At 41.7% G+C, this 115,343-nt stretch carries 103 protein-coding genes and 1 tRNA gene; 41 read left to right on the forward strand and 63 right to left on the reverse strand.

Annotated features, from left to right (window positions below; genetic code table 11):
• Nucleotides 1-653 (reverse strand): LysR substrate-binding domain-containing protein (locus tag QZ576_RS08405; protein WP_297096018.1); only part of this gene is annotated, 653 nt, incomplete at its 3' end.
• A 115-nt stretch (nucleotides 654-768) separates the two neighbouring features.
• Nucleotides 769-1,284 (reverse strand): TrmH family RNA methyltransferase, encoded by a 516-nt coding sequence (locus QZ576_RS08410; protein ID WP_297096020.1) that lies wholly within the window; start codon nucleotides 1,282-1,284, stop codon nucleotides 769-771.
• A gap of 87 nt (nucleotides 1,285-1,371) precedes the next feature.
• On the opposite strand from QZ576_RS08410, the gene QZ576_RS08415 reads away from it, so the two are divergent.
• The 4 genes from QZ576_RS08415 to QZ576_RS08430 all read left to right on the forward strand — a co-directional run bounded on the left by QZ576_RS08415 (nucleotide 1,372) and on the right by QZ576_RS08430 (nucleotide 4,770).
• Nucleotides 1,372-2,169: a hypothetical protein gene (locus tag QZ576_RS08415; protein ID WP_297096023.1), complete on the forward strand. Its 798-nt coding sequence runs from the start codon at nucleotides 1,372-1,374 to the stop codon at nucleotides 2,167-2,169.
• 11 nt (nucleotides 2,170-2,180) lie between these two features.
• The gene (locus QZ576_RS08420) at nucleotides 2,181-2,882 is read left to right on the forward strand and encodes an SIMPL domain-containing protein (RefSeq protein WP_297096025.1); all 702 of its coding nucleotides are present in this window, start codon (nucleotides 2,181-2,183) and stop codon (nucleotides 2,880-2,882) included.
• 11 nt (nucleotides 2,883-2,893) lie between these two features.
• Nucleotides 2,894-4,114 carry a glycoside hydrolase family protein gene (locus tag QZ576_RS08425; RefSeq protein ID WP_297096027.1) on the forward strand — a complete coding sequence of 407 codons (1,221 nt, stop codon included), beginning with the start codon at nucleotides 2,894-2,896 and terminating at the stop codon, nucleotides 4,112-4,114.
• Between the two features lie 83 nt (nucleotides 4,115-4,197).
• On the forward strand, nucleotides 4,198-4,770 hold the full coding sequence (locus tag QZ576_RS08430; RefSeq protein WP_297096029.1) for a PepSY domain-containing protein: 573 nt from the start codon (nucleotides 4,198-4,200) through the stop codon (nucleotides 4,768-4,770).
• Nucleotides 4,771-4,805: 35 nt separating this feature from the next.
• Here the strand turns inward: QZ576_RS08430 and QZ576_RS08435 are convergent, their stop codons facing one another.
• The 13 genes from QZ576_RS08435 to QZ576_RS08495 all read right to left on the reverse strand — a co-directional run bounded on the left by QZ576_RS08435 (nucleotide 4,806) and on the right by QZ576_RS08495 (nucleotide 18,937).
• A complete protein-coding gene (locus tag QZ576_RS08435) occupies nucleotides 4,806-6,395 on the reverse strand; it encodes a lytic transglycosylase domain-containing protein (protein WP_297096031.1) in 1,590 nt (529 codons plus the stop codon).
• Between the two features lies 1 nt (nucleotide 6,396).
• Nucleotides 6,397-7,038: a DUF5683 domain-containing protein gene (locus tag QZ576_RS08440; protein ID WP_297096033.1), complete on the reverse strand. Its 642-nt coding sequence runs from the start codon at nucleotides 7,036-7,038 to the stop codon at nucleotides 6,397-6,399.
• A 58-nt stretch (nucleotides 7,039-7,096) separates the two neighbouring features.
• Nucleotides 7,097-7,963, reverse strand: coding sequence for a ParB/RepB/Spo0J family partition protein (locus QZ576_RS08445; RefSeq protein WP_297096035.1), 867 nt, complete (start codon nucleotides 7,961-7,963; stop codon nucleotides 7,097-7,099).
• Between the two features lie 16 nt (nucleotides 7,964-7,979).
• On the reverse strand, nucleotides 7,980-8,780 hold the full coding sequence (locus QZ576_RS08450; RefSeq protein WP_297096036.1) for a ParA family protein: 801 nt from the start codon (nucleotides 8,778-8,780) through the stop codon (nucleotides 7,980-7,982).
• Nucleotides 8,781-8,903: 123 nt separating this feature from the next.
• On the reverse strand, nucleotides 8,904-9,899 hold the full coding sequence (locus tag QZ576_RS08455) for a bifunctional heptose 7-phosphate kinase/heptose 1-phosphate adenyltransferase (protein WP_297096038.1): 996 nt from the start codon (nucleotides 9,897-9,899) through the stop codon (nucleotides 8,904-8,906).
• Between the two features lie 275 nt (nucleotides 9,900-10,174).
• The gene (priA, locus tag QZ576_RS08460) at nucleotides 10,175-12,646 is read right to left on the reverse strand and encodes a primosomal protein N' (protein WP_297096040.1); all 2,472 of its coding nucleotides are present in this window, start codon (nucleotides 12,644-12,646) and stop codon (nucleotides 10,175-10,177) included.
• A gap of 42 nt (nucleotides 12,647-12,688) precedes the next feature.
• A complete protein-coding gene (locus QZ576_RS08465; RefSeq protein ID WP_297096042.1) occupies nucleotides 12,689-13,552 on the reverse strand; it encodes a 4-hydroxy-3-methylbut-2-enyl diphosphate reductase in 864 nt (287 codons plus the stop codon).
• Complete coding sequence (cmk, locus tag QZ576_RS08470) at nucleotides 13,549-14,247, reverse strand: (d)CMP kinase (protein WP_297096043.1); 699 nt, start codon at nucleotides 14,245-14,247, stop codon at nucleotides 13,549-13,551. The genes QZ576_RS08465 and cmk overlap by 4 nt, the downstream gene beginning before the upstream one ends.
• A 673-nt stretch (nucleotides 14,248-14,920) precedes the next feature.
• Nucleotides 14,921-15,949, reverse strand: coding sequence for a type IX secretion system protein PorQ (gene porQ / locus QZ576_RS08475; RefSeq protein WP_297096045.1), 1,029 nt, complete (start codon nucleotides 15,947-15,949; stop codon nucleotides 14,921-14,923).
• A 163-nt stretch (nucleotides 15,950-16,112) separates the two neighbouring features.
• The gene (locus QZ576_RS08480; RefSeq protein ID WP_297096047.1) at nucleotides 16,113-16,964 is read right to left on the reverse strand and encodes an aldo/keto reductase; all 852 of its coding nucleotides are present in this window, start codon (nucleotides 16,962-16,964) and stop codon (nucleotides 16,113-16,115) included.
• Nucleotides 16,965-16,994: 30 nt separating this feature from the next.
• On the reverse strand, nucleotides 16,995-17,318 hold the full coding sequence (locus tag QZ576_RS08485) for a hypothetical protein (protein WP_297096049.1): 324 nt from the start codon (nucleotides 17,316-17,318) through the stop codon (nucleotides 16,995-16,997).
• Nucleotides 17,319-17,347: 29 nt separating this feature from the next.
• A complete protein-coding gene (locus tag QZ576_RS08490; protein ID WP_297096051.1) occupies nucleotides 17,348-17,848 on the reverse strand; it encodes a YkgJ family cysteine cluster protein in 501 nt (166 codons plus the stop codon).
• Nucleotides 17,849-18,013: 165 nt separating this feature from the next.
• Nucleotides 18,014-18,937 (reverse strand): DMT family transporter, encoded by a 924-nt coding sequence (locus QZ576_RS08495; RefSeq protein WP_297096053.1) that lies wholly within the window; start codon nucleotides 18,935-18,937, stop codon nucleotides 18,014-18,016.
• Nucleotides 18,938-19,141: 204 nt separating this feature from the next.
• On the opposite strand from QZ576_RS08495, the gene QZ576_RS08500 reads away from it, so the two are divergent.
• On the forward strand, nucleotides 19,142-20,056 hold the full coding sequence (locus tag QZ576_RS08500) for a sugar phosphate isomerase/epimerase (protein WP_297096055.1): 915 nt from the start codon (nucleotides 19,142-19,144) through the stop codon (nucleotides 20,054-20,056).
• Between the two features lie 625 nt (nucleotides 20,057-20,681).
• Here the strand turns inward: QZ576_RS08500 and QZ576_RS08505 are convergent.
• From QZ576_RS08505 to QZ576_RS08530, 6 genes are all read right to left on the reverse strand, one after another.
• Nucleotides 20,682-21,314 (reverse strand): hypothetical protein, encoded by a 633-nt coding sequence (locus tag QZ576_RS08505; protein ID WP_297096057.1) that lies wholly within the window; start codon nucleotides 21,312-21,314, stop codon nucleotides 20,682-20,684.
• Nucleotides 21,315-21,345: 31 nt separating this feature from the next.
• Nucleotides 21,346-21,837 (reverse strand): hypothetical protein, encoded by a 492-nt coding sequence (locus QZ576_RS08510; RefSeq protein ID WP_297096059.1) that lies wholly within the window; start codon nucleotides 21,835-21,837, stop codon nucleotides 21,346-21,348.
• Between the two features lie 11 nt (nucleotides 21,838-21,848).
• Nucleotides 21,849-22,565, reverse strand: coding sequence for a head GIN domain-containing protein (locus QZ576_RS08515; RefSeq protein WP_297096061.1), 717 nt, complete (start codon nucleotides 22,563-22,565; stop codon nucleotides 21,849-21,851).
• A gap of 147 nt (nucleotides 22,566-22,712) precedes the next feature.
• Complete coding sequence (locus QZ576_RS08520; RefSeq protein ID WP_297096063.1) at nucleotides 22,713-23,810, reverse strand: DUF4097 family beta strand repeat-containing protein; 1,098 nt, start codon at nucleotides 23,808-23,810, stop codon at nucleotides 22,713-22,715.
• Nucleotides 23,811-23,823: 13 nt separating this feature from the next.
• Nucleotides 23,824-24,330, reverse strand: a complete 507-nt coding sequence (locus QZ576_RS08525) for a hypothetical protein (RefSeq protein ID WP_297096065.1) — start codon at nucleotides 24,328-24,330, stop codon at nucleotides 23,824-23,826.
• Between the two features lie 5 nt (nucleotides 24,331-24,335).
• Nucleotides 24,336-24,899: an RNA polymerase sigma factor gene (locus QZ576_RS08530; protein ID WP_297096067.1), complete on the reverse strand. Its 564-nt coding sequence runs from the start codon at nucleotides 24,897-24,899 to the stop codon at nucleotides 24,336-24,338.
• A 170-nt stretch (nucleotides 24,900-25,069) separates the two neighbouring features.
• Between QZ576_RS08530 and QZ576_RS08535 the strand changes: the two genes are divergently transcribed.
• Both QZ576_RS08535 and QZ576_RS08540 read left to right on the forward strand, forming a co-directional pair.
• Nucleotides 25,070-25,143 (forward strand) — tRNA-His (locus tag QZ576_RS08535).
• Between the two features lie 55 nt (nucleotides 25,144-25,198).
• A complete protein-coding gene (locus QZ576_RS08540) occupies nucleotides 25,199-25,765 on the forward strand; it encodes a molybdenum cofactor guanylyltransferase (RefSeq protein WP_297096069.1) in 567 nt (188 codons plus the stop codon).
• Here QZ576_RS08540 and QZ576_RS08545 read toward each other — a convergent pair.
• Nucleotides 25,751-26,440 carry a Crp/Fnr family transcriptional regulator gene (locus QZ576_RS08545; RefSeq protein ID WP_297096070.1) on the reverse strand — a complete coding sequence of 230 codons (690 nt, stop codon included), beginning with the start codon at nucleotides 26,438-26,440 and terminating at the stop codon, nucleotides 25,751-25,753. The genes QZ576_RS08540 and QZ576_RS08545 overlap by 15 nt on opposite strands.
• 149 nt (nucleotides 26,441-26,589) lie before the next feature.
• Between QZ576_RS08545 and QZ576_RS08550 the strand changes: the two genes are divergently transcribed.
• The 4 genes from QZ576_RS08550 to QZ576_RS08565 are packed head-to-tail and all read left to right on the forward strand — an operon-like array spanning nucleotide 26,590 to nucleotide 29,366.
• Nucleotides 26,590-27,825: an FAD/NAD(P)-binding oxidoreductase gene (locus QZ576_RS08550; RefSeq protein WP_297096072.1), complete on the forward strand. Its 1,236-nt coding sequence runs from the start codon at nucleotides 26,590-26,592 to the stop codon at nucleotides 27,823-27,825.
• A gap of 16 nt (nucleotides 27,826-27,841) precedes the next feature.
• On the forward strand, nucleotides 27,842-28,522 hold the full coding sequence (locus QZ576_RS08555; protein ID WP_297096075.1) for a DUF1641 domain-containing protein: 681 nt from the start codon (nucleotides 27,842-27,844) through the stop codon (nucleotides 28,520-28,522).
• Between the two features lie 10 nt (nucleotides 28,523-28,532).
• Nucleotides 28,533-28,844, forward strand: coding sequence for a TusE/DsrC/DsvC family sulfur relay protein (locus tag QZ576_RS08560; protein WP_297096077.1), 312 nt, complete (start codon nucleotides 28,533-28,535; stop codon nucleotides 28,842-28,844).
• An 18-nt stretch (nucleotides 28,845-28,862) separates the two neighbouring features.
• A complete protein-coding gene (locus QZ576_RS08565) occupies nucleotides 28,863-29,366 on the forward strand; it encodes a DsrE/DsrF/DrsH-like family protein (protein ID WP_297096079.1) in 504 nt (167 codons plus the stop codon).
• 320 nt (nucleotides 29,367-29,686) lie between these two features.
• Here the strand turns inward: QZ576_RS08565 and QZ576_RS08570 are convergent, their stop codons facing one another.
• Together QZ576_RS08570 and QZ576_RS08575 are read right to left on the reverse strand one after the other, a co-directional pair.
• Nucleotides 29,687-32,392, reverse strand: a complete 2,706-nt coding sequence (locus QZ576_RS08570; protein ID WP_297096081.1) for a multiheme c-type cytochrome — start codon at nucleotides 32,390-32,392, stop codon at nucleotides 29,687-29,689.
• Between the two features lies 1 nt (nucleotide 32,393).
• Nucleotides 32,394-32,786 (reverse strand): Rieske (2Fe-2S) protein, encoded by a 393-nt coding sequence (locus QZ576_RS08575; protein ID WP_297096083.1) that lies wholly within the window; start codon nucleotides 32,784-32,786, stop codon nucleotides 32,394-32,396.
• A gap of 564 nt (nucleotides 32,787-33,350) precedes the next feature.
• Here QZ576_RS08575 and QZ576_RS08580 point away from each other — a divergent pair.
• The 8 genes from QZ576_RS08580 (at nucleotide 33,351) to QZ576_RS08615 (ending at nucleotide 40,947) form a co-directional block, all read left to right on the forward strand.
• On the forward strand, nucleotides 33,351-35,606 hold the full coding sequence (locus tag QZ576_RS08580) for a molybdopterin-dependent oxidoreductase (protein ID WP_297096085.1): 2,256 nt from the start codon (nucleotides 33,351-33,353) through the stop codon (nucleotides 35,604-35,606).
• On the forward strand, nucleotides 35,603-36,136 hold the full coding sequence (locus QZ576_RS08585; RefSeq protein WP_297096087.1) for a 4Fe-4S dicluster domain-containing protein: 534 nt from the start codon (nucleotides 35,603-35,605) through the stop codon (nucleotides 36,134-36,136). Before QZ576_RS08580 ends, QZ576_RS08585 begins: the two co-directional genes overlap by 4 nt.
• Before the next feature lie 18 nt (nucleotides 36,137-36,154).
• Nucleotides 36,155-37,096, forward strand: coding sequence for an NrfD/PsrC family molybdoenzyme membrane anchor subunit (gene nrfD / locus QZ576_RS08590; RefSeq protein ID WP_297096089.1), 942 nt, complete (start codon nucleotides 36,155-36,157; stop codon nucleotides 37,094-37,096).
• A 16-nt stretch (nucleotides 37,097-37,112) separates the two neighbouring features.
• Nucleotides 37,113-37,649 carry a YeeE/YedE thiosulfate transporter family protein gene (locus QZ576_RS08595; protein ID WP_297096091.1) on the forward strand — a complete coding sequence of 179 codons (537 nt, stop codon included), beginning with the start codon at nucleotides 37,113-37,115 and terminating at the stop codon, nucleotides 37,647-37,649.
• Nucleotides 37,650-37,756: 107 nt separating this feature from the next.
• Nucleotides 37,757-38,359, forward strand: a complete 603-nt coding sequence (locus QZ576_RS08600) for a YeeE/YedE thiosulfate transporter family protein (RefSeq protein ID WP_297096093.1) — start codon at nucleotides 37,757-37,759, stop codon at nucleotides 38,357-38,359.
• Nucleotides 38,360-38,372: 13 nt separating this feature from the next.
• Nucleotides 38,373-38,984: a rhodanese-like domain-containing protein gene (locus QZ576_RS08605; protein WP_297096095.1), complete on the forward strand. Its 612-nt coding sequence runs from the start codon at nucleotides 38,373-38,375 to the stop codon at nucleotides 38,982-38,984.
• 27 nt (nucleotides 38,985-39,011) lie between these two features.
• Nucleotides 39,012-39,650 carry a rhodanese-like domain-containing protein gene (locus tag QZ576_RS08610; RefSeq protein ID WP_297096097.1) on the forward strand — a complete coding sequence of 213 codons (639 nt, stop codon included), beginning with the start codon at nucleotides 39,012-39,014 and terminating at the stop codon, nucleotides 39,648-39,650.
• A gap of 133 nt (nucleotides 39,651-39,783) precedes the next feature.
• Nucleotides 39,784-40,947, forward strand: a complete 1,164-nt coding sequence (locus QZ576_RS08615; RefSeq protein ID WP_297096099.1) for a sigma-54 dependent transcriptional regulator — start codon at nucleotides 39,784-39,786, stop codon at nucleotides 40,945-40,947.
• A gap of 442 nt (nucleotides 40,948-41,389) precedes the next feature.
• Here the strand turns inward: QZ576_RS08615 and QZ576_RS08620 are convergent, their stop codons facing one another.
• From QZ576_RS08620 to rsfS, 6 genes are read right to left on the reverse strand one after another with little or no spacing between them, the layout of a single operon-like run.
• A complete protein-coding gene (locus tag QZ576_RS08620) occupies nucleotides 41,390-42,136 on the reverse strand; it encodes a CDP-alcohol phosphatidyltransferase family protein (protein ID WP_297096102.1) in 747 nt (248 codons plus the stop codon).
• 12 nt (nucleotides 42,137-42,148) lie between these two features.
• Nucleotides 42,149-42,976: a phosphatidate cytidylyltransferase gene (locus QZ576_RS08625; RefSeq protein WP_297096104.1), complete on the reverse strand. Its 828-nt coding sequence runs from the start codon at nucleotides 42,974-42,976 to the stop codon at nucleotides 42,149-42,151.
• The gene (locus QZ576_RS08630; protein WP_297096106.1) at nucleotides 42,969-43,178 is read right to left on the reverse strand and encodes a DUF2007 domain-containing protein; all 210 of its coding nucleotides are present in this window, start codon (nucleotides 43,176-43,178) and stop codon (nucleotides 42,969-42,971) included. Before QZ576_RS08630 ends, QZ576_RS08625 begins: the two co-directional genes overlap by 8 nt.
• Nucleotides 43,179-43,212: 34 nt before the next feature.
• Nucleotides 43,213-43,827, reverse strand: coding sequence for a lactate utilization protein (locus QZ576_RS08635; protein ID WP_297096108.1), 615 nt, complete (start codon nucleotides 43,825-43,827; stop codon nucleotides 43,213-43,215).
• On the reverse strand, nucleotides 43,828-45,900 hold the full coding sequence (gene ftsH, locus QZ576_RS08640; RefSeq protein ID WP_297096110.1) for an ATP-dependent zinc metalloprotease FtsH: 2,073 nt from the start codon (nucleotides 45,898-45,900) through the stop codon (nucleotides 43,828-43,830).
• Nucleotides 45,901-45,906: 6 nt separating this feature from the next.
• Entirely contained in the window at nucleotides 45,907-46,275 is a 369-nt protein-coding gene (gene rsfS / locus QZ576_RS08645) for a ribosome silencing factor (protein ID WP_297096112.1), read from the reverse strand.
• Nucleotides 46,276-46,355: 80 nt separating this feature from the next.
• Here rsfS and QZ576_RS08650 point away from each other — a divergent pair, with 80 nt between their 5' ends.
• Complete coding sequence (locus QZ576_RS08650; RefSeq protein ID WP_297096113.1) at nucleotides 46,356-47,096, forward strand: biotin--[acetyl-CoA-carboxylase] ligase; 741 nt, start codon at nucleotides 46,356-46,358, stop codon at nucleotides 47,094-47,096.
• A 271-nt stretch (nucleotides 47,097-47,367) separates the two neighbouring features.
• Here QZ576_RS08650 and QZ576_RS08655 read toward each other — a convergent pair whose 3' ends face one another.
• Nucleotides 47,368-47,817, reverse strand: coding sequence for a hypothetical protein (locus tag QZ576_RS08655; RefSeq protein WP_297096117.1), 450 nt, complete (start codon nucleotides 47,815-47,817; stop codon nucleotides 47,368-47,370).
• A gap of 71 nt (nucleotides 47,818-47,888) precedes the next feature.
• Nucleotides 47,889-48,521, reverse strand: coding sequence for an orotate phosphoribosyltransferase (gene pyrE / locus QZ576_RS08660; protein ID WP_297096119.1), 633 nt, complete (start codon nucleotides 48,519-48,521; stop codon nucleotides 47,889-47,891).
• Nucleotides 48,522-48,543: 22 nt separating this feature from the next.
• On the opposite strand from pyrE, the gene QZ576_RS08665 reads away from it, so the two are divergent.
• The gene (locus tag QZ576_RS08665; protein WP_297096121.1) at nucleotides 48,544-49,170 is read left to right on the forward strand and encodes an NUDIX domain-containing protein; all 627 of its coding nucleotides are present in this window, start codon (nucleotides 48,544-48,546) and stop codon (nucleotides 49,168-49,170) included.
• On the opposite strand, the gene QZ576_RS08670 is transcribed toward QZ576_RS08665, so the two are convergent.
• The 23 genes from QZ576_RS08670 to QZ576_RS08780 form a co-directional block, all read right to left on the reverse strand.
• On the reverse strand, nucleotides 49,158-50,579 hold the full coding sequence (locus QZ576_RS08670; protein ID WP_297096124.1) for a peroxiredoxin: 1,422 nt from the start codon (nucleotides 50,577-50,579) through the stop codon (nucleotides 49,158-49,160). The two genes, QZ576_RS08665 and QZ576_RS08670, sit on opposite strands and share 13 nt — an antisense overlap.
• Nucleotides 50,580-50,584: 5 nt before the next feature.
• Nucleotides 50,585-51,061 carry a pantetheine-phosphate adenylyltransferase gene (coaD, locus tag QZ576_RS08675; protein ID WP_297096126.1) on the reverse strand — a complete coding sequence of 159 codons (477 nt, stop codon included), beginning with the start codon at nucleotides 51,059-51,061 and terminating at the stop codon, nucleotides 50,585-50,587.
• A gap of 64 nt (nucleotides 51,062-51,125) precedes the next feature.
• A complete protein-coding gene (locus tag QZ576_RS08680) occupies nucleotides 51,126-53,342 on the reverse strand; it encodes an amino acid permease (protein WP_297096128.1) in 2,217 nt (738 codons plus the stop codon).
• Nucleotides 53,343-53,445: 103 nt separating this feature from the next.
• Nucleotides 53,446-54,741 carry a hypothetical protein gene (locus tag QZ576_RS08685; RefSeq protein WP_297096130.1) on the reverse strand — a complete coding sequence of 432 codons (1,296 nt, stop codon included), beginning with the start codon at nucleotides 54,739-54,741 and terminating at the stop codon, nucleotides 53,446-53,448.
• A 2-nt stretch (nucleotides 54,742-54,743) separates the two neighbouring features.
• Complete coding sequence (locus QZ576_RS08690; RefSeq protein ID WP_297096132.1) at nucleotides 54,744-56,165, reverse strand: MBOAT family protein; 1,422 nt, start codon at nucleotides 56,163-56,165, stop codon at nucleotides 54,744-54,746.
• 14 nt (nucleotides 56,166-56,179) lie between these two features.
• On the reverse strand, nucleotides 56,180-58,255 hold the full coding sequence (locus tag QZ576_RS08695) for a hypothetical protein (RefSeq protein ID WP_297096134.1): 2,076 nt from the start codon (nucleotides 58,253-58,255) through the stop codon (nucleotides 56,180-56,182).
• Nucleotides 58,230-61,442 carry a YidC/Oxa1 family membrane protein insertase gene (locus QZ576_RS08700; protein WP_297096136.1) on the reverse strand — a complete coding sequence of 1,071 codons (3,213 nt, stop codon included), beginning with the start codon at nucleotides 61,440-61,442 and terminating at the stop codon, nucleotides 58,230-58,232. The genes QZ576_RS08695 and QZ576_RS08700 overlap by 26 nt, the downstream gene beginning before the upstream one ends.
• Nucleotides 61,443-61,448: 6 nt before the next feature.
• Entirely contained in the window at nucleotides 61,449-64,490 is a 3,042-nt protein-coding gene (gene yidC / locus QZ576_RS08705; RefSeq protein ID WP_297096138.1) for a membrane protein insertase YidC, read from the reverse strand.
• A gap of 33 nt (nucleotides 64,491-64,523) precedes the next feature.
• Nucleotides 64,524-65,747 carry a CDP-glycerol glycerophosphotransferase family protein gene (locus tag QZ576_RS08710; RefSeq protein ID WP_297096140.1) on the reverse strand — a complete coding sequence of 408 codons (1,224 nt, stop codon included), beginning with the start codon at nucleotides 65,745-65,747 and terminating at the stop codon, nucleotides 64,524-64,526.
• 9 nt (nucleotides 65,748-65,756) lie between these two features.
• A complete protein-coding gene (locus QZ576_RS08715) occupies nucleotides 65,757-66,878 on the reverse strand; it encodes a phosphonoacetaldehyde reductase (protein WP_297096142.1) in 1,122 nt (373 codons plus the stop codon).
• 4 nt (nucleotides 66,879-66,882) lie between these two features.
• The gene (aepY, locus tag QZ576_RS08720; protein ID WP_297096145.1) at nucleotides 66,883-68,013 is read right to left on the reverse strand and encodes a phosphonopyruvate decarboxylase; all 1,131 of its coding nucleotides are present in this window, start codon (nucleotides 68,011-68,013) and stop codon (nucleotides 66,883-66,885) included.
• Between the two features lie 56 nt (nucleotides 68,014-68,069).
• Nucleotides 68,070-69,371: a phosphoenolpyruvate mutase gene (gene aepX, locus QZ576_RS08725; RefSeq protein WP_297096147.1), complete on the reverse strand. Its 1,302-nt coding sequence runs from the start codon at nucleotides 69,369-69,371 to the stop codon at nucleotides 68,070-68,072.
• 117 nt (nucleotides 69,372-69,488) lie between these two features.
• Nucleotides 69,489-71,897: a heavy metal translocating P-type ATPase metal-binding domain-containing protein gene (locus QZ576_RS08730; protein WP_297096149.1), complete on the reverse strand. Its 2,409-nt coding sequence runs from the start codon at nucleotides 71,895-71,897 to the stop codon at nucleotides 69,489-69,491.
• Between the two features lie 20 nt (nucleotides 71,898-71,917).
• A complete protein-coding gene (locus tag QZ576_RS08735; RefSeq protein ID WP_297096151.1) occupies nucleotides 71,918-72,679 on the reverse strand; it encodes a sulfite exporter TauE/SafE family protein in 762 nt (253 codons plus the stop codon).
• Nucleotides 72,680-72,730: 51 nt separating this feature from the next.
• Entirely contained in the window at nucleotides 72,731-73,171 is a 441-nt protein-coding gene (locus tag QZ576_RS08740) for a FixH family protein (RefSeq protein WP_297096153.1), read from the reverse strand.
• A 180-nt stretch (nucleotides 73,172-73,351) separates the two neighbouring features.
• Nucleotides 73,352-74,713 carry a cytochrome c oxidase accessory protein CcoG gene (gene ccoG / locus QZ576_RS08745; RefSeq protein ID WP_297096156.1) on the reverse strand — a complete coding sequence of 454 codons (1,362 nt, stop codon included), beginning with the start codon at nucleotides 74,711-74,713 and terminating at the stop codon, nucleotides 73,352-73,354.
• 66 nt (nucleotides 74,714-74,779) lie between these two features.
• Nucleotides 74,780-75,352, reverse strand: coding sequence for a cbb3-type cytochrome c oxidase N-terminal domain-containing protein (locus QZ576_RS08750; RefSeq protein WP_297096158.1), 573 nt, complete (start codon nucleotides 75,350-75,352; stop codon nucleotides 74,780-74,782).
• Between the two features lie 11 nt (nucleotides 75,353-75,363).
• Nucleotides 75,364-75,552 (reverse strand): hypothetical protein, encoded by a 189-nt coding sequence (locus tag QZ576_RS08755; RefSeq protein WP_297096159.1) that lies wholly within the window; start codon nucleotides 75,550-75,552, stop codon nucleotides 75,364-75,366.
• Nucleotides 75,536-78,019, reverse strand: coding sequence for a cytochrome-c oxidase, cbb3-type subunit I (gene ccoN / locus QZ576_RS08760; RefSeq protein ID WP_297096161.1), 2,484 nt, complete (start codon nucleotides 78,017-78,019; stop codon nucleotides 75,536-75,538). The genes QZ576_RS08755 and ccoN overlap by 17 nt, the downstream gene beginning before the upstream one ends.
• Nucleotides 78,020-78,030: 11 nt before the next feature.
• Nucleotides 78,031-78,222: a cbb3-type cytochrome oxidase assembly protein CcoS gene (gene ccoS, locus QZ576_RS08765; RefSeq protein WP_297096163.1), complete on the reverse strand. Its 192-nt coding sequence runs from the start codon at nucleotides 78,220-78,222 to the stop codon at nucleotides 78,031-78,033.
• Entirely contained in the window at nucleotides 78,223-79,098 is an 876-nt protein-coding gene (locus tag QZ576_RS08770) for a cytochrome c (protein WP_297096166.1), read from the reverse strand. It abuts the gene before it with no gap.
• Between the two features lie 6 nt (nucleotides 79,099-79,104).
• Nucleotides 79,105-80,463, reverse strand: a complete 1,359-nt coding sequence (gene nrfD, locus QZ576_RS08775) for an NrfD/PsrC family molybdoenzyme membrane anchor subunit (protein ID WP_297096168.1) — start codon at nucleotides 80,461-80,463, stop codon at nucleotides 79,105-79,107.
• A 19-nt stretch (nucleotides 80,464-80,482) separates the two neighbouring features.
• Entirely contained in the window at nucleotides 80,483-81,400 is a 918-nt protein-coding gene (locus tag QZ576_RS08780) for a 4Fe-4S dicluster domain-containing protein (RefSeq protein ID WP_297096170.1), read from the reverse strand.
• 671 nt (nucleotides 81,401-82,071) lie between these two features.
• Between QZ576_RS08780 and QZ576_RS08785 the strand changes: the two genes are divergently transcribed.
• The 8 genes from QZ576_RS08785 to QZ576_RS08820 all read left to right on the forward strand — a co-directional run bounded on the left by QZ576_RS08785 (nucleotide 82,072) and on the right by QZ576_RS08820 (nucleotide 89,393).
• On the forward strand, nucleotides 82,072-82,887 hold the full coding sequence (locus tag QZ576_RS08785) for an SCO family protein (RefSeq protein WP_297096172.1): 816 nt from the start codon (nucleotides 82,072-82,074) through the stop codon (nucleotides 82,885-82,887).
• A 10-nt stretch (nucleotides 82,888-82,897) separates the two neighbouring features.
• The gene (locus QZ576_RS08790) at nucleotides 82,898-84,511 is read left to right on the forward strand and encodes a cbb3-type cytochrome c oxidase subunit I (RefSeq protein ID WP_297096174.1); all 1,614 of its coding nucleotides are present in this window, start codon (nucleotides 82,898-82,900) and stop codon (nucleotides 84,509-84,511) included.
• 1 nt (nucleotide 84,512) lies between these two features.
• Nucleotides 84,513-85,142, forward strand: a complete 630-nt coding sequence (locus tag QZ576_RS08795) for a cytochrome c oxidase subunit 3 family protein (RefSeq protein WP_297096176.1) — start codon at nucleotides 84,513-84,515, stop codon at nucleotides 85,140-85,142.
• Nucleotides 85,143-85,152: 10 nt separating this feature from the next.
• A complete protein-coding gene (locus QZ576_RS08800) occupies nucleotides 85,153-85,443 on the forward strand; it encodes a cytochrome C oxidase subunit IV family protein (RefSeq protein WP_297096179.1) in 291 nt (96 codons plus the stop codon).
• A gap of 2 nt (nucleotides 85,444-85,445) precedes the next feature.
• The gene (coxB, locus tag QZ576_RS08805) at nucleotides 85,446-86,396 is read left to right on the forward strand and encodes a cytochrome c oxidase subunit II (protein WP_297096181.1); all 951 of its coding nucleotides are present in this window, start codon (nucleotides 85,446-85,448) and stop codon (nucleotides 86,394-86,396) included.
• 293 nt (nucleotides 86,397-86,689) lie between these two features.
• On the forward strand, nucleotides 86,690-87,550 hold the full coding sequence (locus QZ576_RS08810) for a protoheme IX farnesyltransferase (RefSeq protein ID WP_297096183.1): 861 nt from the start codon (nucleotides 86,690-86,692) through the stop codon (nucleotides 87,548-87,550).
• Nucleotides 87,551-87,615: 65 nt separating this feature from the next.
• A complete protein-coding gene (locus QZ576_RS08815; RefSeq protein ID WP_297096185.1) occupies nucleotides 87,616-88,869 on the forward strand; it encodes a DEAD/DEAH box helicase in 1,254 nt (417 codons plus the stop codon).
• On the forward strand, nucleotides 88,866-89,393 hold the full coding sequence (locus QZ576_RS08820; protein ID WP_297096187.1) for a hypothetical protein: 528 nt from the start codon (nucleotides 88,866-88,868) through the stop codon (nucleotides 89,391-89,393). Before QZ576_RS08815 ends, QZ576_RS08820 begins: the two co-directional genes overlap by 4 nt.
• Nucleotides 89,394-89,659: 266 nt before the next feature.
• On the opposite strand, the gene QZ576_RS08825 is transcribed toward QZ576_RS08820, so the two are convergent.
• The 3 genes from QZ576_RS08825 to QZ576_RS08835 all read right to left on the reverse strand — a co-directional run bounded on the left by QZ576_RS08825 (nucleotide 89,660) and on the right by QZ576_RS08835 (nucleotide 93,292).
• A complete protein-coding gene (locus QZ576_RS08825) occupies nucleotides 89,660-90,871 on the reverse strand; it encodes a spondin domain-containing protein (RefSeq protein WP_297096189.1) in 1,212 nt (403 codons plus the stop codon).
• A 243-nt stretch (nucleotides 90,872-91,114) separates the two neighbouring features.
• The gene (locus QZ576_RS08830) at nucleotides 91,115-92,584 is read right to left on the reverse strand and encodes a HAMP domain-containing sensor histidine kinase (protein WP_297096191.1); all 1,470 of its coding nucleotides are present in this window, start codon (nucleotides 92,582-92,584) and stop codon (nucleotides 91,115-91,117) included.
• Nucleotides 92,585-92,596: 12 nt separating this feature from the next.
• Nucleotides 92,597-93,292 carry a response regulator transcription factor gene (locus QZ576_RS08835; protein WP_297096194.1) on the reverse strand — a complete coding sequence of 232 codons (696 nt, stop codon included), beginning with the start codon at nucleotides 93,290-93,292 and terminating at the stop codon, nucleotides 92,597-92,599.
• 696 nt (nucleotides 93,293-93,988) lie between these two features.
• Here QZ576_RS08835 and mnmA point away from each other — a divergent pair.
• The 4 genes from mnmA (at nucleotide 93,989) to nadD (ending at nucleotide 97,624) form a co-directional block, all read left to right on the forward strand.
• Nucleotides 93,989-95,167: a tRNA 2-thiouridine(34) synthase MnmA gene (mnmA, locus tag QZ576_RS08840; protein WP_297096196.1), complete on the forward strand. Its 1,179-nt coding sequence runs from the start codon at nucleotides 93,989-93,991 to the stop codon at nucleotides 95,165-95,167.
• A 210-nt stretch (nucleotides 95,168-95,377) separates the two neighbouring features.
• Nucleotides 95,378-96,253: a YicC/YloC family endoribonuclease gene (locus QZ576_RS08845; protein ID WP_297096198.1), complete on the forward strand. Its 876-nt coding sequence runs from the start codon at nucleotides 95,378-95,380 to the stop codon at nucleotides 96,251-96,253.
• Nucleotides 96,254-96,302: 49 nt separating this feature from the next.
• Nucleotides 96,303-96,869 (forward strand): guanylate kinase, encoded by a 567-nt coding sequence (gmk, locus tag QZ576_RS08850; RefSeq protein WP_297096200.1) that lies wholly within the window; start codon nucleotides 96,303-96,305, stop codon nucleotides 96,867-96,869.
• A 131-nt stretch (nucleotides 96,870-97,000) separates the two neighbouring features.
• Nucleotides 97,001-97,624 carry a nicotinate (nicotinamide) nucleotide adenylyltransferase gene (nadD, locus tag QZ576_RS08855; protein WP_297096202.1) on the forward strand — a complete coding sequence of 208 codons (624 nt, stop codon included), beginning with the start codon at nucleotides 97,001-97,003 and terminating at the stop codon, nucleotides 97,622-97,624.
• On the opposite strand, the gene QZ576_RS08860 is transcribed toward nadD, so the two are convergent.
• The 3 genes from QZ576_RS08860 to QZ576_RS08870 all read right to left on the reverse strand — a co-directional run bounded on the left by QZ576_RS08860 (nucleotide 97,625) and on the right by QZ576_RS08870 (nucleotide 100,207).
• Nucleotides 97,625-98,398, reverse strand: coding sequence for a LuxR C-terminal-related transcriptional regulator (locus QZ576_RS08860; RefSeq protein WP_297096204.1), 774 nt, complete (start codon nucleotides 98,396-98,398; stop codon nucleotides 97,625-97,627).
• Between the two features lie 248 nt (nucleotides 98,399-98,646).
• Complete coding sequence (locus QZ576_RS08865) at nucleotides 98,647-99,420, reverse strand: LuxR C-terminal-related transcriptional regulator (protein ID WP_297096206.1); 774 nt, start codon at nucleotides 99,418-99,420, stop codon at nucleotides 98,647-98,649.
• Nucleotides 99,421-99,430: 10 nt separating this feature from the next.
• A complete protein-coding gene (locus QZ576_RS08870; RefSeq protein WP_297096209.1) occupies nucleotides 99,431-100,207 on the reverse strand; it encodes a LuxR C-terminal-related transcriptional regulator in 777 nt (258 codons plus the stop codon).
• Nucleotides 100,208-100,356: 149 nt separating this feature from the next.
• Between QZ576_RS08870 and QZ576_RS08875 the strand changes: the two genes are divergently transcribed.
• Complete coding sequence (locus QZ576_RS08875) at nucleotides 100,357-103,686, forward strand: tail fiber domain-containing protein (protein ID WP_297096210.1); 3,330 nt, start codon at nucleotides 100,357-100,359, stop codon at nucleotides 103,684-103,686.
• Between the two features lie 33 nt (nucleotides 103,687-103,719).
• On the forward strand, nucleotides 103,720-105,765 hold the full coding sequence (locus QZ576_RS08880) for a T9SS type A sorting domain-containing protein (protein ID WP_297096212.1): 2,046 nt from the start codon (nucleotides 103,720-103,722) through the stop codon (nucleotides 105,763-105,765).
• A gap of 63 nt (nucleotides 105,766-105,828) precedes the next feature.
• On the opposite strand, the gene QZ576_RS08885 is transcribed toward QZ576_RS08880, so the two are convergent.
• A complete protein-coding gene (locus QZ576_RS08885) occupies nucleotides 105,829-106,695 on the reverse strand; it encodes a ChaN family lipoprotein (protein WP_297096214.1) in 867 nt (288 codons plus the stop codon).
• 97 nt (nucleotides 106,696-106,792) lie between these two features.
• Here QZ576_RS08885 and QZ576_RS08890 point away from each other — a divergent pair, with 97 nt between their 5' ends.
• Both QZ576_RS08890 and QZ576_RS08895 read left to right on the forward strand, forming a co-directional pair.
• Nucleotides 106,793-107,701, forward strand: a complete 909-nt coding sequence (locus tag QZ576_RS08890) for a prolyl oligopeptidase family serine peptidase (RefSeq protein WP_297096216.1) — start codon at nucleotides 106,793-106,795, stop codon at nucleotides 107,699-107,701.
• Nucleotides 107,702-108,310 carry a class I SAM-dependent methyltransferase gene (locus QZ576_RS08895; protein ID WP_297096218.1) on the forward strand — a complete coding sequence of 203 codons (609 nt, stop codon included), beginning with the start codon at nucleotides 107,702-107,704 and terminating at the stop codon, nucleotides 108,308-108,310.
• A gap of 358 nt (nucleotides 108,311-108,668) precedes the next feature.
• Here QZ576_RS08895 and QZ576_RS08900 read toward each other — a convergent pair whose 3' ends face one another.
• Nucleotides 108,669-109,445, reverse strand: a complete 777-nt coding sequence (locus QZ576_RS08900) for a glycerophosphodiester phosphodiesterase family protein (RefSeq protein ID WP_297096220.1) — start codon at nucleotides 109,443-109,445, stop codon at nucleotides 108,669-108,671.
• Nucleotides 109,446-109,651: 206 nt separating this feature from the next.
• Here QZ576_RS08900 and QZ576_RS08905 point away from each other — a divergent pair, with 206 nt between their 5' ends.
• The 4 genes from QZ576_RS08905 to QZ576_RS08920 all read left to right on the forward strand — a co-directional run bounded on the left by QZ576_RS08905 (nucleotide 109,652) and on the right by QZ576_RS08920 (nucleotide 115,274).
• Nucleotides 109,652-110,587 (forward strand): lysophospholipid acyltransferase family protein, encoded by a 936-nt coding sequence (locus QZ576_RS08905; RefSeq protein ID WP_297096222.1) that lies wholly within the window; start codon nucleotides 109,652-109,654, stop codon nucleotides 110,585-110,587.
• Nucleotides 110,588-110,597: 10 nt separating this feature from the next.
• Nucleotides 110,598-111,542: a lysophospholipid acyltransferase family protein gene (locus tag QZ576_RS08910; RefSeq protein WP_297096224.1), complete on the forward strand. Its 945-nt coding sequence runs from the start codon at nucleotides 110,598-110,600 to the stop codon at nucleotides 111,540-111,542.
• A gap of 12 nt (nucleotides 111,543-111,554) precedes the next feature.
• Complete coding sequence (locus tag QZ576_RS08915) at nucleotides 111,555-111,938, forward strand: hypothetical protein (protein WP_297096226.1); 384 nt, start codon at nucleotides 111,555-111,557, stop codon at nucleotides 111,936-111,938.
• Between the two features lie 807 nt (nucleotides 111,939-112,745).
• On the forward strand, nucleotides 112,746-115,274 hold the full coding sequence (locus QZ576_RS08920) for a cellulase N-terminal Ig-like domain-containing protein (protein WP_297096228.1): 2,529 nt from the start codon (nucleotides 112,746-112,748) through the stop codon (nucleotides 115,272-115,274).
• The last annotated feature ends 69 nt before the right edge of the window (nucleotides 115,275-115,343 follow it).

The following is a 115,343-nucleotide window of genomic DNA, read 5'->3' on the forward strand; positions in this document are numbered from 1 at the left end:
TGGCTATCGGTAGTTCCCAGGTACGAACACAGGTTAATCACCTGGTCGCGGAAACAGTGCCCGTCGCTCAGCAGCCAAATTTCGGGTGTTGCAATGTCTTCAACCGTAATTTCTTTTTGCTTGTGCAGTTTGTGTCCGCTGTTGGCATAAATCAACATTTCTTCGTAAAACAGTGGTTTCTCCAGTATCTTTTCTTCATGAAGTGGAGTTACCAGAATACCCACGTCGATAAGGTCTTTGTGCAAAAGATTGATGATATTTTCGGTGGTTGCTTCCACAACCTTAATGAAAATATTCGGGTATTTCTTTTTGTAATTTCCAACAAAAATTGGGAGTAGGTACGGCGCAAGCGTTGGAATAATCCCAATGCGCAACATCCCTGAAACCTGGTTTTTATGGTCTTTTACAATGTTGTTTATCTCTTCGGCCTGTTTTAAAACCACACGCGCTTGTTCAATAATCCGAACACCAACATCGGTTGGGATTAGCGGTTGTTTACTCCTGTCGAAAATAATGATCTCGAGGTCTTCTTCCAGCTTTTTAATTTGCATGGAAAGCGTTGGCTGTGTGATAAAACAAGATTCAGCAGCTTTGCCAAAATGACGATGGGTGTCAACGGCAACTATATACTCTAATTGGGTTAGGGTAATCATGGCGTAAGTCGATTTTTGATTTAAAGATAGAAAAAATCTATAATTCTGAGCCTTAAGTTGAGGTTAATTCAATTTAGTAAAATAAATACGCTTGTAAGGTATTGAAAATTAGTTGCTAAATGCAGGTTTGTTGGCGATACCACTCGAATGCAGCCACTGATAATGCATTCGAAATATTTAACGATTTACACCCGCCGGGCATGGGAATGTACACACTTTTATTGGCCATTTTAATAATGTTTTCGGGGAGTCCGTGCGATTCGCTTCCCGCAAGGAGTATGGTTTTTGGTGATAGTTTTTCGCGGTAAATATTTGTGGCTCCGTCGCAGGTCTCCACAATGGTGAGCTGAAAATCGGCACCCAGCAGTTCAATAAAATCGTTTTCTGAAATAAAGCGCCACTTCATCTGGTCGTATGAAAATCCGGCGGTCTTTTTAATTTTAGATTCACGGTGATTTTCCGATTCGCGAACGAACAAAACTTCCTGAGCTCCAAGATTATGAGCCAAGCGAATTATTTTGCCAATATTCTCGGAATTCGACAAGTGCCAGGCCGCAATTATAATGGCGCTGCTTTCGGGAAATTTCTCGTCGTCTTTCGCATTAAAAAACTGTACAGAATTGGTGTTCATGATAATAAACCGGCTTTTCTTCGTTACTATTTAAAATACTACTTTTGTGCAAAAGGAAAGTTGTCAAAAATAAACAATTATATACGAATGAAGATTTCTGTTCAATACTTGGTGCTTTTAGTGCTAATAATTTTTGTTTCATGTGGCCCGTCGGATGAAGATAAGGCGCGTGTAAAGATCGATCTGGCGAAAAATCTGCTGGCTAAAAGCGATACGGCTGAAGCGATTCGTCAGTTAGACAGTATTCCGAAACTGTACCCGGAGGCCATGTATTCGGCCAATGCCGCTAAAAATCTGTTGCAGGAAGTTCGTTTTGAGGTCATGCAACGGAAAGAGGCAGAGTTGGATTCGGTAAACGTGCAGGTTGCAGAACTGGAAAAATCGTTTGTAAAAGAGAAAACCGAATTCGACCGTTATGAACAATACACGCATAAACGCCAAACATTTAAGCGTGCGTGGGATCGCTCGTACATTCAAGTGCATTTAGATGAGCGTGGCGAGTTGTATTTGAGTAGTAATTATCATGGCGAAAACTGGTTGAATCACACCGGACTTCGTGTGTACGACAGCGGCGATGATGCTAAAACAGAAGAGATTCCGATTGGTTCGGTTGATAACCATCGCAGCGATTTTATGGAAGCCAAGTGGGAAAAAGTATCGTACCGAAACGGAAAAGACAATGGCGTTATTGAGTTTATAGCCAATAATGTTGACCGCAACCTGAAAGCTGTTTTTCTGGGGAACGAGTACTACTATATTATTCTGGAAACCTACGATAAAGAAGCTGTTCGTGATGCGCTGGCTTTATCAAAAGCTATTAAAAAACGCAATAAACTGGAACAGGAGGTAAAAGCGTTGGGGCAGAAGATTAATTTTCAGCAATAATCTGAAAGCGTATGAAGAATTCAACGGCAGTAATTTTAGGCATTTTTATGGTGCTGGCCTTTGGTTTGTTTGGTGTGTTTTTCAAACAATCGCGGCAACAGCAGCAAACAGTAAAAGTGGTGGGTTATGCTACTCACGAATTCGAAAGCAACGTGGTGAAATGGACTGTGAGTCTTTCGCAACGTGTTTCCATGTCGGGTACTGAAGAAGGTTACCGCCTGATGGCTAAAAAGCTCGGAACATTCAAAAAAGTTTGGGAGAGCACAGGCATTTCTACCGACGAATTTAAAGTGTTTCCAATAAGTGTAAACCGCGAGTATTCAAATGGCGGGCAATCGGGTTACAACCTCACACAACGTATTTATATTCTTTCTGACGATTTAAAAAAGATTGAGGAAATCGCCATCGACCCGGCGGTTTTTGTAAATGCAGGACTGGCTTTCGATAATTCGCAAATGGAATTTTTTAGCACTGAGCTGGAAGAAATTAAAAAGGAGTTGCTTGGTGCGGCAACACAAAATGCCCGCGAACGCGCCGATCTGATTGTATCTACAACCGACTTAAAGGTAGATAAGCTGCTTTCGGCACGTAGTGGCGTTTTTCAAATCACAGAACCTTATTCTACTGAAGTGGCCGGTTATGGTGTGCACAATACCAGTTCGCCAACCAAAAACATTAAAGTTACCGTATCGGCCGAATTCTCATTGAAATAAAACCAGAATTTATGCTTGTCAGAACATTTAAGGTTTTTGTCGGATTTATTATTCTCCTCACCATTTCAGGGTGTGGCAATAAAAACCCCGAAAAATTGAGTGTTGAGGCGTTGCCAATTGATGCTGTGGTTAATGGAAATATTCTTTCCGGGCCTTCAGCGCTTAACGATTCCGACCGTTTTGTTTGGGGCGGCAGCGTATTAAAAGGCGACGACGGAAAATACCACATGATATACAATGTTTTTGAATGTGGCGATTCATTGCCGGCGTTTACCAATGGCTGGGTACTTGGCTCGAAACTGGCTTATGCCATTTCGGATTATCCTGATCGTGATTTTCAGTTTAAAAAAATAGTATTGCGTGGTCGTGCTCTCGAAGGCGACAGCACTGCCTGGGACGCTCAAATGGTATCGAATCCGCATCTGAAAAAGTTTAACGGAAAATATTACCTGTATTTTATCGGCTCGAAAGATCCGGGTGTGCAGCCCGCAGGTTCGCCCGGCGAAAAGCTGAGCAAACGAAACCGTGTTCAGCAAAACCAAAAAATTGCGGTTATCGAGTTTGATAGTTTCGAGGATCTGATGGAAGGAAATTTTAGCCGCCCCGACGAGCCTTTGCTAGCGCCCCGAACCCGTGTGAAGCCTGATAATATTGTTAATCCGTCGCCGGAAGGAACGCAGCCAAAACCCGACAATATTATTGTGGTAAATCCTGCAGTAACTTATCGCCCGGACGATGGGAAATACCTGCTGTATTTTAAAGGAAACCTTTACGACCCAAACTGGCGCGGTGTTCACGGTGTTGCTCTGTCTGATTCGCCAACAGGACCATTTACACCGCTTGATGATATTATTTTTGATTTCAGGACAGAGGACGGGAAAATTGCATCGGCCGAAGATCCGTATGTTTGGTATCACAAAACGCAACAGAAATTTTATGCCGTATTCAAGGATTTTTCGGGCAAAATTACCGGTGCAGATCCGGGTTTGGCAATTCTTGAATCAACCGACGGAATAAAATGGACAAAACCTGCCGATCCGTTTTTTATGAAAAAGCAAGTGGTGCTACAATTGGGCGATACCATAAAAGTAGATCGTTTGGAGCGTCCGCAATTGTTAATTGACGAAGAAGGGAATCCGGAGGTTCTTTACGCAGCCTGTTCCATTATCAATATTAACCCGACCAAAAAAGGCGAATCGTTTAATGTGCAAATTCCACTTCGGAATAAGTAACGGGAATTCTATTATTTTTGGCCTCAAAATTATAGCCGGCAAAACCAAGAGTTTTACGGCCAACTAACAATTTGTTTATTCGCATGAGCCAAAATCCCAGCAGAGCAAAACAAGCAAAACTGATTCGGAATTTCAGAAAGATACACCGCATTACAGGTGTTGTATTATTTGTATTTTTCCTGTTTGTATCCGTTTCCGGAATTTTATTGACGTGGAAAAAGAACAGTGGTGGTCTTATTTTGGCCAAGTCGCAAAAGGGAACTTCAACCGAGTTGAGCGAATGGCTGCCCATCGACAGTTTGCATACAATTGCCCTTCAGGTTTTCCGCGATTCTATTTCGGCTGAAGGCGTGCCTGAACTGGATAAAATAGATGTCCGACAAAACAAGGGGATGGTAAAATTTGTGTTTGAAGAAGGTTATTGGGGTGTTCAGTTAGATGGTGCCACCGGAGCGGTTCTGCAAATTGAACGCCGCTGGTCGGATTTAGTCGAAAATATACACGATGGTTCGGTGCTCGATCACTGGTTTCGGACTGATGGAGGACTGAAACTTTTTTATTCCAGCATTACAGGTTTGGCGCTGTTGTTATTCAGTGTAACCGGATTTTGGTTGTGGTACGGGCCAAAACGTATGCGGAGAAAAATAGAACGCTGATGACACGGATTTTTGGGATATTCGCCGATTTGGAATTACCCTTTGCGTTTGATCTTTAATTTCTGCCCTATATACAATCCGCGATCGTTTTTCAGCTGATTTAGTCGCATTATCTCATCGGCCGAAATTCCTGCATATTTTTGAGCAATGTCCCACAAGGTATCGCCTTTTCGCACCGTGTAATACTCGTAGTTCGGATCAAGTGGTTTTGTTTCGCGCGTTGTCGTTGTTGTAGACGTTTTTCCGATCGATGCCTGTTTCTGAGCAAAACTCATAGAAGTAACTTTCTCATACTTTTCCTTGTCTTTTTCAGGAACGTAAATAGCCAGTTTCTGGCCCACACGAATCATATCTCGACTGATGTTGTTCCAGTACCGTAAATCGGATGCGCGCACATGAAACCACGACGATATAAAACCAACGTTATCGCCTGCTTTAACGGTGTAAACAACCTTTGCTTTTCCTTTTATATCAACAGGCGTAAAATAGCTGCTGTTGCTGGTTGTTGGATCCATTAAAGTATTGTTGGGGAAGTATTTATTGCGCTCGTAAGCAAAAATTGCGGTGTCAAGATCAACAAAATCCAGGATCACATCATTCGGTAAAACCAGCGGATATGGTTTGCTTGCTTTAGCCGGAATAACATCGCGGCGATACATTGGATTGAGTGCACGTAGTTGTTCCTTTTCGATATGCAGTTTTGCGCTAACCTGATCGAAGTGCAGGTAGTCGTTCACCATTATGGTATCAACCGATAGCTCGATCTCCGGGTAACGCGGAACGAGATTGTGTTCCTTGTAATATTCGAAGGTGTAAGTTGCCGCAATAAATGCCGGCACGTAACCTCTGGTTTCGCGTGGCAGGCGGTAGTAGATTTCCCAGTAATTTCTTTTGCCTCCCGAGCGGCGGATGGCACGGTTTACATTTCCGGGGCCACAGTTGTAGGCTGCAATGGCTAAATGCCAGTCGCCATAAATGTCGTGCAATTTTGTAAGATAGCGGGCAGCAGCATCGGTTGCTTTTATCGGGTCGCGGCGCTCGTCGACAAACGAAGTAATCTCCAGTTTCATGTTGCGGGCAGTGCCGTACATAAATTGCCACAAACCGTTTGCGCCAACTCTCGAACGCGCCGTTGGATTTAATGCCGATTCAATAATGGCCAGGTATTTTATCTCCAGCGGCATGTCGTATTTATCCAGCGTTTCCTCAAAAATAGGGAAGTAGTAGGCCGATAAGCCAAGCATCACCTCAACGAGGTCACGACGCTTTTCGGAGTACATTTTTATGTAGTTTTTCACCACTTTATTGTACGACAGATCAACAACCTGTTCAATGTCTTTTAAGCGGTTGATGTAGACTGAATCGGGCAGGTTTTTAGGGAAATCGAGTGTTGTTACTTCCGAACGATCGAAATTAAAGCGGTTCTGAATATCCCACGAGCTCATCATGCTGTCCATCTGGTCTGAAAGGACAGGATTCAGCATATCGTCAACATCTAATTCGTTAAAACCAACAGTGTCTGTCTGCAGTTTTAAGTCATCTAATGTTAGCGCCGTGTCAACTTCCTGCGCAAGTGCATTCGTAAAAAATAAAATCGAAAATATATAAATCGTAAAATATCTCATCTTAAAAAGTAAAAGTGCAACTTACACCATAAACGTATTGAAAATTCTGGTATTGCATTGTAGGCTGCCAGTTAAAAGTCAGGTCTTCGCTGATATCAAAATCGTACAAGTGTGCGTCAACGCTTGCATCGATGATGTTCAGTCCGTAAAATCCAATGATACTGATAATTAGCAAGTCGCGATTACGCCGGTAGTAACTTTGTTGTTTGTCGAGCCCGGATTTAAAATTGTTGTAATGAGTAGGGTTATTTAAGTCGTAATACTGCGCAGCCTCCAAATCCATATACGAATTTGTTGGATCGTCTGGTCCGTATGGTCCGTCTCCATCAGTTAAATCTGCGTATGCCTGACGCATAATTGTGTAGTTGTCGTTGTTCCAGTGAATAAAATAACCTATGGTTCCGAAACCTGCATAAATTAACGGAATTTTCCAGTATTTTTTGTTGTACGCCTGTCCAAGTCCCGGTAAAAATGTAGAATAGAGGGTTGCTTTTTTAGGCGAATGTTCAACCTTTGTTGGTACTTCATTTGCCTGTGCAATAAAAGCAGAATCCTGCGCAGTGGTTTGCCCCAGCAAGTTAATACTGAAAAACAATGGCAGGCTAAGAAGCAATATTTTTGAAAAAAAACCGCGTTTAATCACACTAATAATTTTGCGCAAAAATAGAAAATACCCTTAGTAATTGTGTGATCCTTAAGGTTTATTTTTGATTTTCAATTATTTTAACAATTCTTTCCAGGTCGGCTTCCGACTTAAACGGAATGGTAATCTTTCCTTTTCCTTTCTCGTTCATCGAGAAATCGATACGTCGGCTGAAAATTTTATCGAGCTGCGTTTTAATAATCTTAAACTCTTTTGGGAACTTGGGTTTTTTCGTGTCGCCAGTTTTCTCTTCGCTTGAATTTAAATCGCGAACAACTTCTTCAACTTTGCGAACGGAAAGCCCGTGTTTTATAATCTGCTCGAAGATCATGATCTGCGTATCGGCATCATCGATATTAATGATGGCACGCGCATGACCCATCGATATTTCTTTGTCGATCAATCCTTTTTGTACAATGGCCGGAAGTTTTAATAAACGCAGGTAGTTGGCAATAGTGGAGCGTTTTTTACCCACACGTCCGCTTAGTTCTTCCTGGGTGTATTCCAACTCGTCCATCAGGCGTTGGTAGCTTAGTGCAATTTCGATAGAATCGAGGTCTTCGCGCTGAATGTTTTCAACCAGCGCCATTTCCAACATTCCATCGTCTTTGGCTTTGCGCACATAAGCCGGTATTTTATTCAGTCCTGCCAGTTGCGATGCCCTAAAACGGCGTTCTCCGGCAATGATCTGGTATTTGTCGTCGCCAACTTTTCGTAAGGTAATGGGCTGTATCAACCCGATTTCTTTGATGGAAGCCGAAAGTTCTGCCAGTGCCTCTTCATCAAATTTCGATCGGGGTTGAAAAGGATTTGCTTCTATCTTGCTTAATTCAATTTCATCCAGTCCGGCGCCTTGCTGCATTTTTTCAGCATCGTCGATAAGTGCGCCTAATCCTCTTCCAAGTGCATTCCTTTTTGCCATCATACTTACTTAAGAATGTTTAATTTATAACAACATTGTCTTTCGACATTTTAGTCATGGCATTGCGCTGTAAAATTTCGCGCGCCAGGTTCATGTGGTTAATTGCTCCTTTCGAGCTTGCATCGTAAAGTACCACCGGCTTTCCGTAACTTGGTGCTTCACTTAATTTTACGTTACGCTGAATTACAGTGTCGAATACCATTTCCTGGAAGTGGTGTTTTACTTCCTCCAAAACCTGGTTCGACAGGTTCAAACGACCGTCGTACATGGTTAACAGGAATCCTTCGATACTCAATTCCGGGTTCAACCGGTTTTGAATGATCTTGATCGTATTCAGCAGTTTTCCAAGTCCTTCCAATGCAAAATATTCGCACTGAACAGGAATAATTACAGAATCAGACGCAGTCAGGGCATTTACGGTAATTAATCCCAATGATGGTGAGCAATCGATAAAAATAAAATCGTATTTGTCTTTTATGGTTTCCAATGCCGATTTTAGCACTTTCTCGCGATTAGGCAGGTTTAGCATTTCAATTTCAGCACCCACCAAGTCAATGTGCGAAGGAATCAAATCGAGATTGTCGATGCCGGTGTGTAAAACCGCTTTTTCGGCTTCCACCTCATTTACAATACATTCGTAAATGCTTGATTGCACATTTCTCAGGTCGAATCCCAATCCCGATGTGGCATTTGCCTGCGGATCGGCATCAATAATCAGGACTTTTTGTTCAAGTACTGCCAGACTTGCAGCCAGATTAATTGTTGTGGTTGTTTTACCAACTCCTCCCTTCTGGTTTGCTAACGAAATTATTTTTCCCATTTATAGCGTCTTTTTTATTCTTGAGCGGTTTCAAAGTTAACAATTTACAGATAACCAAAGTGAAATTTTAGGGGCGGGCAGGGGGATAATTTGGTAAGCGCTTGGATTTGAACAGAAAAGCGCTTAAATTTTTTGAGATTTCATCTCTTTTTTAAGCTGTGTTTGATCCACCGGAACAACACCAACTTTCTCGCAAACCAATCCGCCTGCCAGGTTCGACATTAATGCCATAGTTTTTGGTGGAAGTCCTGCTGCCATTGCTAAACTGGCTACTCCGATTACCGTATCGCCGGCTCCCGAAACGTCAGCAATGTCGCGAATTGCAACCGGATAATATTGCTCTTTTACACCGTTGCTGATAAAAACTCCTAGTTCAGAAAGTGTAATAAAAATCAGTTTTAACTGCATCTCCTTTTTAAAGGTTTCAGCCGCTTCTTTCAGGCCTTCCAAATCGCCTTTTTTAAGTGGCAATCCGGTGCCGTCGACAAACTCTTTAAAATTGGGTTTAAAGAGCGATACATTTTTATAGTTTCTGAAGTTGCGTTTTTTGGGATCAACAGCTGTTGGAATACCTTTTTCCTGTGCCAGTGCGTTAATGGTTTTAAACAAATTCGGCGTAACCACACCTTTGTCGTAATCAACAAAAACGATCACATCAACCGGATTGATTTCGATCTCCTTTTTGATGGCGTTGATCAATTTGTTTTCCATCTCTTCCGAAATGTAATCGATTGATTCTTCGTCAACCCGAACAATTTGTTTTCCCGAACTGATAATCCGGTTTTTAACGGTTGTGTTTCGTGTAGGATCGACAAAAATTCCCTCGGCAGAAACGTTTCGTTTTTCCAGAAGATTTTGAAATTCTTTCCCGTTATCGTCGTTACCAACAACTGCAAAAAGAATTGGAGTAGCTCCCAGCGCCTGAATATTTCGCGATACATTTGCCGCACCACCTAAACGGTTTTCACGGGTTGTTACGGATACAATAGGTACAGGAGCCTCGGGTGATAAGCGATCTACTTTTCCCCAAAGGTAGGTGTCAACCATCGCGTCGCCAATTACTATGGCACGCATTTTTGAAAATCGGTCGAATATTTCGTTTACTTCTGCTTTGTTCACAAAACGATGTTAAGGCCACAAAACTAAGAAAAAAACAGTGGTAGAAAAATGCCAAAACGCAAAAGTTATTATGTTTTTAGATATCATTGTAAGTAAAACGAACCAAAATATTTTATGGTTGAGTTGGATGTTAGATAATAGACATTAAATCCTAGATATTGGATATTTTTTGCGATTGGCTTTTAAAATGTTGAAGATCCAATATTCAATTTATAATTTCCAAAGTAGTGAATCCTTTGGGTATTGATTGTTGATTCTGTGTGGTTATTCGATTACTAGGCCGGATCGACATCGATATTAAAAACGCAACTGCTGTTTGAAGGAAGATGCCTAACTGCTTTAACTGCAGCGGTGATTTCTTTTTTAACCAGGTCGAGGTTGAGTTTGCGATCGATCTTTATCCATATCTCTTTGTGGTGCCACAATTGAATGCGGCTGATTAACGGATATTCCGGTCCCATAACAATCAACTGTTTATGTTTCCGCAGTTGTTGAGCCAGCTGGTTGGCAGCGCGATCAACGGTTTGAACATTTTTATGTTTTACCACAATTTTCACCAGTCGGTAAAAGGGCGGGTATTTAAAGAGCTGACGTTCTTCAAACTGCTCTTTTAACGTAGCCTGGTAGTTTTGCTCACGAATCAATTCAATTAGCGGGTGATCGGGTTGCGAAGTTTGAATAACCACTTTTCCCTGTTTGTGTTTTCGCCCGGCGCGGCCTGCCACTTGCGAAATAAGCTGATAAGCGCGTTCGTGAGCACGAAAATCTGGGAAATTGATCAGGTTGTCGGCATTTAAAATTCCCACAACACTTACGTGTTCAAAGTCCAGTCCTTTGGTTACCATTTGTGTCCCGATCAGTATATTTGTTTTTCGTTCCTCGAGATTTTTAACGATTTTGGCAAAGGCGTTTTTCGATTGCGTGGTGTCCAAATCCATGCGCGCAATTCGTGCATTTCGGAACAGCGATTTCAACTCATCCTCAATTTTTTCGGTTCCGTAACCCCGTGTTTTTAACTCGGGCGAACCGCAATTATCGCATTTATCAGGCAGCTGGTAGCTAAAACCGCAATAGTGGCAACTCAGCCGTCGTTTGTATTTGTGATAGGTGAGACTTACGTCGCAATTGCGGCATTTAGGAATATCGCCGCAGGAGAAACATTCAACGTAAGGCGAATAACCACGCCGGTTTTGAAACAGGATGATCTGTTCGTTTTTCTCCAGTGCCGTTTCCATCATTTCAAAAAGTTCGGGCGTTAAAAAGGAACGCATTTGTTTGCGTTTATACGCGCGTTTTATATCGGCAACCAGAATCTCAGGAAGTTCCATTTCCGAGTGGCGCTTCATCAGATTTACCAGTCCGTATTTGTTTTTTAGTGCGTTGTAATACGATTCGAATGAGGGCGTTGCTGAGCCTAACAAAACTTTTGCATCGTTCTGATAGCCCAAAACCACGGCCATGTCGCGGGCATTGTAGCGCGGTGCCGGATCGAATTGTTTGAATGAATTTTCATGTTCCTCGTCAACAATCACAATTCCAAGTTTCGAGAAAGGTAAAAATACGGCCGAACGTGCACCTAAAACTAACTGGTAACCTTCTTTCGGATTATCGTTGAACTGCATCACTTTCTCCCAAATTTCAACACGCTCCTGGCTGTTTAGTTTCGAGTGGTAAATGCCCACTTTGTTGCCGAAAACATTTTTCAGTCGTTTTACAATTTGTGTGGTGAGTGCAATTTCCGGAACGAGATACAAGGCCTGTCTTCCGGTTTTAATGATCTCATCAATAAGATGAATGTAAATCTCCGTTTTGCCACTGGCCGTAATTCCGTGAATCAGCGTAACCTGCTGCGTTTCGAAAGTGGTTTTTATTTCTTCGTAAGCTTTTGCCTGGTGTTTGTTCAGCAAATTAATACTTACCTGTTCGATTTTTTCTTCCTCCAGCCGCGAGACTTGTTTCTGGTGTTCTGCCAGTATTTTCTTTTTTGCTAACTCCTTCACAAGATTTGGCGAAAAAGCGGTTCCGGCAAGCAATTCTTTTTTGGGTATTTGATTAATCTGCTCGTCGGAAAAAGCGTTGGTAACCGTACAAAAATGAAAAAGCAGTTCCTGTTGCTTTTTGGCACGCTTCAACGAATCGGCCTTTTCCTGAAGCACTTTTTCGGAAGAAATGCTGCTGTGCAGTTTTATAAAAGACTCGGTTTTTGGTTTGTATTTGCTGCTGATCTTTTCTTCGGCGTAAACCACTTTTTTATCCATCAACGAGCGCAGTGCCTGGTACGAAAATTCGGTTCCTAGTTTGTGCTCTATATCCGAAAGTTGCGAAACATCTTCCTGCAATTGCCGGATGATCAATTCTTCTTTTGGACTCAGATTTACCGGTTCGTCAACACCGGTTAAGAAAAGTTTCGATTTGCTTTCAAGCTTTAATCCGGTTGGCAGCGCTGCCCGAAATACGTCGCCCAGCGTGCAGCAATAATACTGCGCCAACCATTGCCACAACTTAAAATTTACCGGAAAAATTATCGGGTGTTCATCAAGGATTTCCTGAACTTCCTTAATCTCAAAATCATCCGGTTTTTTATCCGAAAGCGAGATGACCAGAGCTGCGTACAACTTCTTTTTGCCAAACTGCACAATTACCCGTTTCCCCGGAGCAATTTCGTTCTCCAGCGATGCAGGTACTTTGTAGGTAAAACTATCGTGCAACGACAGTGGTAATATGACTTGTGCAAAAAGTTCAGGCATAAAAAATATTTGCCTAAAAGTACGTGAATTTATGGAATAAGCTTAATCGAAGTTGGTGTGGATCCATTTTTCCACATCTTCCATCAGCCAGTTGGGTGTTGAAGTAGCTCCGCAAATACCCACCGACTTAATGCCGTCAAACCATTCCTGTTTAATTTCGTCGAGATTTGAGATGAAATACGAATCGTCATTTACTTCTTTGCAAATCGTGTAAAGGTATTGTCCGTTGGAGCTTTTTCGGCCGGCAACAAACAGGATCATATCAAAACGCTCGGCGAATTTTTTCAGGTTTGGAACGCGGTTCGATACCTGCCGGCAAATGGTGTCTTTTATTTCAACCGGAACTCCCGGCTCGGTAGTTTCTTTTACTTTTTGAGCAATTTCATGGAAGTCCTCAATTCGTTTGGTAGTTTGCGAATACAGCGAAACCGGACGACTTTTGTCGATCTTATCCACGTCGGCAATGCTTTCGATAATGATTGCGTTGTGTTTGGTTTGCCCGTTCAAACCTTCAATTTCGGCGTGTCCTTTTTTGCCGTAAATAACCACCTGACCTTCGATTTGCGAATGTTTGGAATACGAACTTTTTACTTTCTCCTGCAGTGTTAACACCACTGGGCAGGTCGCATCGATTAATTCTACATTGTTGGCTTTGGCATATTCGTAGGTTTCCGGCGGCTCGCCATGCGCGCGGATTAAAACTTTACAATTGCTGAGGGTGAAAAACTCCTCTTTCGAAATCGACTTCAATCCCATTTTTTCAAGACGCTCCACTTCCATCCCGTTGTGAACGATATCGCCCAAACAATACAGTTGGTTCGTATCCTTCAACTCATCCTCCGCTGCTTTGATTGCGTTGATCACGCCAAAACAAAATCCCGATCTTCTATCTATCTCAACAATCATTTTCCTTCAGTAATTTCTTTTACCTTGTTAACGGCCCAGTCCAATTGTTGTTCGCGCGTTAGCTCACTATTATCAAGAATAAGTGCGTCATCGGCTTGTTTTAAGGGACCTACAGCGCGAGTAGAATCGATTTTATCGCGCCCCTCAACATTGGCTAAAATCTCCTCGAAGTTTACTTTGTCTCCTTTTTCTGTGAGTTCGAGGTAGCGGCGCTGCGCACGAATTTCGGGCGAGGCGGTCATAAATATTTTTAGCTCGGCATGGGGGAAAACCACTGTGCCAATATCGCGGCCATCCATCACAATGCCTTTGTTTTTGCCATTTTCGCGCTGCTGGCGCACCATTTCGTGGCGCACCTCGGCAATGGTACTAATTGGGCTTACATTCTCCGAAACTTTCAACTGACGGATCTCATCTTCCACATTTTCGCCATTCAGAAAAGTGGTGTTCTTGCCAGCTTTTTCGTCCCATTTAAAGGTGATTTTTATGTCTTTTAACCCGTCGATAACCTTTTGTGTGTCGGGAATTTTATTTTCGATCCAGCCGTTTCGCAGGGCGACCAACGTAACTACACGGTACATGGCACCGGTGTCGATATAAACGTAACCCAACCGCTGTGCAAGCGATTTGGCCATGGTACTTTTTCCGCAAGACGAGTGGCCATCGATGGCGATGATAATCTTTTTGTCGTTCATGTTTCTTTTAGGAATTTGAAGCAAAGATGGGGAAATTTTAATTAAGATTCAATTGTCTGATTTAGGTGTTTCTAAATAAATTCTGGAGAATTAAAATTCATTGAGAAATGCATGTTTTTATTGTTTGCAAATATGCAATTGGTCTGTTGTTGGGGTTGACTGTAAATCAATATTGTAGCTTTTGTCCTCATGCCGGACGGGCAGTTCCTTTTGCATTCGATCAAAAGGAACCAAAAATCTTGTCAAAAAATAACCTTTGCGTTTTTTCAATTTGGCTAATTAGCCCGATTGACGGATTTTTGACGAGCCCGCACGAGATTTGCCTTCAAGGCCGCCTTCGGGAAAAAGCGTTAAGAAAATCAATGGAGAGAACGTCAAGAAATCAAGTTTGTTCGACGCTCGTTAGACCGAAGGAACGAAGGGCTAAAAGGAGGAGTTTCTTGATTTTAGTGAAAGGAATTTATTTTTTGGCTTTTTATCGTCAGCGGTGGCTTTTTTGAATCCTTTTTCATGTGATTAGGATTGTTCAAGGTTGGCATCACATGTAATTCGCAAGCTCATTTCAGCTATAGGAAAAAGGATTTCCTGTCTGGAAAGACGATTGGTTGATGGATCGAACTATAATCGATTTTAAAAAATGGGAGGCTGTTTTAGAAATGGTAGATTATTTCAATTAGAAATTGTTATTCAAATTAACCGATACTGAAAACAGGTTAGACGAGCCTGCCAAATGGAAACGGGAAATGGCATAATCAAAATGGAAACGTTTGATTTTTAATCCGAATCCTGCCGAAAATCCAACTGTTGAAGCTTTGTTGTCGAATTTTAATTCCTGTCGTCGTTGATAGTTATATCCCACACGCAATGTGAAATTTTCCGAAGGAAGAATTTCAGCTCCCAACACCAGGTGGCGCATGGTTTGTTTGGCAAATCCTTCTTCGCGCTGGTGAATGGTTTCGCCGTTAAACTCCTCTTCTTCATCTCCCGATGCCAAATCCCAGTGGTTAAGGTGCTGCAAAGTAGCCGAGAAAATAAGCGGGGCATGTTGTAACCGCTTGCTGATTCCTGCCTGAATGTTCAGCGGAATACGTTCGCGATCAGCTCCGTCGTAGTACGTAGAAATTTGTGTTCCGAAGTTGCGCACCACCAGAGCTACGTTTGTATATTCATCCTTGCTGGCAAAGCTGGCACCCAAATCGGCAGCAATTCCAAACGATTGGTAGGTTTCGAACGACGATAAAATTGGTTTCAGGTTGATCCCGTACTTCAGTCGTTTGTAACTGTTCGAATAAATGAGGTTCAAGGCGTATTCAGCGGCTTTAAAAGTAGCACCGGTAAGTTCGCCTCCTTCCGTAGCTTCATCAAACTGCCCGTAATTAATGTAGTGCATACCCACGGCAAAATTCCCAATTCCTTCATATGTTTTAGCGTACGAGGCATAACCATAATTGACATCGGCTAGGTAATTTACGTAATTCACTAATACGCGGTTGTCCATATCTTCGTGGAGCAGAGCCGGATTAGCGTAGGGCAGGTTGAGGTCTTCCGAATCGAGAATTGCAATTTGAGTTCCTCCCAAAGCGGCAATTCGTGCCGAGTTTGTCAGCTCCAAAAACTGGTAAGTGTACTCACCTCCAATTTGGGCCTTTCCCGCCAACATCGAAAAACAAAAGAGTATAAAAAGGTAAATTTTTCGCTTCATGCGCGATCGTCATTTTTTCTAAAACGCCAAAGGTATTTAATTATTATTATAGGGGAAACAGATTGGGAAAATTATCAGAGGATTTGAACACTGATGACGCTGGTTGTGCTGATTTTCGCTGTTTTTATACTGTAATTGATCTTGACATATGGAGTGTAAAACACTAAGTACGAGGCAACCGCTCCGGCCAAATATTAGGTAACTCTCCACTAAACCCGATTTCGGGTAGATTGTCAATCAGCTTCATTTCTTCTTTTGTAAGCTCAAAATCGAATAAGTTCATATTGTCCAGAATTCGTTCGTTGGTGGTTGATTTTGGGATAACCACTACATCGTGCTGCGTAATCCAGCGTAAGCAAACTTTGGCGATGGATTGATTATGATTCTGTGCAATTTGCTGCAAAGTTTCGTTATCGAATACACGCCCGCGCGCCAGTGGCGACCAGGCTTCAATAACAATGTTGTGTTTTTTGCAGTATTCTGTCAGTTCCGGTTGCCAGTATCCAGGGTGAAACTCAATTTGGTTTACTGCCGGTTTTACATTGGCCGTTTGGAACAAAGCATCAAAATGCTCCTGAAAGAAATTGCTTACGCCAATCGATTTTATCTTTCCTTCGGCCTGCAATTCTTCCATGGCGCGCCAGGTGTCGGCGTTGGTTTTTTGCCAGTTATCGTAGTTGCGGGCATTTGCGGGCCAATGTATCAGGTACAGATCGATGTAATCCAGGTCGAGCTTTTTTAGTGATTTTTCCAGTTCCGTTTTTGTGGATTCATAACCCAAACACTCGCGCCATAACTTGGTGGTTACAATGATCTCTTCACGTGGAATGCCACTGGCTTTAATTCCTTTGCCAACGGCTTCTTCGTTAAAATAAAAAGCAGCCGTGTCGATTAAACGGTAGCCATTTTGCAGAGCAAAACTTACTGCTTCAATTCCTTCTTGTTCTTCTGATTTATAGGTTCCGAAACCAATAATTGGTAGCTCGTTTCCATCGTTTAAAAGTAGTTTTTTCATAAAGTGTAATTTTAGTTGGTTGTTGGGGTTTCAAAATAAATCGAAGTGGTCGTTAAAGTATACAAATATTAGTAATACTATTACCAGTCCAATTGCAATACTCAGCATTATCTTCCGATTGCTGTTCTTCCTTTCTTCTTCCAGTTTCGATCGAAGTTCCTTTTTGTAACTATCCGAGTATATTTTGCTTTTCAAAAAAGAAAAATTCCGTTTTTTTATGTGGTAATAATTGCCTACTTCCGGGCCGGCTGAAGGAGAGCCTCCACCACCGTCAGGTTTGCTTCGTTTCCCAAGATACTTTCTGGGTTTCATTGTTGAAATCCAGCGTTGCATTCCGAGGCCGTTGTATCCCATGTGTTGGTTTTTGTTGTTATGCCTTAAAGTTAGAAATTTTCCTTCTTTAATTCCTCAAAAACTTCCAGCACCACCGGGCAGGTTTCGCAGTTTTTATGCGACAGATCGAGAATCTGATAAAATCGTTTACGGTCGGTGTGTGGATATTCGCGGCAAGCTTTGGGGCGGCTTTCGTAAACCATACAATAGTTGTCGGGCATCAGAAAAGGGCAGGGGTGCTCCTTAAAAACATAGTCGCCGTCTTCATCTACTTTGATGTATTGCTCCGTAAAATCGGGTAATTTCATTTTCAGGTGTTTGGCCAGACGCTCAATGTCTTTAACAATGAGTCGTGGCCCGATAGTTTTGCAGCAGTTGGCGCAATCCAGACAGTCGAAATTATCAAACGCTTCGTAATGCAGTGCATGCACCACATCATCAAGCCGCTTTGGTTTTTTCTTTTTCAGCTTTTTCAGCACGGCGTTGGTTTCCGGCCTGCTTTTGTCAGTAAGCAGTTTTAATTCTTCCGGTGTTTTAAAATCGATATTCATTTTGGCTGCAATTTAAATAAAAACTTTCTTTACCCCTCACCCTGTCGGGAGCTCCCCTCACAAGGGGAGCCTGTCGTTGGGATATTTCTTTGCTTCAAATCAAGGCTGTTTTCCCTTACAAAGGGAAAATGTCGATAGACAAAAGGGTAGAGTGAAAATTCGAGTTTATTTCTGGTGAATTTCAACAGCTTTTTTGTTACCGTTGGTATCTCTTTTCTTAATCTGCGACAGGAATAGTCCCGTTACTACCACAATAATTCCGACGATTTTATGGAAACCCAATTCATCTTTCAGAATAAAATAGGCCATTACTGCCACAAAAACCGGTACAAGATTTACAAAGGTATTGGCGCGCGTAACTCCAAGCTGACGCAGGCCTTTTGTGAAGAACACAAAGGCGAGAGTAGATGAAAATATGGCCAGCAAAACAATGGCTCTAAATGCCTGTGCATGAAATGGTGTGTTCAGAAAATCCTGAAAATCGATGGTGAGCCAGATGGGCAAAAACAGCAGTGTGCCGATTATATTCTGGTAGGCAATAATAGTCAAGGTATTGTACTTGTCGGCCAATTGTTTTAGAATAAGTGCAAAGCTGATGGAGGCGATAACGGCCATAAATTCGAGGCCAACACCCAGGGGCGAAGCATCAAACCCAAATTGCCCGTTGGTTACAACGAGTCCAACTCCGGCAAATGAAAAAATAATACCGACCACAGTCATAACCCTGATCTTTTCTTTGTAAAATATCCAGGTTGCAATGGGCGTAAAAAGCGGTATGGTAGCAACAATTACGGCAGCAACGGTCGACGATACATATTTCAGCCCGTAACTTTCGCCAAGGAAATACAGAAACGGCTCGAAAAAGGCCATAAAAAAGAACAACTTGTAATCTTCCTTTTTTACTTTCTGCAGCTTTTTTAGCGATAGTGCCATGAGGATAATAAGTGCCGACGAAATTGCCAGCCTGAAAATAACCACGGTAATGGGTTTGTAAGCAAGGAAAGCAATTTTGAACCAAACAAACGAAAGGCTCCAGCAAAAAACCGCCGCAAGTGCAAACAGAATGGCAAGAAGATCTTTATTTTTCATGTAATAAACATTGTTTTATCCTTAGGCAACATTTGGAACTGGTTTAAGTTTTTGCTGCCGTAAATTTAATTTTCATGCTTTTTATTGAATCCGATAGTTCAGCGAATTATAGCAATCAAATATGGGAATAATGCGCGAAAAACCACATATTTGTAGTCTATTCATTTTTTCGAATATAAATTTAAATACCTAAAACCAATTAAAATGATTTCAAAAAGAATTAGTTTGAAAATGGCTGCCATGCTGGTTGTTGCTGTGTTATTCATGCAGGGATTCACCTCTTGTAATTCGGCCCCGAAAAAAGCAGAAGAAAAAAGTGCTGAAGTTCAGAAGGAACTTTTTATCGGACTCCAACTTTATTCGGTTCGCGACGATATGGCGAAAGATGTTCCCGGAACAATTAAAGCTGTTGGCGAAAGCGGATACAAGTTTGTTGAAACTGCAGGTTATGGCGATGGATTGATGTACGGCATCGATCCGGTGGAGTTTAAAAATCTGTGCGAAAGCAACGGTTTGCAATTTCTGGGAGCACACACCGGACAAGCTGTTCCAACCGAAGAAAACTGGGATGAAACCATGGCCTGGTGGGATACTTGTATTGCAGCGCATAAAGCTGCGGGCGTAAAATGGATCGTTCAACCATGGATGGGAGAAATAGCTTACCAAAGCCTCGACGGTTTAAAAGACTATTGCGAGTATTTTAACGCTGTTGGCGAAAAATGTAATGCCGCCGGTATTCGTTTTGGCTACCATAATCACGATCAGGAATTTACAACTGAGTATGAAGGCAAACCGCTTTACGACTGGATGTTGGAATTAACCGATCCTGAAAAAGTGATGTTTCAACTCGATTTATACTGGATTGCCGAAGGTGGCAAAAACGCCGTTGATTATTTCGAAAAATATCCCGGACGTTTTGAGTTGTGGCACATAAAAGACGAAAAAGAACTGGGCGAAAGTGGTAAAATGGATTTTGCTTCGGTTTTTGCTGAGCGCGAAAAAGCTGGTGCAAAATACGGTGTGGTGGAAGTTGAGCGTTACAATTTCGAACCGATAGAAAGCTGTAAAAAAAGTATGGATTATCTGAAGTCGCAGGATTACGTCGACTTTTACGAATAAGAAAGTTTACAACAATAAAAAAGCGGTTGCTCGAATTCATCGGGCAACCGCTTTTTTATTAAATACATTCCTCCTATCTCATATAACTTTCTGTGAATCCAGTTCATTTTCAGATAGAAACTAAAGGTTGTTTCAGATTAAAGAAACGTAGTTAAATTTCTACCTGTGGCTTTCGTCTTCATGCCAGACGGGCAGTTCCTTTTGCATTCGATCAAAAGGAACCAAAAATCTTGTCAAAAAAAACCTTTGCGTTTTTTCAATGTGACAGATTAGCCCGATTGACGGATTTTTGACGAGCCCGCACAAGATTTGCCTTCAAGTCCGCCTTCGAGAAAAAGCGTTTAGAAAATAAATGTAAAGAACGTATTAAAATCAAGTCTGTTTGACGATCGTTAGCCCTGAGGCAGGAAGGGCTAAAAGGAGGAGTTTCTTGATTTTAGTGAATGGAATTTATTTTTAGGTTTTTATCGTCAGCGGTGGCTTTTTTCAATAGTTTTTCAGCTATAGGAAAAAGTATTTCCTGTCCGGAAGGACGATTTCGTAAATTTACTTCAGCAGCAAATTGTAATGACTTTAAATTTTGCCGGCAATCTCTGGAATTCATCTGTTTTTAGTGCGTTAAGTCTTAGAACTTCCCAAACTTAAATGTCATTCCTACATTAAAACCCCGCAGCACGTCCGGATTGGTATCGTACAGTTTAATGTCGGAAGTAAGTCGGTAACTTCCATAGGTTGCAATGCGGAAAAAGCGGGTGAGATTGAATTCCAACTCTACACCCGGTTCGAAAACAAAAAACAAGTCAGTGTCGTATTCCTGGTAATCGTGGTAATGATCCCATTCCCAGCCGGTGTGTTCAACAAGCGAAATTCCACCCATTCCCACAACAATTGGAAATGAAACATGCACCGGTTTTGTTCCTCCCACAATAGGTTCGAAAAATACACCGCCGTAACCTCCGGCTAAAAAGAAACGGTCTTCGGGATTTGCCTGGTAGTTATGATATTCCAGGTCGTTTACAAAACCGTATCCGGCAATACCAATGGCAAACGAGTGGTCGAAAATAAAAGCACCGCGTGCTCCGGCCACCATTGCATCGCGTCCGTCAATTTGGGTGTAGCCAAGCGTAAATGCTCCGTAACCGCCGTTGCTTCGCTGGTTCGAAAAGATGGTTTCAACTTCGTTGTTGTAATAATCGTCTTGCGCAAAGGCAAAACCGGCAGCCAGTAAAATGGCCATTAAAAGTGTTAGTTTCTTCATTTTTCTGAATGTGTTAAATAGTTGTTTTGGCTTAAAAATGATATTTTATGGTAAAGGCAAAGTCGAATAGTTCCAGGTCGAAGAAGTCGCGGCCCAGCACATCAACATAAGGTTTTGCCTCGAATCCGATGGAGAGCGGTACTTCGTAGAACAGGTATTCAAGGCCTACAACGGCGTCGACACCTGCCAGCAGCGCTGTTCGTTCTTCGTACCAACTGGTGTTGTTTTGTACATAGTATTTGTCCCACTGCTCGTACCCAAAATGGGCTCCCAGTCCGTAAAAAAGCGATAATTGCTCCGAGAAGGTAAACAGGTCGTACTCGTGAAATTCTTTAAAAGCATGGAACTGAATTCCATCGTCGCGAGTGGCCAAAAGGAATTTGTACGAATTGGCATCGTCGGTGTAAAAGCGGTACTCGAAACCCGATGAATGTCCGCCGCGGATACCCACTGCTTTATCGAATGTTTGAGCCGATAAGGCCAGTGGCACACAAAAAAGTAAGATAATGAGGTAGCGTTTCATGGTAGTTGTTTTTAGTTTTCGCTGATTACACTTCCCGAGCCCGAAATGTGGGTTTCAACACCCGGATTTCCGTAATAAAATACATTTCCGCTACCCGAAATATTTGAGCGAAGGTTGCGCGAAACGGTAACATACATATCGCCCGAGCCCGATGTGGAAGTGGTACAATTGTAAAGATCGAGCTGATGGGCATCAATCGTTCCCGATCCGCTGATAACAAAATCTGCGTCGTCGGCAAAGCCCGAGAATTCAATCGTTCCCGATCCCGAAAGCAAAGCATCAACTTCTTCGGCTTCAAAAGCGGTAATTATGCTCCCCGAGCCGGAAAGGACAACATCTATTTCGTTGCTCACAAAATAGTCGGTAGTAATAATTCCCGATCCGCTCTGTTTTATACCTCTCAGTGTTGGAGTTGAAATGAGTACTTCCATGGGCATGCGGCTTTTCAAATCCCGAATTCCTTTTACATCAATGTGCAAGGTTTCGCCCGAAACATAAGTTTCAATGTACTGCAACAGGTTTTCATCGGCACTAATTACCACATCGTGGCTTTGCGCTTCGGTGATGTGAACTTCAAATTCTCCCGATGATTTTACTTTTTCAAATTCGGTAACAATTCGGCTTTCTGTTCCGCGGATTCCGTTTCCTTCAACTGTAAATTCGTCGATGCAACTGGTGGCGCTAAAGATCATAGCAAGCCCATAAATGAATAGCTTAATAGTTTTCATAACAAATTGTTTTCTGGCGGGAAGCTTGCTTAATTGTTTTCATGGCTTTGGCAAACAATTCCCGTGTGGTTAATAATTGTTTTCTTTCTGCTTTTAAAAGACAGGTGTTTTTGGGAGAGGTTGCAAAATGCGTGCTAAAAATTTTATTTAGTATGCAGTACGAAGATTTATATTGCCCGAATTCGCCCTGATAGTAAGCTTTTCGGTGGATTCCGGAGCCTCTCCAAAATTTCCAATAATTTTTATTTCATTCTCTTTTTCATCCAATACGTCTTCCTTCTCAATAGAAAAATCGGTATCAAAACTCACATCTGCTTTTGTGTGTTGAATGTCGAAACTAAATGCAGATTCGCTGTTAAAATACAGGTTAATGTCGGTTGATCGCGACTCGATATTCACGTCACTAAAATCAGCTACAGCTCCTTCAATTTCAACATCGCCATATTCCGCTTGAATTTTAGCACGGTCGGTGAGTTTGGTAATTCTGAACGTGGTGAAACTGCTTTGTGCATCGAGTAGCTCAATTTGGCGGATTCTGAATTTGTCGCGGCGCGATGATGCCGTCAGGCTTTCTACCTCCTGTAACTCAAACTCGGTTGATTTGCTTTGCAGGTGAATCGTTCCCATTTCTTTCGTATACAGTTCGCTGAAATTACAATCCAGGCGCCCTTTTTCTATTTTATTGATGGTGGCATCGGCAAAGTTCAGCGTAAGATTTAGGTTGCTGAAATCGTGGGCTTTCATGTTTCCGTTCGACAGTGTGATATCCGCCTCGCCTTTGTAATCGCCAATGTAAATGTCACCAAATTTATTGTCTACTTTTAAGCGGTTCGAGTCGGGCAGCCAAACCGTATAATCCACCTGAATATTTCCGTCCGAACTCAACAAAGTTTCCTTAAACTTTTTGATCTCGCGGCCCAATGTACTTTGGTTTTTTTCAACTATCGTGCGTACGATCAGGTAGTGTTCGCTGTTGGTTATATCAAAATCTATCTCGTCAATCGACTCTTCCAGTTTCGACAGTTTTTTTTCTTCAACCCTAATGTTGATCAGAAATTTCACCGAATCTTTGTCCCAGGTCTTAAAATCTATTTTACCGTATTTATTGGTGATTTCAATTTGTGTTTCGGGCGTAATCGCATACGATTTCCTGATTTCTTTGGTGTCGGTAAACTGTGCATTTACCAATAACGGAGCAAGTAAAACCAACAGCCCGGCAACTATTTTCCATTTTGTATTTATCATTTTTCCTCCTTGTCTAACATTTAATTTGGTTCAGCACATCGTCGCAAAGTTGCAACCTGTAGCGGTTGTTTTCAATCATTGCCTCGATTACGCTTTTATTCGAAATATTTTCCTCCAAATCGTTTTTAAGCAGCTTGTACATACCTTCCAGTTCGTTCAAATCGGTTTCGATTTCGTGTTTCAGTTCCGGAAAAGTATAGTAACATTTTTGTATTTCTTTCAGTTTCTGGTTCACCTGTGACGAGTAAAATGCTTCAGCTTCGATAAGCTCTTTCAGCTCAGGATCTGCATTCTCTGCCAGTCGGACAGGACTGTTCATGCTGTTTTGCCAAAGTACAATTCCTGTTGCGATTAGAATAACCGCCACAGCTGCAGCGCGCATAAAATAGTGGTGCAGCGGAACAACTTTTGTTGTTTTTGTGGCAGCTTCAATTTTGTCCCACACTTCCGGCGATGGTGCTCTGAAATCGAACTCCTCGCGGTTTGCTTTTATAAATTCGTCCAATCTATTCTTCTCCATATGGCTTATATTTTATCCATAGCATCTCCATGGGTTTGTTTTAATAACTCAACAACACGGCGTTTGGCGCGCATAAACTGGGTTTTCGATGTCGATTCTTTAATCTTCAGTATTTGCGCAATTTCACCATGATCGTATCCCTCGAGCAGGTAAAGTGAAAAAATCATTCGTCCGCCTTCGGGTAATTGTTCCATCGCCTGTGTAATATTTGCAACTGTATATTCCGGCTCGTAATCGTTGTTTTCCGCTTCGCTGTCGAAGTCGTAAATCTCTTCGCAATAGGTGAGATCCACTTTTCGTTTGTTAATGGCATTAATGCAGGTGTTTACCACGATGCGTTTTAACCACGACCCGAAATTCGATTCGTAACGGAACGACTCCAGTTTGGTAAATGCCTGTGTAAATGCTTCTTGCAACATGTCTTCGGCCTCCTCACGGTTATTCATCATTCGGTAGCAAATATTGAACATGGCTTTAGAGTACAATCCATATAGCTCGTATCGTGCCCGGTTATCTCCTTTTTTACAGGCTTCGATAATTTTTTTATGTATGTGCTCTTTTTGTCTCAACTGTTCATCTTTCAATTTTAATGACAGGAATATTTTGCAGTGGTTGCAAAATGCAGGATGTATTTTTTTTGATTGGAAAACAATCGTAAACAAAAATACCACTCAAAATTTAATTTATTTTGAGTTGTGGAAAGAATAAAATATTTATATTTGCACCCGCAAACAAAATGGTGGTTGTAGTTCAGTTGGTTAGAACGCCGGATTGTGGTTCCGGAGGTCGTGGGTTCAAATCCCATCATCCACCCTACAAAAGCTTCAGATTTTATCTGGAGCTTTTTTTATTTCTGTACATTTAACACATGCAAATAACCACAATAATTCTTGCCGGCGGGAAAAGTAAAAGAATGGGCACCGACAAAGCACTGTTGGAGCTCGAAGGAAAAACTTTGCTCGAACGTGCTATTAATCTTTGTAAACCGATTTCTACAGAACTTTTGATAAGCTCGAACAGTGATTTGCACGCCGGGTTTAATTATCCGGTTATTAACGATGAGGTGAAAAACTGCGGACCGATTGGAGGGATTTATTCCGGTTTAAAACAATCGAATACCGATTGGAACCTGGTTTTAAGCGTTGATACAGCTTTTGTTGATGCGCCTTTTTTACAGTTTCTTATCGAAAATATCGGCGATTTTGATGCAGTGGTACCGTTTTCCGAAAAAGGTGGTGAACCGCTTATTGCGCTTTACAATAAAAGTTGTATCTCAAAAATGGAAGAGTTGATTGAGAATGGTGATTACCGAATGCACAATTTGCTGAAGACTGTAAATACCAACTGGGTTGATGCACAGGAATACTTGAACAAAAACAAGCGCTTATTTACCAATTTAAACCGGCCGGAAGATTTGGAATCATCCAAACTCTGAAATGTTTTTCAGGCGTTTTTTGTCGGCAATAAGAATGTCCTTTCCAAAAATTTTTATGATTTCATCTTTACGGAATTCGGATAAGGTACGGATCACATTTTCTGTGGTCATTCCGATATATTCGGCAATTTCGCGCCTTGATATGGGAAGTTCAAACTCGTCCTTTTTATAAATGTAATCGGAAAAATAAAGCAGCACGTGCGCAATGCGTCCCTTTAAGTGTTTGCGTTTAATTTCCAGGCTATCATGGATAATTTTATCGGTCATCTGACTAATATTCGACATCATGTCCATGGCGAAAAGTGCATTTTCCTCGGCATATTTTCGTACCACATCCAATTGCAAAATACAAACTGTAGTTTGCTCAATGGCAGTAACAGAGTATTTGTATTGTGTTGATGAAAATACCGACAAAAGGCTAACAAAGTCAAAAGGTTTCGAGAAGCTGATAATTTGATCTTTACCGTCGATGGTAGCTTTCGACAGTTTAACCAAACCTTTTTTCATGTACACAAATTCGGTTATCGGATCGCCTTCCTGTATTATCGACTCTCCTTTTGAGAAACTTCTTTCCACTTTTAAATCGCAGATATTGGTGAGTTCATCACTTTTCACATGAGCAAAAAAGATATTTTTTAACTGACAATATTCGCAAGTACAAGATGTGTTTCCCATAGCCCGGTTTACTCGTGTTTCATTAACCCGCAATGTATCAATTTTTTATGATATTTATTACTCTCTGATAATTATCATAGCAGGTTTTACAGCATCTTACTCGTGCTCAGATAACTTTAAATCGCTGATAACCAATAGAACGATTTAAAATGAAGAAGATAGTAATTCTTGGAGCCGGAACTGCGGGCACAATGATGGCTAATAAGCTACGGAAGGCACTCGACAGAGACGAGTGGGCAATCACCATTGTCGATCAGTTTAAAACACATTACTACCAACCCGGATTTTTATTTATTCCTTTTGGTATTTACCAGAAGGAAGATGTGATAAAACCAAAGGCTGATTTTATTCCGGCCGGGGTGACAATGATTTATTCGGCAATCGACAGAATTGAGGGCGATGCCAGCAAAGTACATCTTGATGGCGGGAAAGTGCTGAATTACGATTTTCTGATTGTGGCTACCGGTACCAAAACCAATCCGGATGAAACTCCGGGTTTGAAAGATAAGTTGTGGTACAAGGAGATCTTCGATTTTTATACCATCAACGGCGCTTTGGCACTGCAAAAGTTCCTTAAAGGCTGGGAAGGTGGAAAACTGGTTATGGCGATTACCGAACTGCCATATAAATGTCCGGTTGCACCGCTTGAGTTTGTGTTTCTGGCCGATGCCTATTTTACGGGTCTGGGCATTCGCGATAAGGTGGAGATAACCTATGTTACGCCAATGCCGGGAGCTTTTACCAAACCCGTTGCTACCAAAATGCTTTCGGAGCTGTTGGCCGAGAAAAACATCGAAGTAATTCCTGATTTTTATATCGAGCGGGTAGATAACGACGAGAAGAAGCTTATTTCATACGACGAAAAAGAAATTGATTTTGATGTGCTCACCGTGGTGCCGGTAAATATGGGCGACGAAATGATTGAACGAAGCGGTTTGGGCGACGATCTGAACTTTGTTCCAACCGATAAACATACGTTGCAGTCGGTGGCACACGAAAACATTTTTGTGTTGGGCGATGCTTCAAATATTCCAACATCCAAAGCCGGATCGGTGGCTCACTTTGCCGCTGATATTTTATTCGAGAACCTGATGAGTGCCATCGAAGGCCGTCCGTTGCATGCCAAATTCGATGGTCATGCCAACTGCTACATCGAAACAGGTTTTGGCAAAGGTGCACTTATCGATTTCAATTACGATACAGAACCACTTCCGGGAACATTCCCGCTACCGGGCATCGGGCCGTTTGGCTTGCTCGAAAATACCAAAATCAACCACTATGGTAAAGTGATGTTCCGCTGGATCTACTGGCATATTCTGCTTAAAGGAAAAGAGTTGCCGGTGGAGCCGCTAATGACAATGGCCGGGAAAAAGAAGGTGAACTAATAAAAGGAGCCTGATTATGGAAGAGAGATCATTACAAGTACAAATATCGGAGCTGAATCAAAAGGTTGACTTGCTGCTGGAGTACGTAAACCAGCAGCGGCTTAAAACCAACGAGGTGGAAGATTTGATTTCCGACCTGTCGATTGTAGGGAAGGATATGTACGATACGGCAGTTGAAGACCTCGATAACCGAATGGTGCATCTTGATATCGATGAAGTGAAGGGGCTCATGTTGCGTATTCTGCGTAACATCGATAACATGAACCGCTTTCTGGAAATGTTTGAAAGTATCAATGATCTGATAAAAGATGCTTCACCAATTCTAAACGAGGTGATCATCGACTTCTCCAAAAAACTAAATGAGTTGGATCAAAAAGGCTACTTCGATTTCTTTGCCGAGGCCGGACAGATCTTCGATAATATTATTACCCATTACAAACCGGACGATGTGAAAGAGCTGGCCGATAACATTGTTACCATTATGGAGACAGTGCGCTCGGCAACACAACCAGAAATGATGAAAGCGATGAACAATGGACTTAAAATTTACGGAAGCATGGAAATGGAACATGTTCCGGAGTATTCCATTTTTAAGGTTATGCGCGAAATGAATCAACCGGAAATGAAACGTGCGCTGGGATTCTTTGTGACTTTTATGAAGAACATGGCTGCAGAAACCAATAAAAACAACAATTAAAAATAAGATTATGGCAGAAAAAACTTTCGCAGGAAAAACTGTTGAGGTAACCGCTGAAGGCTACCTGGTAAACAAATCGGATTGGAGCAAGGAAGTTGCTGCAGAAATGGCAAAAGAAGATGGTATTGAATTGACTGACAAACACTACGAAGTGTTGGGCTATTTACGTGAGCAGGAAGCGGCGGGAGCGTCGCTCACGATCAGAAAAGTTGGAAAATCGGGTATCGTTGATATTAAGGGATTGTACCAATTGTTTCCCGGCGGTCCGTTAAAACTATCTTCAAAATATGCTGGTATTGCGAAACCGGCAAGTTGCGTTTAAAACCAAAAACTTAAGAATATGACTGATGTAAAAGAAACGCCTTTAAAAAAGGTGATGATCATTGTAGCCAAAGCCAATATTGAAGATGTGTATGCTGGTTTGATAATGGCAAATGGAGCAGTCATGGAAGGTATTGAGGCCAAGTTGTTTTTTACATTTTTTGGACTGGATGCCATTACCAAAAACCAGATGAACAAGTTGCACACGGCTACAGTTGGTAATCCGGGAATGCGGATGCCAAACGGTTGGTCTTTTCCTACTTTGCTTGGGGCAATCCCGGGAGTTGAAGCAGGGGTATCATCAATGATGAAAAAGCAAATGGATGAATTAGATGTTCCGCCGGTTGACGAATTTCTTGATATGATAACCGCAGGCGGCGGCGAAATTTATGCCTGTAAAATGGCAGCCGATATGTTCAAACTGACGAAAGATGACTTGTGTGAACATGTAAAAGCTATTATAACAGTTGGAGACTTATACGCTATGTCTGGAGGGGACGGTACCCAGATTATTTTTACTTAATCTACTAACCTGAATTAGACTTTAAATTTTATCTCAGTTTCAATTTATTTTTAGGAGAAATCGCTTCAGATTTTTATAGGACTATTGTGATAATGCAAGAAAATTTGAAGCGATTTATGCAAAAATTAATGAAATCAGAAGGAAAATACAGAAATGCACAATCTTTAAACCAAAAATATCTGGAAATAGCCCGCTATTCCTGCGATATTTTTAATTCAAATCTTGCACATTTCTGTATTTCTGAGATATAATATTTAAAATCGAACTCAGGTTAATATACGAGGAAGTTAAGCGTCATCTGTTTTCAGGTGGCGCTTTTTTTATTTCCAATCCGGAAGAATACATGCTGAACTTCGTTTTTCCAGCTGCCCCTCAAAATCGTTAAGCGTGGCTTGCATAATTCTCGAGTTATCATCGTGGCAAGTGAGGCAGGCACCAACCGTTAATATGGCTTGTTGCTGTTGAATACTTAACGGAGAAACATTCGAGCGCGTTGCTACTTTCCCGGTTCTGGTTTGCAGAAAATCGATCCACGCATCGGCAGGCAAACCATCGTTTACATCGCGCTGGTATAGCGGAGAGAATTTCCATTTACCTTTTCCGTCTGCAATTTCGTATTCCAGTTTCCCTTCGCCATACCCAAGGGCTAGCGAGCTGTTGTGGCAGCTTTTGCAATCGCGCCCTTCTTTGGTGGTGGTGTGCGGTGCAACCGGCGCATACAAACGATGGAAAATAGTGGAATTATCAGTGTCGTCAGTGTAAGTGCTTTTGTCGATGGTCATTATCATACCCGGCGCAACTGGAATTACCTCTGATTTTTCGCCTTCGGTCCGCATTCCAAGCGACGGAAGTTTTGCCTCGTACTCGCCAAAAAATTCTACCCAACCACCGGTTTGTTCTTTATTGGTAACCATGTTGTACGATGGTTCGTTCGGATCGTATTCGTTATGGCAGCCAATACAAGTTGGTACCCACGACGAGTGACAGCTTGAACACGCAACATCAGAGTGTGCGTTACTGCGTGTGCAAACTTCTGCCGGACGTGTTAACGCCATTTTGACGTTGCTGTTTTTGGTCTGTAAAAAGGCAGTGTCGTTCTCAATAAAAGTATTTACTAACGCGTGGTTGCGTTTGCCGGTTACCAGAAATTCTTTGTCAGAAATATTACCCAAACGCAAAGCGGCAATAATTGCCGATTCATTGTCAAGATTTTCAGCTTTTATCGTTTTTGCATCGCCATCAAAATGGCAATCAATACATTGCACATCAGCCTGATCTTCTTGGTGGGCATAAAGTGTTCCGTCGCCCATTACTTCGTAGGAGTGGTGACAATCGATACATTCCATACCCAACTCGTGGTGCACGTCTTGTTGCTTTTTTATAAATACACGTTCTCTCTCAATCAGGCGGTAGTTGTTGTCGTTGTCGGGCATTTGTCTGGCTTCAAGCGTTGTTTCATGCCAGCCTTCGTAACTGGTCGAAATCCTGCCGGAGCGGCTGTGGCATCCAAAACAGTGGTTGTTGCTAATGGCCAGACTCACTGACGGATGTGCATTAACAATAGTGTCTTTTGCCATAGCAAGTGCTATTTCTGCTTCGGGGCTGTAATTCAGATGGCAGGCAAGGCAACCTCCGCCACGACTGCTTTCGTCAACAGGGCCATATTCTGTTTTTGGATTTCCAAGGTGGCAGCGAACGCATAAATTTCGAAGGTGTTCATCGGCAGCCGAGTTACCAAGATGATGTACATTGGCCAGTTCATCCGGATTGTCCTGCTCGTTAAAAACAAAACGATCAACACTGATCATGCCGCTTAACGTTGCCATTAAACCGGTGGGTACGCGCTCAACAATTTCCGGATGACACTGCGTAGTTCCGCAGGATTGTGGCGCTGTTGCCAGGTTTCCCGGAATAAGGATCATATTATTATGCGACTGATTTTTGCCGGTTGCAAACGGATTTCCTCCATGGCACGAAACACAACCAATGGCTTCAGGCGAATGCGAATCGGTAAGGCCATGCGTTTCCGAATGGCAGGCCAGACAGCTTTCTTTTCGTCCCTGAATAACGGGTGAAGCTATTGCTGTCCCCAAATCAAACTCGGGGGTAAGTTTTACTATCGGCGATTTAAAATTATTCAGCACTTCGTAGCGGTAATTTTCCTGCCACGGGTTTTTCCATTGCCAGCGCTCTCCACGGAAAAATAATCCGATTACTGTTAAAACCAGGTAGAAAGCAGTAAAAACCAATAAACTTCGTTTGCTGAGAAATACGATTTTTCCTTTGGCCGAATTAACCAGGTAAAGCAAAACGAGTAGAACCAGAAATAGCAGTAACGACCACGCGGGGTGGCTCAACCAGTGCAATATTTCCTGGAAGCCAACAAAATACCACGGCCCTTTAACAGCAGGATTTAGGTTGTCGTGCAGCGGTGCGCTGAAAAGGTAACTAAATGCCAAAACTCCAATTGCCGAAACAACAAAATCCAACACGGGCGGCCAGTATTTTCTTCGGCTGTGCTCAATCATTATTACCGCAATAAAGACCGTAAACGTGGCAATATGGTGCACATAAATTAGCTGGTAACTTTCCGGGTGACCAAGCAACGAAAAAGCCAGCGACTCGCCAATGAGCGGAACACGCTCGGCCAGTGTTTGTAATATTTGTCTAGCCTGCTCGCTGTCGGAATCACCTTTCAGTAAAAACCCGGTGATCATGGCCAGAAAAATAATCAGCACACCAATACTTAAACGGAATGCCAGTCCCTTTTTAAGTCCAATATTTTCTTTGTAATGAAAATGATCGTAAAGGTGAATAAGGCTGAAAATAAGGAAGAATTGCGAACTCCAGTAATGATAATTACGGATGAGCGCCGCCCACGGGTTGGTAACGATCATTGTGCTTACACTCAGGTAAGGCGACTCAACATTAAAAGGTACGGCAAGCAACACACCTGATAAAATAACCAGCCAGAACAGGGCTACAGCCACTGTTCCAAAAGTCGTTTTATCATTCTTCTTTGCCATTTTATCCTTTTATAGTTAGTGATTTCCCATCGTCGGAAACCGAAGAATCGAGCAATGTAAGGTTTTTATACGCCGGCCCTTTTATAACCTGTCCTTGCAGATCGTATTCCGAACCATGGCACGGACAAACCAATTTCCCGCTTTCCATTTTGTCAATTTTGCAGCCCAGGTGGCTGCAGTGCGATGAAAAAACCTTTGTTTTATTATCCGAATTAACAATAATGTATTTGTCGAAAAACTGCACTTCCTTATTCTTGTTCAGCGGCACAGAAGCCACTTCTGTACCGGAATTGGCAATATGCTGGAGCGTTAATTTATTCCAAATGAGTGCAAAAAACGAAACAAATCCTACCGCCGCAACTTTCAAAAATACTCTTCGGTTTTTGGTTTTCATCCGTGTATTATTTGAGACAAATGTAATAAATTGAGTAAACTAGGAAATTGAAAATTTTTCTGTTTAATAAAACTAAAGGAAGTGCGCTAAGTCACAGAAAACTATTAAATCAAACTTTATATCCAAATGAATCAAAAAAACAACGATTTAGTAGGTGTGCACATATGTTAAAGAACTTGTTTGCAATTCTGGTTCGGTTCTAAATTATAATTAATTTTATTTGCTCGTTGAGCTATGCTCTAATTCTTTAGAAGTAAGCATTATAGGTTCTGTGGTGATTTGATTGGTTCTAAGCGTAAGTGCTTATTTTTAATGGTTTCAAATTAAGCATATAAGCCACCAAAATGTAAAATCATTTTTATATTTGCCCGATATCTAAAAATATAGATAGTTATATATGAATAACTTTAAAAAGATGCTAAACTCTTATTCTCCAGCTCTTTTTTAAAACAGTTTTTAAGGAGAAAGAGAAGCGTGATCGACGTCAAAAAAAAAATTGGAAAGAAAATAACCATGTAGACAACATGTTGCATGAGTTACCATTAAAATAAACTATTTAGACGAATGAAGACAAGACGGGATTTTATCAAAATTTCAACTGCCGGTGCCGGAGCTGCAGCCATAAGTTTTAAAGCTTTTGGATCAAAAGGTTTCGGGCTCTTCGAATCGAAGACAGAAGGTCCGGTAAGTGATGAGGATCTTACTCCGTATCCAACTTATTGCGAAGTATGTTTTTGGAAATGTGCTGCGTGGGCTTATGTTGACAAAAGCGGAACTATACGAAAAGTTGTTGGTAACAAGAACGATCCGCATTGTAACGGTCGCTTGTGTCCTCGCGGAACAGGAGGTGTTGGTATGGTTTACGACGAAGACCGCTTAAAAACACCACTGATAAGAGATACGCGCAAAGATGGTACTCAATATTTCAGAGAAGCAAGCTGGGAAGAGGCCTTGGATAAAGTTGCCGATAAGATGAAGGAAGTGAAAGAAAAGCACGGTCCTGAAGCTTTTGGTTTGTTCAACCACGGAACTCCTGGTGGTCATTTTCATCATTTGTTGCGTGCTTACGGTTCGGAAAGTAATGCTGAGCCGGCGTTTGCCAACTGTCGTGGACCGCGTTCATCGGCATACTTCTCAACTTTTGGTGCATATGTTGGTTCGCCTGAATGTACCGATATCAGAGATACCAAATGTCTTGTTTTAATTGGTTCGCATCTGGGCGAAAACATGCACAACTCGCAGGTGCAGGAAATGTCGGATGCCATTGATAACGGCGCAACCATTATTACGGTTGATCCGCGTTTTTCAACGGCAGCAGCACATTCAAATCACTGGTTGCCAATCAAACCGTCAACCGATATTGCTTTGTTAATGGCATGGATTCACGTGCTGATTTACGAAGGGTTATACGATAAAGATTACGTTGAGCAATACACGTTTGGTCTTGATTATTTAAAAGACCACGTAAAAAATATGACTCCGGAGTGGGCGTATGGCATCACTACAATTGAGCCGGAAGAAATCAGAAGAACTGCACGCGCTATGGCCGATGCAGCTCCTGCAGTAATTATTCACCCGGGACGCCACGTTGTTTGGTACGGCGACGATACACAACGCGGACGCGCCATGGCAATTCTGACAGCTTTATTAGGATCATGGGGAAAGCGCGGTGGATTATATTTCCCAGAGGGCGTTTCTGTTCCTGCCTATCCACACCCACATTTTCCTGAACCAAAATGGACATGGAAAGACTGGAATGAAGACCGATACCCGCTGGCAACAATGGGAATTACAACCGAGGCCTTAAAAGCATCTATTCCAAGATACAACTATAAACATCAGCTTAAAGCATGGTTGGTGGCCGGAACAAACCTGCCGCTGTCGATGCCGGATAAACCGTTATTCAAAGAGGCTGCTGATTCGGTAGAATTTATTGCAGTAATGGATACTATGCCAATGGATATCACGGGTTATGCCGATGTGGTTTTCCCTGAGGCAACCTACCTGGAGCGTTACGATGTAATTCGCTCTGCCGCTAACCGCGAGCCAAACATCGCATTGCGTATGCCGGCCATCGAACCAAAATACGATTCGAAACCGGGATGGTGGATCGCCAAACAAATTGGCGAACGTTTAGGATTGCACGACTACTTTAACTACGATGATTATTCGGAAGTAATCGACTGGCAGTTAAAACAGCTGGGTACTTCGCTGGAAGAAATGAAGAAAATCGGGGTTAAAAAGTACCCAAGAAAGAGCGGACCGCTTTATTTGGGCGATGGCGAAAACTTTGATTTCAATACCACCACCGGAAAAATTGAACTTTATTCGGTTGATTTTGCCGACCACGGTTTTGATCCGATTCCAAATTATACAAAACATCCTGAGCCGCCTCAGAATTTCTACCGTTTGATTTATGGTCGTGCGCCAATGCACACTTTTAGCCGTACATCAAATAACCCGAATTTATCAGACTTGATGAGCGAAAACAGCGTTTGGGTAAATCCAAAAGTTGCCGACTTGTGGGAACTGAAAAACGGACAAGAAGTTTGGCTGAAAAACCAAGACGATGCCATCACATCATTTCCTGTAAAAGTTCGTGTAACCGAACGGATTCGATGGGATTCGGTGTACATGGTTCACGGATTTGGTCATAAAAACAAAAAACTCTCGAGGGCTTTTGGAAAAGGAGCCGCCGATACCGAAATGATTACCAACGTTGCAGTTGACCCGATTATGGGTGGTACCGGAATGAGAGGAAACTTTATAACATTTTTAACAGAAGATCCTGCACTGGAAGGAAAGGAGGTTAAAGCATGAGATATGCAATGGCGATCGACACAAAAAAATGTGTTGGGTGTGGCGACTGTGTAGTGGCCTGTCAAACTGAGAATAATGTACCACATGGTTACTGTCGCGACTGGATTGTTGAACGCGTTGACGGAACTTACCCAAGCTTAAGTCTTGAATTTCGTTCGGAACGTTGTAATCACTGCGATAATTCTCCATGTGTGAGATGCTGTCCAACCGGGGCAAGTCATATCGAAGAAGGTGGAATTGTAACCGTAACTCACCATAAATGTATTGGTTGTGGCGCCTGTATTCAGTCGTGCCCTTACGATGCACGTTACTCACATCCTGAAGGTTATGTTGATAAATGTACCTTCTGTTTGCACCGCGTTCAGAAAGGACAAAATACGGCTTGTGTTGATGTGTGTCCTACCAAGTGTTTGCATTTTGGCGATTTGGACGATCCGAACAGCGATGTTTCGTTGGCAATCAAAGACCGTTCATGGAAAGTACTGGCACCTGAAGCCGGAACAAAACCACAATTGTATTTTCTAACCTAACGCTTAAAACCTGATAGAATGAAAGAAGAATTATTTGTAAGCGGACGAAATATTCCGAACATTGATCCATACCTCAATATATGGCACTGGCAAATTCCACTCTATTTGTTTTTAGGTGGTTTGGCTGCCGGAATATTGTTTTTTGCCGGATATTATGTGGTCAGGGGAAAAGAAAATGAAATGAAGACAACGGTAAAAATTGCGCCAATCATTGCTCCAATTGCATTGGTACTGGGTTTATTTGCGCTGTTTCTCGATTTAAAACATAAACTTTTCTTTTGGCAATTGTACACCACCATCCGATTGGAATCGCCAATGGGTTGGGGAGCCTGGACACTGATGATCATTACTCCGATATCGTTTATATGGGTGGCCAGTTACATGAAAGAACTGATCCCGGGCTGGAACTGGAAATTTGATTTCCTTGAAAAGTTCGAGGCTTTTGTAATAAAACACAGAGTAAGCCTGGCGTGGATTATGATGGTCTATGCGATCATATTGGGTGTTTATACCGGAATTTTGCTGTCGGCATTTAATGCACGTCCGTTATGGAATACTTCCATACTTGGGCCGCTGTTCCTGGTTTCGGGATTCTCAACCGGGCTTGCAACCATCATTTGGATGAGTAAAGATGCCAACGAACGGAAAATATTAAGCAGGATCGACCTTGTTTTTATTATCATCGAAATCTTTCTGATCGTTCACCTTTTTATGGGATTTTTGGCTGGCTCGGAAACAGCTATCGAAGCAGCTAACTTATTCCTTGGTGGAGAATTTACCGTAAGTTTTTGGGTGTTTGTTGTGGCCATCGGATTGATCTTTCCGGCCTTGTTCGAAACCCTTGAAATTTGGGGAATGCACGTACCAAAATGGTTACCTCCGGTAATGATTTTATTTGGTGGTTTTATGTTCCGTTTTATTATGGTTGAAGCCGGACAAATTACACGTTATCTCTATTAAAATAAACTATACTAATATGAGTTCAGAACAAACAAATATAAAAGAACCGAAATACATCAACCCTTATCTAGGAGGTGTTTTACTCGGACTATTGGTTCTTGCAACTGTATTTATTACAGGCCGTGGACTGGGTGCCAGCGGGGCGGTTAAAAGTGCAGTTGTAACAACATCAAATACTATTGCGCCAAAAGCTACCGAAGCTAATGCATATATGTGTCAGTTTCTTAGCGACGGTCATTCGCCAATGAATACCTGGCTGGTGTTCGAATCGCTGGGACTTTTATTGGGTGGAATTCTTTCCGGTATTGTTTTCGGAAGAATGAAGAAATTCAGAATTGATAAAGGACCTCAGATTTCCAATAAAAAACGACTCATTTTAGCCTTGATTGGTGGAGCTCTTTTTGGTTTGGGAAGTCAGTTTGGCCGCGGATGTACCAGTGGAGCCGCATTAAGTGGCACTGCAACTTTTGCCTTAGGCGGTGTAATTGTAATGTTTTCCATTTTTGGTACCGGCTACCTGGTGGCTTACTTTTTTAGAAAATTTTGGATCTAGTGAAAAGTTCGCAGTCGCAGTTGGCAGTAGGCAGGGCAGAAAATACTGAGACTGTAAACTGAATACTGAGACTGTAAATAATATAGAATATTAAAAAGAAATAAGATATGGGACCTTTAATTCCTAATGGTGTAATTGGCGGCGGATGGGATTTTGTTATCGCAATTCTACTCGGAGTCGCATTTGGATTTATTCTCGAAGCATCGGGTTTTTCTTCATCAAGAAACCTGGCCGGCGTATTTTACGGCTATAACTTTGTTGTGCTTCGCGTATTTTTTACCGCGTTAATCGTAGCAATGGTTGGTCTGTTATATTTCGATTATGTGGGCTGGATCAGTCTTTCGCAAATATTTATTCTTCCAACATTTTTAGGACCAATGATCGTTGGTGGAGTAATAATGGGAGTTGGATTTGTGTTGGGCGGTTTTTGCCCGGGAACCAGCTTTACCGGAATTGCCATTGGTAAACTCGATGCCGTATTTTTTGCGATTGGGCTTTACGTGGGAATCTTTGGTTTTTCGCTGGCATTTCCATTGTTCGAAAACTTCTTTACAAGCGGAAACCTCGGAAACGTTACCCTTACCGATCTGACCGGTATTCCTGCTCCGGTATTCGCTGTAATATTTACAGTGGTGGCACTGGCTGCTTTCTGGGGAACAATGTTTATCGAGAAACGCGTGCGTAAAAACATGAAGCAATATAAATTCTAAACGACTGAGAACGATGAATAGAAACTATATTTTACTAACCGTACTTATGCTTGTGTTGGCGGTAGGCACTTTGTTTTTAACCACAGATGATGAGCCAAAACAAATTGCTCCTGAGGAATTGCTGCAGGAAATTATTCAGCCTACACGATATGTAACCACCGACCAGGTGGCTAAAATGATCATTCAGGGCGATCCGTCGTTGTTAATGGTTGATGTGCGTCCGGCAGCGGAATATGACGAATATGCTTTGCCGGGTTCGTTAAATATCCCGCTTGAGGATTTGTTAAACGATGGCAATCTGGGATATTTTGGAGTTCCGGGCATTAAAGTGGTGTTTATTTCAAACGACGATATCCGTGCCGATCAAACATGGGTGCTTACCAAACGTTTGGGAATTGATGGTACCTACGTTATGAAAGGCGGTTTAAATAAATGGATGCAAACCATTATCGAGCCTGCACAACCTAATGCTGATGCCCCTTCGGTTGATCACGAACTTTACGCATTTCGTAAGGGAGCACAAATTTATTTTACCGGTGCTGAAGCCGCAACTCCAGATGGCGACAATGTTGAAGTACAGGTTCGCAGAAGAGAAAAAACAAACGTTGCGGCCGGTGGTTGCTAATTTCTAACTTTTGAAAAAATTAATAGCATGCATATACATGAACTAAATCCGTGGAGAACATTAATCGCAGTGGCAGTATTTGTGGTTATTCTCGCTATTGGCTTTTTAACCATGCCAAAACCTTTGTTCGAATACCAAAAAAGCATGGACGAAAGTATTGAGGCTTTGCTCGATGGTGAGGACTATTTTTACCCGTGGGAGCTGGTAGATGTAATCGACGGTAATACCGACAGTATCGTTCTGTTCGATATCCGCGATAACTTTGTTTTCGGGCAAGGACATATTCCCGGAGCCGAGAATTTATCGGCAAATACTTTAACCGATCCTGATAATTTGGAACGTTTGAAAGCACTTCGCGATATGGGCGTAACCATCGTTTTGTATGGCGAAAACGAATTGCAGGCCAATGGTCCGTGGATGTTTTTCCGTCAGGTAGGTTTTAACAATATCAAACTTTTGCTGGGTGGTTACGAGTATTACAAAGCCAATGAAGCTGACTTGGCGGCTACCATAAACGACGATGCGTATTTTAGCGGATTTCCGCGGTTTAATTACGCTGAAATGGCTGCACCAAAAGACGGCTCTGAAATCAATGCTGATCAGGATAACAAACCTGTTCAGGTGCGTCGTCGAGAAAAAACAAGTGTGGCTGCCGGCGGTTGTTAGCAGATTGATAAGTAATTACACAACGATATTTAAAAAATCCTGGAGATTCTGTCTTCAGGATTTTTTATTGGAATCATTTTTGTAAAGCAATGCTCAATACTTATTGTTATATTCGAAATTAAAATAGAAACGCATGTCAAAGATCCTGGTAATAGATGATGAGAGAAGTATTCGGAACACTTTAAAAGATATTCTTGAATACGAAAAATATGAAGTAGATCTGGCAGAAGATGGAACAAAAGGAATTGAGAAAATTCGTTCGGCCGAGTACGACGTGGTGTTGTGCGATATTAAAATGCCGGGACTGGATGGGATTGAAGTGCTGGAACGCGCGGTAGTTCTTGCACCCGATACGCCGATCGTTATGATCTCGGGGCACGGAAATATTGATACCGCTGTTGATTCGATAAAAAAGGGAGCGTTCGATTACATTGAAAAGCCGCTTGATTTAAACCGACTGTTGATTACCATCCGCAACGCTATGGATAAATCGACACTGGTTACCGAAACTAAAATTCTGAAGAAAAAGGTTAATAAGAAATTTGAAATCATTGGCGAGTCAAAAGCCATTTCCGAAATTATTGAAATGGCCGACCGCGTGGCTCCAACCGATGCCCGCGTTTTAATTACCGGTGCCAACGGATCGGGAAAAGAGTTGGTTGCCCGCCGAATTCACGACCAGAGTAACCGCTCGTCAGGTCCGTTTGTTGAGGTAAATTGTGCTGCTATTCCTTCCGAGTTGATTGAAAGTGAATTGTTTGGTCACGAAAAAGGTGCGTTTACTTCGGCAGTAAAACAACGCAAAGGAAAATTTGAGCAAGCCAATGGCGGTACACTTTTCCTGGATGAGATTGGCGATATGAGTCTTTCGGCACAAGCCAAAGTTTTACGTGCGTTACAAGAAAGTATTATCAGCCGTGTTGGTGGCGATAAACACATAAAAGTTGATGTACGCGTGGTGGCTGCTACCAATAAAAACCTGGCTAACGAGATCGATGAAAATAAATTTCGCGAAGATTTGTACCACCGTTTAAGTGTGATTTTAATTCATGTTCCTACGCTTAACGAACGCCTTGACGATATTCCATTACTTGCCGGCCACTTTGTTAAGCAAATTTGTGGCGAGTACGGTATGCAGGAAAAAACGATTACGGAAAAGGGCATAAAAGAGTTGCAAAAAATTAACTGGACCGGAAATATCCGCGAGTTCCGGAATGTAATTGAAAGGCTCATTATTTTGTGCGACAAGGAAATTACCGACGCCGATGTTTTAAAATTTGCGGCTCCTCTAAAGTAGATTTCTTTAAAATATTCCTCAATCTAAAAACAACTTTACTGATTTGTTGTTAAGTATGTAACAAAGTAGTTTATAACGTTCTGTAACGTTAGCTACTAAAGATATTAGCCTCTGGTTTCGGAAGTCAATTTGTCATGGCGTATTATTAATCTTTCCCTCGGGAAAATATTTTCTTCCGTTTTCAGAGGCTTTTCTTTTCTGTATTTCTCAACAGTCTAGAGGTATATCTTTGGTATTTTCTCCCCCTAATCGAATCCCTACCGGATTCCTTTTTCTTGGGATCTATTACTTATTACTATAATCAAGCCCGTCCCGGGCTTTTGCAGGAGAGCATTTAACGATATAAACCTTTGAAAACTCCATAGGAGTTCGATTTTAATAGGGACCCGAAAGACAAAAGCAAACAACCCGGTACGGGTTGGATTTCCACTTCGATCCCTTTCTAAAATTCCACCTTAAACAGGTAAAAGATCACATTCAGAATAATGTAAAGTAAGATGATCAGCGCCAATCCGTAAACGTTAAAAACGATTAGTAAAATGGCTGATAAACCGAGGAACAGGTAACGATACCAGTTGTCTTTTATACGCAGGTTTTTCACTTTTAGCGAAAACATTGGTAGGTTAATTACCATCATTCCCGACATGAAAATACCCAGAATAACCAGGTTTTTTGTGGAATACAGCATTTGAAAATTATCGTGGTATTTCGGGAATTCAAGCATCAATCCCAGCGAAGCCCAAAATATTCCGTTTGAAGGAATTGGCAAACCTCTGAAAAATGGTTCGTCGCTCAGGTAAACATTAAATTTGGCTAAACGAAGCGCACCAAACACAGGCACCAGAAATGAAGAAAAAAGAATGATCCACTGCCACCAGTCAGCACTTATTTCGTGAATTGGCTGGTTTTCCCCGAACATGGCAAACTCCAGTAAGGTAAATAAAATCGCTCCGGGAGCCACTCCAAACGACACCAGATCCGACAACGAATCCAGCTGTTTACCAATTTCAGAGTAAGCTTTTAATGCTCTTGCGGCAAGTCCGTCGGCAAAGTCGAAAACCGAAGCGGCACAAATAAAAATTCCTGCCCAGATCAGGTGACCGTCGATGGCAAAAATGGTGGCAATAACTCCTGATAAAAGGTTGAGGGTGGTAATAAAGTTGGGTATCTGTTTAATAATGTTTCTCATCTGTAAGTTCCTTTACACGTTTCCGGTAAAAATGAGCCAAATAAAAATTGCTGGGATAACAAAAAGCAAACTATCCAAACGGTCTAAAAATCCGCCATGTCCGGGTAAAAATGTGCCCGAATCTTTTACGTCGATTTCGCGTTTTATCTTCGATTCAAATAAATCGCCCAATGTGCCAAAAACCACAGTAAGCACTGCAATAGCAATCCAGCTAACCATGCTCACCGCCTGAAATAGAACTGCATTTACTATCCCCATAATTATGGCAAAAACGGCTCCTCCAATTAATCCTTCCCACGATTTTGCCGGTGATATATTCTTACACATTTTGTGTTTGCCAAACTGTGTTCCCACCAAATAAGCTCCCGAATCGTTGATCCAAAGTATAAAAAACACACCAACCATTATCCATGGGTAAAAAGTATTTTGCCCATTAATTGATGTATGCACAACAAAGTTCATCAAACTAAAAGGCAGTGCGATGTAGGCAAAACCAAGTGTACTTGAACCTGCATTTTTTAGCGTGTCTTTGTCGCTTCTGAAAATTTCGACAACAAGCAGAATAACAACGATTGCAATAAAGCTAAAACCAAACTGGCGCGGCAGGTAATTATTCGATAAGCCAAAACAAATCAGGAAAAAGATAACGCCAAAAATGCTTCCGATAATTCGCGAAGGATGATGACCGGCTTTTTCCACCATGGCATAAAATTCGTATTGGGTAATAAATAAAAGAGATGCAAATACCACTGCAAAAATGATGGGATGCAGCAGCGTTCCGCCCAGCATAACGGCTATATAAATAACTCCTGTTAGAGAGCGTTTAAGTAAATTACTCACCTTTTAATTCTTTGATTAGGTTAATAGCCTCGTCACGGTTTTCTTCGGCCACATATATTTTGTACTCGCCAAAATTCTGGTACGCCGAATCGTGTTGGTTCAGAACAACAATTTTTATCCCGGCACTTTCAAGTAGGTCTTTAGCCATTTCGGCCTTGTACTCGTGCGTTGTCATAAAAATCATTTCCCAACCTTTTTCCATGCTGCAAAGTTAACAAAATATGGTTTCCAAGAAGTTAATAGATAAACACATGTAATTCGCGCGGCCCGTGAGCGCCCATAACCAGCGTTTTTTCAATATCTGCGGTTCGGCTTGGCCCTGTAATTAAGGTAATTTGCGAAGGCAACTGATCAGCATACTTCTCCTGTATTTTGTCGTAAGCGGTATGCTGGAAATCAACCAGCTGATCTTTCCGGGCAATCACAATGTGTTGCGGTGGATACACCGACATTTGCCGGCCTCCCTGCAAAGCTGCACTTACCATTACGGATCCGGTGTGTGCAATCAAAAATTCGCAGGATGTTATTCCTGCTTCTATTGCCTGTTGCCTTTCGTGGTAATTTTGATGCTCAATTCCGTTCTTTGTCAGCAGCTCCTGAAGCTCATTTTCAGCACAAACCACTTCCGTTTTAGGAATATCCTGCAATAGCGTTTTTAGCTTTTCAACAAGCTCTTCTTCTGATTTACACAAATAAACACTCCCGTTTACCGCCTCCAGATTTTCTTTAAATGCCTGATCTAAAGATTTTTCAATAGAGTGATAAACGGGAGCATCAAAATCGGGCATCTCCGGCTCGGGGTGAATAGCTTTTTTAAGCTTGTTCAATATTTCTTCTCGAGCCGATGCCATTTATTCTTTTGTTGTTTCCTCCTCGTGATTTTCTTCAGTTTTTGCTTTTGTGTCTTCGATAAGATCTGTTTTTATGGGTTTTTCACCGTTTCCGTTTTCCGAAATTACGTGTTTTTTATCCCACGGACGTTTGCCAAAAATCTCTTCCAGATCTTCACTAAATATCACCTCACGTTCAAGCAGCAAATTGGCTAGTTTCGAATGTCCTTCGGTATTTTCTTTCAATACTTGCTTCGCACGTTCATACTGGCTGTCGATAAGTATTTTTACTTCCTGATCGATTAATTCTGCGGTTTTTTCGCTGTATGGTTTGGTGAACGAATAATCCGACTGACCGGTTGAATCGTAATAACTTACGTTTCCTACTTTTTCGCTCATACCAAAAATGCTAACCATCGCATAAGCTTGCTTGGTAACTTTTTCGAGGTCGTTTTGTGCGCCAGACGAAATTTTACCAAATGTAATTTCTTCTGCAGCACGTCCGCCCAAAGCCGACGCCATTTCATCCAACAGTTGTTCTTTGGTTGTAATCGAACGCTCTTCGGGCAAATACCAAGCTGCTCCCAGCGCTTTTCCGCGCGGAACAATCGTTACTTTAACCAGCGGGTGCGCATATTCCAGCAACCAACTAATGGTGGCGTGGCCAGCTTCGTGGAAAGCAATTGTTTTCTTCTCTTGCTGAGAAATGATTTTATTTTTCTTTTCCAGACCACCGATAATACGGTCAACAGCGTCAAGGAAATCCTGTTTGGTAACCGAATCTCTGTTTCTACGGGCAGCGATTAACGCAGCTTCGTTACAAACATTGGCAATATCTGCACCCGAGAATCCCGGAGTTTGTTTAGCCAGAAAATCAACTTTTACTTCTTCGCTCAATTTTAACGGACGTAAATGAACATTGAAAATCTCACCACGCTCATTTAGGTCGGGTAACTCAACGTGAATCTGACGGTCGAAACGGCCGGCACGCATTAATGCACGGTCGAGAATATCAGCACGGTTGGTTGCTGCCAGAATGATTACCCCGCTGTTGGTGTCAAAACCATCCATTTCGGTAAGCAGCTGATTCAGCGTATTTTCACGTTCATCGTTCGATCCCATATTTGGGTTTTTACCACGGGCACGACCAATGGCGTCAATTTCATCGATAAACACAATACAAGGTGCTTTTTCTTTGGCTTGCTTAAACAAGTCGCGAACACGCGATGCTCCAACTCCCACAAACATTTCCACAAAATCGGAACCAGACATGCTGAAAAACGGAACGTTTGCTTCGCCGGCAACAGCTTTGGCAAGCAGGGTTTTACCCGTTCCCGGAGGACCAACCAAAAGTGCTCCTTTCGGAATTTTACCACCGAGTTTGGTATATTTTGCCGGGCTTTTCAGGAATTCTACAATCTCTTCCACTTCCTGTTTGGCTTCTGCAAGTCCGGCAACATCTTTAAAGTTTGTCGAAACTTTCTGGTCTTTATCAAAAACTTTGGCCTGCGACTTTCCGACATTGAAAATACCGCCGGCGCCACCTCCTCCGGCACCACCACGGCTCATTCTTCGGAAAATCCACCACCACAGTAATATTATCAGTACAAAAGGCCCGATCGACCAAATAATGTCGCGAGCCCAATTCTGCTCATCCTCGTAAACCGGGAAGACTTTGTCTTGCATATTTTCCTGAGCAACGGTAAGATCCTCAGCAAATTTTTCAATCGGTCCGGTATTCAGTTTAAAATGCGGGCCAATATCTGATGGTTTCGAGAAGTTCCCTTCAAACTGCGATTCGTAATTTTTTATCCGGTCTTCTTTCAAATAAATCCGGGCAATTTTTTCGTTAATTACTACAATACGTTTAACATCGCCGTTTTGCAACATTTGTTTTACCTCGGGCCACGATGTGTCAACAGGGCCTTTGCTGGTGCTGATGTAATATTGTACAATAAGAAAAACAACAGCTATAATTCCGTAAATCCAATACGCATTGAATTTTGGCGGTTTACCGTTGTTCTTGGGATTTAATTTCCCAAAAGGGTTGTTCAGATTGTTCTGATCTTTTTTGTTGTTTTGTTTATCTGTCATGGTCTTTTAATCTTCTTCTTCAATTTGTGTAATTTTTGCATCAGCCCAAAGTCCTTCGAGGTTATAAAACTGCCGTGCTTCTTCCTGGAAAACATGTACCATTACATCTCCATAATCCAGTAGTATCCAAATTGCATTTCGGTAGCCGTCGCGATGCCAAACATCTTCGCCGGTAATTTCTTTAACCGTTTGTTCTACCGTGTGTGCAATTGAATCAACATGTGTTGAGGAGGTTCCGTGGCATATTATAAAATGTCCGCATTCTGTATGATCAATACTTTCCAGATCAACGTGCTTTATATCTTTCCCTTTTATTCGATGAATACCTTCAAGAATTGCTTCTAATAAAATCTTTGATTCTTCTGCTTTACTCATAAAAATTTATTGTACCCTACAAAGATAATCTTTTTGTCCATTAACCATTTTTTAAGAGAATGGTTTACTTTTGAAATTATATGTTTTTAACGGACAAAAATATAATCGTATTTAACGAGCTCGATAGTACCAACAACTATGCCAAGCAACTGGTGCAGGAAAAGGCGGCTCAAGGCACTGTCGTTTTGGCACATTACCAGGAAAGTGGCCGTGGGCAAGTGGGTAATTTTTGGGAAAGCGAACGCGATAAAAATTTGCTTTTCAGTGTGATTCTGTACCCCGGTTTTTTAGAAGCCGGCAAACAGTTTTATATCTCGAAAGTTGTTAGCCTGGCTTTGGCCGACGTACTAAAACAGCAACTTGATGACGTAAAAATTAAGTGGCCCAACGATATTTATGTGGGTGAAAAGAAAATTGCCGGCATCTTAATCGAAAACACGGTGAAGGGGATAGCGCTTGATTCTTCGATAGTTGGCATTGGTGTTAACGTAAATCAGGAGCAGTTTCTGTCGAATGCACCCAACCCGGTGTCGATGAAACAACTCTTGAAAAAGGATTTTGAAATTCAGGATATTTTAAAAGAATTTTTGCTGAGGCTGGAGGATTATATTGAGGTATTGCGTGAGGGGAGACTCGAAAAAGTTGATGCAGAATATTTCCAATCTCTGTTCAGAAATGAAGGTTTGCACCCGTACCGGAAAGACGGCAAAGAGTTTAGCGCCAGAATTGCAGGCATTGGCAGTTTTGGGCAACTTCAGTTAGAAGAGCCCGACGGAAATGTATGCGAATATATGTTTAAAGAGGTGGAGTTTGTTGTTTGAAAAAGATTGATGGAGATTGAAAGGAAGATTGAATTAGATTGCTAAATTGTTCTATTGCTAAACTGTTAAATTGTATAAGAAGCATTTGTCCCTCAATGTTTATTGACATTTTTGTGAACCACAAAAGACACATAGAACACATTAGATTTTACCAATTGCCTACTCCTTCTAAAATCTGCAATCGTTAATCAACATTCGAAATTCAGCTTTCTTTTTCTGTGTAACTCCGTGGTAAAATCTTTGCCTATTGATATTTGCCAAATGCCAATTGTTACTGATAGGGCAATCTCGATAGTGTGTCGGCCAACTGATTAATGCCTTCTTCCAGTTTGCTTCCGGCCATCATTTTAATCATCATGCTCATTTCGGCATGCAGCGTAAGGCGCATTTTTGTTTTGTATTCATTAACTGGCATTAACTGAATCCAGAAAGTAAAACTCAGTGGTAAACCACCCGAACTTTCCACTTTTACCGTTTTAAATGGCTCGCGGTTAACAATCTTAATTTCGGCAACTCCCAGCCCGGTGATATTGAATTTACAGGAGTCCTGGTCCGACTCAAAGTCGGTAATTTTAATCTGCGGTACCTTTTCTGTTATTTTCTCTATCAATCCTGAATTGAGGTAAGTAGACAGGTTTTCGAAATTCGACAGGTAATTAAAAACCACCTGCTGATTTTGTTCGATAACTTTTACTTCGCTAACGTATTTGTTGAGTGCCATAGTTTTAATAAAAAATCCCGCCCCCAATAACCATTAGGAGCGGGAAATATTTAATGTCTTTTACTTTCAGATTATTTTCCCCAGTTGGCAGGGTCTTCGCGCCATTCCATCAGCGACTCTACCTGGTCTTTTGTAATATCGCCTCTTTCCAGCGAAAAGTCGATCAGGATCTGGTAACGGCTTAACGAAGTAAGTTCGATACCTGCTTTCTGGAAGTTTTCTTTTGCCAATGGGAAATTGTAAGTGAAAATTGATACCATTCCCACAACATCGCCACCAAAGTTGTTAACGGCCTCGGCAGCTTTTAAACTGCTGATTCCTGTAGACACAAGGTCTTCAACAACTACCACTTTTTTGAATGGTTTCAGGTCGCCTTCAATCAGGTTTTCCAATCCGTGTCCTTTTGGTTTCGAACGAACATAAACGAACGGAAGTCCCAGTTTATCAGCCACCAACGCACCAATTGCAATAGCTCCGGTTGCTACCCCGGCAATTACTTCTGCCTCCGGGTATTTTTCCTGAATCAGCTGTACAAATGCATCGCGAATGTACGCGCGGGTGTCAGGATAAGAAAGCGTTTTTCTGTTGTCGCAATAAATTGGAGATTTCCAACCCGATGCCCATGTAAATGGATTATCTGGTTGTATCTTTATAGTGTTAATTTCAAGTAATCTCTTGGTTACTTCTGTTTGTATATTTTCCATAATTATGTGCAATTTTAATTCAATGCAAAAGTATAAAGTTTTTTTGAATGAAAAGAGGATCGGTTTTGTGCCGGGCGCGAATATAACATTGAGTAAACTATGCCGGATTTTGACCGAAAACAGCGGCATTGACGATATAATGGGCTGGTTGTCGGATTTTGAAAACAGCGATATCCCGGAAACTGTTGTAGAACATCCCGAAGTTGAGCTTGTGTTTCAGAATTTCAGATCGGCATTTTTGCAAATTGACGCTGCCGGAGGAGTGGTAAAATACGATGGGAAATTGCTTTTTATTTTCAGGCACGGGAAATGGGATTTGCCGAAAGGAAAAATCGATAAAGGTGAAAGTATTGAAACTGCAGCTTTGCGCGAAGTGGAAGAAGAATGTGGCATTACAAATCACTCGATTGTAAAAGCGCTGCCATCAACCTATCATATTTACAAGTCGCCGTACAAAAAATCATTGGGGCAGTGGATTTTTAAAGAAACCTATTGGTTTGAAATGGACTACAATGGTGCGGAAACGCCAGTTCCGCAACTGGAAGAAGGAATTACCGAAGTGCGCTGGTTTCATCCGAATGAGCTGGACGTGGTACTCGAAAATACCTACGAAAACTTAAAAGCGCTGATCGAACTTTACCGCGCTTGATTACGCTGACGCATAAACAGCTCGTTACGCAACCAGGTGCCAAATTGTTGCTCGAAGCCATTTAGCGGCGCTTTAGCATCGTCGAAAACTACCTGGTGTTTTTCGTTTAGCAAATAGCATTGTGGAAAAGACCGGACCTTATATTCTGAAATGGCTGAATTTTCCGTGTCGATTAAAATAGTTGCCGGAACCTTGTTTTCTTTAAAAAAGCTATCGATTCCTGCCCTGTCGGTGTTTCTCAGCACCACAAAAATTTCGAGGTTTTTATTAAATAGTTCGTTCAGGCGGCTCAGGTATTTTAAATGTTCCTGGCAAATAACAGTCTCCACATCGGCAAAAATTAGGTATTTAAATTTCTCCTGGCTGTTGTTTGTACAAACCTTTTTGCCGTTAAGGTCGCTTAAACAAATCGCCGGTGCTCCGCTTCCTTTTTCCAGAAACGAGATTTTTGCCGCCACGTTTTTGGCTGCCTCACGTATTTTAATTTCCGGGTTGTTGGTAAAATGTTTGCTGGCGATCATATTTTTAATGGCTTTCTCCGGAAATTCTTTGGAGTAAAAACCATCGTGCAGCATTTTTAATAACACCAAATCGGCCATTTTTCCCGATAACTTATATTTCTCCGAAATAAAAGCAAGCAGGCCGTTAATGTTTTCGCCGGCAACTGCGGCTGATACTTTAGCTCCGCCAATGGCTTTTGCCGAAAAGCTCAATTGCTTGTCGAAAGTTTTGTCGAATAAGGTTTTAAACGATTGATGTCCCCAAAACTTTGGCGAAATTGACTGAAAAATAGCAGAATAATCTTCTGGACTCATTCTAAAAATATCAGCTTCCATAAGTTTTAAACGCAATGTTTTGTGCAGCTCAAAACTCTCCGATCCTTTTTCAGGGAAAGCTTCGTCGATTCCGGCTTTTAGTCGGTTAAAGGCAGCTTCGGATTGTTGAAAATATAAGGCGTTAAAATCTTTGTCGGTCAATTCGTTTAGTTTCTGTTCAAAGCGACTGATCTTGTCGTTAAGCATTTCGCCGTTGTTGGTGAAAAACCAAAACGAAATCGGCTGAAAGTACGGATTCTTTTGGTCGGCAAACGATTTCTTTTTTAGTGGCGGAAGTTTTAAATCGATGGTTTTTCCCGGTTCAATCAAGAGCATTCCGCGGTAAATTCCAAATTCAGAAAAAGTAAATACCGGCTCATCAATTTGTATGGAAACCTCGCTGGTTCCTTCGCTGTTAAATTTTAAAGTAAAAGCCACTTTGTCGGTGTTTGAAATCGGGTCGGCAAAGGTATAAAAAGTAAGCTGTTCGTTGGCGTATTCCGGATTGGTGCAACGAATAGTTGTTGCGATTCCATTTAACGAAAAGCCCAGCGAAGCGATGAGGATTATCAGAAAACGTATGCTATTGTTCATAGGTGTTATTCAACTTTAAATTCGCTCATATCCAGCCCTTTTGGCAGGAACATGCTGGCATCTCCGCCATGCGAAACAATGTCGCGAATTATACTTGCATTAACCGGTGTATGTTCCGGCAGGGTGAGCAGAAATACCGATTCAATTTCGGGATGCATCTTTTTATTTACCTGGGCAATGGCACGCTCGTATTCAAAATCGGACGAGGTACGTATGCCGCGTAAAATGTATTTTGCTCCCACTTCTTTACAGAAATCAACAGTCAGTCCTTCGTGCAGGCGAACCTCAACAGTGGGCTCATCTTTAAAAACCTCGTTGATCCACTTCAGCCTTTTTTCAATGGGAAAGAACGATTTCTTATTGGCGTTAAAACCGATCATGACATAAATTTTGTCGAACATTGAAATGGCACGTCGAACAATCGACTCGTGTCCTACTGTAAATGGATCAAAAGATCCGGGGAATATGGCTATTCTTTCCATTTTGAATCGTTTAAAGTGCTTCAAAATTAGCTAAAAATGCTTAGCGTAAAAACGAAGGCGGCGGCTAGTTTATTGCTTTTGCCCGGTTTGAGCTCACAAACAGGATGTTGCCCAGGTCGTTGTAGCCTTCGCTGAATTCTTCAATATTTTTCAATGCATCGGTAGTAAAACCAATGATTGTAAGGTCGGCATCCGCCGAATATTTCATGATTTTGCTTTTCCGGTCACCCGATTCGTAAGGCACCATCGAAATGTTCGACGGGCTAATTGGCAAACGTCCGGCTTTTATCAACTCCATCAATTGTTTGCGTTTTTCCTCCATGTCTTGTTCGGGGTAAAGCGCAAATATTTTAATCTTTCCTTTTTTCCACTCCGGATGACCTAAAATAATGTAACCCAGCAAAATCATCAGGTTTGCATTCACATAATCTTCCGGTCGTATCCAGATATGAATCTCTTTTTTGTACCCAAAACTTTTGTACGAAGTATTCAGAATACAAATGTCGAAACCGGCCGATTCAACGATTTGATAATTGCCCGTAATTTCTTTCAAATTTCCCGGATCGGTGCGCGAAAACTCAAACAGAATCAGGTTATTTCCTTTTCCCGAAATTCCGGAAAGTTGCACCACCTGCGCAATTGCCGAAGTATACGACGGCGAAATAATTGTGTCGAGATAAACGCGGTTATCACTTCCTGCCGAAAGTTGTATCAAACGGTCGAGTACTTGTTTTGATTCATTCGTATTTTTCTCGTTCAGCAACCCTTTTATAAAGTGGATGTAGGTTCCAAATCCGTATTTGTACGATATCCAGCGCATGATGTCGAAAGCAGAACGACGTTTAAACGTATCGTGCGAAATACAAACACCAAAAGGTCGCCAGCTTTTATCTTTTTCGCTGTCGGCGCGCTGAAGCATAATTTGCAACTGGCGGCTAAGTTGGAAGATCACGCCACGGAACAATTTGTTCAGCCCCTGGTTTTCTTCGTTGTTTAGCATGATAACGTAGTAGATTATGGCCATTATTACTACCGAAACCGCTGCGTAAGTGGCATTCATTTGAAACATTAGCCACAACGATGAAAGTGTTCCGATAAGCGATAAATGCCAGCTTGAGCGGAAGGTTGGGCGGTAGGCCGGATCGGCCGCAAAATGTTCGAGTAACGAGATTAAACAAATGGCGCTGTAGGTTACCATGAAAAACATGGAGATAATTTGCGCCACGAAGTCAACGTCGCCAACAACAACAAATACAAATGCAATAACAATGGTAATCAACGATCCGTTTATGGGTTCGTTATCGGTTTTTCTTCCTTTGGCAAACCAGCGGTTTATGTGTCCCTGCGGAAAAATATCGTCGTAGCCAATAGCTTGTAAAGTTCGTGGTGCAACCATTATCGATCCTAATGCCGAACTTAATGATGCTGCTGCCAGACCGATCGGAATTATTGGTCCCCAAATGGCAATTTTGCTCATAATCAACTGGTCGGCCACCAAATCTTCGGGCGTTGCCGAAACTGCAAATTTGTAGGCAACGGCAACATAAACCAGCATGCCAACTACTGTTGCCCACAGCGTTCCGCGTGGAATCGATTTTTTAGGATCTTTTAAATCGCCCGAAAGTCCCAAGCCTGCTGCAAGCCCCGTAAATGCCGGGAATATGATGGTGAATACAAAAAAGAAATTCAGGTTATTGGGAATTTTACTGTGAAAATTAACTACTTCGGGTTTTATCGTTGAGTCGCCTAAAAAGAACATGGCGATAGAAGTCAATAAAATGGCAACTACCACATACAGTGCTTTCATACCCACATTTGCTCCTTTTGTAAGAATTAGAATCGACAGCAAAAACATGGTTGGAATGGAAATCCAACGCCGGTCGGGGATGTAGAAATTATACGTTTCACCAATCCATTTTATTACCGGCTCAAACGCTTCGCCAAAAGCAATTACATAAAAAGCAACACTAATAGCTTGCGAGAGGTATAAAGCAATACCAATGGCTCCTCCAATGTTCAATCCGAAAGAGCGGCTGATAATGTAATAAGCACCACCGCCTTGCACCCGTTGGTTGGTGGCAATTTCGGCAACGGCAAAAGCTGTGGGAATAGTAACAATGTGCCCCAAGGCAACAATGCCAATTACGCCGATAAAACCAACCTGACCAACAGCCCAGCCAAAACGCAGAAATAAAATTGCTCCAAGGATGGTGGAAAGTGCCGTTAGAAAAACCGGCAAAGTGCCGAATTTTGCATTAGTGTTTACCAGCGATTTAGCCATATTAACTCTGTTTGTTGTTTTAAAGGTGAAATATAATTCTGAAAAATCAAACGATTTTAGAAAATTTAGTGATGTTTGTTGTAATCAAGTTCCGGTAATCTAGTTATTCGTTTTCAAGTACCCATTGGGCATCCAGTACGAGCATTGAATCGACAGATATGTTTTGTTCGTTTGCTTTTTCGGTTACATTCTTCAACCAGTTTTCATCACTTTTTATTCGCCTGATTACTTCCTGAATCTTTTGGTTGTAGGCTTCAGGACCTTCGATATGTCCCTGTAGAATATCGAGTGCATCATCAACAAATCCCCAGGCCATATTTACCATGTTCGATTCGGATGCCATTAGCAGAACAACATCGCTGTTATTAAGTACAGATTGACGATTGATGGAATTGACTTTCACACTCGATTGCTTGCTCTCCGGATAAACTTCATTGTTGTAGTACCAGAACGATGTTTTATTAAAACACTTTTCGCCTAAGCCCAGATAATACCAGTTCCAGTAAAAACTATCTCCAATTACTAACATATTCGTCTTGTCACTTTCGGTATAATCCCACTCAGTGGTCGGATACGACAATGTTTGCGATGGAAGGCCTTTCAACAGGTTCATGCCCCATTCAATATCATTATCAGTTCCCTGACTATAATTTTGTTTGCGGACGTCGGTGATGATCATGTCCGGTAAATTCCGGCCAGATAATTTTTCTACCTGTTTTATTAAACTGTCGGCAGCAATGGCTGCACCGTACTCACTCCAGTGAATGCCGTACTGAGGATACAAAATATGCTGCGTTGTATCTTTCATCTGTAAAAACCAGTCGTTGGCGTCAAAACAGTTCACTCCATAAGTGGGCAGTAATTTGCTGTATTCTTTGTAAAAAGTGCTGTCGGTTGCTTCTTCATTGCTTTCCTCCGGGAAATATTCCGGACAATAAGATGCCTTTCCTGGAGGAAGAACAACAATCAGTGTTTTGCCAACATTTTCCAGTTCTGTTTGTAATTTTTTTAACGCTTCTACTTTTTTTACAAGATCGGCTCGTCCATTAAAATACTGGCCGTGATAAGCATCAATATAAGCTTGTTCGAACAAATAATTGTCCTTTCCAACTACCACTCCTTTTGCCGATGCTTGTTTAAAAAGTGAAAACTGAATCTGATTATGCAAACGCACTAAAAACGGGCGAAATCCGATGTTGTCGTTTATAAATTTCTCCATGTTTGATTGATACTCACCAGAGAACCAGCCGGAAGTTGAATACTCCGGTTTCTGTGCAATAATTACACCTCCATGAAGCGGTTCTTCGTGAAATACGTCAACTTTAGCCTGTATTAGTGGTAGAATAAGCACGAATACGAAACCTGTAAACAATAATATTTTTGTTTTCTGATTCTTCATGATTAAAACCTAAAGTAAATAAACGGGTTAAAGTCGGATGACGTAACTGCACTCAAATTAATTACCAGCAAAACCAGCAAAATTATACTGACCACGATGTGGGTAGAACGTTTGTATTTGGTGTAAAATACAAATGTTTGAAGCTGTTTTCCTGCCTTTAAAAGTGTGATTACAGAGAACAACGCGGCAAGAATCATGATGTATTTCGATTCAGTAGTCAGGTGATAATCTGCTAATGATATATCGGTCGAGAACATCTTTCCAAGGTAAAAGCGAATGTCGGGCAGGTTTTCGATTCGGAAGATTACCCAGCCAACAAGTACAACAATATAGGTAAAAAGTACGCGTGGGATTGTTCCGATTCGTTTGAAAAGTTTTATTAGAAAAATGCGATCGAGAATAAGAAAACAGCCATGCCAGGCCCCCCAAATAACAAAGTTCCAGGAAGCTCCGTGCCACAAACCGGAAATCAGAAACACAGTAATTAAATTGCCGTATAAACGCCTTTGGCTTTTTACCCGGTTGCCGCCAAGTGGAATATACAGGTAATCGCGCATCCACTCGCTTAAGGTAATGTGCCAGCGGCGCCAAAACTCGGTAATGTTTTGCGATATGTAAGGATTATTGAAATTCTCGGGGAATTTGAAGCCAAAAATACGCCCTAAACCAATGGCCATATCGGAGTAGCCGCTAAAATCGAAATAGATTTGAAAAGAATAGGCCACGGCAGCTAACCAGGCCAGGGGAGTGGTAACTTCGGAATGGGGAAGTGAATAAATGGCATCAACCTGCTCGCCCAGCACATTTGCAATGAGCATCTTTTTCGATAAGCCGATCACAAACCGGTACATTCCGTACAGCTTCTCATCCAGCGTTTCATTCTTTCTTCTGTCAATAATATCGTCGGCAACCGTATTAAAGCGAACGATCGGTCCGGCAATTAACTGGGGAAACATCAAAATATACAGGAAGTAATCAGTTATTCTTTTAAGCGGAGCATGCACTTTTCTGTACACATCAATGGTGTATGTCATTGATTGAAACGTAAAAAACGAGATTCCGATGGGTAACGCTACCGCCGTCCACTGCACCGACTGAAACCCGGCCGATTGAAGCAAGGCATTAAAGTTTTCGATAAAAAAATTGGCATACTTAAAATAGGCGAGCAGTCCAATGTTTATGAATACAGATGTCCAAAGGTACAGTTGCCGGTGTTTGGCATCGCGGTGAATTTGGCGAACAACATAAAAGTTAATGGTTAGCGAAGCCAGTAACAAAAACACAAATTTAGGAGCACCCCAGGCATAAAATACGAGGCTTGAAACAAGCAGCACGTAATTTCTGAATTTGTGCCCAACTACGTGATATATAATTAATACCAGTGGTAGAAATATGCAAAGAAAAAGGATACTACTAAATAACATATTTGTGAATTAACTTATTCAACAACAATTTCATACACTTTCCCTTTTATATCGTTCTTTGGGAATGGAACGCCGTTTTGCGAGAAGGGTTGAAATGGCCACCACTCGGCATAATGAAATTCCTGCGTAATTATGCACAACATTTGGTTGTTGGGTATCGATGTGTATTCATCGTTCATATAACCACAAAGTTCCATGTTGTCGGGTGTTGGTCCGGCTCTCCATATAATCTCAGTTGGTTTCCATTCAATTTCGTAATAGAAATACTCCGGATCGTATAATTTGTCGTTTTTAATCGGGTACTTTGATGTTACCGCTTTGTAATGATCGGTCCAGCGATGCAGCTCAAATGTTTTGTCTTTGTACGAAATGTCGTCAACTCCCTTAAAAAATTTCTGTGGATCCTGATTGGCCAGATCCCAGTTGGTACAGCAGAACATCACATTGTCCGATTCGCGGTCATCGTCTTTCAAAAACTCCTCATTATCCCAAGTTGGCGAGGTTTTTACAATCTCAATATCAATTTCGGAATAGAAGTAATTCTTTTGCTTTTTTGCCAGCGACTCTTCTCCGTCTTCTCCTTTCGGAATGTAACCATCGCGTTCGGCAGGCCGGCGGTTATTCCATTCGGCTTCGTCCTGGTAAATTAACCAGAAGGCATTTGTGAGTCCGTTCCAAACGTTGTCGTTATTTAATTGTCGCGGGAATTTTATTTTACCCCGGAACTTGCCATACGTAAAACCAATGCGTGTTTTTGCTCCAACATTTTGCTTGCGTAATTCCTGCCCCTCAACATTGCCCGGATTTATCAATGTTAGCAAACTATCTTGAATAAAAGCAGTTTCGCACGGTGTTTGACTGTTAAACGAATGTCCCACAATTAATTCTGTAGAATCGTATTTTTCCATGGCGCTGAAAAAATCATCCTGGGTATAAGGCTCGTTAATCACGTCGCGAACCAGGGGAACATTTCTCATGGTGTATCCCCTGTCGATGGCATGCGAGTATTGCTCGAAATGAGCGTGCTCGTATAAATGTTCAGTACTGTTACACGCGTCCGACAAGTATTGCGTATCGATATTCTCGTCGCGTTGTTGTGCCGGGTTGATGTATAATCCTTTGGCCGGATCGATGGTTGCCGACACTTTTAAAACACGGTCCGAAGTCGTAACCGACACTCCCTCCATTGTACTTCCTTCGCCATTTCTGAAATAGTAAAACGGATTAATAAAAGCACTGTTTTCATCGGTTTGCCCAATGTTTTTAATGTAATCAGGAATATTCGCTAAAGCAGCTTCATCAGCCACAATAAGCATAAACTCATAATTCCCGACCCGCGGATTTCTTTTCCAGCGGTGGTTAAAATCACCTTTTCGCGATTCATCTTTTATCATCCACAAAGCATCGAGAAAAAGCTGCTGCTCAATATCCCGGTTTTCCTTTGCAGCTTTTTCCTGAATTGATTTGAACCAATCAGGTGTAGTTCGCATGGCATTTTTTAAACCCTCAATTCGTTCTTTGCTAAAAACCTGCTTGCTCATATCGCCGCCATAATACAAATGTTCGTCTCTGGGGTTACCTACTATCCGAAATTTATCCGTTATGCTTTTGCCGTTGACCGCCTTAAAACCTGTAGATACATCTTCCCAGCTCCCGTAAAAGTTCTCGTGGCAATAGGGGTGGAGGTTGCCATTTTTTATTTCAGGGAATTTATAGCTGCTATTCTGGTAGTATATTTTGTAATAATATTGTTTCGAGCCATCAGTTTTATCGACTTTAAAACTAAATGAAAAGTTGCCATCACTGGTTTGGTTCGAAGACGGAATGATAATACCATCAACTATCGCGTTATCCAAGTCCATTGGTAATGCAACCGTATCACTTTCGCTCAAATTGCTTAACGGGTCGAAATTTTTGATTACACTATTTGTTGTATTGGTGCACGAATATAAAGTAGAACTAAATATAGCCAGTAACAAAAAAAATCTAAATAGTTTATTCATTTGGCTTGTCATATGGTTTTGCTGTATTGTTTCGGTTAAGATATGAATTCCAGGTAATTTATTATTCATCAGTTTTTTCTTCTTCATTGGCCTCCATCAATTCCCAATTGTTGTAATCGTAAATATTTCCTTTCACCCTGAACGATTGACGGATGTTGTATTTCGACCGGGTTTTAAGATTCTGGTGCCACCAGGTCAGGAAGGTATATATTTCGCGTCCAGCCTGCTCTTCTCCCTGCGTTGGATCGTTATCGTTAAACAATATCGAAGGAATGTCGGCGTTGCTCATGGTACGCCAATCTTCTTCCAAAGGTCCTTTAGCATTAAAATCTTTTACAAGCATTAAACAGTTCAGGCGTAGAAACAAGTCTTTTCTGAATTTGTCGTAGTTGTAATTTTCCAACGGTACATCCACTACCGCTTTTCCATCGTAATGATACCATTCCGGACCATGATCGGATGCAATAACGATCTTTGTATTATCATAAACATTGTTATCCTGTAACCATTTCATCCATTTCGAGAAGTCCTCGAAAAATTTTTCCTGATTTTGGTAAGGGTGCACATTTTTGGTGATTTGACCATCCTTAACAATGTTCCAGGGGGCATGAGTATACTCAGTATGGAAAAAAATAAAATTTTTGTCGGTACTCGTATTCACCGAGATGTTGGGTAATATCTGTACAAAATAATGAGGAATTGTTTCGTTGTTCTTCTGATACGATTCATCGAAATGCACCAGCCAGTTTCGTTCGTTATAAATCAGAGGTTTTAAACATAACGGAACGCCATAAAACAGGGAGTTTTCCCAAAATCGGGTATACCAAATCTCAACACTGCTGCCGAGTTTCAGCACCTTGTCCCACGAAGGATCCCACCAGGGAATAAAATTATCAAACTGATCCCAATCAACGCTTGCATATCCCATGTTTCCGCTCGAAAAGTAGTAATCATTTTCCTTTATTCTGTCGTAGAATGTTTCAGTAGCAAGCCGGTACTTGTTAAGTATCGATTCATCACTCATCGCATTCATATTCGCAATATTAAAATCATTGCCGTTCATCATTGCCGGCATCGAGGCATAAGTAAAGTTCGAGGTTGATACCGTGTTCGGATACCACTTGAAGCCTTTAAAAATTTCTTTATACTCCGGATGATCCTCGAGTATATCTTTCATATACCACCCTTGTAATCCATCGGGAATAAAGAACAAAATATTCTCTTTGGTTTGCGAGAAGGGAATCACTTTATCAACTGCCGGCCCTTTTTTCTGCTCTTTTTTATCGGCAAAAAGTTGTCCTTTCGTTCCCGATTTGTAGGTGCTTTGACCAATTGTAATAAGGATAAAAAGTACAAAAGCGATTGTGACATATTTATGATGGTCTTGTTTTATCAGGTATGTAACAAATGACATCGCACCAACAATAAAAGCAAATTCCAACACGTAAAACCACAGATTAAAAGCGAGTTTGCTTTCTTCTGAGAACATGCTGTCTTGCAAAGTACCGACGTTTACCGGAACAAGAAATGTATTTACATAAAACAATATAGATAAGCCCAGCATCAACTTTGTAAGCCCTTTTCGAAGTTGGTTGGGAGCAACTACAAACAGAATAAGTAGAATAAGAAAAGCAGATGCAGCAATGCTAAAATTGTTTACAATGATGTCGGTAGCAACAAAGTTGAAGTTGTACGGAAACGATGCATAAACCATTAAGGGTTTCCACCAAAATACCAGTGTAACGATATAGAATGATACCAGCGTGTAGGCAATAATCCATCTTCGGCTGAATCCGTTTTTATTCACTGCCTTGTTCTGAACTGCGAAATAAAATGGCAATACAGCTGATCCAATTCCGGCGAGAATAATGGACGCCAAGCTACATTGTTCTTTTATACTTTCCGGTAGCGATAACCAACCGAAAAGTACAAAGTCGTTATGCATTGTTACCAAAAATATTTCGGTCTGTGCCAAAAGAAATAGGCTTGAAATAACCAGCGAACTACTCCATTTTAGCGATCCGCGCAATCCGTTACTAAAGAATTTTATTGCTAACAGGATTTGAAGTGGAATGAGAGTAATAACGGATATTACGAGCAACGCATTATTTTCTCCGTGATAATAATATTTACCCGAAAGATAGAAGTAAATAACAGCTGCAAATGCGATATAAAAAAACGCGTTATGAATAGTCAGCTGTTGAATTCTAAGTATAGCTTTTTTTACCGGCGTTTTAATAAGAATAAACGACCAAACAAGTACAATTGCTACTCCGGCAAGTTGTAATGTCAACCCAATAAAATGATCGAACCGATTTGTTATCGACCAGTAAATTGCTGCCAGCAGCGCAACAACAACCGAAACTTGTGTGGCGTAGAAATATTGCTTTTTATTCTTAAGAAAATCTTCTTTTACGGCGGTTCGAAACGACTTGAAAAGCAATCCAATAAAACTGGTTAAAAGCAGCGATCCGAATAGTGATGCAAGGATGCGCATTGGCAGCGGCTCCAGACTTCGGCTCAATGCCCAGTTAATTTGTGCAATAACCGTTATAAAAGCAAAAACAAAAAAGACTGCCGGAAGGAAAGTCGATAATGAAACTGAGGTCATCGATTTTTCAGAGCGTTTAAATACCTCTTTATTGGTTATAAACAGACGTAAAAATGCAAATACGTTGTTCATGGTCCAGTACAGTACCAGCCCCGATGGGAGATTGAACAGCAGCACCAGAAAAGCTCCGGCAATGACAACCATTTGTTTACGCTCCAATGTGTTTCCATTACGGGTGTAAAAATATACTGTTAACAGATTTACAACTGTCATTAGTATCGGCAACACATTCACAATCCCAAATAAATGATCGGGTTTTGAGAGGTCGGTTAACGGGCCAAACGATACACCTTGAATAGCTTCCAGGTTGTCGAGGTATTGATACGCAGCAATAAAAAACGGGATTTGTACCAGCAGACTTAAAATCGGGATGAGTGCTTTAAACTGGCTGTAACCAAACTGTCGGTTTAATGTTTTTAGGTAATAATAGCGCTCCTGCCCGGTATACACCTGCTTAATTTCATCAATTAAAGGTTGCATGCGCTTTTTAATGGCGTCGTCGTGTTTTTTCGCTTTCTCTATATAAATGAATATGGGAAGCAGTAACAACGAAATGGCAAAACTTAAAAACAGTATTGCAATTCCATAGCTGCCGGTTAGGTTATAGCCAGCCTCAAAAATGGTACGTACTAAAAATATAAATGGTGAAAATATTTTATCCATGTGTGGCTATTTTGTTCTGGTCCAATTATTTATGTCGTATATGTTCTCCTTGATCTTGTAACCTCGAAGTATAGGATAGTTCGTATTCTCGAACATTTTTATTTTCCATGAAACCTTTAGTGCATCAAAAGTTCTGTTATTCAGCGAATCGATCATCAATGGCGTATTTCCGTTAAATGAAATATTCTGAACATCGAGTGTGCTCATCAGCGTCGAATCTATTGAAATTTCTCCGTTTGAAGAAAAATCTTTCACCAATAATAACGAAGAAAAGTTAAGCATGTCGGCAAAAGGAACTTTATCGTAGTTTATGTTTTGATAGGGTTGGTCAATCATTACCGTTGCAGTGTCTTTCACATGTCGCAACCCGTGGTCGCTGGCAATTACAATACGTGTATTATCGTAAACATCTAATGATTTCAGAACATTTATCCACTGCGAAACAATATCCAGTCCCCATTTATTATTGGTGTAAGGATCTACATTTGGCACAAACGAACCATCCTCGTCGATAATATCCCACGGAAAATGTGTGGCTTTATACGACATAAACGTGTAGGTCTTTTGGCTGGCTTTATTTTCGGTAATATAGGGCAGTGCGCGCAATGAATTATAATGGCGGGTAATGTCGTTGTGCTCATTAACGCCTGGTTGATGCATATGCCAGGAACCATTGTCGTAAATTACGGTTTTAAACAGTAAAGGAGAGCTGAAAAACAAAGCGTTATATCGCAGTATTTCAACACCAATATTTCGTGTCTGACCTATGTTTAGTACCTTTTTTAACGGGTTCCAATTATCGCTCCATATCGGGATGTAACGATCGTAAGTCCTTTTGTCGATTTTGCAGTAAGGCAAATCGCTGCAAGTGTAAAAATATCCGCTTCCTTGTGCTTTGTCGCGTAAAGTTTCCGCAGCCTTAGTCATTTTTTCACCCAGTGTGTGGTCCTTATCCTTATCCAAAAGTAAGGGCTCAAATTCATATCCTCCAATCAGTCCGGGCATCGATCCTCCGGTGTAATTTGTTGATGCAACCGTGTTGGGATAATAGGTAAAACCAGCGAAATTTTCTTTGTTTGCCCGGTTTTCATCCAGATAACGCTGAAAGAACCATCCTTCAATCATATCCAGCATGATAACAACAACATTTTCCTGATCTTTCGAAAGAGTAATGTTATGATCTGAAACATCAATACTTTTTGCCTGGCTTACGATTCTGTCTCCTTCATTAACACGACTTAAATCTGCCGCGTTTAGCGCGAATATTGCCTGCCCAATGACGATTACGTTCAAAAGCACCAGAAAAATATTTACGCTTTTGAGCTTATTTCTCCGATAGAAGAAACGGACTAAAAAATAAAGTCCAACAATGGCAAATGCCTCGGTTATATATTCTAAGTACGGTGTATCTAATTCGCTGCTTCTGGAGTAATTCAGTCCTTGAAGCGTTCCGACATTTAAAGGGATAATAGCACTGTGGATAACGCTTATTAACACCAATAATACAGAAATAACAGAGAACCATACACGAAGGCGTTTGGGCGAAATCCAATAGATAAACAGTAAGGCCAAAATAATCTGGACCATTAAAACCAATCCGCTGTTAATTATTGAATCTGTTCCAAATCGGAAAGCTTCAGGGTAAGATGAAAAGGTAACCAGCGGATTCCAGACAAGGATAAATCCGGATAAGAAAACAATACTGAGCACAAAGGAAATAAATCCCGGCTTGTGGTTAATTTTTGATTTCCAATTCAGCGTAAACGGCACGATTATAAATACGAATAATAAGCCAAACAGAGCAACATCCTGCATTTTTGAACCGCTTTTGTTTTTCGCGATGTTCAGGAATTCAAGGATGTGGGTATTTTCTAACGAAAGAAAATGATAAACCTGAACGATTAGGCAGATCAATAATACCAGGTGGAAAAAGTGTTTAAACTTTATGCTTGAAAGTAGCTTCGTTTTAACCAGGCAAGCGATCTGAAGGATAATCGAAAGAACCAGGGACATTATTGCAAGGTCTTCATTTACACCTTCGTAATTGTACAGTGATGCCAGGTATAAATAAACCGACACAAACAATAGCGATATTATAACTGCGGGAGAAGTTTTTTCTATTCCTTTTTTTATAACCGAATTATACAAATTCAGTACACCAATAAGTAGTGAAATTACCAGTGCCGCAATTATACGTTCTGCTATTTTAACGAGAATAGTTATCTCTTTTCCAATTATTGTTACATCGAATAGTTGTATTACCACGAACGACAGCACCGCTATTGAAAGGTAGCTTTGCCAGTGTTTAGATAACTCCTTTTCCAGTTTTTTGCGAAATACAGAATACCATCCGTCCTGAATACCATTTTCATTCGTTTCAACCGGCTCAGGTATATTTGGATTAAACACTTCCCTGTTGGTTATGAATAGGCGTAAAAATGCAAACACATTGTTCATGGTCCAGTACAGTACCAAGCCGGAAGGAAGATTGAACAGCAGTACTAAAAATATACCGGCTACCACAATCATTTGTTTCCGCTCCGATTTGTTGCCATTGCGGGTATAAAACCAGGCAGTGAGCAAATTAACACCTGTCATCAGTATGGGCAGAATATTAACTACTCCGAGCAGGTGATCGGGTTTCGACAGATCGGATAGCGGCCCGAATGAAACACCTCGAATCGCCTCGAGGGTATCGAGGTATTTGTAAGCGGCAATAAAAAATGGAATCTGCACCAGCAAGCTCAGAATTGGCACAAGCGCTTTGAACTGGCTGTATCCGAATTGCCGGTTTAGTGTTTTCAGATAGTAATAACGCTCCTGCCCAGTGTACACCTGTTTAATTTCCTTCACCAAAGGCTGCATACGCTTTTTTACAACTTCATCGCGCTTTTTGGCCTTTTCAATATAAATGAATATCGGAAGTAGTAATAAAGAAATAGCAAAACTTAGCAGTACTATGGATAAACCGTAGTTGCCTGTAAATTTATAACCGGCTTCGAAAATGGTGCGTATTATGTATACAAATGGTGATAATATTGAATTCATAAAATTGATTCAGCTATTCAGTGTTGCCGGGTGTTATTTATTTACGATGTCTATTATCTGATTTGCCACAGTTTCGCCAGCTTTGCCAAAATTATATACCGATTCATCCCTCAAGGTTTCCAGCGCATTTACACTCGGATTCTCAATGGTTTCAGTAACAATTGCACCAATATTATCAATATCATTTTCATCGAAATTTTTACCCAAACGAGGTCGCTCGCGCATTTCCCACATTTCATAATCAAGCTCGCTTCCTTCGAATCCTAACATTGCATCGGCCTCGGTTTTTAGCAGCATAACGGGCTTTGCATACAAAAATGCGTAATCCCAGATAACGCCTGACAGGTCACTTATCATTACACTCGATTTTTCCATGCTTTCATTGGCCAGCGGATTTCTGTCTACTGAAAAGCGTGGCTCGTTTTCAAAATGTTTCTCAATTTCTCCAATCACCTCAGGGAAGCTCACGTAACTTTGAGGATGAGGACGAAGAATTACATCGAAGTTGGTATCCTTTAGCAGGTTCTCGAAAAATCGTACTCCAAAACGGTTCAGTATTGAATATTCTTTCCAGGTGGGAGCTACCAAAACTATTTTGTTGTCAAGCTTAGGAAATCCGTTTTTTTTGTTGTGTTCCAGCATTACATCGTAATACGTGAGCCCCGACTTTAGCAACAGTTTTTTATCGGTTCCTCTTTTTTCTTCCAATTTCCGGATCCCTTCAATTTGATGATATCCCGAACAAAAAACGGAGTCGAAATAATCAAATGCAAATTTACGATACGAAAAGATGTCGATAGGAGCATGAACGATGTGTCCGTAATGACCAACTTTTTTCGAGCGGCGTATCATCATAACATCCAGTTGAGGTGTAGTCATTCCCACAAATTTTGCCTCAAGTTTATTTAGGTATACTGATGTCATGGTAAGGTTTCCAATATATTTCGCCTTCATCAACTGTGATTCGTACGATAAACCGGGATCGTTTTCATCGGAGGTGAGGTAGCCGCATTGTACGTTTTTCTTTTCCAGCGCTTTAATTACGGGTAAAAACACATTCCAGTATTGTGTCCCCTCAGAATAGAACAAAATATCATGTCCTTCAAAATCGTAATTGTTCTTAAAACCTTTTCCTTTTACAAAGTTTAGTACGCGGTAAAAGGAGCCTTTTAAAGTGAACGCCAACGTTGCTCCGATGGCAATAAAAATATAGAGTAAGGCACTTGTTGATGCAGGATCGATATATAAAAGAATCATAAGCAGTGTTTAAATGGTGCTGTTAATAAATTGAGCAATAGCTTCGTTGGTTACTCTTCGCGGATTGTTGCCAAGCCGCTGTGTATTTACATTATTAATTATGATAGAACGGTCGAAATTGTTGATTAGTCTTGATATGGAAGTTTCGATACCAATTTGAGCGAAAAATTCGAGCAGATCAGTTTTTGCATGAACGCTGTCTGTTTTGAATGACTCAAAAAACAGCTCAATGCGTTGGCGCACTGCGTCTGCTCCTCGTTTGTCCATACAATCTAGATTGCCTACTGAATAATTAAACTCTGTAAAAAAAGGCAGGCTCAGCGCAACAGCATGGCCATGCGCAATGCCGTAATAACTGGTAAAAGCATAGGAAAGTGCATGCGGCGCTGTTGTTCGTGTAATATTTATGGCTTTCCCGGCCAGGTAAGCAGCTGTTTGCATTGCAGCTTTGGCTTCTTCCGAATTTTCATTTACTGCTGTTGGCAGGTAATTATGTACTAACGAAATAGCTTCTTCTGCAAAGGCATTTGATTCCTCAGTTGCATTTACACACCAAAGTGCTTCTACGGCCTGACATAATGCATCGAGACCGGTACATGCTGTTAAATACGACGGAGCAGTCATCGAAAATTTGGGATCGAGGTAAACATATTCCGGATAAATATATTCCGATGAGATTGAATATTTCGTTTTTCCGATGTACATCACCGAAAATTGGGTGGCCTCCGCTCCGGTACCCGCCGTTGTTGGGATGGCTAATAATGGAATTCCGGCTCCGGTAATTTGCTCTTCTCCGGTAATAACATTTTCCAGGTTGCACTTTTTATAAGCCAGTGCTTTCATCATTTTGGCAATATCAATGGCTGTTCCACCTCCAATTGCAATAATTAATGAGAAGGTTTCGGAGTTTATAAGATCCAATCCTTTTTTTAGATCCTCGTATTTTGGATTGGGTTCAAAATCTGAAAATTCGGCAAAACCACTTCCAAGTAAATCCTTAATAAACGCTTCTGCACCGGAATCCTTGTACGAGCGTTTGGTATGCACCACACAAATCTGTTCCGGTTTATGCGTGGATAATAACTGCTTTAGTTCTGATATGTCGTTATTGCCAAATTTTACTTGCTGCATGGTTTTACTTTGATTTTAAATTTTGCATCAAAGCTTGCTTATTATCGACAGGTTTTACCGTTGGGCGGCCAAGGTCATCACGCGATCCCACTTTTGTTTTTATTTCAATAAGTGCGGGCCCCTCGGTTTTTCTCAAAGTTGTAAGAACTTCATCCAGAGCTTTGGCTGATGAAACAGAAACTGCCGCTTTGTAATTATTAGCTTCGGCAATTTTAACCACATCAATGCTGTCGGCTACAGTTGGCTGTCCACCGACCGACTCGTGCGAACCATTATTAATGACGATATGAATGAAATTTTTGGGAGCTACTGCTCCGTTTATTGCCATTGCTCCCATATGCATTAACAAAGCGCCATCGCCATCAATGCAAACTATCTGTCGTTCGGGTTTGGCAATTGCCATTCCAATGGCAATCTGGTTGGCATGTCCCATACAACCTACCGTCAGAAAATCTGAATCGTGTTTCTGCCCTAATGCTTCCCGTATTTCAAACAGCTCTCGCGATGTTTTGCCTGTTGTTGAAACTATAATTTCGTCGCCTGAAAGTTTTTCTACAATCTGTTTTATCGCCTCTTCGCGCATCAGCGAATAATTGCTCTCAATTTTCGTTTTGAGCTTATATTTCTCAAATAATCCTTTTCGGATAACTAATGCGTAGGGCTGATTATTTTCTCTGATATTTGCAATGGCTTCATCAAACTGTTTTTTTGCTTCCCCGGCATCCTCGCTAATTACCTGATAAGGAACTTCCAGTGTTTCGAGTAATTCTAAAGTTAAACGGCCTTGCGCAATATGCTGAGGTTCGTCTTTTTTCCCGGGTTCGCCGCGCCAGCCGATCAGCATTAACAGCGGAATATCATACACCTGTTTATTGGTAAGCGAAAGAAGAGGATTTACTGTGTTTCCTAAACCGGAGTTCTGCATATAAACCATCGGGATTGATCCCGAGGCCATATGGTAACCTGCTGCAAGTGCAATTGCATTTCCTTCGTTGGCAGCGATAATATGTTTTTCGGGCGATGTATTATCGGTGATGTAAGCACAAATATCTTTTAGTAATGAATCGGGGACACCACTATAAAATTCGATGTTTGCATTTATCAGCCACTTATAAAATAGTTCCGGTTTTATCATTTCCGCCAGGTGTTTTTATCGTTCATTGTTTGTGTCATCAGTATTTTCCTATCGGGCTATTTTGTGCCGGGAATAAGTTCCAGGATTTCTTTAATCGACATGCACTTGTCGTTAATTTCCAGCGACCGCTCATGTGTAAGAATTCCTTTTGCAACATCCACCATTGCCGGATAAGCTGCTCGCAGGAGATGGTTGGCATAGATCACCACATTTACACCTGCATCCATAAGTTCCTGCTCAGTCATATGATTGTAGCTGGTAGGTACAGCCACCAGTGGTGCGCGTTTCTCAAACTTATTATAAGCTTCGCAGAATTTCAGGATTTCTTTACCATCTTTCTCCCGGCTGTGAATCATGATACCGTCTGCACCGGCTTCAATATATGCCTCCGCACGCGCAAGTGCATCTTCAATACCTTTGTTCAGTATCAGGCTCTCAATACGGGCAATAATCATAAAGTCTTTGGTAACCTGTGCTTTTTTTCCAGCCCGTATTTTAATACAAAAGTTCTCAATACTGTCCTGATTTTGAGCGATGTCAGTTCCGAAAAGCGAGTTCTTTTTTAAACCCGTTTTATCTTCGATAATAATTGCAGATACACCTAAACGTTCTAATGAGCGAATGGTAAAAACAAAGTGCTCCGGAATTCCTCCTGTATCGCCATCATAAATAATGGGTTTGGTTGTAACTTCTAAAATATCGTTCAAACCATGCAGTCGCGAAGTTACATCAACGGCTTCAATGTCGGGTTTTCCTTTTACCGTTGAATCCGTCAGACTGCTTAACCACATGGCATCAAACTCACGCTTCTGCCCATTGACATCAACATTCGAATTCTCAACAATCAATCCGGTAAGGCCATTGTGCGCCTCCATTACTTTTACAATTGGCTTTGCATAAATCAGGCGGCGTAATTTGCCCATCCGTACTTCAGGTGTTGTGCCGATTTCTTTGATGCTCTGATTTATCTGGGTAGATGAAATGCCCGGAGTATAAGGAACTTCGATAAGTTTTCCATCCCACTGCGCTAACGTGTCAATTACCTTTTGACGGGTTTTACTTTGAACGCCTTTTTTCCAGTCGTCACCATGAACTACAAAATCCGGTTTGTATTTTTCCAGATTTCGGGTATAATCCAGCTCCTCCTGCGGAACAACCTGATCTACTCCTTTAATATTTTCGATAACGATTTTACGCTGATCATATTTTAAGGTAGGAAGTCGTTTGTAACTTGCAATTGCTTTATCGGTTAGCAGACCAATAGTTACTTTGCCCAATTTGCTGGCTTCCTTTATAATATTTAAGTGGCCGGGGTGAATCAGATCTGCGCTCATCCCAACATATACCAATTTACTCATTGAATTTGATTTTGTACAAAAATACTTAAATACTTGTTTTAAGCAATTTGTACAGATGCTCATTTAGTTGGCTGAAATTTAGCCGGAAATTGAGGGTGCGAAAAAAGATTTTATGTTTTAGCTAGCAGTGATTCTGCGCAATTTAACCTTCCCTGCCAACCGTGTTGCAAAAGTTGCAAAAGCAACTACCGATACTGATGAAATAGGCATTAAAATGGCAGCTACCACCGGCGAAAGATTTCCGCTGAGGGCAAAGGCAATTCCAACAATGTTGTAACAGAATGAAATAACGAAGCTGAGTTTTACAATGTTCAGCGATGTTTTTGTGAAGCGGATAAAATTAGCCAGTTGGTTGAATTGTTCGGCTTCCAAAACGGCATCGCTGGCCGGTGAGAAGTGGTAAACTTTATCCGCGATTGTAAGCGCCACATCGCTTTGCATCAGTGCGCCTGCATCGTTTAAGCCATCGCCGGTCATAAGTACTGTATTTCCTTTCGCTTGTTGCGATTTTATAAAGTACGCTTTGTCTCCGGGTTTCTGGTCGAAGAGCATATGCTCACGATCGAAAAATGACGACAGGTTTTCGGCTTCAGCATCGTTATCTCCCGAAATGAGGAAAAGATTAAAACCTTGTTTCAGCGAGTTTAATACGTTTTTTAAACCTGAGCGGTATTGGTTGCTAATGGTAAAGTGTCCTTTCAGTTCGTCTTCAATCGCCACATACACAACTGAAGATTTTTTCTTTTTAGAGGTGGGTGTATTTGTTACATATTCTTCCGATCCGATTCGCAGATTTAAGTCATTTACTTTTCCAAAAATACCGCGTCCTGCAACTTCAACAAAGTGCTCCGGATTGTGGTATGCTGATCCGTTGAACGATTGCGAAAGTGCAGTACTTAGCGGATGTGTTGATTGTCGAGTGAGCGAAAAAATAGCTTCTTTTTCCGATGCCGAAAGTTCTGTGCCGGAATACACAACCTTATTTTGGTTGGGCTGTGTTAAGGTGCCCGTTTTATCAAAAACAATGCTGTTAATGTGCGATAGTTTTTCAATAACATCGGTGTTTTTAATGTAGAGCCCGCGCTTGCCAAAAATGCGCATGGTATTGCCAAAGGTAAATGGAATGGAAAGCGCCAACGCACACGGGCAAGCCACAATTAGAACCGCAGTGAAAACAAAAATGGCCGTGTGATATTCGCCACGGATCGCCCAAAAAGTAAAGCCGAAAATAGCGATCGCGATTACAATCAAGGTAAAATATTGGCTAATTCGGTCGGACAGTGTTTTAAGTGAGTCGCTGGGTTTTTCGTACGATTTATCCTGGTTCCAGAGTTTGGTGAGGTGACTTTGATTCACCTCTTTCTTCACCTTTATCCGTATAATTCCACCCATTTGCCGGCCACCGGCATAAATAAAGTCGCCGGGCTTTTTAACAATCGGTGTCGACTCGCCGGTAACAAAACTGTAGTCGATTCGTCCTTCTCCATCAACCAGTTCCGCATCTGCCGGAACCAGTTCTTTGTTGCGAATGATCAGTTCATCGTCCACCTCGATTTTTTCGATCAGAATACTTTCTTCAATCTGTTTATTGATTTTGGTAACGGCAATGGGGAAATACGATTTGTAATTCCGGTCGAACGAAAGCGCCTCGTAGGTTTTGCTTTGGTACCATTTTCCTACCAATAGGAAAAAGATGAGGCCCGACAAACTGTCGCTGTAACCCGGACCGCCTGTAAATATCACCTCGTAACTGGTTACCAGGAACAGCACAATAATCCCCAGGGCAATGGGCAGATCGATGCTGATATTCTTTTTCAGCAGGTTTTTAATTGCCGAAATGTAATAGTCACTTCCGCTGTAAAATGCCACCGGAATTACCAAAATGTAACTGAGAATGCTAAACAGTGATTGCAATTTGTCGCTCAGCGGTTCGCCGTTAAAATAGGCCGGCAAACTGTAGGTCATTACATTGATAAAGACAAAACCTGCAACACCAATTTTATACAAAAGCTTTTTGTATGATTTGTCGTCTTTCTTGTCCGACAGACTTTGCGACAGGTCGGGGATGTAATGAATCGATGCCAGCAACTCTACTATTTGCCGCAACGAAATTTCCTTTTCGTCAAAAGTAATGTCAACCTCTTTTCGGGTAAAGTTTACGAACGAATGGCGGATGCCGTTGTGCAGTTTGTGCAGGTGCTCGAGCAACCAAATACACGAAGCACAATGGATAACCGGGACATAAAATTTTACTTTCGAAATGCTGCCTTCGGTAAATGAGATGAGCTTTTCCTTTACTTCTTCGTTATCGAGAAAAGCGTATTTATTACCAAATTCAGTGGTGGTCTCCACCTTGATTCCCGGCGTTTCTTCCAAGTTGTAATAATTGTAAAGTTTGTTTTCGTTCAGCAGCTGATAAACTGTTTTGCAACCGTTGCAACAGAAATTCAAATCGTTCCACACCACCGGGCTACTCCCGCAATCGGCACCACAATGTACACAGTTATTCTCCTCCTTTTTCCCCATATTCCAAGGTCCGTTTTCCGCTAATCTACTTTACAGCAATCTCCTTTTGTTTCGGTATGCATTGCTGCACTTTCTGTCTCCAGACTTTTTTCAAATTTCTGCTCAATTTTTTGTTTTGGCGGACTTAAATAGGGGATGCCCAAACTTAATCCGCGCAACATAAACAGAATTCCAACCACAACAACCAGTACCGGAATTAGTTTGTTGATTTTATTACGTACAGCTAAACTCAAAACGTTTCCTGCCAGCGAGATGGCCAGTAACATCGGAATTGTTCCCAATCCAAACAGGATCATATACAATGATCCTTCGGCAACGCCGCCTGTGCCGATGGCTCCGGCAATTGCCATGTAAACCAATCCACACGGAAGCAGTCCGTTTAGCATGCCAATAAAAAACAGGCTTTGGAATGAACGAATCGAGAACATTTCGCCAATTTTCTTTTTCAGTTTTCCCACTGCCGAAAACCAGCTCTTATCCATTTTATACTGGTTTTTAAACAGTTTGGGGAATAGCACCGAAATGATCATCAACGCACCCATAATAACCGATACTTTTTGCTGAAAGCCGATGAGGTGCAGTCCCTGACCAAGAAGCCCGAAAATGGCTCCCATAACTCCGTAGGTTAAGGTGCGGCCTAGGTTATAAAGTGTTCCTCCAAATATTTTTTGCGGAACGGTGTTGCCATGAAGTGGCAAAGCAATGGCGATCGGTCCACACATACCGGCACAGTGAAAACTGCCCATTAAGCCTAAAATAAGTGCTGAAATAAAAATTGTCATGGCGCTGTCGATTTGAACAAAAGGTTATAATTGGTTTTAAAGGTAATGAATTTACTGAATATTTACCGGGCGATCAACTTCGTAACGTAAACCGTCGGTATACCACGTAAATTTTAAAATATATCTGCCCGCTATTAATTCTGTTTTTGGGAATTGGATCGAACTGTTGCCCGCCAAAAATTTGTACCTGATATCTTTTGTGTAATCCGATGGACGATACAATTGCATATTGCCTGAATCGATTTTTGAAGCCAGATCATTTTCAATGTTGATTACCAATGCCTCGTCGTTCATGTTCACTTCAAATGACCGCGTAAATGGTTTTGATCGTGCATTTACGTTCATCTGTTCGGTATGATCAACACCTTTTTCGTAATAATTTTTATGCACCAGGTTTACCGGCTGGCGCACAGCAAATACAATAAAAACAGCCGATCCGGCTAAAAACAACGCCAGAAAAAGAAATATTCCTGTTCCCCAATTAAACTTCATTTGTTTTCCTATTTATTATTTCTGTTTCCTTAATTTCTGTCATTTCGACGAAGTATTAGGAGAAATCTGTTACATCTGAGCTGAGTTGTTAAAGATTTCTCTCCGTCAGTTGACGGATCGAAATGACAGTATCTTTTTTAATTCACTACTGAAAACTGAGACCGTCAACTGTCAGCTTTCTCAAGGCCCTACAAACGTGGCTTTATAGGTTTCAATTAATTCATTATTGCTGAAAACACCAAACACAACTTCAGTTTTGTCACTCGTAACTTCGTTTTTTGGCAAGAAAAGAATAAATGTCGATTCGTACATATTCTGATCCTTTAAAATTATCTTATTCCCGGCCATCTGAATTTTTCCATCATGAGAGATAACACGCAATTCAAGCGGAAGTTCGTCGTGTGTTTTATTTACTATTTTAATGTTGTAAACGTTCGACAAAGTTGACTCCTGTTCCTGATATAATAAGCCCGGTGTGCGCAAAATAGTTGTCTCGAGTACCGGCCTCGAAAGCAGTGTATAAACAAAGAACGAGAAAATAAGTAATAGCACAACCGAATAAGCCCGGTTACGCGCATTCCAAATCGAATTTTGCTGACCCTTTATTTGCGCTTCGGAAGCGTAGCGAATTAAACCCGGAGGTTTGCCGGTAACATGCATAATTTTGTTACACTGATCGATACAGGCGGTACAGTTAATACACTCCAACTGCGAACCGTTGCGGATGTCGATTCCGGTGGGGCACACCGAAATACACTGTTTACAATCGGTACAATCGCCATCGCCATGTCCGCCGCGAGGTTCACCGCGCACGTAATCGTAAGTAACGGCAATCGATTTCGAGTCGAGCAAAACACCCTGCATGCGTCCGTAAGGACAAACCATGGTACAAATTTGCTCGCGGAAAAATGAATACACCCAATAGAAAAATGCCGACACAAGCAGCATTACCAAAAAACCGGAAATGTTCTGGCTGATCGGTTCCTGAATCATTTCAATCCAACGTTCGCTGCCAATAAACCACATCAGAAAAGTATTGGTCATGGCAACCGAAATAAGAATGAAAATAGCGTGTTTCAGTGTTTTCTTAAATATTTTTTTGGCTGTCCACGGACTGTTGTCGAGTTTATGGCGCTCGCGGTAATCGCCTTCGATAAGGTACTCGATTTTCCGAAATACCATTTCCAGAAATATGGTTTGTGGGCAGGTCCAGCCACACCACAGCCGGCCAAAAGTTACTGTAAACAGCACCACAAAAAGAACAAACGATAACATTAAAAGTGCCAGGATAAACGTATCCTGCGCCCAAAAAATGGCTCCGAAAATGATGAATTTACGGTGGGCAATATCAAGTAAAATCAACGGATTGCCGTTCACCCGAATAAATGGTACTCCAACCCAAAATAACAATAGAAAGTAGCTAACTATGGTTCGGCGATTAAACCATTTCCCAGAAGGCTTTTTGGCATATATCCATTTTCGTCCTCCCCGCTCGTTCCAGTTTATGGGGTAGTCTCTGAAGTCGAGTTTTTGTGTTGCCATATGTTCAATTTGCAGGTAAAAAAGATGGGAAACAATGTTTCCCACCATTTTTTAGGTATTTATTTTTTACTCACATTTTTCTCCTTGCGGATCTTTGGCGTTGGCCGGATTTGTTCCTCTTAACGACATAATATAACTAGCCACTTTCTGGATCTTTTCTTCGCTCATTTGTGTTTTATAAGCGGTCATTCCTTTTGCCGGAACACCTTCTTTTATGGTATGAAAAGCACTCTGGAAATCGCAACCGTGCAGCGTGTAATCATCCGTCAGGTTCGGACCAATTGCATTTCCTTCGCCGTTCATTCCGTGGCAAGCCATACATGCCAGTTCGGTATAGATTTGCTTTCCTTCAGCAAGCGATGCTTCGTCGGTAAAAGCTACAAGTTCGTCAGAGGAAATTGTAGCTATCTGGTATTTTTCATCATGCTGCTCCGATTTTTGCGCATATTCTTCATCCTGCAGGTTGCCTTCTTTCAACCAGAAATAATAAGCTCCGTATATAATCGACCAGCCAATGGTGATATAAAATAACATCATAATCCATCGTGGCGGCGGATTATCCAACTCCAAAATACCATCGTAATCATGGTCCATCAGGTTCTCATCCTGATCAAGTATTTGTTTATCTTTATCTGACATAGCTGTTGAATTTAAGTATTGATATCGTTAGGATCACCATCTATTAAAATTGAGTTCTTTATATCTTCCATTTCCTGATTCGGAGTTCGCATGGTTCGAATAAAGATGACAATAAACAGAAGCACAAAAATGAGTAATCCGATGATGTAAAAAATCTGGATTCCTTCGATACTTGTTAATAGATTACTTACGATCTTCATTTTCCTTGTTTTGTAAAGTAATTAATACGTAGCTGGTAAGTTGCGTAATCTGTTTTTCAGAAAACTGCGTTTTGTACGGAATCATTCCTTTCGCAACATTTCCTTCCGAGATGTCTTTGAAAACCTGTTCCGGAGAGTTTCCGTGCAGCCACTCGTCGTCAACCAGGTTCGGAAATGTACCAATACCTTTTCCGTCGGCTCCGTGGCAAACAACACACGTGGTTTTAAAGATTTTCTCGCCAGCTGCCAGATCTTCGGCACCCTCTAAAAGTTTAACTTCTTTTTGAGTTGCTTCTTCAGTAAATGATTCTGCATGCATTTCAACCTGTGCAACTTCCGGTTGTTCCGCAATATCACGTCCTAGTTTGTGCATGTAGGCAATTAATGCAACGATTTGTTTTTTTGCATCGGTTTCAATTCCCGAAGCTTTCAAATCGGCCACAATTCCTTCGGCTTGCGTGAGGTAATCTTCAACTGCCTGTTCGTCGTATCCTTCAGGATAAGGAACGCCCAGCGTTTGCATTGCCCTGATCTTCTTCGGCGTTTTTGTAAGGTCGGTATTTTTAACCGACAGCCATGCATAGTTAGGCATAATCGATTGTTCGTTCATTTTTTGCGGATCCATAAAGTGGTTATAGTGCCATGCCGCATTTTTGTACATCGGTCCGCCAACTACTCCGGCGCGTGCCAAATCGGGGCCGGTACGTTTCGATCCCCACTGGAATGGATAGTCGTAAACGAACTCGCCAATTTTTGAATATTCACCATAGCGATCGGTTTCCCAACGGAACGGGCGAACCATTTGCGAGTGACACACATAACAACCTTCTTTTACATACAGGTCGCGGCCCTCCAACTCGAGCGGAGTATATGGTTTTACCGAGTCGATAGTTGGTACGTTCGATTTTATAAAGATCATCGGAATAATCTCAACAGCTCCACCAATAGCCAGTGCAATAAATACCAGGATAGAGAAACGAACACCTCTTCTTTCCATCCAGCGGTGTACGGTTTCTTTCATCGGATTACGTGCTCCGGCAAGTACTAAAGCAGGTGCTTCGGCAGCTTCGTCGTTAACAAAACTTCCGGCAGCCATTGTTTTTGCCAGGTTGTAAACCATAATCAGGAATCCAACCAGGAACAGAATTCCGGCAACAATACGAGCCATGTACATTGGAATCAACTGTGTAACCGTTTCAAGGAAGTTCGGATATTGAAGGAAACCTTCGTCGGTGTAGTTTCTCCACATTAACCACTGCGTTACTGCTGCCCAGTAAAGTGGAATAGCATAAATTAAAATTGCCAGTGTTGACAACCAAAAGTGTGTATTGGCTAATTTCTCGGAGAATAGTTTTGATTTGAACAGTTTTGGTACTAACCAGTAAAGCATACCAAACACAAGACCTCCGTTCCATCCCATACCACCAATGTGTACGTGAGCGATGGTCCAGTCGGTAAAGTGCGTTATTTGGTTTACTGATTTCAGCGACATCATCGGGCCTTCGAAAGTTGACATACCGTAAGCCGTTACTGCTACTACCATAAACTTCAGTGCAGCGCTGTCGCGAACACGGTCCCAGGCGCCACGCAAGGTGAGCAGACCGTTTATCATACCTCCCCAACTTGGAGCGATCAGCATTATCGAGAACGTGGTTCCCAAAGCCTGTGCCCAGTTTGGCAATGCCTGATATAACAAGTGGTGTGGACCGGCCCACATGTACAAAAATATAAGCGACCAAAAGTGAATGATCGATAGTTTGTACGAATAAATCGGGCGGTTAGCTGCTTTTGGCAGGTAGTAATACATTAACCCAAGGAACGGTGTTGTTAGGAAAAATGCTACGGCGTTGTGTCCGTACCACCATTGTACCACTGCATCTTGCGCACCGGCATAAATGGAGTAACTTTTAAACAGCGAAATCGGCAGCTCGAAAGAGTTTACCACATGCAACATGGCAACTCCAAGGAAAGTAGCCAGGTACCACCAAATGGCGGCATAAATGTGCTGAACGCGGCGAACAACAATTGTTCCGATCATGTTCCATCCAAAAACCACCCAAATAATGGTAATCAAAATATCAATTGGCCATTCCAGTTCGGCATATTCTTTCGAGGTGGTAAAACCGGCCAGCAGCGTAACGGCTGCCAGTACAATAATAAGCTGCCAGCCCCAAAAGTGGATCTTGCTCAAAGTGTCGCTAAACATTCGGGTTTTAAGCAATTTCTGCATCGAGTAATACACTCCGGCAAAAATGGCATTTCCCACAAATGCAAAAATAATGGCATTGGTATGCAGTGGTCTTACCCTACCAAAAGTGGTAAATTCGAGACCAAAGTTGAATACCGGAAAGGCCAGCTGTGCCGCAGCCAGAATGCCTACCAGTACGCCAACAACACCCCAAACCAGTGTAGCCAGAATAAACAACTTAACTATTTTGTTGTCGTAATTAAATTTTTGATTTTCCATGAGTTGGATAATTATTTTTTATTATTCTTTTTTTCTTCATTGGTTTCAGATTCCGATTCCACATCGTCGTCGTCAAACAGCATCCGCATCGATGGAGTTTCGTTGTCGTCGTACTGGCCCGATCGAACCGACCAGATAAAAGCGCCCAAAAAAATGAGTGCTACCAGTAAACTTACTCCTATAAGCAGATAAAAAATGTTCATCTATTGTTTTTTGCCGGCTCTGCTAATTTTAAAAATCTGAAATACAACATAGCCAATTGTTCCCCAGGCACCCAAAACAGCCGCCAGGTACGACAGTAACAACCATACTTGTATGTTCTCGTTAGTCGACCAAAGTACATCTTTTTGTATCAGTTTTGGTGTTGGTTTTGGCTGGCCTACTTTTGCTGCATCGAGCACAACATCGTCGGTAATAAATCCTTCGCCCAGGTCAATAACCAGTGTTACCATTCCCTGTTCGTCGCCAATCAGGCTTTCCGGAATGTGATATTCCGCGCGTCCTTCTTCGTTGGTAAGTACTTGTCCGATCGGTAGCGTCCCGAAAGCTTTTTTAGCACCAATTGAAATCGGTGTTTCAGCCAGTACCACATAATTACTGTCTTTATCCTGGTACTCGGCAAATACTTCTACCTGGCGTGCTTCTTCATTTACCGAAGCCAAAATCTTAGCTTTTTTTGGCGGCTCTTCAACCAAAACCGGTTCGTTTTCCGGATTGAAGTTGCGGATGTAATTCACCAAACGCCAGCGGTCGTCTTCCGAAATGGTAGTTTCGAACTGCGGCATACCACCACGGCCGTGCGTAATTTTATAGAATAATTCGCCATCGGTGTTAGCTTGCATAATGTCGCTTGTAAAATCGGGCGGGGGAGGTACCAGCGGCAATCCGTTGTTTTTACCCGGATCTCCGTGACACGATTTACAGTCGCGCAAGTATATTTCTTTTCCTTTTTTAACGTTGTCGAGATTATATTCCGATGGATTCTGAACATTCTTCTGATCGTCAGGAACCAACCACTCCTGAGCCATTCCCTGCTGTGCAAGAAAAAATAATGCTGCAAATAATAATTTGATCTTCATGTTCGTCTATTTTTTTGGTTCAGAGAGGATTTCTTTGTTTACACCTTTTTCTTCGGCATATTCCCAAATGGTAATTACCGGGAACATTTTTGCCAGCACCGTAATAATTAGCAGTGCGGCTGCAAACGAGAAAATGGTAATCATTATCTCGATACTTGTTGGCGAGTAATGTTTAAAATGTTCAGGAACATTTTGTACCGGTAAAAACGGGTGCTCCAATGTTGGAATTACAATAATGTAACGTTTTAACCACGATGCAATTAGTATGAAAACGGATATGATTGCTAACGGTAACGGTTTTCTGAAAAACTTGAAAAGCATCAGGAATATCGGTATAATCAAACCTGTCATTTGTGTCCACCAGAACATAGGGGCAAAACTTCCTACAAAAAGGTTGCGCAGGTGAATTCCTTCAGCGGTTTTCATTTTATAGGCAGGTACCCAAAATTCGTTGATGTTGAAATAGAGGTAAACCAAACAAACAAAAACCAGCAGTTTGCCCATGTAGTCGAAATGCAGATTTTCGAAATATTCACCCAATTTGTAACGAACACGGTAGGCATACATTAATATTACTACGGCTGCTGCTCCGGCAACAAATGCTCCGGCAACAAAGTAAGGTCCGAAAATGGTAGTATCCCAACCCGAACGCAAAGTGGCTGCAAATAACCACGATGTTACGGTGTGAATTGATAGACCTACCGGAATGATCAGAATCATAAGAACACGCATGGCGTGGTAAACCAGTTTGTATTGCTCGGCATTTCCGTTCCAGCCCAAGGCCAGTATTTTATAAACCTGCATTTTCCATTTTGGAATATCATCGCCACCCCGGTCGCGGATTAAGGCTAAATCGGGGATAAGCGGAATATAATACAGCAATACCGAAATGGTTAGGTAGGTGGTTACTACTGTTACGTCCCAGATAATTGGCGAGGCAAAACGACCGTGTAAAAATACGTTGAGAAAACGGTCGGGGCGTCCCATGTCGTTTACAATAATAATACCTGCTAAAGCAACTCCTGCAATTGCCACCTGTTCGGCCACACGCGAAATTGGGTGCGACCACTTTATTTTTAATAAGTGCAACGAAGAGCTGATCAGAAAACCAATCAAACTGATTGCCACAAAAAATACAAAGTTGGCAATGTACATTCCCCACGAAACGTAGTCGCGCATACCGGTAACACCCAGTCCGTCGCGAATTTGTATTCCCCAGCCCCAAAGTCCAACGCCGGCAAACATAATGAGTATGAAATACCAAAAATGCGTGAGCTCGTCGCGTTTTACAATCGAGCGGGTGAGGTCGAAAGTTATCTTATCCAATAATTTCCGGGATTCTTCCGGCGATTTTGTTTTTTCCATCGTTTAAAGATTAGTCGGTTTATGAGTGATGATCTTCAATTTCGCCCTGAAACGGGAAAGCCCTGTCTTTTGGAGGCAGGTAATAAACACGCGGTTTGGTACCCAACTCTGGCATTAAAGTATAAGCTGCATTGTCTCTGACTAACTTGCTAAAGCTCACCGTTTCGTGTGTAGTTCCGTTGGTAACCGCATCTTCGTTTTGGTCGCCAAACCAGTAAACTCCGTTCGGGCACGACGAAACACATGTTGGTAGTTTGTTGTCGCGCAAACGGTCGGCACTGAACAAACATTTCGAGATGGTACCTTTTTTCTGCGGAACGTTGGCTTCTATATTATAAGTAACACCTTCGTATTTTTCGGCATCGCGAGGCTCGAACCAGTTGAAAACCCTTGCCGAATACGGACAGGCTGCAATACAGAAACGACAACCGATACAGCGCTCATTATCAATAAGAACGATACCGTCTTCGCGTTTAAACGTTGCGTTAACCGGACATACTTTTGTACATGGCGGGTTATCGCAATGCTGACACGGTTTTGGCATGTAATACGGAGCTGTGTCTTCAGCATCCTGCATTTGCAATACATTAATATGGTGTTGCTCCGGACGCAACTGGTGGTGTTTTTGGCAACCTTTCATACACTCGCGTGCATTTCGGCATTTCGACAAGTCGATAACCATAACAAATTTACGGCCCGGCAAGCCTTTTCTTCCCCTCTTTTGTTGCTCCGTAAGGTTCGGCATATCAGCAGGTTTAAGCTGTGCCTTGCTTACTTCAACAAGTTCTCCGCTCGATGTAAGCAGCTTAATTGTATCTCCCGAGGTGGTCTCCACCTGGTTACATGAACTTAACAGGCTGGAACCTCCAACAAGTCCGGCTGCACCAACTGACACACCCAACTTTTTCACGAAACTTCTGCGTGATTTATTTTCCATAAACAGACATTTTTTTTACAACTATGGCACTGAAACAAATGCTTCTTTCAGCTAAATTTAGTTTCTCAACCTTACGAATTTATAAAATAAGCGGAAAGCAGCAAACTAATCAGGCCTTCTGAATAATAAAAGACAAAATTGACTTTAAATGTTATAAGTGAGTAAGTTACAGTGTTTTTCTGTATTTGTAAAATTTTATTTTCGGTATAATAACTTGATATCTGATGAGATAGGATTTAGGGCTAAAAAAAATATTTTTTCAGGGTGAACAAATAGTTTTTCGTGTTGTTTATAAAGGATTTTTTTTGAGGGACTGAGCATGCGAAAAGCGTGACTAAAGTCACATTTAAATGTGTTGTAAAACATATTCTAAATAGGCCCTCGCTGTTTGTCGAGTGGCATAAAGTTACAGGATTCCCTGAAAATGCAAGCTTTTAAATATTATTTTCTCGACTAAACTTTAGCCCGAAAGAAGTGGATTGGTAAAAAAACAAAAGAAACTGATTCTTTACATAAACATTATCAGCCTTTTGTGGTTTTAAGATATGAAAAAGGTAAAAAGGTATTATTGTGTTTCGTTAGAAACAGGAGTTTATAAAACTTAAAAACAATAATAACGTACTACTGATTTAAAAACTAAATAAACCTTGCCGTGTATTGATCTGGCTTCTATGAAAAAGACTGTAAATTATATTACAATGCTTCTAGCAGGTACCTTTCTGTTACTTGCCAATGTTTCAAATGCTCAAAGTGTAATAAATCCTGCTGCAACCGACAACGATGTTGAAATCGGGGTTGTGGAGCATCTCGATGATTATTTACCCGATAGTATTTCGCTGATAAACGAGGCGGGCGAACAAGTTTGGTTGTCCGATCTTATTGATAAACCAACAGTTTTAAATTTTGTGTATTACCGCTGTCCGGGAATTTGCAGCCCGCTGATGGAAGCCGTGGCTGACGTGATGGACAAATCCGACCTTGTTCCCGGTGAAGATTACCAGGTGTTTACCATTAGTTTCGATCCGAGTGAAACCATCGATTTGGGAATCAGGAAAAAGAACAACTACCTGAACCTGATGAATAATCCGGCCAAAGTGGAAGAAGCAAAAACAGGTTGGCAATTTTTTGTTTCAGATAGTGCAAGTATTGTTAATGTTACCCGTGCAACAGGTTTTAAATACAAAAAAGCCGGTAACGATTTTACTCATGCCGCTTCGTTAATTGTTGTTAGCCCCAACGAAAAAATTACCCGTTATTTAAATGGCCTGTTCTTTTTACCGTTCGAATGGAAAATGGCCATTGTTGAAGCTTCGAAAGGCCAGTCGGGAGCAACCATGAACAAAGTATTGCGATTTTGTTTTTCATACGATCCGCAAGGACAAACATATGTATTAAACGTAACTAAAATTAGCGGAATCATAATTATATTTTTTGGACTGGTTTTACTGCTATTCCTGGTATTAAAGCCGAAGAAAAAAGTAAATTAAACTAAACTTTATGCATACAACAGATGCTGTTAATGGAGCAAACTACTTAACCTATCAGGGAAAATACAAAGGTTTGCTCGGTTGGATATTTTCCACTGACCATAAACGTATTGGTCTTCTTTATTTGTATTCGATAGCTACCATGTTTGCAACAGGTGTTTTGTTGGGCCTCGCCATGAAATTTGAATTGTTGGCGCCCGGAAAAACAATTATGGATGCGCAAACTTACAACGCTACGTTTACCGTTCATGGTGTTATAATGATTTTTATGGTGGTGGTGCCCGGTTTGCCCGCAGTTTTCGGAAACCTGATGTTGCCCATAATGATTGGTGCAAAAGATGTGGCTTTTCCGAAACTGAACTTGCTCTCGTGGTGGTTGTACCTTACCGGAGTAGTTTTGGTACTTTGCGCGCTGCTGTTTGGATCGGGAAGTCCCGACACCGGCTGGACATTTTACGCACCTTACAGTTTTAAAACCGGAACAAATCTGCTGCCCGCTGTATTCGGGGCATTTGTTTTAGGTTTTTCATCCATTTTAACGGGTTTGAACTTTTTGGTGACGATTCACCGCTTACGTTGCCCCGGAATGAAATGGTCGAAACTTCCGTTGTTCGTATGGACCTTGTACGGAACAGCCTGGATTCAGCTGCTGGCAACACCGGTTGTAGGTATTACACTGGTTTTAGTAGCATTGGAAAGATTATTTGGAGTTGGTGTTTTTGATCCGGCACTGGGAGGAGATCCTGTTTTGTATCAGCACCTGTTCTGGATTTATTCGCACCCGGCAGTTTATATTATGATTCTGCCAGCTATGGGAGCCATTTCTGAGATTATTCCAACATTTTCGCAAAAACATATTTTTGGATATAAAGCAATTATCGCGTCAACACTGGCCATTGCATTTGTGGGTTACCTGGTTTGGGGGCACCACATGTTTACTGCCGGAATGAGCGGAACTGCACAATATTATTTTTCACTCCTCACATTTATTGTTGCCATACCAAGTGCAATAAAAGTATTTAACTGGATATCGACGATGTATAAGGGGTCGATCAATATCCAGACGCCCTTTTACTGGGCAGTGTCATTCATTTTTGTGTTTATGGTTGGTGGTTTAAGCGGCCTTGTTTTGGGTTCGCTGGCTACCGATATTTATGTGCACGACACTGCCTTTGTTGTAGCCCATTTCCATTACATTGTTTTTGGCGGTACCGGCTTTGCCTTTTTTGCGGCAATGCACTACTGGTTCCCAAAAATATTTGGAAGAATGTATGATAAAGCCTGGGCCAATATTGGCTGGCTGGTTTTCACTATCGGTTTTCTGGCGTTGTATTCGCCTATGTTCTATTTAGGAATGATGGGGATGCCACGTCGTTATTACGACTACCTTGAAGAATTCCATGGAGGAAATATCCTGAGCACCATTGGCTCGTGGGTGTTGGTAACCGGTTTTGTCATCATTGTTGTAAACCTGGTTCGTTCGGCCCGAAAAGGTGAGCCGGCAGAAGTAAATCCATGGCACAGTAGAACGCTGGAATGGACAGTTCCATCGCCTCCGCCTGTATTGAATTTCGAGAAAGAACCGGTAATCGGAGAAAAAGACGGACCTTATAACTATGAATAATATGGCTGAACATCAACATGCACATGTAGAGCACCCCGACATGTACGATCCCGAATCGTCGAAAATCGGAATGTGGCTGTTTATTTTTACAGAACTACTGTTGTTTGGCGGCCTCTTCATCGTTTATTCGGTTTATCGATACATGAATCCCGACGCCTTTCACCTGGCAGCCGAAGAACTGAATACTTTTATTGGCGCGTTTAACACCGTTATTCTGTTGGTAAGTAGTATGACGATTGCGATGTCGACAACCGCTTTGCAAAAAGGGCACAAAAAAGTGGCCATCGCACTGGTAGTAATTACTTTTATTATCGGTATTGGCTTTTTAGTGAATAAGTATTTTGAGTGGGGCATAAAATTCTCGCACGGAATTTGGCCGGGATCGGAGCAAATGCTGAATGAAATGAGTCAGGGCGAGATACTTTTCTTTGGTTTGTACTTTGTAATGACCGGATTGCACGCGCTGCACATTATTGTGGGCCTCATAATTATGGGATTTGCAATCAGAGGTGTTGCCAACGGAAAAGTAAATGCTAAACGCCCGTCGTTACTCGATAACTGTGGACTGTACTGGCACCTTGTCGACCTGATCTGGATTTTCCTGTTCCCACTATTTTATCTCATCCATTAAAACTAAAACTATGTCTGAAGATAAACATCAACATATCGTTCCATACCGATTATACGTCATCGTTTTGGTGGCGCTGCTGGCATTAACTTTTGCCTCGATAGGAATAACATCAATAGAACTGGGCGAATTTACCGTTGCCGCAGCATTAATATTTGCTGTATTGAAATCGATTTTGGTGCTCACTTATTTTATGCACCTGAAATACGACAAACCATACATAAAACTTATGGTGGCCTTTGTGTTTGCCATTTTTGTGGTTGTAATTGTGATAACCTTTTTAGATTACCTCTATAGAGTATAACTATGTATAGCTCAGAAATAACCAAAGCCTCAAATTTTGTTCAGGGTGTCGACACTGCATTTCTTGTCATAATGGGCATATCGTTTTTGTTCCTTATCGGGCTAACGGTGGTAATGCTTGTCTTCATTTTTAAGTACAATAAGAAAAAGAATCCGAAAGCAACCCAGATTGAAGGAAGTACCAAACTGGAGATCATTTGGACAGTTATCCCTTTTCTTATTACCATGCTGATGTTTTACTACGGTTGGGCAGGCTGGAAACCGATGCAGCGCGCACCAAAAGATGCCATGGAAATTACCGCTTACGGACGTATGTGGAACTTTAGTTTTGAATACGAAAATGGCCGTCGCACCGACACGCTTTTCCTGCCAAAAGACCAGGCGATTAAATTAAACCTGGTAGCCATGGATGTATTGCACAGTCTGTACATTCCGGCATTTCGTGTAAAGCAGGATATGGTTCCCGGAATGAAGGATAATTTCATGTGGTTTGAGCCGCAAAGAGTGGGAACTTACGAATTGTTTTGTGCCGAATATTGCGGATTGCAGCACTCCTATATGTACACTTATGTGGAGGTGATGGAGGATTCTGCTTTTCAATCGTGGATAGCCGATACAACAAATGTTGCAGCCTCAGCAGCCGAAATTGATTCGCCGGCAGCAACGGGTAAACGCATTATGCAAAATATTGGCTGTTTTGCCTGCCATACATTAGACGGAACAAGACTGGTTGGTCCAAGTTTTAAAGGAATTTGGGGCGAAGAACAAACGGTGGAAACCGGGCGCGAAAAACGACAGGTTACGGTTGACGAAGAATACATCAGGAGATCGATTTACGATCCGAATGCAGATATTGTTGACGGCTTTAATAAAGGATTAATGCTTTCGTACGAAGGGCAACTTTCGGATGAGGATATCGACAATATTATTGAATACCTGAAAACGGTGAAGTAGATTTTACAAGGCAAAAGGCAAAAGTAGAAAGGCAAAAAGAAAAAAGTAGGCATTTGACAAAGAGTCATCCTGAGCGTACTTGTCCCGATCAGAGCATCGGGAGTCGAAGGATGGACCAGGAAGAATAGTAAATAAGTGATTGAGTGAATGAGGAGAGAAAGAAGAATGAAGATTAACGATTTAAGATTTCAGAATTAGTAGGCAATAGACAAAAAACGATAGGCAAAAAACTAATGTGTCCTATGTGCCTTATGTGGTTCAAAAATCTTTGAATTTATGTGGTTCAAATAACAATGAAACAGCAGCTAAAAATAATATACGAATTGGGTAAGGTGCGAATCTCGCTGCCAATAGCTTTATCGGCACTAACCGGTTATGTGCTTTTTACGCATAATGTTGATGCACAGGGTTGGTTGTTGTTGCTGGGGGTATTTTTTATGGCTTGCAGTTCGAGTGTTCTTAACCACTGGCAAGAGCGCGACGTGGATGCACAAATGCCACGTACCAAAGATCGCCCGTTACCAAGCGGAAGAATCAGCCCCAAAAATGCATTGTTGGTGGCCATTGGATTTGCAGTTCTGGGTTCAATCATTCTCCTGTTAAGCAATCCTCCTATGGCTTTGGCTTTAAGCTGGCTCACGCTTTTCTTCTACAACGGCGTTTATACGTCGCTAAAAAAAGTATCGGCCTTTGCCGTGATTCCCGGATCAATGGTGGGTGCAATTCCGCCAATGATCGGTTGGGCAGGAGCAGGTGGAAGTCTCACTTCAGAAGTTATTTTAATGGTGGCAGCTTTCTTTTTTATCGGGCAAATTCCGCATTTCTGGTTGTTGTTATTGATGTTCGGCGAGCAATACAAACTGGCAAAAATGCCCAGTCTTAACCAGCTTTTTTCCGAACTGCAAATAAAACGTGTAACCTACACCTGGATTCTTACAACGGTAGCATCGGCATTCCTGGTTATCTTTTTTGTTATCGGCAACAAACTCATCATGTTTTTGCTGATGTTTTACATCTTTTACCTGCTTTCATCCCTAACCATGGCGGTATTTCTTCAGGACGAATTTAAAGTGCGCCCGTCCTTCTACAAACTCAACTTCCTCTACCTTTTTATGATGATCTTTTTAATTGTTGACAGTTTGGTTCATACATAAAGTAGTGTAACCCTGCTGTGCAGTTTATTTTAACTACATTTGTAAGCACATTTTAAAAGTATTGAATGACGTTTGAAGAACTTGGCATTAATTACGATTTACTGGATGCCATAGAATACATGGGATTTAAAAATGCTACTCCGATTCAGGAGCAGGCAATTCCCACCATCCTTGAAGGAAACGACCTGATTGCCTGTGCCCAAACAGGAACAGGAAAAACCGCAGCTTTTTTGCTCCCAATTCTTGATTTAATTGCCGATTTACCCGGTGGAGAAACCTCAACGCTGATTATTGTGCCAACACGTGAGCTGGCCATGCAAATCGATCAGCAGGTGCAGGGAATCGGTTATACCATGGGCATCCATTCCATTGCATTATATGGCGGTGGCGATGGCGACGAATGGGGACAACAAAAACGGGCATTGACCAAAGGAGCCGATATTATTATTGCCACTCCCGGAAAATTGATCTCGCACCTGAATTTGGGATACGTAAAATTTGACAAGATCGAGTTTTTGATCCTTGATGAGGCCGACCGGATGCTCGACATCGGTTTTTACGAAGACATTACAAAGATTATTTCATATCTGCCAAAAGAGCGTCAAACACTGATGTTCAGTGCAACTATGGCTCCAAAAATACGGAAGCTTGCTTCGGAGATTCTTAATAAGCCCAAAGAGATAAATATTGCCATGTCGAAACCGGCAGAAGGTGTTTTGCAAGCTGCCTACCTTACTTACGATAAACAAAAAAACGACCTGGTAGCACATCTTATTTCTGAAAATCCGGATTATAGCAGTGTTATAATTTTCTGTTCTACCAAACGAGTAACCAACGAACTGGCCCGGAAATTAAAAAAGCTTGGTTTTCAGGCTGAAGCTATTTCGTCGGATCTGGAGCAACGCGAACGCGAAAATGTGCTGAACGGATTTCGCTCGCGGCGTATTCGTATTTTGGTGGCGACCGATGTAATGAGCCGCGGTATCGATATTAAAGACATTAACCTGGTGATCAATTATGATGTGCCGGGCGATGCTGAAGATTATGTGCACCGCGTTGGAAGAACTGCGCGTGCCGACTCAACAGGTGTGGCACTTACGCTGGTGAATGAAGACGATATGTACAAATTTCACCGCATTGAAGAACTGATCGAGCGCGAGGTCTTTAAAATTCCACTGCCCGAACAATTTGGCGAAGGCCCGGCATGGCGAACTCCTTCGAAAGGGAAAAAGCACAAACACGGCAAATTTCATAAATACAAAAAAGGAAACAGCCAGCACAAACACCGTCAGTCGTACCAGAAAAAAAAGAAACAATGAATTGGAAAGGATTAGCCACTTTCATTTTAGTTGTAGCCTCATTTAGCTTGTTTGCACAGGAAAATCCTTTGAGTCGTTTCGAAACTATTATTGGTCACTGGGAAGGAACCGGCGAAGGTTTTGGCAATGCTAAATCAAAAATTACAGCCGATTATTCGTGGCTGATGAATAAACAATACATTGAAGTAAAACACCATTCGGAGTTTGAGCCAACAGCACAAAACGCCGAAGGAGAAGTACACGACGACAAAGGAATTATCAGTTTCGACAGTGCACGAAAAGTGGTGCTATTCCGTCAATATCACAACGAAGGTTATTTTACCGAATATGCTTTGAATGATTCCATTTCAACACCTGAACAGCTGGTGTTTGAAACTGAACGAATTGAAAATTTTGTTCCGGGAGGCCGGGCACGTTTCACCATAAATATCTTGGGTGAAAACGAAATTGAAACGGTTTTCGATGTAGGTTTCCCCGAGCGTGAAATGGCCTGTTTTGGTACCAACCGATTGAAAAAGAAATAAAAGTTTTGAACGCAGATAACGCTGGTTTAGCTAATTGTCGCTGAAAAGATGAGTTTAAACACAAAGACGCTAAGACACGAAGTTTTTTGAACCACATAGGCACATAGGGAACAATAGAACAATTTCTATTTCTCAAAGTCTCAGTGCTTGTAGTCTCGGTTCACCCAGTCCTTCTGCAATCAAAAATCTTTAATCATTAAGAAAAAGCAATAAAAAAATCCACCGGCTTTCACCGGCGGATTCTTTGCTCACATTTTCCCTTGCTCTTATTTAGTTTTACGAATTGTTACCTTAATAATTTTATCTACGTCAGGATACATAAAACCGTCGTCAAGTAAACGAACTACGCCGCCTTCATCTTCATCCATCGATTTTGTTCCCGGGTATTCATTCACTTCTGTTCCTGCATCCCACAACATCACCTTATCGGTAATGTCCTGATCTGCGTTCCCGAAATTCAGTTTAATTCCACTGTCGCCAAAGGCAAAGAAAATGTCATTCGAATTACCCAACATACTGGCAATACTCAGGTATTGATTTGGTTTTGCATCGATGCTAAATGTCAGTTTATCTCCAGGGAAAAGTGGACCAGTTCCTGCTGCGCCGGAGTTGTACATTGTGCTCAAACTACCGGCTAACTCACTCGGATCTCCGGTTTCAGCCAGCAACTCCAATCCTTCTCCGCGGTCCGGTGTGTTATTCGTGAAAATTGGCATTTCATCTTTTTCATGTACTGCCCAAAATACCGGTGCCACAGGCGAAACATAACCGCTATGCATTTCCAGGTATTCTCCCAGCGGACCTGCATTTCCGGTTTCTGCCAAAGCTTCCAAACCCATTCCGTAATCCAGTTCTCCTTCCATAAATATCGGGTGCTGATCCATTGAATGAACCACCCAAGCAACCGGAGATAGTGGTGTTGCCGATCCCGGAAGGACATTAATCGTTAGTGTAAACATACTTTCACCTGTGTAATCAAGCAGTACCTGAATATTTTCTTCGGTGGTTGAGACCATGCCAATCGGATTACTTTCCTCTTCGTCGGTAGTCGATCCGTCAACCTCGGTTCCGGCATCCCATAAATAGACCATACTGGTAATATCGCCTTCCAGTGCCGATCCTCCGGGGAATAGTTCAATACCGTCATCGCCCGGTGAATAAAACCAGTCGTTTGATGCGCCGTACATCGATGCAAATGATAATTTGTGACTTGGTCCGGCATGAAAATGAACCGTAATTGTTTCGCCGGGATGTGCCGGAGGAGTGGCGTCGCCGCCGGTTACGCCAAATTCAGCGCCTGCTTCAAAGTAGTGGTAGGGTACTGATACGTTTTCAACCGTTATCGTGTACATTTTTGCCGGAACCACATCGGGCAAAGCTCCACTTTTTGTTTCCGGTTCCATCATTTCGTCTTTCTCGCAACTTGTAAAAAGGATTACTGCCAAAGCTGCTGCCATTGTAAATCGTAATGCTTTCATTTTTTTTAGATTTTAATGTTAACTCACATCAAAATTCCGAAGAAAGTATCACAGCAAGGTCACAAGGATTTCAAGCTTTTATAAACTTTTTTCAGGGGACTGAAAGATGTCGTTTTCGTTATTTGTAAATCCTGCAGTACGTCATGCTGAACTTGTTTCAGCATCTTAGTATTAGATTGAAAAGACCCTGCAAACTAGTTCAGGGTGACGTTCTTATTGATTTCAGTTGAATAAAATTAAGTCTTATGCCGAAAACGCTTTAGGCAGATCGAAGATAAATTTTGCACCTTTTCCATACTGGCTTTGCACGCGGATGTTTGAATGGTGCAGATCGATGATCTTTTTTACGATGGCCAATCCAAGGCCGGTGCTGTGCTCATGATTACCTCCTTTAAAGTAACGCTGAAATACGTTCGGCAGATCTTCCTGCTTAATTCCCGGCCCGGAATCTATGACGCGAACTTCCACTTTTTCAGGTTCTTTGGTGTCAATTTCTATTTTAACACTGTCGCCTTCGCGACAGAATTTCATGGCATTATCGATCAGGTTTTGCAAAACCCGGTTGATCAGCGAAATATCAGCCTCCACAACCGGAACATTTTTGGCAATAACTGTATCGATATTAATGCCTTTCTTTTGCGAAAGGATGCGATACTTATTTACGATGTCGTACACCAGTTCGGAAATAGAAAATGGCTCGGTGTGCAGTTCGATCTGATTGGTTTCCAGTTTCGATAATTCGAACAATTCTTCCACCAGCCGTTGCAAACGGCCACAACTTTTGAAAATAATCTGAAGGTATTTATTCCGTTCTTCATTCGAAATATTGTCCTGTTTTAGTATCAGTGTTTCGGCATATCCCTGTATAGAGGCCACCGGCGTGCGCAAATCGTGCGAAACATTGCTGATCAATTCCCGGCGAAGATTATCAACGCCTTCCAGTTCGCGGATGTTTTGCTCAATGGTGTCGGCCATCTGGTTAAAAACCAATGCAATCCGATCTAACTCCCCTTCACTTGAAACCGCAATTCTCGATGCTAGATTACCTTTTCTGAATTCCTGAATTCCCTCGATAATCGGGTTTAGTTTTTTGGTAATAAACCAAATGGCAAGCAAACCCACCAGCGCCGAAATGATGAGGATAATAATAACCGAGCGGATGGACAATCCCAGTATATAACTGCCGATTACGGTTTGCGCGGCAGAAACATATTTTTGGCTGGCCAGAACAATATAAATGTATCCTTTCAGTTCTCCGCCTTCGGTAATTGTGGCTGCCGAGAATGTTTTAAACTCGCCCGGATTACGAGGGTCGTCGCCGTAAATAATGCTGTGATCCGGGTCGGCAATAAATTCCCTAATCGGTTCCAGGTTAACACTTTCAAGTTTAACCACTTTTTCAGGCGCTACGTAATTCAGGATCTTTCCGTCGGGATCGAGCAAATACACTTCAACGATGGGATTGATTACCATCATCGAGTGCATCAGGTCGGCAATAGCTTCGTCGCTGGCAATTTCGTCCTTCATCAGCGGTTGAATAGTTTCAACGGTACTGGTAGCCAGTTCGCGGTTTAAGCGCTGGTTAACCTCCACCGAATATTTGGCCGACGATTGAACCGAAATATACAGCGCAATGGCCGTAAACATAAAAAGCACCAGCAAAAATATGGCTGACACCTGCAGGTATAATCGGTTAAATATTTTAGTCTTCATCTTTTTTTGCTTTTAGTTTTCTCTGAATTTGTATCCAACTCCCCAGGTGGTAAGAATGTATTGCGGCTCGTTCATGTTCGTCTCGATTTTCGAGCGCAAACGGTTAATATGTGAGTTTACGGTGTGCTCAAATCCTTCGAATTCGTAGCCCCAAATTTGGTTGAGCAGTTGCATTCGGCTGTAGGTTCTTCCGGGGTGCGACGCGAGGTAAATCAGCAGGTCAAATTCTTTTGGCGAAAGCTCAATCCGGTTCCCGTTTAATTCAACAATGCGCATTCCCACATTAATGTACAGATCATCGAAACGTATTTCTTTTTCTTCTGTTTCACTCCCTTTCTGTGCTGAATCATATCGTCGGAGAACGGCTTTAATTCGTGCCAGAAGTTCCCGAATTCCAAATGGTTTCGAAATGTAATCGTCTGCACCCATTTCAAGGCCGAGCACTTTATCAATCTCTTCCGATTTGGAAGTCAGCATTAATATCGGTGTATTAACCTTTTCCATTCGTAGACGCTTGCAAATTTCAAAGCCGTCCATTAACGGAAGTCGAAGATCAAGCAAAATAAAGCGGTAGGGGTTGTTCAGCGCTTTCATTAAACCGTCTTTTCCGTCGAAAGCTTTGTCAACTTCCAAATCCATATCGGCCAGGTGAATGGCTACCAATTCGGAAATATCCTTGTCGTCTTCAATGATCAATGCTTTTTCCATGCTGTTGTTTTCTTTGTTGAACAGGCGAAAGGTAGTTTGGGTTTATCACAGAAGTATCACAAAAGGATATAAATTCAGCAATAACAGAGAATTACAGTAAAGTTTGAGAGAGGTTATACTAGTTGTAAAGACGCGGAGTTTATATTTCGATAAAGAACCATAAAGGGAATTTGCAGGCTAAATATGATCGTTCCAATCGATTCACTTCACTAATCTTTCACCATTTTTAATGATAGTATTTAGTAACTTAGTATGGATTTTTAATTTGAATCGATGCAAAGAATAAATCGTAAACAATGGAAAATACTAACATTTGCGGGCTTTCTCTGTATACTAATTCCCTTTTCAATTTATAGTTTATGGATATATGTTTTTAAATCGGGAGTTCCTCCGGCAGATCGGATAATTGTTTTTAAAGATTATTTTCCACTGTTTCTTCAAGTGGAGTCCCGGATAACAATCCTAAGTATTATTTTATGTATTATCGCCATTATCATAAGTTGTATTAGTCTTGTATTCTTGAGAAGAATATGGAGGTTAGCGAATATTATGATATTGATGATTAGTTGCCTGTTGCTGATGTTGAATCTGTTTTCATTGCTGTAAGCCTGTTTTTCTCATCATTTATCCTTATCCTTTCTTTTCCTTTGCCCTTTCGGCTTTTCATTGTATTTTTGCCGCCCTAAAAATGTATAAATGAGCAGGGTAGTAGTAGGACTTTCCGGAGGTGTTGATTCGAGTGTGGCGGCCTGGCTGTTAAAGGAGCAGGGGCATGAGGTAATCGGGTTGTTTATGATTAACTACCGCGAACGCGAAGGTGTGCTTACCAGTTCGTGTACGTGGGAAGAAGATTCGCTGATTGCCAAAATGGTGGCCAAAAAACTTGATATCCCGTTTCATATTGTCGATTTAAGCAAGGACTATAAACAACGTGTGATTGATTATATGTTTGCCGAATACCAGGCCGGGCGTACGCCAAATCCGGATGTGCTGTGTAACCGCGAAATTAAATTCGACACTTTTATGGAAGAAGCCCTGAAGTTTGATGCTGATTTTGTGGCAACTGGTCATTACTGCCGTAAATCGGAAGTAGAAGTGGATGGGGAAACCATTCATCAGCTTTTAGCCGGAAAAGATCCGAACAAAGATCAGAGCTATTTTTTGTGTCAGCTGAACCAAAAACAGCTTTCTAAATCAATGTTCCCGGTTGGTGAGTTGTTGAAACCTGAGGTGCGCGAAATTGCACGTAAGCAGAATCTGCCAACCGCCGAGCGTAAAGATTCGCAGGGAATTTGTTTCGTTGGGAAAGTCGATCTGCCAACCTTTTTACAGCAGCAATTGGAGCCGAAAGTGGGTAATGTAATCGAGATTTCGGCCAAGTTCATGGAAAAGAAGAAGAATGTTGAGGTTTCGGAAGAAAACTATAAAAAGCTGTGTTTTCAGTTTCCGTACAAACCGTGGAACGGCGAAGTGATCGGCGAACATCAGGGCGCACATTTTTATACCGTTGGGCAACGTAAGGGACTGAATATTGGAGGCCGCAAAGAGCCGCTTTTTGTTCTTGGCACCGACGTAAAACGTAACATCATATACGTTGGCGAGGGATTTGAGCATCCCGGTCTGTTCCGCAAAGGATTGTTTGTTGCCGCAGAAAATATGCACTGGATACGCCCCGACTTAAAAATGGAAGTTGGCGAAAAACGCGACTTTGATATTCGTATTCGTTACCGTCAGCCATTGGAAAAAGGAACGATTCATATGAAAGAGGATGGTGCCTGGTTTCTGTTCGAAAACGAACAACGGGGAATCACATCGGGGCAGTTTGCTGCCTGGTATCTCAATGATGAATTGATCGGCTCGGGGGCGATTGTGTAAATTGAAGGATTGACGGACTGATATACTGAAGGGAATGAATGCTAAAATGCTTTAATGCATAAATGTTTTAATCCAATATCAAGCAACGAACATCCAGGATCGCGTATCCAGCATCAAATATCCAGAATCCAGCATCCAGTTTTCAACATCCGGAATTCGTTCTGCTGTTTTTACAGACTTTATGCTAATTTTGAATAAAATTATTTTCACATGATAAAATCAATGACCGGCTTTGGTAAAGCTGAATTCGAGGTAAACAACAAAAAGATTACCATTGAAATTAAATCGCTAAACAGCAAACAAATCGATATTAACACGCGAACTCCCGCCCTGTATCGCGAAAAAGATATTATAATTCGTAAGGCGATTGCCGAAAAACTGGTACGCGGAAAAGTTGATTTTAACATTTACGTGGAAAACCTGGGCGACGAAACCAATTCGAAAATTAACGAGCCCATCCTGAAAGGTTATTACCAGCATCTGAGTGAAATAAGCAAAGAACTTGGGGTGACCGTTGATCAAAGTACATTGCAGGCGGCCATGCGTTTGCCCGATGTGGTGAAAACCGAATACGAAACACTCGACGAATCAGAGTGGGATACCATTTATGCCAATATTCTTGCGGCACTTAGCGATATTAACGATTTCCGAGCAACAGAAGGAGAAGCACTGGAAGCGGATATTCTTGGTAATGTTGAGAACATCAGTAAGTTGTTGAAGCAGGTTGAGCCGTTCGAGAAGCAGCGTATTGAAGCGTTGAAAGTGCGTTTAACAGATAATTTGGAAGCGCTGAAAATGAATGGCAACGTGGATGAAAACCGCTTTGAGCAGGAACTGATTTTCTACCTGGAGAAACTGGATATCAACGAGGAGAAAGTTCGTCTGGCTAATCATTGCGAGTATTTCTTCGAAACCGCTAAACAAAACGGAGCATCAGGGAAAAAGCTTGGTTTTATTTCGCAGGAAATTGGTCGCGAGATCAACACCATCGGCTCGAAAGCCAACGAAACCAATATCCAGCGTATTGTTGTGCAAATGAAAGACCATTTGGAGCGCGTTAAAGAGCAACTCCTTAATGTATTATAGAATATTTTAAAACTCGTAGCTAGTAGCTCGGGGCTCGCAGCTTAAAATCATGAAAGGAAAATTAATCATATTTTCAGCTCCATCGGGGGCCGGAAAAACTACCATCGTAAAACATTTATTACAGCAAGGTTTCGACCTAGAATTTTCAATTTCGGCCACCAGCAGAGAACCGCGTCACACCGAAACGCACGGTAAAGATTATTACTTTTTATCGGGTGAAGAGTTTCTGGCAAAAGTGGAAAACGACGAGTTTCTGGAGTGGGAAGAAGTGTACAAAGGAACAAGTTACGGAACGCTGAAAAGTGAAGTGGAACGCATTCGCGAGCAAGGCAAAAACGTGGTCTTTGATGTTGATGTTGTTGGCGGCCTGAATATTAAAAAATACTACGGCGATGAGGCCTTGGCTGTTTTTGTGCAGCCACCTTCGGTGGAAGAGTTGCGTAACCGCCTGGTTGGACGATCGACCGACAGCGAAGAAAAGATTGCCATGCGCGTTGCCAAAGCAGAGCACGAATTAAGCTTTGCCCCGCATTTTGATGTGGTGATCATAAATGACAAGCTGGAAGAGGCTTTTGTGGAGGCTGAAAAGATTATCACCGAATTTCTGAAAAAGTAAATTGGTGATTGTCATTCCGAACGCAGAGAGGAATCTGTAACTTCGAAGCTTCGATCAAAAGATTTCTCGTTCGCTCCTCTCTCTCGAAATGACAATTAAATTCGTAATTTGGTAGTTCAAATTGATTTCGTATGAGTAACATCGTTACCGACATACTCGCACCCAAAACCAATCTGCAGCTAAAAGTTGGGCTTTACTTTGGTAGTTACAATCCCATTCATATCGGGCATTTGGCCATTGCCAATTATATGGTTGAATATACCGATATCGACCAGCTTTGGTTTGTGGTGTCGCCGCAAAATCCGCTAAAAAAGAAAAACAATTTATTGGACGATTACCAACGTTTGGAACTGGTACATCGGGCTGTTGATGGCGACGATCGCTTTCGGGCATCAAATATCGAATTCAGTTTGCCAAAACCCAGTTACACGGTTGATACGCTGGCTTATTTGAAAGATCAACATCCGAATTATCATTTTAAAATTCTGATGGGATCGGATAATCTGGAGAACTTTCATAAGTGGAAAAACTACGAAACGATTCTTGAGGATTACGGAATAATTGTTTATCCGCGCCCTGGTTTCGATCCCGAAAAAGTTCAGGTGGAGAAAAACATTACAATTGCCAAAGATGCTCCGCTGATGGAAATATCATCGTCGTTTATCCGCAAAGCGCTAAAAGAGGGAAAAGATGTGCGTCATTTTCTTCCGCAAAAAAGCTGGGAATATCTCGAGGAAATGAATTTCTACCGATAACTAAATCACCCCTTCGCGAACGCAACGCGCAATCAACTCAGTAGTGTTGTTGCAATCGGTTTTTTTTAGGATATTTTTTTTGTGGGTATTTATCGTGTGCGGCGAAATATTTAAAACTTCAGCTATTTCGGCAAATGTTTTTCCTTCGGCAATATTGGCTAGTATTTCTTTCTCTCGCGCAGTAAAAAGTGTATGATAGTTAAGTTCCTCCGGATGAAAATCATCGTCGGTAGATAGGGAGTAGTAGGATGGAAGACCATCGCCAATAAACGAAATTTTATGATCCACAGCCATATTCAGGTAAGTCACATCGGTATGAATTCCCAAAACTTGTTGCACTTTACCATCTTCCGAAACAGTAAGTGTTTTCGATTGCTGCAGAATGGTTTTATAATTTCCGTTGGCGTGTCGCAGCCGCAACAAATACACCACTTTATATTTTAAAATATCTTCTGTTGCCAGGTGATTTAGAATGAAATCAACCGCTTTAGCTTCTTTTCTATGCATTTGTTTCAGGTCTTCAGGATGCACTAACTCAAACAGTGTGTCAAGACTCCATTCTTTGGTGCTTAACCCTAAAACGTCTTCAATGCGCGGATCGACATACTCCATTTCGAGCGTATCGAAGTTCATGATGTAGTAATAGAAACTTCCGGCCGAAAACAAATTGGCCACTTGTTCAACGATGTTCAGGTATAACTCCGATTTTACCGGGCGCCCAACTTTGTTAGGTTCCCAGGCTTTTTTTATTTTGTTTATACTCTTTTCGTCCATACCAGAAACAAGTTCTCAAAAATTTCCAAACTACAATGTACGGAAAAATACCCAATATTAGGTATTTACTTTTTGGCTTTCCTGCTATAACTTGCAGGAGCTTTAAAAAAAAGCAAAAAACAAGAACTTAAGACGTTCTCCGGTCACACGAAATTTATAAAAGCAGGATTCCAGGCTCCTGCTTTTTTTATGGCGCTCCTCCAGCAATTTCATAAAACTATTGACGAAAGAACACCCGTAAATACCTTTCAAATAATTCCGTTTCTAATACATTTGGCTATTAACTCGTTGAAGTTATGGCATTTTGATTTGCGCAAAATATTTTTTTTATGTGTGGCGATAGTATGGGGAGAAAGAAACAGTTTTTCCGCAATTTCGTTTGTGCTTTCACCAAACTCAACGCATTTTATAATTTCAAGTTCCCGCTCCGAAAAGTGATTCGCGAAATTTTTGTCGCATAACAATTGCCTTTTGTCGGTGTTTAATGAAAACCACGATCGATCATTCCTGTTGATAAGTGATATTTTATGATCGACTGTTGCATTCAGATAACTGACATTGGTATGTACAAAAAGCGTTTCAAGAATCTTCCCATTTTCATCGACGCGTGTAGGCCGGGCTTGATGTAAAATGGTGATGTAATTACCGCGGGCATGTTTTAATCGGATTAGAAAGGCCACTTTATAGGACGAAATTGCTGATGCTGAAACTTCTTTTTGTAAAAAGGAAAGCGACATTTGTTCTTTGTTTTCCAGTCGTTCCAGGTCTTCGGGGTGTAGAATGTTTAAAAATTGGGTAGGAGTAAAATCCTTCTGTTCGTATCCCAAAACACGTTGAATCGAATTGCTAATAAAATGAAAGTTGGGTTGATTGTAAATTTGGGTGAAATAATAAAAAGTTCCGGCAGCAAACGGATGTGCAATGGAGTCGATTATTTTGTTAACTCTCGACTTCTTACTGATGTACTGAAAAACATTTTCATGTTCAAAATGCTTCCTGTTCTGTATTACCGGCTTAGTCATTTTCCATAAATTAGATTATTCCGGCACGAATACATTTGGCAATTAGCTCTGTTATTGTTGCGGAATGTGATTTGTTTAAAATGTTTCGTTTGTGCGTGTTAATGGTATGAGGTGAAACGCCAAGGGATTCAGCCAGTTGTTTGTAGTTTTTCCCTTCGGCCAGTTCTTTCAGAATCTGTTTTTCTTTTGGCGTGAACAGGAGACCAAAACTATCTTGTAATAATTCCATCGAAATATCGGGAATTACAGAATAGTAAGATGGCCGGGTATTACTAATGAATGATATTTTATGATCGAAAGGAATAGGCAAATGACTAATGTCGGTATGAACACCAATCACCTGTTGCACCTTCCCGTCGATGGAAACATTAACCGTTTGCGCCTGATGTAAAATTGTTTTATACAATCCGCTGGTGTGTTTTAAACGCATTAAATAAACAACTTTATAAAGGGGTAATTCCTCAACCGATATCTTATTGAATAGAAAATCTACTGCTTCCTGTTCTTTTGTGTGCATAACTGCCAGATCCTCGGGGTGCATACTACTGAAAAGTGTATCAAGCGAAAATTCGTTAGCCTCAATTCCCAGAACGTTTTTTATCGATGGGTCAACATATTCCATCTCCAGCGTTTCAAAATTCAATAGATAATAATAGAAAGTTCCTGCAGCAAATGTCGATGAAATTTGCTCAACAATTTCAAGTGCCATTTTCTTCTTCGAAGGCTGTTGAATTGTATTTCCTTCCTCCCAAACACTTAAAATATTAGCTACATGTTCGTTTTGCATAAGGTAGGTGTAGTTTGATGAAACTGTAATTTAAACAACAGTAATTTAGAATGGTTCAAAATACACCAAATTGAGTATTTCGCTGATAACTTGTGCTTTGTAACTTGAAAGGGATAAAAGATAAGGTTTAATCTGAATTTACTAATGTTATGAAAAAACATCTACTCTTCACTTTTTTTCTGATGGTGTCGGTATGGGCATTTGGACAGAAACTCCCTTTCCAGGGAAAAATAATAGAATCGGGGTTTCCGGTAAACGACACCCGCACTTTTGTTTTTGAAATTGCGTCGGTTGGCTGGAGCGAATCACATGCCGACGTGACAATTACTGATGGTTTGTACTTTGTAGTATTGGGTAGTATAAATCCGCTGCCCGACAGTTTGTTTTACGGTGTAACCGAACAAAGTATGGCCATTTCAGTCGGCGGAGTTGCTTTATCGCCGGTTACATTGTTTAAACCACTCTCGGCGCCTTTTGAAGGAGGAGAGCTGGTGGTGCATAACGATGAAGGAACGGTAGTTGGTGAAATGAAAGCACTCTCTTTAGGTGACAACAAAAATGGCGAAGTTAATGTATACGGAACTAATGGATCCAAGAATATTACTTTGGGGGCCATTTCGCATTGGCAAACACCCGGTAATGATTTTGGATGGATGTACCTATCTAATGACGAAGGAGAGGGGAAGGTTACTCTTGGAGTTACTCCATATCATGGAGTGCATGGAAGTGGGGAGTTCACATTAAGAGGCGAAACTGATGGGGTTCTTGCTGCCGGTTACAACAGTTATAATAATGTTTCCAATTACCCGTTTCTGAATTTTCAAACTAAAATGGGGATTGAAAACATTCACGCATCAATAAAGGTCTCAGTTCAGGATACAGTAGAATATGGTGAATTGAGTTTGACTTCAAGCAATAATGAAGAAATGTATTTAAGTCCAAACAAACTTACTACAAAAAAGAACGGAACCGAGTTAGTTTCATTGAGTACGCAAGACTGGGGAGGTCAGGGAGAATCCGGTTTCATCGGCGTGAATGGCCCCAGCGGAATGCCAAACATCGAAATGACATCGAAAAGTTGGGAAAATGCTGAATTGCCCTGGTTAAAAATGGTTGGAACGAGCTGGAATGATATTGTTCAGATTTCAGCTTCAAACGACTCTACTGAATCCGGCTACATGAACCTTTTTTCTGTAGATAACAAGGAAGCAAGTTTTTATGCAAGTGGAATCCGCTTCAATACAACCGGAGATAACGGAAGTGAACTGGTGTCTGTTAATATTGAAAACCGTGACGATAGCGGTTATGCGGGATATTTTAACCTAAACGGGCCTAATTCCGGGAATATTGGAATGGGAAGCCGGCATTGGGAAGGGAAAGCCGATTTACCCTTAATAAATCTTTATGGTGAGAATTACTTCCATGGTATGGAAATATCAATTGTTCCTGATGGAAACGGAGATCAATACGGTTTCATAAATCTTTTGTCTGAAAATGGTAAATCACTTCATCTATATCCGGAAGGATTAGGTATTGAAGGTGTTGGGATGAATACCCAGAATAATGGAGCTGATAATTTTGGCTATTTATTCACTCGTGGGCCAAATACAACCAATTTTGAAACCGGAGGCGATTGGAACAACCCGGATCGGGCCTATTTGAATTTAAACGGGGCCACTGATGAGAACCGATTTCATGTGGGTGTTTATGAAGATGGCCAACAAAATGAATTTGGGTCAGTTGATATCTCTGGCAGTAATCAGCAATTAACTTCAATTCAACCCAATATAATTAGTTTGAATCGCACTGGTGATAATTGGCGTGAGTTTGCAAATATGAATATGTGGGCAAATCCCGATACGGGAACCGGAATGCACGGAACAATCACATTAAATGGCCCGGAATCTTTAAATTTTCGTATTCGAAGCAGAGATTGGGAAAACGCCAATCTTCCGCAACTGGCTCTTTATGGTGAAAATGATTTCGAAGCCATGGAACTTTCTGTACTTCCGGATGGAAATGGAGATCAGTATGGTTTCATAAACCTTATATCTGAAAATGGCAAATCACTTCATTTAAGCCCTGAAGGTTTTGGAATAGATAAAGTTAGCTTGAACACCGTTAACGAAAATGGTGGCTCAAGTGGTCAAATATTTTTACACGGCACTAATTCTCCAAATATTCAAATAGGAGGTCAACCGTGGCATAATAATGATCTGGGATTTTTTACTGTCTTTACGGATAAACCGGATGGAAATGGATGGTATTACGGGGCGGCAAATATTTCAGCAAGTACTGACGGAACTGATTCCTGGGGATCAATGAGTTTGAATAATAATGATATGCAAAGAATTACTCTTGATGGGCAATCCGGAAGTATTCATGGAATTGCTCAGGATGGGAGACGTGCTATTTTGGCTCCTGATGAAATTTTAGTGACAAGAGCTGACTGGTCGGCAGTTGCTTCATTAAGAAACGCAGGAGATTATGGTGAAATGCAACTAAATGGTCCTAATTCAAATAATGTTATAATTGGTGGTCAGGGTAATCCCGACCGACCATATTTTTATATGCGTGGTGAAAATGATTTTCATGCTGTTGAAGTCAGTGTTATTGATGACGGTGCAGGGAACCAGCTTGGTTCACTTAACTTGATGTCGGGAGATGGAACACGTGCCAGTTATGATCCTACGGGCCTTTGGATGGATAAGGCAAGAATAGATAATGGTGCTTATGGATACATGGAACTTTCGGGGCCTAATACATCGAACCTACAACTTGGAGCAAGAGGAGATAACGCGGATTTGCCAAGAATAGATATGACAGGAACAGATCCGAATTACTCGATTGTTTCAATTTCTGCCAACCCCGGAGATGAGTCTGGTTACGTTTATGTGGCGGGAAATAACGAAAGCTATTGGACGAACTATGCAGCGGATGGAATTCATAGTTCAGAACCTTTGCAAATCCATAATAGTGCTGTCATATATGGAGTTCTCACGATAAACGGCGACACACTTTATGCCGGTGTTTCCGACCGAAGATATAAAAAGAACATCCAGTCACTCGGAAATGATATTTTGGGAAAAGTGGAACAGGTACGAGGCGTTTCTTACGATTGGCGCAAAGATGAATTCCCTGAAAAGCATTTTACCACTGCGAAACAAATTGGTGTAATTGCACAAGAATTGGAAGCACAGTTTCCGGAGTTGGTAAAAACAAATGCCGAAGGATATAAATCGGTTAATTACGACGGTTTGTCTGCAGTTCTTATTGAGGCGGTAAAAGAATTAAATGCGAAAGTAGAAAGGCTGGAGTCAGAAAACTCTCAACTAAAAGCAGAGCTTTCAGCATCGGCGGCCAATGCCACGGAGATTGAAACCTTGAAAGCACAAATGAAAACCGTGCTTAAAGCTGTTCAGGAGGCTTCGGTTTTGCCTGTCGACGAAGAATTAACTTCAACATCCGGTTTAAAATAAGCACTCATGGTTTTACAAGAACTACATAAAATCATGAAGCCATTTCTTCGGCGACACTTAAAGTTGTTGCTGATTGTAATGGCGGTTTGTGCTTTGCCAATTCTTTCGGCGGCGCAAACAGAGCAGAACCAGGATGCCACTTCCAACGGAGCAGGTGTGGTAAGTGGCGGAAACTACACCGGCTATTTTTCGGCCGGGCAAATTGCAACATACATGTACGCCAACGGAACGCAAATTGCCACACAAGGAATTATTCTGAACGAAATTAGTGGCAACGTAGAATTTACTTTTGAGTTGAACGGAAATTTGAATGAGAATCCTGATGCGGTGGCGGGGCAGTTGGTGATGAAATCGGCCGCTGCCGAGCTGGCCGGAACACCGCTGGCCGGAGCCACAGTATATCTGATTCTTGCCAGCGATAGCTCTGTTTTTGCATCTACACAAACCGATGAAAACGGATTTTACCAGTTTACAAGTGTGCCATACAAAGATTTCTTTTTTACGGTAAATACACCTGTTGTTCCTGCAAATCCGGTAGTTTTGGAGCTGGAGCAAAGTACAGTATTTGTAAAAGAAGTGGAGATTTTTGGCGAAGTCGGAACTGACGGAATTGAAGCGAATGTTGCACTTACTCCTCAACTTACAACCGGAGGCGATGAACAGGAATATGCCACCTGGTATCTTGATTCGGATGGTGATGGATATGGCGATCCGAATTTCACGGTGAAGTTGAATTTGAATGCAGAACAAACCGGATATGTACAAAACAACCTCGATTGTGATGATAAGGATGACGGTATAAATCCGGATGCTATTGATGCTCCCGGTACAGGAATTGACGCCAATTGCGACGGCCTGTTTACCTGGTATCGCGATACTGATCTCGATGGTTTTGGAAGCGAGATGCTTGACAGCTCTCTTTACGATTATCCAATGGCAGGTCAATCTGAAAATAATCTCGATTGTGATGATAATGAACCGTTTATTAATCCGGATGCAATTGATGAACCGGGTAGCGGAATCGATGCCAATTGCGACGGTATAATTTTAGAGTGCACGGGCATTTCTGAAGTGCTATTTGAAGCGCCTTACGATCCTGTTCAGGTTGGATACGAAACAAGTATTCTGGCCAGTTATTCGGGAGATACTCCTTATTCGGCCTCATGGAATTGGGGAGATGGAAGCTCAAGCGATGGAACTATAAGTGAAGATTCGGTATCCGGCTCGCACGTATACGATTCTGCAGGAGTTTATATACTACACTTAACGTTGACTGACAGTTGTGAAAGGGTAACAACACACGAATATAAGTATGTCGTGATTTACGATCCGGCAGGAGGTTTTGTCACAGGTAACGGAATTATTTATTCTCCTGCCGGAGCGTCTCCAATTTTTCCTGATGCCGAGGGTTATGCCAGTTTCGGATTTGTTTCGAAATACGATAAGAAGAAGGGAATACCAAAAGGAAATACTGAATTTCAGTTTGATGCCGGCAATCTTGACTTTGTGAGTACTGATTACGATTGGCTGGTGGTTTCCGGCTCGAAAGCAAAATTCAAGGGACGTGGTAGTATAAACGGAGATCCCGGCTATCAGTTTATGGTTTCGGCTATTGATGGTGACCTGAAACAAAAAGGAGATCCCGATATTTTCCGCATTAAAATTTGGGTTGAAGAAACTCAGGAAGTGATTTACGACAACGAAATGGGAGTGTCGGTTGATCAGGATCCGACCAGCCAGGTAAGCGAAGGATCGATTGTGGTTCACGATCCAAAAGTTGGTAAAAAGTCGGCAGTTACCGGCACCGAAAACCTGATGGATGGAGTGGGTGAATTATCGGTAACAGCTTTTCCAAATCCGACCAAAGGAAAAGTAATGCTCGATATTTCAGCCGACAGCGATGAATTAATTAAAGTGCTGGTGGTGAACATTACCGGTCAGGAGATTCTCCGAAAAGAAGTTCTCAATACACGATTAGTTGAGATCGATCTGTCCGGGAACACGGCTGGCGTTTACTACATCCGAACCGAAATAAGAGATGAGGTTTTTACGAATAAACTTATTCTCCAACACCGTTAGAGAGTAGATTTGAAAGGCAGGTAACTTCGGTTCCTGCCTTTTTTTATTCGTTAAGTAGTCTGTTTACCGTGTCCTCGTCATATCCTCATCCACACAGATCGTAAAATCGGCTTGCCCCGTATTTTTTTCAGTTAGTTCCGAAATGTTATCCTGCGTAACCGAATGAATCGTCACTATTTTCAGACTTGGATTTTCGTGTTTCAGATACCAGTATATACTTTCGAAGTTCTGCGAGTGATAAGCTCCGTGGTAATGCAAAAGCACTTTCCCCGGTTCCCAGTTTTTCAGGATAAAGTGTGCCATGGTAGCATCTTTTATCGCCTGTGCTTTCGGGAAATTCTCGGTAACATGACTTCCCATTCCTTCCATATTCATCATGCTGGCGTAACAATTCAATGTCGGATCGTATGCAGGTGGTAGTGGAGGCAAAAAAGTTTTCGCTTCGTCTGAAAGTTCTTCCAGTCCTTCAAATCCTTTTGAATTTACCAGTGATGCATAACGGCGCGGAACATTAGTGGCCACAAAATACAGTCCGCTGTCTTTGGCAAACTCTACCAATGGTTTGTAATCGGTTTTATAATTGGGCCACAAACGTATTTCGTCTTCAAAATTCCGGTTCGATATTTTTCCCGACAAGTATTCATCCATAATTACCTGGTTGTCGCTTTCAAACATTTCGGCGCCCAAAACCAGGTTTTTACCGTTTTGCTGATACAGTTCTTTTGTGAGTTCCAGTTGTAACCAGTGCGAAATGGGGTTGTCGTGCAATTCTCCAAACAAAACAATATCGGCGTCTTCAATAGCCTTCAGCATTTTTTCGTACTTCACCGTTTTACCATCTTTATTATAAAGAAGATAGGCGGGTTTGTCGGATTTGAACGAGGAGAATAAAAGCAGTGAGATAACACTTAGAATCAGAAAGTTCTTCATTATATTTAATTTTAAACATTGATAACAACAAAAAAAACTTCATAGAGTTTATGAAGTAAAGCAATTGCCTGAAATGTACAAAATCCTGCTTTCAATAATGCTTGTTTTTCTTGCTGAACTGACTTTTGCGCAGCGATGGACGGAAACGATGCACGTTGAAGTTGATGGGCTGGAACGGAACTTCGAACTGTTTGTTCCCGAAAATTATTCGGAGGAAAAAGATTACCCTGTTGTATTTATTTTGCATGGAGGCGGTGGAAGAGCCGGCCGCATGCCCCGGTTCACAAAGTATAGATTTAATGAACTGGCCGAGCGTGATGGTTTTATAGCTGTTTTTCCGAACGGTTATAAAAAGGGATGGAACGATGGCGACCGCGATACGCTGGCTGTTGCACGGCGGTTGAATATCGATGACGTGGGCTTTTTTGACGTAATGATCGACGACCTCGAGAAAAGACTTTCGATTGATAGAGATCGAATTTTTGCCTGTGGAATTTCGAACGGTGGATTTATGGTGCAGCGACTGGCGCTCGAACGTTCCGGAGTTTTTAAAGCCATTGGTATTGTTGCAGCAAATATGAGCGAAGATCAGCAAAAAATGATTCCCGAAAATCCTGTTTCGGTGCTGTTTATTTGCGGCACTGCCGATCCGCTGGTTCCGTATAATGGTGGGCTGGTAACTGTTTTTAAGCAAAAAAGGGGAGAGGTGGTGAGCGTTGATAAAAGCGTAAATTTTTGGAAACAACATAATGGCTGTTCCGAATTGGTGGAAGAATATGAATTTCCTGATATAAACAATGCCGATGGTTGCACTGCACATAAATCGCTTTGGCAAAATCCTTATGATTCCAATATTTGCGTGGTAAATCTCCGGGTTGAGAATGGTGGACATACCTGGCCGGGAACCCGGCAATATTTGCCTAAAAAGTTGATTGGTAATGTGAATCAGGATATTAATGGCTGCGATGTGATTTGGGAGTTTTTTCAATCAGTAAAGACAAATTAAATGTTGGAAACCGGATTTGTTTATAGCACAATCATCGACCCGCTGCTGGGAAATCTGCGGAGACGCCTTGCTCTGGAAATAAAAAAAGGTGATACCGTAATTGACATCGCCTGTGGAACCGGCGCACAGCTGTTAGAGCTTGCCGATAAAGCCGAATCAGTAATTGGTGTTGATCTTTCAGCGTCAATGATTCGTTACGCCGCCAACAAAGCCAAAAAGGAAAATATTACCAACGCCTCTTTTGTTGTTTGCGATGCCACCGACTTAAGCCCTTTTTATCAGCAGAAATTTGATGTGGCCATACTTTCCATGGTTTTGCACCAATTCGATCCGCAGCTGCATGCAGTTATTCTTGCCGAGACGAAAAAGGTAGCGGAGAAAATTGTAGTGTTGGATTACGCCGTTCCTTTGCCAAAAAATTATGTGGGTGTTGGCAGTAAAGTCGCCGAGTTTCTGGCGGGTATTGAGCACAATCGTAATTTTAAAAGCTATTCAAAAGCAGGAGGTTTGGATGTTGTTTTACCGTCAAACGGATTTGCTATTAAACGATCGAAACTAATCGGCAAAGGAGCTTTTCAGTTAGTTGTTGCACAAAATCATTCCGTGTAATTTCTTTTACAATTATTACTTGGCGGATATAGTCTAATTCGTCATGCTGTCCGTCAGTTGACGGATTAGCATCAACAAAAATCATAGTAGAGAAAAGAGACCCTGAAACAAGTTCAGGATGACGCTAAGTTTAGTCGAGGAATTGAAAATCAGTATTGTTATCGTATCTCCTGAATTAACAATTTTAACATTGATAAAATTTGTTTAACAATAATTTACCTTAGTTAAATCGTCTTAACAGAATTATGATCTATTTTTGAATTGTGGTTAAGTAATTAAAGCTGTAAGAATACAGAAAACAGTATTCAGAAAACGTCAGAAACTTTGGGTTGTCTTTAAACAAAAGGCAGCCCTTTTTTTATTGATTCATTTGTTCTTTAAGCCACTTTGGGCGGTTGGTTGTAATTCCGGTTACACCAATATCGGTAAGGCGTTGCGCTTCTTCCGGATCGTCGATGGTCCACGAAAGAACTTCCAGGTTAAGATCTTTGGCTTGTGTGACAATTTCCTCGTCGATAATCGAATTTTTTAAGTTAACGCCGGAGAGTCCTTCCACAGAAGCCTCTTCCATTTTTTTATTTAAGCCCGGTTTTACAGAGCTTAGCCAGTAGCATTTGTTATCGGGAAATTCTTTATGTGTTGCAAGAATGGTTTTCCAGCCGAAACTGATAAAAACTAGCTGTTCTTTCTTTCCACTGTTGTCAACGATTCGGCTAAGTGCCGGAATAATTTCATCGCCGCCGGCTTTAATCTCAACAACCAGTGTTTTTCCTTCAGGAACGGTTTCAATAATCTCCGACAGGAACGGTAATTTCTCGCCTTTAAATTCTTCCCCTTTCCACGAACCGGCATCCAGATCGCGCAATAAAATCGATGGTGTTTTGGCAATGGTCAGGTTTGTTTTTCCGGCGCAGGTACGTTTCGTGTCTTTATCGTGAATCACAATTACGCGGTTGTCTTTCGAAAGGTGCACATCCACTTCAACAGCATCTGCACCCAGTTCCCAGGCCAGCTTTGCCGAAGCCACTGTATTTTCAGGTGCGAGATACGAAGCTCCGCGGTGAGCAATAAATGTATTCTGAGCCATTGTGGTAATTCCTGTTAAAAGGAAAATCAGTGCAAGTGTTGTTTTCATCTTATTATAATCGTTTGTTTTCTATGGAATAAGATGGAACTCGCATTGGTTTAATCATAACATTGTAGGTAAATAGCTTACATGCTCGTTTCATTCTTCCAGTTTTCATCAACCGAATATAAAGATATTTTTAGCGAATGTAAGCTTAAAAGTGTAGTTTTGAAAAGGCTTTTTAAGCTATTTTAACAGGGCTTGCAGTACACGCAATGAGCAAAACGAAAATTCAAAATCAAAAATCGTCAGGGCTTTTCAGGCATCCCGGGAAATGGGCTACGGTTGTATTGTTAAAAGCAATTGCCATGCTCCCGTTTGGGTGTTTGTATTTTCTCTCGGATGTGTGGTACATCGTAATAAAAGGCCTCGTTAAATACCGCAACGAAGTGATCGCCGATAATTTGATACACGCATTTCCGGAGAAAAGTGCCAGGGAGATTCTTCTGCTTCGGAACAAGTTTTACCGTTATTTCTGCGACGTGACATTGGAGAGTATAAAACTCTATCACTTAAATGCAAAGCAGTTGCACAAACGAATAAAATTTACCGGTACAGAAAAGCTGGATGCCTTGGCAGAAAAACATAATGGTGCTATCCTGCTGGCATTTCATTACAATAACTGGGAATGGTCGAGTGCCTTACAGCAACAATTAAATTGTAAATTGTTGATGGTGTACAACAAAATGCGCGACAACGAACCCATGGACGAATTTCTGCAAAATGCGCGTGAAAAATGGGGTGGAGAACCTGTGCAGATGGGACGTGCGGCAAAAGTAACCTTTCGGTATTTTGCGCAGCAAGAGCCGGTTGTAGTGGGATTGATTGCCGACCAAAGTGCATTGGCCAGTTCGCAGATGTGGGCGATGTTTATGAATCGTGAGGCCGCCTTTTTCCCCGGGCCGGTAAAAATTGCCCGAAAAACCAATCAGCCCGTATTTTTTCAATATGCCAAACGTTTGGGGCGTGGAAAATACGAATACCGTTATACCTTATTGGCCGATGAACCTGCCAAAATGGATGACCGTGAAATTTTGTTGCGCTACATCGAAAAAATGGAGGAAGTGATAAAAACAAATCCGGAGTATTATCTTTGGAGCCACAAACGATGGAAGCACAAACGACCGGAAGGGACAGCTTTAATTCAATAGATTTTTCAGCATGGTTGACGAGAGTTTACGCAAAAAAGATAAACGCTATCACGAAAGTTTTTCGAAACGCCTGTTAAACGGGGCGGTAGTGTTGTTATTAAAATTTATTTCGGTGCTGCCGTTCTGGGTAATTTATGGCATTGCCGATTTTTTCTACCTGGTGGTTCGTTATGGTATCGGCTACCGGAAAAAGGTGATTATGGATAACCTGCGTCACTCGTTTCCGGAAAAAAGCGAGGAGGAGATTCGTACGATCATGAATCGTTATTACCGTCATTTCTGTGACTTTTCGTTGGAAACCATTAAGCTGCACAGCATGAGCGAAAAGCAGATGGAAAAACGGCTGAAGATTACCGGACTCGACGCGATGAAACCCTATGCCGACGAAGGCCGAAGTATAATGATGCTTGGTTTTCATTACAACAACTGGGAGTGGTGCAGCTCAATACAAAGTAAAGCCTACCATAAACTTTTAATGATTGTAAACCCGATTCGCGGCAACCTGGCGTTTGAAAAATATATTGAATATTCGCGCAGTAAATGGGGTGGCAAATCGGTGCCGGTACACAAATCGGCACGAACAGCAATTGAGTATGTGCGAAGTGGCGAGCCTGCTGTTTTATGGTTGGCAGCCGATCAAACACCGCCGGCCAATTCGCCATTCTGGACCATCTTTTTAAACCGGGAAGCGCCGTTTTTTACCGGCCCCGAAAAGATTGCCATAAAAACCAATCAGCCCATATTTTTTCTTCATGTGAAAAAGATAAAGCGTGGGCATTACGAAGCGGAATTTACGCAGTTGTTTGATGATCCTTCGAAAATTGAATCGAAAGATATTTTGCTCACTTACATTCGTAAAATGGAAGAAGTGATTCGCGAAACGCCCGAGTATTATTTGTGGTCGCACCGCCGTTGGAAACATACGCGGCCTGATGGAATTGAACTGACTGTGTAAGCAATTCGACCTATGAAACTACTACAACTACTGAGCATCATCGTTTTTGCTTTTTGTGTAGCCTGTAATTCTGAAGTTAAAAATTACGAAGAAGGAATGCAGGATAAACCAGCCAGCGAGTTGGTTTTCGATAAAACAAAGTGGCAAACAAAGGAGGGGCGTAAATATCCGTATCGCGATAAAATAGTGAACGATTTGGTTTACAACGATACGATCCGAACGCTTCAAAAACCACAAATTCTTGATTTATTGGGCGAACCCGATCGCAGCAACGAAAACTACATTTATTACCTCATTAAACAGGAACGGCTGATCTTCTGGCCACTGCACAGCAAATTTATGGTGGTGAAATTTACCGATGATTCATCTGTTGAATGGATTCGTATTCATCAGTAAGGGCTATCGGGATTTTCGAATCCTCCGATCCGTCGGCTGACGGGCCACCTCCTTTTAAAAAAGGAGGACATGCCTTGAAGCGCCGTCCCCCTTGGCGAAGGGGGAACACAGCTACCCCTCGTTTGTAACGAGGGGTAGGGTCTTTCGGCATTTTAAATGCCATTAAAAGGTCGTTAAAAACGACAAGATTGGAAACCCCTTCCCGATTACTTCGGGACAGGCAGTTACAAACGAGGGGCAGGAGGAATCCAACCCCGACGGGGTTGTAATTCTACAGGTATATTCTCATACTATAATCAAACTCCCATGGAGTTTTTATCAGCCAAATAAAAAATCCGGAACGGATTTGAGTTTAGTAAAAGCGAGTTGGGGTTTGTTGCCATTAACCCGGTACGGGTTAGATATCACAGCTACTCATCATTTTTAGATAGAGGCAATGTCTCCCGGCATTTTAAATGCCATTTATAAGGTCGTTAAAAACGACAAGATTGGAAACCCCTTCCCGATTACTTCGGGACAGGCAGTTACAAATGAGGGGCAGGAGAGCCAGAAGAAGCCGGAGAATTATCGATTTTCATAAATACCAAAGCTAAATTTAAACAGCTGTTCGCTGAATATCAGGTAATATTGAACATGGAAATTTGGTTTGTTGCAGCCAGAGTTCGACGATAAGATAACAAAACATAATAAATCAGTAAAACCAACTTATCTTTATGAAACGAGCATGTAAAATATTTACACCTAAAAGGATAATTAAAATTCATGCGAGTTCCATACGATGCCTTATAAATAAACAATCTTAATCGTATGAAAAAACTTTCATTTTTATCATTCATTCTGCTGCTATTAGCGGCATGTAGTTCGGACCCAAACCAGGATTTGGTACTCAACGATCTTGAGTATTTCGAAACGCAAGGCGTAAATGTATTGGTGTACAGTAACCTTTTTACCGGCGGCTTTAACGACGAAAAGAACGCGGGAATAGAATTGATCCATCATGGAGTAAGAACTGCGCAGGGTGGTGCCGTGCGACTTTCGCACACCCCGGAACAGTGGGATCTTGTACCGGAAATACCAACCCGAACGGTTGACAGTGTGAGCAATAGCATTGAGGCGACTTTACGGTATAACGATTACGATTTCGAGTCGCGCGTGGTTGTTACAGCCAAGGGCAAAGGAGTTGAGATATCCGTTTTCCTCGACGAACCTCTGCCGGAATCAGTTGAAGGGAACGCCGGGTTTAACCTTGAGTTTTTACCTTCGAAATATTGGGGGAAAACCTATTTAATGGATGGACGCATCAACCGGTTTTCGCGCTATGTGGCAAGTAATACAGTTACAAGGCCCAACAGCGAAAAACCCAAACAATACAAAGGATATGTAACTTCCGACGATAGAGGGACCGGCAAATTTATCGATCCGCTGCCGCTCGAAACCGGACGAACAATGCTGCTTGCTCCCGATGAGCCCGAGCGTATGGTGAAAATCACTTCTGCCGATGCCGACCTCATGCTTTTTGATGGCCGCGTGCTGGCACAAAACGGCTGGTATGTAGTTCGCAGTTTGCTTCCGGCCGGAAAAACCGGTAAAGTTTTAACCTGGACAGTTGAACCCAATGCTGTTAAAGGCTGGGTACGAGAACCAAATATTGGTTTCTCGCAGGTAGGCTACCTGCCTTCGCAACAAAAAGTTTCGGTTATTGAACTCGACAAAAAGGATAACCCACTTGCAAAAGCATCAATTTACAAAGTAGGCGACGATGGCACTGCTACTGAAGTGTTCAGCGGTAAAATCGAATCGTGGGGCGACTATTTTAAATACAACTATGTGAAATTCGATTTTTCGTCGGTTGAAACACCCGGTATTTACTACATTCAGTATGGCGATTTTAAAACCAATAACTTTATAATAGCAGATAACGTTTACGATTGGATTACCGATGCCACCAGCGATGTGTGGATACCCATTCATATGAATCACATGTATGTGAACGAGGCGTACAGGGTATGGCACGGCGAGCCTTTTAAAGAAGGTTACCTGCAGGCTCCGCCAAATACCGATCATTTCGATTTGCATGGGCAGGGGCCAACAACCGATACCAAATACAAAGCATTGGAAACCATTCCGGGATTAAACGTTGGAGGTTTTTTTGATGCCGGTGATTTTGATATTGAAACCGGATCGAACATTTCCGTGGTGCAGAACTTTGTGCAAACCTGGGAGTATTTTAAACCTTTGCGCGATCAGACTTTTATTGACGAGGAGCAGCGCTATGTCGATCTTCATCGTCCGGACGGAACACCCGATATTTTGCAGTTTATCGAGCACGGAACCATGAACCTTGTGGCCCAGGCTGAAATTATCGGCCATATGGCACAAACGCTTTCCAACTCTGTTCTCGATAACTATCATCATCTTGGCGATGCCGCTTCAATAACCGACGGCCTTCCGTATAATCCGAAGCTTGGGCCATACGAAGTAGCCCGCGATGGAAAATCAAGCGGAGTAAAAGACGATATGTGGGCATTTACAAGTCACAATCCCGGCCTCGATCTAAGAGCTGCTGCTATGTTCGCCGCAACAAGCCGTGCATTAAAGGGGTATAACGACGATCTTTCTGAAAGGGCCTTGATCCAGTCGAAACGACTATTGAAAGAGTCGATCGAATTACTTGCCAATGTGCCGGAAGACCGCCGTGGCTGGAACTGGGGGGCAGATATGGGCACCAATCTTCAACTGTATATTTCAACCGGCGAGCAGCAATATATCGATAAGTTTCAGGAATTGCTGTGGCCCGCACTCGACCGTAACGTAAGTTACAGCATTAAAACAGCATTACATGCCATACCGCACATGGATGAATCGTACAAAGAAAAGCTGCGGCCGTATGTGGTAAAATACAACGAATATATTGAGGAGCTTGAAAAGAATAATCCGTACGGAGTGCCGATTGGCCTTGGCGGCTGGGCCGGCAATGGCGGTGTTGTTAACTTTGGAACCACTGTTTGTTTTGCCAGCAAATATTATCCTGATATTATTGATGCCAGCCATGCATTTAAGGCCACCAACTGGTTGTTTGGCTGTCATCCGTATCACAATTATTCGTTTGTGGCAACGGTAGGTGCCGCTCGTCCTAAAGCGATGTTTTATGGGAACAACAGGGCCGATTTCTCGTTTATCCCGGGGAATGTTGCGCCCGGTGTATTGTTCAGGCAACCCGACCATTTTGAAAACTACGACGACTGGCCATTTTTGTGGGGCCAAAACGAAGGTACCATTGGAGGAAATACCAGTTACCTCATTTTTGGATCAGCTTTTAAAAACCTGGTAAAATAAAAAACTTACTGGTTAACCTGGCTACCCCTCGTTTGTAACGAGGGGCAAGGTCTCCCGGCATTTTAAATG

Source organism: uncultured Draconibacterium sp., assembly GCF_913060805.1.
GTDB lineage: Bacteria > Bacteroidota > Bacteroidia > Bacteroidales > Prolixibacteraceae > Draconibacterium.

Bases quoted from the DNA above. Each gene is read 5' to 3' on its own strand.
- QZ576_RS08595 (WP_297096091.1), top strand. From the start codon at position 37,113: ATGAGTTCAGAACAAACAAATATAAAAGAACCGAAATACATCAACCCT.
- QZ576_RS08820 (WP_297096187.1), top strand. From the start codon at position 88,866: ATGAATTGGAAAGGATTAGCCACTTTCATTTTAGTTGTAGCCTCATTT.
- QZ576_RS08420 (WP_297096025.1), top strand. From the start codon at position 2,181: ATGAAGAATTCAACGGCAGTAATTTTAGGCATTTTTATGGTGCTGGCC.
- QZ576_RS08485 (WP_297096049.1), bottom strand. From the start codon at position 17,318: ATGGGATACAACGGCCTCGGAATGCAACGCTGGATTTCAACAATGAAA.
- QZ576_RS08900 (WP_297096220.1), bottom strand. From the start codon at position 109,445: ATGAAAACAACACTTGCACTGATTTTCCTTTTAACAGGAATTACCACA.
- QZ576_RS08565 (WP_297096079.1), top strand. From the start codon at position 28,863: ATGACTGATGTAAAAGAAACGCCTTTAAAAAAGGTGATGATCATTGTA.
- QZ576_RS08480 (WP_297096047.1), bottom strand. From the start codon at position 16,964: ATGAAAAAACTACTTTTAAACGATGGAAACGAGCTACCAATTATTGGT.
- QZ576_RS08770 (WP_297096166.1), bottom strand. From the start codon at position 79,098: ATGAAGATCAAATTATTATTTGCAGCATTATTTTTTCTTGCACAGCAG.
- QZ576_RS08540 (WP_297096069.1), top strand. From the start codon at position 25,199: ATGCAAATAACCACAATAATTCTTGCCGGCGGGAAAAGTAAAAGAATG.
- QZ576_RS08545 (WP_297096070.1), bottom strand. From the start codon at position 26,440: ATGGGAAACACATCTTGTACTTGCGAATATTGTCAGTTAAAAAATATC.
- QZ576_RS08605 (WP_297096095.1), top strand. From the start codon at position 38,373: ATGAATAGAAACTATATTTTACTAACCGTACTTATGCTTGTGTTGGCG.
- QZ576_RS08755 (WP_297096159.1), bottom strand. From the start codon at position 75,552: ATGAAGATCGTAAGTAATCTATTAACAAGTATCGAAGGAATCCAGATT.
- QZ576_RS08610 (WP_297096097.1), top strand. From the start codon at position 39,012: ATGCATATACATGAACTAAATCCGTGGAGAACATTAATCGCAGTGGCA.
- QZ576_RS08570 (WP_297096081.1), bottom strand. From the start codon at position 32,392: ATGGCAAAGAAGAATGATAAAACGACTTTTGGAACAGTGGCTGTAGCC.
- QZ576_RS08885 (WP_297096214.1), bottom strand. From the start codon at position 106,695: ATGAAGAACTTTCTGATTCTAAGTGTTATCTCACTGCTTTTATTCTCC.
- QZ576_RS08795 (WP_297096176.1), top strand. From the start codon at position 84,513: ATGGCTGAACATCAACATGCACATGTAGAGCACCCCGACATGTACGAT.
- QZ576_RS08710 (WP_297096140.1), bottom strand. From the start codon at position 65,747: ATGATTCTTTTATATATCGATCCTGCATCAACAAGTGCCTTACTCTAT.
- nrfD (WP_297096089.1), top strand. From the start codon at position 36,155: ATGAAAGAAGAATTATTTGTAAGCGGACGAAATATTCCGAACATTGAT.
- nadD (WP_297096202.1), top strand. From the start codon at position 97,001: ATGAGTAACATCGTTACCGACATACTCGCACCCAAAACCAATCTGCAG.
- QZ576_RS08575 (WP_297096083.1), bottom strand. From the start codon at position 32,786: ATGAAAACCAAAAACCGAAGAGTATTTTTGAAAGTTGCGGCGGTAGGA.
- gmk (WP_297096200.1), top strand. From the start codon at position 96,303: ATGAAAGGAAAATTAATCATATTTTCAGCTCCATCGGGGGCCGGAAAA.
- QZ576_RS08670 (WP_297096124.1), bottom strand. From the start codon at position 50,579: ATGAACAATAGCATACGTTTTCTGATAATCCTCATCGCTTCGCTGGGC.
- cmk (WP_297096043.1), bottom strand. From the start codon at position 14,247: ATGAACGACAAAAAGATTATCATCGCCATCGATGGCCACTCGTCTTGC.
- QZ576_RS08630 (WP_297096106.1), bottom strand. From the start codon at position 43,178: ATGGAAAAAGGTTGGGAAATGATTTTTATGACAACGCACGAGTACAAG.
- QZ576_RS08695 (WP_297096134.1), bottom strand. From the start codon at position 58,255: ATGAAGAAGAAAAAACTGATGAATAATAAATTACCTGGAATTCATATC.
- ccoS (WP_297096163.1), bottom strand. From the start codon at position 78,222: ATGAACATTTTTTATCTGCTTATAGGAGTAAGTTTACTGGTAGCACTC.
- QZ576_RS08790 (WP_297096174.1), top strand. From the start codon at position 82,898: ATGCATACAACAGATGCTGTTAATGGAGCAAACTACTTAACCTATCAG.
- QZ576_RS08450 (WP_297096036.1), bottom strand. From the start codon at position 8,780: ATGGGAAAAATAATTTCGTTAGCAAACCAGAAGGGAGGAGTTGGTAAA.
- QZ576_RS08520 (WP_297096063.1), bottom strand. From the start codon at position 23,810: ATGATAAATACAAAATGGAAAATAGTTGCCGGGCTGTTGGTTTTACTT.
- QZ576_RS08665 (WP_297096121.1), top strand. From the start codon at position 48,544: ATGCAAAAGTATAAAGTTTTTTTGAATGAAAAGAGGATCGGTTTTGTG.
- QZ576_RS08465 (WP_297096042.1), bottom strand. From the start codon at position 13,552: ATGATTGTTGAGATAGATAGAAGATCGGGATTTTGTTTTGGCGTGATC.
- QZ576_RS08920 (WP_297096228.1), top strand. From the start codon at position 112,746: ATGAAAAAACTTTCATTTTTATCATTCATTCTGCTGCTATTAGCGGCA.
- yidC (WP_297096138.1), bottom strand. From the start codon at position 64,490: ATGAATTCAATATTATCACCATTTGTATACATAATACGCACCATTTTC.
- porQ (WP_297096045.1), bottom strand. From the start codon at position 15,949: ATGAAGCGAAAAATTTACCTTTTTATACTCTTTTGTTTTTCGATGTTG.
- QZ576_RS08410 (WP_297096020.1), bottom strand. From the start codon at position 1,284: ATGAACACCAATTCTGTACAGTTTTTTAATGCGAAAGACGACGAGAAA.
- QZ576_RS08845 (WP_297096198.1), top strand. From the start codon at position 95,378: ATGATAAAATCAATGACCGGCTTTGGTAAAGCTGAATTCGAGGTAAAC.
- QZ576_RS08910 (WP_297096224.1), top strand. From the start codon at position 110,598: ATGGTTGACGAGAGTTTACGCAAAAAAGATAAACGCTATCACGAAAGT.
- QZ576_RS08415 (WP_297096023.1), top strand. From the start codon at position 1,372: ATGAAGATTTCTGTTCAATACTTGGTGCTTTTAGTGCTAATAATTTTT.
- priA (WP_297096040.1), bottom strand. From the start codon at position 12,646: ATGCCTGAACTTTTTGCACAAGTCATATTACCACTGTCGTTGCACGAT.
- QZ576_RS08635 (WP_297096108.1), bottom strand. From the start codon at position 43,827: ATGGCATCGGCTCGAGAAGAAATATTGAACAAGCTTAAAAAAGCTATT.
- QZ576_RS08650 (WP_297096113.1), top strand. From the start codon at position 46,356: ATGTTTTTAACGGACAAAAATATAATCGTATTTAACGAGCTCGATAGT.
- aepY (WP_297096145.1), bottom strand. From the start codon at position 68,013: ATGATAAAACCGGAACTATTTTATAAGTGGCTGATAAATGCAAACATC.
- QZ576_RS08810 (WP_297096183.1), top strand. From the start codon at position 86,690: ATGAAACAGCAGCTAAAAATAATATACGAATTGGGTAAGGTGCGAATC.
- QZ576_RS08860 (WP_297096204.1), bottom strand. From the start codon at position 98,398: ATGGACGAAAAGAGTATAAACAAAATAAAAAAAGCCTGGGAACCTAAC.
- QZ576_RS08740 (WP_297096153.1), bottom strand. From the start codon at position 73,171: ATGAAGTTTAATTGGGGAACAGGAATATTTCTTTTTCTGGCGTTGTTT.
- QZ576_RS08490 (WP_297096051.1), bottom strand. From the start codon at position 17,848: ATGAATATCGATTTTAAAACACCGGAAGAATTAAAACTGCTTACTGAC.
- QZ576_RS08430 (WP_297096029.1), top strand. From the start codon at position 4,198: ATGAGCCAAAATCCCAGCAGAGCAAAACAAGCAAAACTGATTCGGAAT.
- ftsH (WP_297096110.1), bottom strand. From the start codon at position 45,900: ATGACAGATAAACAAAACAACAAAAAAGATCAGAACAATCTGAACAAC.
- QZ576_RS08915 (WP_297096226.1), top strand. From the start codon at position 111,555: ATGAAACTACTACAACTACTGAGCATCATCGTTTTTGCTTTTTGTGTA.
- nrfD (WP_297096168.1), bottom strand. From the start codon at position 80,463: ATGGAAAAAACAAAATCGCCGGAAGAATCCCGGAAATTATTGGATAAG.
- QZ576_RS08615 (WP_297096099.1), top strand. From the start codon at position 39,784: ATGTCAAAGATCCTGGTAATAGATGATGAGAGAAGTATTCGGAACACT.
- QZ576_RS08600 (WP_297096093.1), top strand. From the start codon at position 37,757: ATGGGACCTTTAATTCCTAATGGTGTAATTGGCGGCGGATGGGATTTT.
- QZ576_RS08550 (WP_297096072.1), top strand. From the start codon at position 26,590: ATGAAGAAGATAGTAATTCTTGGAGCCGGAACTGCGGGCACAATGATG.
- QZ576_RS08685 (WP_297096130.1), bottom strand. From the start codon at position 54,741: ATGAAGAATCAGAAAACAAAAATATTATTGTTTACAGGTTTCGTATTC.
- QZ576_RS08425 (WP_297096027.1), top strand. From the start codon at position 2,894: ATGCTTGTCAGAACATTTAAGGTTTTTGTCGGATTTATTATTCTCCTC.
- QZ576_RS08585 (WP_297096087.1), top strand. From the start codon at position 35,603: ATGAGATATGCAATGGCGATCGACACAAAAAAATGTGTTGGGTGTGGC.
- coaD (WP_297096126.1), bottom strand. From the start codon at position 51,061: ATGGAAAGAATAGCCATATTCCCCGGATCTTTTGATCCATTTACAGTA.
- QZ576_RS08515 (WP_297096061.1), bottom strand. From the start codon at position 22,565: ATGAAAACTATTAAGCTATTCATTTATGGGCTTGCTATGATCTTTAGC.
- QZ576_RS08555 (WP_297096075.1), top strand. From the start codon at position 27,842: ATGGAAGAGAGATCATTACAAGTACAAATATCGGAGCTGAATCAAAAG.
- QZ576_RS08700 (WP_297096136.1), bottom strand. From the start codon at position 61,442: ATGGATAAAATATTTTCACCATTTATATTTTTAGTACGTACCATTTTT.
- QZ576_RS08690 (WP_297096132.1), bottom strand. From the start codon at position 56,165: ATGTTATTTAGTAGTATCCTTTTTCTTTGCATATTTCTACCACTGGTA.
- ccoN (WP_297096161.1), bottom strand. From the start codon at position 78,019: ATGGAAAATCAAAAATTTAATTACGACAACAAAATAGTTAAGTTGTTT.
- coxB (WP_297096181.1), top strand. From the start codon at position 85,446: ATGTATAGCTCAGAAATAACCAAAGCCTCAAATTTTGTTCAGGGTGTC.
- QZ576_RS08730 (WP_297096149.1), bottom strand. From the start codon at position 71,897: ATGGGGAAAAAGGAGGAGAATAACTGTGTACATTGTGGTGCCGATTGC.
- QZ576_RS08905 (WP_297096222.1), top strand. From the start codon at position 109,652: ATGAGCAAAACGAAAATTCAAAATCAAAAATCGTCAGGGCTTTTCAGG.
- QZ576_RS08735 (WP_297096151.1), bottom strand. From the start codon at position 72,679: ATGACAATTTTTATTTCAGCACTTATTTTAGGCTTAATGGGCAGTTTT.
- QZ576_RS08785 (WP_297096172.1), top strand. From the start codon at position 82,072: ATGAAAAAGACTGTAAATTATATTACAATGCTTCTAGCAGGTACCTTT.
- QZ576_RS08875 (WP_297096210.1), top strand. From the start codon at position 100,357: ATGAAAAAACATCTACTCTTCACTTTTTTTCTGATGGTGTCGGTATGG.
- QZ576_RS08525 (WP_297096065.1), bottom strand. From the start codon at position 24,330: ATGGAGAAGAATAGATTGGACGAATTTATAAAAGCAAACCGCGAGGAG.
- QZ576_RS08580 (WP_297096085.1), top strand. From the start codon at position 33,351: ATGAAGACAAGACGGGATTTTATCAAAATTTCAACTGCCGGTGCCGGA.
- QZ576_RS08750 (WP_297096158.1), bottom strand. From the start codon at position 75,352: ATGTCAGATAAAGATAAACAAATACTTGATCAGGATGAGAACCTGATG.
- QZ576_RS08830 (WP_297096191.1), bottom strand. From the start codon at position 92,584: ATGAAGACTAAAATATTTAACCGATTATACCTGCAGGTGTCAGCCATA.
- QZ576_RS08435 (WP_297096031.1), bottom strand. From the start codon at position 6,395: ATGAGATATTTTACGATTTATATATTTTCGATTTTATTTTTTACGAAT.
- QZ576_RS08510 (WP_297096059.1), bottom strand. From the start codon at position 21,837: ATGAAACGCTACCTCATTATCTTACTTTTTTGTGTGCCACTGGCCTTA.
- QZ576_RS08505 (WP_297096057.1), bottom strand. From the start codon at position 21,314: ATGAAGAAACTAACACTTTTAATGGCCATTTTACTGGCTGCCGGTTTT.
- QZ576_RS08680 (WP_297096128.1), bottom strand. From the start codon at position 53,342: ATGGCTAAATCGCTGGTAAACACTAATGCAAAATTCGGCACTTTGCCG.
- QZ576_RS08500 (WP_297096055.1), top strand. From the start codon at position 19,142: ATGATTTCAAAAAGAATTAGTTTGAAAATGGCTGCCATGCTGGTTGTT.
- QZ576_RS08800 (WP_297096179.1), top strand. From the start codon at position 85,153: ATGTCTGAAGATAAACATCAACATATCGTTCCATACCGATTATACGTC.
- QZ576_RS08715 (WP_297096142.1), bottom strand. From the start codon at position 66,878: ATGCAGCAAGTAAAATTTGGCAATAACGACATATCAGAACTAAAGCAG.
- pyrE (WP_297096119.1), bottom strand. From the start codon at position 48,521: ATGGAAAATATACAAACAGAAGTAACCAAGAGATTACTTGAAATTAAC.
- ccoG (WP_297096156.1), bottom strand. From the start codon at position 74,713: ATGGCAACACAAAAACTCGACTTCAGAGACTACCCCATAAACTGGAAC.
- QZ576_RS08620 (WP_297096102.1), bottom strand. From the start codon at position 42,136: ATGAGAAACATTATTAAACAGATACCCAACTTTATTACCACCCTCAAC.
- QZ576_RS08495 (WP_297096053.1), bottom strand. From the start codon at position 18,937: ATGAAAAATAAAGATCTTCTTGCCATTCTGTTTGCACTTGCGGCGGTT.
- mnmA (WP_297096196.1), top strand. From the start codon at position 93,989: ATGAGCAGGGTAGTAGTAGGACTTTCCGGAGGTGTTGATTCGAGTGTG.
- rsfS (WP_297096112.1), bottom strand. From the start codon at position 46,275: ATGAGTAAAGCAGAAGAATCAAAGATTTTATTAGAAGCAATTCTTGAA.
- QZ576_RS08890 (WP_297096216.1), top strand. From the start codon at position 106,793: ATGCTTGTTTTTCTTGCTGAACTGACTTTTGCGCAGCGATGGACGGAA.
- QZ576_RS08870 (WP_297096209.1), bottom strand. From the start codon at position 100,207: ATGCAAAACGAACATGTAGCTAATATTTTAAGTGTTTGGGAGGAAGGA.
- QZ576_RS08895 (WP_297096218.1), top strand. From the start codon at position 107,702: ATGTTGGAAACCGGATTTGTTTATAGCACAATCATCGACCCGCTGCTG.
- QZ576_RS08655 (WP_297096117.1), bottom strand. From the start codon at position 47,817: ATGGCACTCAACAAATACGTTAGCGAAGTAAAAGTTATCGAACAAAAT.
- QZ576_RS08865 (WP_297096206.1), bottom strand. From the start codon at position 99,420: ATGACTAAGCCGGTAATACAGAACAGGAAGCATTTTGAACATGAAAAT.
- QZ576_RS08780 (WP_297096170.1), bottom strand. From the start codon at position 81,400: ATGGAAAATAAATCACGCAGAAGTTTCGTGAAAAAGTTGGGTGTGTCA.
- QZ576_RS08815 (WP_297096185.1), top strand. From the start codon at position 87,616: ATGACGTTTGAAGAACTTGGCATTAATTACGATTTACTGGATGCCATA.
- QZ576_RS08445 (WP_297096035.1), bottom strand. From the start codon at position 7,963: ATGATGGCAAAAAGGAATGCACTTGGAAGAGGATTAGGCGCACTTATC.
- QZ576_RS08835 (WP_297096194.1), bottom strand. From the start codon at position 93,292: ATGGAAAAAGCATTGATCATTGAAGACGACAAGGATATTTCCGAATTG.
- aepX (WP_297096147.1), bottom strand. From the start codon at position 69,371: ATGAGTAAATTGGTATATGTTGGGATGAGCGCAGATCTGATTCACCCC.
- QZ576_RS08880 (WP_297096212.1), top strand. From the start codon at position 103,720: ATGAAGCCATTTCTTCGGCGACACTTAAAGTTGTTGCTGATTGTAATG.
- QZ576_RS08825 (WP_297096189.1), bottom strand. From the start codon at position 90,871: ATGAAAGCATTACGATTTACAATGGCAGCAGCTTTGGCAGTAATCCTT.
- QZ576_RS08560 (WP_297096077.1), top strand. From the start codon at position 28,533: ATGGCAGAAAAAACTTTCGCAGGAAAAACTGTTGAGGTAACCGCTGAA.